We start from the raw sequence: 115343 nt of genomic DNA on the forward strand, positions 1-115343 counted from the left end.
CCTCTATATGGGTGATGGCGTGCCTTTTGTAGAATGAACCGGCGAGTTACGTTCACGTGCAAGGTTAAGTCGGGAAGACGGAGCCGCAGCGAAAGCGAGTCTGAATAGGGCGCCATAGTACGTGGGTGTAGACCCGAAACCGTGTGATCTACCCCTGTCCAGGGTGAAGGTGCGGTAACACGCACTGGAGGCCCGAACCCACGAATGTTGAAAAATTCGGGGATGAGGTGGGGGTAGCGGAGAAATTCCAATCGAACTCGGAAATAGCTGGTTCTCCCCGAAATAGCTTTAGGGCTAGCCTCGGTGTTGAGCATGCTGGAGGTAGAGCACTGATTGGGTGCGGGGCCCGCCAAGGGTTACCAAGTCCAGTCAAACTCCGAATGCCAGTCATGTATAACCGGGAGTCAGACGGTGAGTGCTAAGATCCATCGTCAAGAGGGAAACAGCCCAGATCATCAGCTAAGGTCCCCAAGTGTGTGTTAAGTGGGAAAGGATGTGGAGTTGCCCAGACAACCAGGATGTTGGCTTAGAAGCAGCCACCATTTAAAGAGTGCGTAATAGCTCACTGGTCGAGTGACTCTGCGCCGAAAATGTAACGGGGCTAAACACACCACCGAAGCTATGGCATGTACCATTTGGTACTTGGGTAGGGGAGCGTTGTGTATAGGTTGAAGTCAGACCGTAAGGACTGGTGGACAGTACACAAGTGAGAATGCCGGTATGAGTAACGAAAAGATCAGTGAGAATCTGATCCGCCGTAAGCCTAAGGGTTCCTGAGGAAGGTTCGTCCGCTCAGGGTAAGTCGGGACCTAAGGCGAGGCCGAAAGGCGTAGTCGAAGGACAACAGGTTGATATTCCTGTACCACCGCAAGCCGTTACGAGCAATGGAGTGACGCAGAAGGGTAGTGACGCGGACCGATGGATGTGTCCGTCCAAGCAGTGAGGCTGGTTTGTTGGCAAATCCGCAAACCGTAAGGCTGGGCTGTGATGGGGAGGGAAACTTTAGTACCGAAGGTCATGATCTCCAGCTGCCAAGAAAAGCTTCTAGCCAGGCGAAGGTGCCCGTACCGCAAACCGACACAGGTAGGCGAGCAGAGCATGCTAAGGCGCGCGGAGTAACTCTCGTTAAGGAACTCGGCAACATGACCCCGTAACTTCGGGAGAAGGGGTGCCTCGGTAGGGTGAATAGCCCGAGGGGGCCGCAGTGAAAAGGCCCAAGCGACTGTTTAGCAAAAACACAGGTCTGTGCGAAGCCGTAAGGCGAAGTATACGGGCTGACGCCTGCCCGGTGCTGGAAGGTTAAGGGGAGCGGTTAGGGGCAACCCGAAGCTGTGAACCGAAGCCCCAGTAAACGGCGGCCGTAACTATAACGGTCCTAAGGTAGCGAAATTCCTTGTCAGGTAAATTCTGACCCGCACGAATGGCGTAACGACTTGGGCGCTGTCTCAACGAGAGATCCGGTGAAATTTTAATACCTGTGAAGATGCAGGTTACCCGCGACAAGACGGAAAGACCCCATGGAGCTTTACTGCAGCTTGATATTGGACTTTGGTACGATCTGTACAGGATAGGTGGGAGCCTTAGAAGCCGGAGCGCCAGCTTCGGTGGAGGCACCGTTGGGATACCACCCTGATCGTATCGGAGTTCTAACCTGGTACCGTGAAGCCGGTACAGGGACCGTGTCAGGCGGGCAGTTTGACTGGGGCGGTCGCCTCCTAAAATGTAACGGAGGCGCCCAAAGGTTCCCTCAGAATGGTTGGAAATCATTCGCAGCGTGCAAAGGCATAAGGGAGCTTGACTGCGAGACCTACAAGTCGAGCAGGGACGAAAGTCGGGCTTAGTGATCCGGTGGTACCGAATGGAAGGGCCATCGCTCAACGGATAAAAGCTACCCTGGGGATAACAGGCTTATCTCCCCCAAGAGTCCACATCGACGGGGAGGTTTGGCACCTCGATGTCGGCTCATCGCATCCTGGGGCTGAAGTAGGTCCCAAGGGTTGGGCTGTTCGCCCATTAAAGCGGTACGCGAGCTGGGTTCAGAACGTCGTGAGACAGTTCGGTCCCTATCTGTCGTGGGCGCAGGAAATTTGAGAGGAGCTGTCCTTAGTACGAGAGGACCGGGATGGACGTACCGCTGGTGTACCAGTTGTTCCGCCAGGAGCACCGCTGGGTAGCTACGTACGGACGGGATAAGCGCTGAAAGCATCTAAGCGCGAAGCCCCCCTCAAGATGAGATTTCCCAGTATGTAAGACCCCTGGTAGACGACCAGGTTGATAGGTTCGGGGTGGAAGCGCAGCAATGCGTGCAGCTGACGAATACTAATCGGTCGAGGGCTTATCCTATGGATCAAGCATCACGGGAGATCATCGCAAGACGATGAACGTGAGCGAGACATGGCGAGAATGAATCGGAATACGATTCACTAGCCATGTAAGAAAAGCAAATGGACTCAGCATCCATATTCGTTCGATCCAGTTTTCAAGGCGCAAGCTTTGAATGCAAACCGCATATTCCCTGATAGCTCAGTTGGTAGAGCACTCGACTGTTAATCGAGTTGTCACAGGTTCGAGTCCTGTTCGGGGAGCCATCTGGAGAGCTGTCCGAGTGGTCGAAGGAGCACGATTGGAAATCGTGTATACGTTAATCGCGTATCGAGGGTTCGAATCCCTCGCTCTCCGCCAGATATGGCCCGTTGGTCAAGGGGTTAAGACACCTCCCTTTCACGGAGGTAACAGGGGTTCGAATCCCCTACGGGTCACCACTTTCTTATCTGGCTTGATTACATAGCCTTGATAAGTTATAGTAAATAACATGTTGTTCTTCATATGGAAGCTTAGCTCAGCTGGGAGAGCATCTGCCTTACAAGCAGAGGGTCGGGGGTTCGATCCCCTCAGCTTCCACCATTGAACTACCGCGGGGTGGAGCAGTCCGGTAGCTCGTCGGGCTCATAACCCGAAGGTCACAGGTTCAAATCCTGTCCCCGCAACCAATATGGAGCTGTGGTGTAGAGGCCTAACATGCCTGCCTGTCACGCAGGAGACCGCGGGTTCGAATCCCGTCAGCTCCGCCATTTTTTTCAATAAGCATTCAGGCTCGGTAGCTCAGTTGGTAGAGCAAAGGACTGAAAATCCTTGTGTCGGCGGTTCGATTCCGTCCCGAGCCACCATGTTTTTTGATAATTGAATATGCCGCTGTAGCTCAACTGGTAGAGCAACTGACTTGTAATCAGTAGGTTGGGGGTTCAAGTCCTCTCGGCGGCACCATTTTTTTGGAGGATTAGCGAAGTGGCCAAACGCAGCAGACTGTAAATCTGTTCTCTGACGAGTTCGGTGGTTCGAATCCATCATCCTCCACCAGTTTTTAGGGGCATAGTTTAAAGGTAGAACAGCGGTCTCCAAAACCGTTAGTGTGGGTTCAATTCCTGCTGCCCCTGCCAGTATGGCGATCGTGGCGAAGTGGTTAACGCACCGGATTGTGGTTCCGGCATTCGGGGGTTCAATTCCCCTCGATCGCCCCATGTTTTATTGGGGATTAGCCAAGCGGTAAGGCAACGGACTTTGACTCCGTCATTCTCAGGTTCGATCCCTGAATCCCCAGCCATTTATTTGCGGAAGTGGCTCAGCGGTAGAGCATCGCCTTGCCAAGGCGAGGGTCGCGGGTTCGATTCCCGTCTTCCGCTCCATTGTTTTATGGCGCCATAGCCAAGTGGTAAGGCAGAGCTCTGCAAAAGCTCTACCCCCAGTTCGAGTCTGGGTGGCGCCTCCATCTTATCTAACGTGTGCCCTTAGCTCAGCTGGATAGAGCATTTGACTACGAATCAAAAGGTCAGGAGTTCGAATCTCTTAGGGCACGCCATTATCTATCCATTTAAATGAAGTTTGATTCCTCTGCCTCTTGAAATAATAGAGTGAATAGGAAATTTTATATGTGCTGGTGTGGCGGAATGGCAGACGCGGCGGACTCAAAATCCGCTTCCGGAGACGGAGTGGGGGTTCGAGTCCCTTCACCAGCATTCAAAAAGGCTTGTAGAATCGCTTATGCGGTTCTACAAGCCTTTTTCTTTTGCATCCACTAAAAAAATTAAAGTTTGGAAATCAGCCAAAGCTTGAGATCTTCCCGTATATCATTCCGATTCGATTCTTGAATAGCCTCATGACGGACATCTGGGTAAAGCTTCATCGTGACGTCGCTCATCCCGGCATCCAAAAAAGCTTGAAACGTACGTTCAACGCCTTTGCCATATTGGCCGACCGGATCATCGGTGCCGGAAAAGAAATATACGGGCATCGTTTTGTTCATTTTAGCTAGATGATTCCGATCCTGAATGTAAGGGATTCCGGTTGCAATCAAGCTGCTGAAAAAACCGACAGAAGGGATGAATCCGCAATTCGGATCCGCAATATAACGGTCCACATTGCCTTCATCTACCGTAAGCCAGTCGTAACGGGTTCGATTAGGCTTGAATTTCTTGTTGTAGGAACCGAAAATGATTTTGTTCAACAACTCGGAGCGGGCATGTTCACCTCTCAGCATCATCTCAAGCCGAATCAAGGTTTGGCCTGCGACCAATGCAAGGGCAGGATTCCAGGCTGTCCCGCTCAAAATGCAAGCCTGCCATAAGTCCGGAGCATCGATCAGGCAGGTTCTCGCCAGAAAGGATCCCATGCTGTGCCCGAATAATAGGAGTGGCAAATTTGGAAACCGATCCTTCGCATGAAGCGCTATTCGCTGAAGGTCCATGGAAGCCTCCTGCCATCCTCCTGATGCTGGCATATGGCCTAAACCGCCTACTCCTGCAGATAGACCATGTCCGATGTGGTCATGGCCGATAAGGATATATCCGTCCTGGGCCATCTCCCTTGCAAAGGAGTCATACCTTGCGACGTGTTCGGCCATGCCATGGCTTAATTGAATGATGGCTCTAGCTGTTCCGGAAGGACGCCATTCCATCACATGAAGCCGTTTGGATTTTGTTGCGGTATCCATGAAATAGGAAGCATGGTCGACGGTGGATTCCATAGCTGCACCCCTTACGTAGATATAGCCCTTCTTCTTTACTAGTATAAACCTGTATCCATTAAATATGGACCTCTGATTTCAACGTTTCAGGCTTGTCATAAGTAGGTCGCAGCCCTTCCCAATTCCAGGACGGAGACTCTCCCCGACCTCAGTCCAGGTATAGAAACGTTCGCAAGTCCGTTTTGAACTTTGCTGGGATGGCCTAAAATAAGGACATAAGCAAGAGAGCATATATGCGAATCGAAAGGCGGTGGCAATCAGAGATGAAACGCAATTCAACGGTAGGCATCATTTTGGTTGTGGCAGGCGCATTGCTGGCCATGAAATTTCTCGGATTGGGTCATTTGATCAGTTGGGCCGTATCCTTGATCTTCCCTCTTATTGTTCTGGGACTTGGAGTCATCGGCTGGAGGAACGGCAACCGGATCGTAGGCGGAGTTCTTCTCTTCGTAGGAGCCATTTGGCTGCTTGGAAAATTAACGCCTCTGATCATGCTGCTGTTCGCAGTCGGACTGATTGTATGGGGAGTCTCCCTCTTTAAAGGAAAAAGGATTCATTAACGAAAAGAAAGAGAGCAACCGTTAGAGGAGGACAAATATGAGTATTATCCGCAGAGTCAGAGACATAACGATCGCAACACTGAACGAGCACCTAGAGAAAGCAGAAGATCCGGTACGGCTGATCGATCAGTTCCTGTGGTCGACACGGGAAGAGATCATTCAATCGGAGCGTCTGTACCAGCAGTATTCTTCCCATAACCAGCAATTGAAAATGCAATGGCTCACCGCTGAGCAGCAGAAGGAAAAGCGGGAGCAGCAAGCCGTCACCGCGCTTAAAGCCGGCGAAGAGCAGTTGGCCCGCATAGCCCTTCATGAGAAAGCATCTGCAGAGGAACGCGCCAAGCAGTATCGCGATCTGTACGAGCAAGGCCGCCAGAGCGTGGAAGACCTGGAAAGAAATCTTCAGGAGATGAGAAGCGAGTACCAGATCGTGTATGACAAGCGAGAGTACTATGCGGCTCGCATGGAATCTCTGAAGCTGCAGCAGCGAATGAACGCCCGTTACACAGGAGCCGTTTCCGGCCAGCCCGGCGGCAAGCCGGATGGCATGTTCCGCAGGCTCGACGATCGGATCACGGATATGGAGCACGAAGCGCGCAGCCTCAGGGATCTTCGCAGCGAAGGTACCGTAGGCCATGCCGGCAACTCTTCCTATCAAACGGCAGTAGAAATGGAATTGGAACAGCTGAAGAGAAAGCTGGGACAAGGAGGAACCTAACATCATGAAGCAATTATTTCGCTCCAGACGAAAAAAAGTTCTGTTCGGATTATGCGGCGGGCTGTCGGATTACTTCAATGTGGATGCCAATCTGCTTCGTATCCTGACAATCATCCTTGCCGTCTGCACAAGCGGCGCAGCCATTGCCATCTATATCCTGGCGGCGCTGGTAATTCCGAAGGAGCATGACTATAACCAGTTTCCTCCAGGAAACTTCGGGTCTTATCAGGATGGACGGAGCGGCGACTTCTATGGAGGACACAACGATCAAGGCCGCAGCCGCACAGGATTCGGCCAAGGCGCAGGAGGCGGCCAGCATGGCGGCCCTTACCGCAACCCTCCGCAATACCAGGAAGGTCCGACAACGGCAGGATGGCAGTCCGACAGCAACCGCCAGGCAGACTTGGACAAGATGATGGATGACCTGGAGAAGAAAGCTCTGCGCAACGAGCTGGAAGAACTGAAAGCCAAACTTTCGAAGTATGAGAAGGGAGAATAACAACATGGGTATTTTCAAACGCCTGAAAGATATTACAAAAGCTTCGATGCACGAGGCACTGGATAAAATGGAAGATCCGGTCGTTATGCTGAACCAATACCTCCGCGACATGGAGCAGGAAATCCACCAGGCCGAGGTTACGGTAGCGAAGCAAATGGCCAACGAGCGCCGCATGCAGCAGCGCTTCGACGAAGCGGCAAGAAGCGTCTCGGATCGTGACAGCAAAGCAGAAACGGCTCTTCGTTCCGGCCAAGAGGATCTCGCCCGCAAGCTTCTGGAAGAAAAGCTGTATTTCGAGGAGAAAGTGCAAGAATACAGCCAGCTTACTCTGGAAGCGAAGAGCCAAGCCGACGAGCTGAAGCAGCAGCTGTACGGCATGAAAGACGAGTACTACCAGCTTCGCAACAAACGCAACGAGCTGGCCGCTCGTGCCCAAATGGCAAAGGCGAAAAAGCAGATGTCGCAGGCATCGGCCAATGTCGGCTCCATCGATACCGGCACTGCATCCCGCGGATTCGGCCGCATGGAAGAAAAGATCATGCAGATGGAGGCCGAAGCCGATGTTCTCCGCAGACCTTACGGAAGCGGCTATAAAGCGGAGGGAGCTGCCTCCATCCGTCCAGAGAACCAGCTGAAGGTAGAAGAACAGCTGCAGCAGCTCAAAAACAAGCTGAATCCTCCTCAGGCAAGTGCTGCACAAGAAGACGCAGCGAATTAAGCTTTGCTATCGCAAGCCTCGGACACGGCGGCGCAGCCGCCTGGTTCCGAGGCTTGTTTGCTTGCAGCGGATGAATGCTTGAACCGTTGACGCCGGACAGGTAAAGTAGAGAGAGAAAGAAGGGGGAGTATCGTTGTGGCTGCCAAAAAGCCTCCAGGAAAGGGTCAGGGACCTACAAAGAAAAACGTTCTTGAAACGGTACTGTGGCTGCTTATCATCCTTGGATTGCTGCTCATCGTGCTGCAAGGAACCGGATATGTCGAATTCTTTGCCATACAAGGAAAAGGGGCGTTATACGGGCTGGCGGTAATTGCGGCGGCGCTCGCCGGTGCTGTGCTGAACAGCTATCTCCAGACGTCCAAGCTTAGAGAAGCTCTCCGCAAGCTGAACCAGCAGCAGAGCAGGCGCAAATCGATTACCATTCCCCATTCTCCCGAGGGAGAGGGATCCCGTCCGGAAGAAACCGAGGAGCAGGAAGAGTGGCGGGAGCAGGTCAAGTTCACCGCTGTCATCGAAGAGCGGCAGCGTTTGGCTCGCGAGCTGCATGACGCCGTAAGCCAGCAGCTGTTCGCCATTTCTATGACCGCAACAGCGGTAAGCCGGACGATCGAGAAGGATTGGGAGCGTGCACGCAGGCAGGTGCAGCTGATAGAGGAAATGGCGGCCGTGGCCCAATCCGAAATGAGAGCGCTTCTGCTTCATTTGCGTCCTGTTCATTTGGATGGCAAAAACTTGGCCCAGGCGCTTGAACGGCTGGTCGGGGAGCTGAAAGCAAAGGTCCCGATGGACATTACGGTTGATGTTGATCCGACCGTTCTGTTCCGCCCCAGTGCCGAGGATCATTTGTTCCGGATTGCCCAAGAGGCGTTGTCCAACGCTCTGCGCCATGCCAAAGCCAGCAAGATGGTCATGAGGCTGGAGCGGGATGGAGCCAAAGCCAAGCTGAGCTTTGCCGATAATGGCGTCGGCTTCGATCTGGAAGAAAAGAAACAGGCCTCCTACGGCTTGCTGACGATGGAAGAGCGGATTCATGAGCTTGGCGGCAACATACAAATTCATACGGCTCCGGGCGAAGGAACGGCCATTGAAATGTGGCTTCCCCTGGAAGACGGAAAGGGCGGATTCTAACCATGAGCATGCCGGAACGAATGGAGCGGGACAGCGGAATGGCAAGGCCGATCAAGGTGCTGCTTGTAGACGACCATGAGATGGTTCGGATCGGTCTTGCAGCGGTGCTCGATACGGAAGAGGGCATCGAGGTTGTGGGAGAGGCCGGCAACGGAACCGAAGGAATCAGGTTGGCTACCGCTTACACCCCGGATGTCGTGCTGATGGATCTGGTCATGGAAGAGATGGACGGAGTCGAAACGACCCGGAGGCTGATGGAGATCATGCCGGATTGCAAGGTCATCGTGCTTACGAGCTATCTCGACGACAGCAAGATGTACCCGGTCATTGAAGCAGGAGCGTTCAGCTACCTGCTCAAAACTTCACGGGCAAGCGAAATAGCCGAAGCGATTCGGGCTGCGGCAAGAGGACAATCCGTGCTGGAATCCCAGGTGGCAGCCAAAATGATGAGCAGGCTCCGTCAACCCAAGCAGCCAGTCCAGAAACCGCCTCATGAAGATCTTACCGAGCGGGAAATGGATGTGCTCATGCTGGTCGCGCAGGGCTTGTCCAATCAGGATATCGCCGACAAGCTGTTCATCAGCATCAAGACCGTCAAATTCCATGTGACCAACGTGCTCAACAAGCTCGGCGTAGAGGATCGCACGCAGGCGGCTATATATGCGCACAAACATGATCTGGCCGTGGACTAAGAATTCAGCACGAGGCGCTTAAGAGGCCTAAGCTAAGAAGCTGAATGACGAGACCGGACGATGCGTCATCCCATCGAGAACCCCGTCCTCGTTATAGGTTCCCGCCGAAGGCAGATTGGAATGATCGATAAGGGATGCTGCAGGCTGTGCTTCGAATGAGGCGAGCAGCTGATCGGCGTATGGAAGCAGTCCTTCCGACGAGAACAAGGCTCGAAGCACAGCATCGGGGCGGTTCTCAAGCTGCTGGTTGAGGGCGATGGGATTGACTCTCCATTCCCCTTGCCTGTTCATGTCCAATCCGGCATGACGAGCGGCAGGATGGGATCGCATGGAGCGCAGGTCGGTCTCAATGGAAGGATTGAGGCCAGGTCTGCAGCGGAAATAAAGCAGCTCCAGATCGTTCCATCGTTCCGCAAGCTCGTATACCGTCTCAGCGAGTCCCGAGAGATCAATTCCTGCCGCTCCGTCGCTCAGCAGCTGCAGGCGCCGGCGGCGCATGTTCTGGATGAGCGGACGCAGTCGGCTCGCAGCCTGGAGCCAGGATGCAGTCAGGCGAAAGTCAGAGACGAACCGGGTTGTCATGCCATCCATGCGATGGTCGGACAAGCCTGCATCTTCCCGCTCTCGAGCGACAGGGGCAACGGGGACTGTCGGCGTTACTTTTTCCACATGGAAGATGCGGTTCATTCGACGCAAAGGACCTATCATCAGGAAGCCTCCCTCAGGCTGGAATTGGAATTCATTACCCCTATAAGCTCCATAGAGAAACAGCCTGCCGAAGCTTCCTGTCCCGGAAACGTCAGCGGGCTGTTCGACTATCGCCGGTTTGTCAGATCAGCAGCAGGAATGCGAGGAGTGCGAGGTCGACGCCGACTGCAGCGCCGTATCCGTATCCGTATCCGTATCCGTACGGACCTCGGCCGCCATAGGGACCAGGGCCGTATGGATAAGCCTGAGTATGGACTTCCTGCTCCAGAACTTGCTCCTTCTCGGGTTTGGAAGCTTTGGATTTTTTTGCTTTGCCTTTTGCAGGCTTCCCTAAAATCCCGATTCCTTGCTGCTGGCGCTTATGAAGCTCTTCGCCGCCGTTCAGATAGACCCGCCCGCCATGGCAAGCGGTGAGAATACCCATATGGCGGGTGCCGTCCTTGAGAATGGCGCATACCGGCATTCCGCAGAAACGCTTGACATGTTCTTCGTGCAAGGGCCGAATAGGTTCCATTTTCCGTTGCTCATCCTTTCTGGTTTTCCTTGATAGATGGAATGATGCATTATATTCAACTGATGGCTGATGCGTACGATCAAATACCCCGTTAACGGACAATAAGAATGGAGGGGCTATGATGAGCAATATGCGAGCCAAACAAGGCGCAGGCGTTATGCTGGCCTTTCTTGCGCTAGCCGTTCTCGCTACGATCTATACAGCCGGCGGCAAAGGTTCGATCGGCTGGAGCGTGACGGCACCGAAAGAGCCGGACGTTCAGATGTCCTCCGCAACCGGCGAGGATATGGAGAAGCTGTGGAATTGGGCAGACGCCGAGCTGGGAGGCGGATCCAGAGCGGCCTCCTGGCATTTGCGCTGGAGCGTGGAGGGGATGACGGCGGATCAGGCGGCCAAGACGGCGGAAGTACTCGGCATGACGGCTGACGCGAAAGACTTTGCCGGCGGGAAGGATGAAAACAAAACCAGCGGGGGCATCCTATGGGAAGCGGCGCGTTCATCGGCGGACGGCACGCTTAAATTGCAGCTGCTCGGCACGGATCCTGAGAACAGGGAAGCGGCGAGGCCAGCCGTCATGACCTACCACGCTCCGCCTGCAGCCGAGCTTCAAGCTATCTTGAATGAAATGATCGAGGTTAATGCGGCACTGACCGCGACCGGCACGGGCTCCGAGCCGATGATGAGCATCAAGCTGTACGGCAGGGCTATCCGGATCGGCGCCGCTGGCCGCATTGCGCAAAAGGCGGCAGGAGTCGCTCTGGATGAATATAAGGATTCCAGAACGATTGTCCGGACGTACAGCTCGACTGCATTGGCAGGAGCCATGCGGCTTGGAGAAGGCAAGGAAGGGAGCCCGTCAGCCGGCATCCAGCTGGCGGAGCATAGCGGAGGCGATGCGGGCTTCCCTGCAGAGATCACGGCCGGCATTCCGCTCATCACGGGAGACCTTTCGGAGAGCGGGACAGAGGGTACGTGAAGGCCCCATGAAGATTGGCCGCCATGAATGGCGATTCCCGCATCGTTATGATACACTACATACCATATCAAGCTGATGCATCCAAAAATTTATGACGAAAGAATGAGGGAACATGAACTACTCTAGCAAACAGGAATCATCGGCTGCTGAAGGCGCGGTCTATTATCTGTTCGGAGCCACGGGCGATCTGGCGCGGAGGAAGCTGTTCCCGGCGCTGTTCTCCTTATATAAAGAAGGCAAGCTGGCAGAGAATTTCGCAGTTGTCGGACTCGCCCGCCGTGCGCGGGACAATGAGCAGTTCCGCCAGGACGTATACGAGTCCATCATGGAATTTTGCCGGTACAAGCCGACCGATGCGGAGGTATGGCAGAAATTCGCCGACCACTTCGTCTACAAGCCGCTCGATATCCATAACGTCGACGGCTTCCGGGAGCTGAATCAGCTCTCCTCGGAGCTGGACGAGAAATTCGGCATCGAAGGCAACCGGCTGTTCTATCTTGCTCTCGCTCCGGAGCTTTTCGGTCCGGTGTCGTTCAATCTTCGCGACGGAGGCCTTCTGGAATCCAAGGGATGGCATAAGCTCGTCATCGAGAAGCCTTTCGGCTATGATCTGGAATCGGCCCGCGAGCTGAACGGACAGATCAGCCAAGTGTTCAAGGAAGAAGAGGTCTACCGGATCGACCACTACCTCGGCAAGGAAATGGTCCAGAACATTCAGGTCCTGCGTTTTGCCAACCAGCTGTTCGAACCTCTCTGGAACAAGGATCATATCGCCAATGTCCAGATTACGCTGTCCGAAACGGTCGGCGTAGAGGAGCGGGGCGGCTATTACGACAATTCCGGCGCGCTTCGGGACATGGGGCAGAACCATATTCTGCAGATGATCACGATGATTGCCATGGAACCTCCGGGACGGCTGCATCCGGAAAGTCTCCGCGACGAGAAGGTCAAGGTTCTGCGCTCCCTCCGCCAGTACGCGTCAAGCGAGGAAGTCCGCGATAATGTCGTGCGGGCGCAGTACTCCTCCGGCCAGTCCAAAGGCAAGGAGCTTCCGGGCTATCGCCAGGAAGACAGCGTGAATCCGGAATCCAAGACGGAGACTTATTTTGCCGCCAAAGTGCTTGTGGACAACTTCCGCTGGGCGGGGGTTCCGTTCTTCATCCGCACGGGCAAGCGGCTGCCGGTCAAAACGACCGAGATCGTCATCGAGTTCAAAAACGTTCCAGACAACGTCCTGTTCGCCAAGCGGCATAAGCTGGGTCCGAACCTGCTCGTCATCCGCGTCAATCCGATGGAAGGCATCTACCTGAAGATCAACGCCAAGAAGCCGGGAGCGGACAACGAGGTTCAGCCTGTCGCCATGGAATTCTGCCAGAGCTGCCAGGTCGGCATCAACACGCCGGAAGCTTATGAGCTGCTGATCTACGATGCGGCGCGCGGCGATTCGACATACTTCACCCGCTGGGACGAGGTTGCGGCAGCGTGGACGTTCGTGGACCGCATAGCGGCCGCCTGGAGAGAATCTGGAGAGGATCTGCTTTCCTATCCAGCCGGGTCCTGGGGACCGGAAGCTACGGATGAGCTTCTTCACAAAGAAGGCTTCTTCTGGTGGCCTGTCAACGGCCAAGCGGAAGACAACGTCATCTGGATCAGCGGCGGAGCGAAGTAAAGCGGCGGCTCCCAGAGGGTGATCGCGATCAAGCTTGCGTCACTTGGAGGCGTACCGCAGCAGGCGGCGTCTCTCATGCACCGACTCAATCACCGCAGCGAGGTGAGGAGTTCATAAGCTTCAACGTTCAATCCTGTCCGGCTACGGACAGGATTGAAGCGTTATTTGACGAAAGGAAGGAATGAAGCTTGTTCAAAATCTATGATATTTCCATGCCCATTCATTCTGATATGGCGGTATGGGCCAATCTCGAAGCCAAAAAGCCGGAGATCCGCAATGTTACGCCGTTCGCCCAGGGAGGCGTGTATGAATCGGAGCTGCGGATGAATCTGCACACCGGCACGCATGTGGATGCGCCGATGCATATGCTTGAGGATGGAGCCGGAATCGAGACGATCGGGCTGGAAGAGCTGGCGGGCACGGCCCGCGTCGTCGACCTTACTCATGTATCCGATTCCATCACGAGGGCGGACTTGGAGCATCTTGGTCTTGTGCGAGGCGATTGGGTCCTTTTCAAGACGGCCAATTCATTCAGCAGCCGGTTCGAGGATGATTTTATTTACTTGCGCGAAGACGCCGCACGGTATTTAATTGATGTAGGGGTTCGCGGCATCGGTACGGACGGTCTCGGAATCGAGCGCTCGCAGCCCGACTATCCGACCCATCGCCCGCTCTTCCGCAATAATATCGTTATCGTGGAAGGACTGAGGCTGGCGGATGTGTCGGCCGGAACCTACTTCATGGTCGTTGCCCCGCTCAAGCTGAGCGGAGTCGAGGCAGCGCCCGCCAGGGCGATCCTCATCGGCAGACCGTAGGAGCGACAGCATGCAACCGATTTGATCCTGCAGGCAGCGCATCAATGTGCGACTCACTAGCCTGTTTCATGACTAATAAAGCGCGATATAAGGGGAATACCATGACTAAACTGCTCGACGAAATCAAGCAAGAAGTAGACAAACGGCGAACGTTCGCCATCATTTCCCACCCGGATGCCGGCAAAACGACGCTGACGGAGAAGCTGCTGCTGTTCGGCGGCGCCATCCGCGAGGCCGGCTCGGTCAAAGCCCGCAAAGCCAACAAGCACGCCACCTCCGACTGGATGGAGATCGAGAAGCAGCGCGGAATCTCGGTAACGTCCTCCGTCATGCAATTCGACTATAAGGGACATCGCGTCAACATCCTGGATACGCCTGGTCACCAGGACTTCAGCGAGGACACGTATCGGACCCTGACCGCTGCCGACAGCGCCGTCATGCTGATCGACGTAGCCAAAGGCGTCGAAGCCCAGACGATCAAGCTGTTTCAGGTGTGCCGCAGGCGCGGCATCCCGATCTTCACGTTCATCAACAAGCTGGACCGCGAAGGCCAAAGCCCGTTCGATCTGATGGAGGAGCTGGAGCGCGTGCTCGGCATCCGGTCCGTTCCGATGAACTGGCCGATCGGCATGGGCCGGGAGCTGTGCGGCGTCTACGATCGGATGAAGAGCCAGGTCGAGCTGTTCCAGGGCAATGACCACTCGACCATCGAGGTGCGCAAGGTCGGCGATTACAAGGACCCGGTCATTCGGGAAATGGCCGGCGATTACCTCGCGGATCAGCTGGAGCAGGATCTTGAGCTGCTGGATGTAGCGGGCGATCAGTTCGACTTCGAGAAGGTTCGCGCGGGCGAGCTGACTCCGGTGTTCTTCGGCAGCGCCGTCAACAACTTCGGCGTGCAGACTTTCCTTGAGAACTTCCTGCAGCTCGCTCCGAAGCCCGAGCCACGCAACAGCACGGAAGGCCCTATCGAGCCGACGAGCGAGAAGTTCACCGGTTACGTGTTCAAGATCCAAGCCAACATGAATCCGGCTCACCGCGACCGCATCGCTTTTCTCCGTATTTGTTCCGGGCGGTTCGAGCGCGGCATGAGCGTCAAGCATGTACGGATCGGGAAGGACATCAAGCTGGCCCAGCCGCAGCAGTTCCTCGCGCAGGACCGGGATATCGTCGAAGCGGCTTATCCGGGAGATATCATCGGATTGTTCGATCCGGGCATCTTCCGCATCGGCGATTCCCTCTCGCAGGGCAGCTCGGTCGTATTCGACGAGCTGCCGACGTTCTCGCCGGAAATTTTCGCCAAGGTCTCGATCAAGAACGCCTTGAAGAAAAAGCAATACGAGAAGGGCATCGACCAGTTGACGGAGGAAGGCACCATTCAGGTGTTCCAGTCCGCCAGCGGTTTCGAGGATACGATTCTAGGCGTCGTCGGCCAGCTGCAGTTCGAGGTATTCGAGTATCGCATGAAGGCCGAATACGGCGTGGACGTCATCCTTCAAAGGATGCCTTTCCAGTTCGCGCGTTGGATCGTGGACGACAAGATCGACCCGTCCAAGTTCCGGATCAACTCGACGCTCGTCAAGGACAAAAAGGACAATTACGTCGCCTTGTTCGAGAACGAGTATGCGATGCGGACAGCTGTCGACAAGAACCCGACCTCCAAATTCCTGGAGACGGCTCCATAATCAACGGAATGAAAGCAGCCCCTGCCGCGAAAATGCGGCAGGGGCTGTTCAATTACGATGAATGGAGATGCCCGTACAGCTTGCCGATCAATTGCTGCTGTTCCTGGCCGCCGCTGTCTTTCCAGATCATCTCGAACAAGACGCCGAGACCGGGAAGAGCTTTCTCGTCGCCGTCGATGGATTCACGGATGATATCGCCAAGTTCATTCTCCGACTTGTCCTTGACGATCTGGGCGATGGCTTGGCGAAGGTCGAACTCATTCATGGACGCATTTCCCCCTTGAGTCATTTCCTCCATAGCATGCCCCCAGTCGAATCGTTCATGTAAAGAATGCGGTCCGGATGCGGGAAAGAAAAGAGCTGGATATGGTATACTGAACGGTATGCAGCCCTTAAGAAAGGCGGAGAACTATTTCATGCGCAAAAAGCAATATACCGTAATCGGCATGGGCCGTTTCGGCTCCAGCGTAGCTCAGTCCCTGTCCGAGATGGGATTCGAAGTGCTTGCAATCGACAGCGACGAGCAGCGGATTCAGGAGATCTCTCCCCTCGTCACCCATGCGGTAATGGCGGACACGACGGATGAAGAGGCTCTGCGCGCTCTCGGCATCCGCAACTTCGACGTCGTCGTCGTCGCCATCGGAGAGGACATTCAGGCCAGCATCCTGACGACGCTGATCCTGAAGGATTTGGGAGTCCCTTATTTGATTGTCAAAGCCCAAAACGAGCTGCACGGCAAAGTGCTCAGCAAAATCGGAGCGGACCGCGTCGTGTTCCCGGAGCGGGACATGGGCCTGCGCGTGGCCCATCACCTGATCTCCCCAAATGTGCTGGACTTCATCGAGCTGTCCCCGGATTACGGCATCATCGAAATCCAGGCTCCACCCGCCATGGTAGGGCGCACGCTCAAGCAGCTGGATATACGTGCCAGGCATCGCTGCAACATCATGGCCATCAAAACGCATGGAAAGATGGATATATCCCCGATGCCGGATCATGTCATCGAAGCGGATGAAGTGCTTGTCGTCGTCGGGGCGAACCGCGATCTGACCGGCCTCGAGGTCGCCTATTCCATCGAGGAGGAATTGAACCGGAAGTGATCAGCGAACCGTTGACCTCAACCTCTAATCCCCGCGTAAAAGCTTGGACGGCCTTGCTGGATGCCAAGGGCCGCAAGCGCAGCGGCCAATTCCTGGCTGAAGGCGTCCATATGGTCAAGGAAGCGCTTATATGCGGAGCCGCCGTCGGCACGATCGTATACGATGCCGGGCGGGGCATGCCTGCCGAGCTGGAGCCTTTGCTTCGCGATTCGGCGGCGGAGCTTGTCCCTGCTTCGGCAGCGGTCTTGGCCAAATGCACCGGAACGGATTCGCCGCCGCCGGTGTTCGCCGTCGTGGACAAGCCTTCCTACGACGAAGCGGCACTGCACAAGCCGGATGCGCTTGTCGTCGTGCTCGATGCCGTCCGTGATCCCGGCAATGCCGGCACGATCATCCGCAGCGCGGATGCGGCCGGAGCCGATGCCGTCATTCTCGGCCGCGGCTGCGTCGATCTCTACAATCCAAAGACCGTCCGCTCGACGATGGGCAGCCTGTTCCATCTCCCGGTGCTGGAGATGGATCTCGCCGAGGCGCTGCCGAAGGCCCGGGAGCGGGGCATGCTGCTGGCAGGAACGAGCCTGCAGGCGGCGAGAAGCTGTTATGAATGCGACTTTACCGGGCCGGTATGGCTGTTATTCGGGAATGAAGCCGAAGGCCTGTCCGAGCAGACGTTGGAGCAGCTCGATCTCGGCATCATCATCCCGATGAAAGGCCGGTCGGAATCGCTCAACGTCGCGATGGCGGCGACCGTGGTGCTGTATGAGGCGCTGCGCCAGCGTGAGCATGCATTCGGCAAATAGCCATCGTGTGAGTTGTAATTCACCTTGTCACTAGTTGGAACGTTGTTTGGCACTGAATTGGAACGTCTGTTTGTCACAGGTAACTTGGAAAATCCCCTGATTTACCAAGGAGTTTACTCCGTTCGATATAGCCAATATCTCTATAATGCATCAAGGTTTGCGAACATGCTTTCGGGTTTCAAGTTGAGTGGTTTTTTGGAACAAGATCTGGCACAACCTGTATGACATTGGCTAAGTTGAGCTTACTTCTTAGAAGAGCGAGTGAAGCTAAAATGAACTCGATTGGCCGGAAGGTTAAGTATATACGCGAGCAACATAAACTCAACCAAATCTCATTCGCAAATGCTATTGGGATCTCTCAAGGCAGATTGAGCGAAATCGAACAAGGCAAGACTAAACCATCAGCGGTAACTTTGAGTGAATTAAGAAAAAGGTTTCACGTCGATTTAAACTGGCTGTTTGATGAGACGGACAAGTAAGTTTAAAACTGTTGCCTATTTGAGGCGGGGAGTCTTCCTTGGTATTACTCGCGTATGGCATGCATGTTGTGGTGACCTTCTCCATTCACCACGTAATCAATATTAATTCACGAATATCTTCGAACCGGTACCATCACAAGCGTGATCTGCCGGTTTTTTCATGCTGTTCGGTGAAAATAAAGAACAATCGTATAGTTGTATGCTGGCCTTAGGCGTTAAGCGAACGGAAGTTAACAGGGCGTTAGACTTTATTCAAGGCATGTTGGGGCATGAGAAAGCATCGACAACGGTTCTAAACTAAAGGGCAGAATAATGTAACATTCGGATATAAGAATTCGTATCAATTGAAATGAGCAAATGGAGGGTTTTAATGAGGAGGAGTATCAGTTTTCTAGTTACCATTATGGTTATTATACTGGCAGGTTGCAAATATGATGGTCCGTTCACATCAACCACTTCGTATTTAATGGTTATTGACAAAAAATATTCAGATGATTATAAGGAAGCGTGGATTATGGCTTTTGATCCAACCAATTCGGATAAAGACAAGGCATTCAAGGTTATTGTTGATGAACCAATGGTTTGGAATTTAATCGAAACTAATAATGAGTATTTTGCAGTTTACAGTAAAAAAAGAGATAAATCTTGGGTATTAGAACATATTTCACTGCCTGGCGATAATAAATCATTACAATAAGATTTTTTCCCTCATGCTCTGTGGTGCAGCAAAGAGATGAATGGATGGCTAACGGGTACGATAGATCAATAAGCATTAGGATGTTGACAGCAATTGTAGCCTCCGGGAGCACCGCAACCGCGAGGCTGTTACGTTGCTTCCGTGATAAGAGGGGACGCAAAACAATCAACGCTAAAAATATCAGCCCTTCCGGCTAATTTATTCCGCTTATTCCGGTTCGCAATGCCTTTTATACTTGGCTTAGCAGCCAACCGTGCCTGTTACGTTGCAGGAAGATGAAGGCGCTATCATCAAAAGGGGAAGGAGGATGAAACATGAAAATCGGCTATCAGACGAATACATGGGGGGGCGTTGTCGGTCATCCGGCCGGAGTCACGTCGGTCAAAGATCTGTTCTATCTGGCCAATGGTTCCACGGAGCAGGCGATCCGCGACATTGCGGCTGCCGGCTACCAGGGGATTGAGCTGTTCGACGGCAACCTGGTCCAGTACGAGAACCGGATGGACGAATTCCGCCGGCTGCTGAGCGGCAGCGGCTTGGACCTGATCGGCGTATATACCGGCGCCAACTTCATCTATGAGGACATCCTGTCGGACGAAATGGCCAAAATCGAGAAAACGGCCGAGCTTGCCGCCGCAGCGGGCGCGGAGCATCTGGTGCTCGGCGGAGGAGCCGTCCGCGCTGCCGGTATACGGGACGAGGACTTTGCCGCGCTTGCCAAAGGGCTCGACATCGCTGCCGGGATTGCAAGGCGACACGGCCTGCAGGCCAGCTATCATCCGCATCTGGGTACCATGGTGGAGCGCCCCGATCAGTTGGACCGGCTGATGCCGCTGACCGACATTCCGCTTTGTCCGGATACGGCGCATATCGAGGCGGGAGGCGGCGACCCGCTGGAGGTCATCCGGAAATACGGCAGCCGGATCACATACATTCACTTCAAGGATTACCGCTCGGGCGCATTCGTCCCACTCGGTGAAGGCGGACAGTCGTTCGGTGACATGCTGAGGCTTCTGCGGGAGCAGGGCTACGACGGTTGGGTTACGATCGAACTGGACAGCCACGACGATCCGGCGAAGGCGGCAGGCAGAAGCAGAGCATATCTGAGAGATACGCTGCATTTGCGATAGAAGGTTAGTATAAACCAAATTTGGGGGGCCATAAGTTATGAAAAGATCGACCCTGCTTTCCATTATGCTCGTCTGCCTGTTATTGCTCGCAGCCTGCGGCAACGGAGGCTCGAAAGCGAATACGAATAACGCCGGTGGCGCGCCGGACAACACGGCATCCGGTGCCGCAGCCAACACAACGTCGAATACGGGGACGGCGGATGCGGGCGGCGCTGCCGACGGCCCGATCACCATTAACCAGGACCTGCCGGACAAGGATATCCTGAGCAAGGGTCCCGACGGCGAAAGCGCCGTCTCCGCCAAGACGCTGTCGCTCTCGCCGGAGGATCTGGCTAAGGTCAAGGAAGGCAACTACACGGCGGCGATCTCCATGCACTATGCCGGAAACGACTGGTCGGCCGCTCAGCTTAAGGGGCTTAAGGATACCTTCGCCAAGATGAACATCGAGATCGTCGCCACAACTGACGCGAACTTCAAGGCCGAGACGCAGGTGGCCAATATCGAGACGATTCTGGCCAAGAAGCCGGATATTCTCGTCAGCATTCCGGTCGACGCCGTATCCACGGCAAGTGCGTACAAGAAAGCGGCCGCTCAGGGCGTCAAGCTCGTCTTCATGGACAATAAAGCCGCCGGTCTTACAGCCGGCAAGGATTATGTGAGTGTCGTTTCCGCCGACAACTACGGCAACGGCGTTGAAGCCGCACACATCCTCGCAAAAGCGATCGGTGAAGAAGGCGACATCGGCGTAATCTACCACGACGCAGACTTCTTCGTCACGAAGCAGCGCACCGAAGCGTTCGAGAAAACGATCAAGGAATCGTATCCCAATATTCATATCGTAGAGCGCGGCGGCATTGCAGGCCCGAATGACGGTGAGAAAGTAGCTGCGGCAATGCTGACCAAGCACCCCAAGCTGAAGGGCATGTTCGTCGTATGGGATGTCCCGGCTGAAGGCGCCATAGCCGCCGCCCGTTCGGCAGGCCGCACTGATCTCGCCATTTCCACGATCGATCTCGGCACGAACGTCGCCTTGGAAATCGCCAAGGGCGGCATGATTAAGGGTCTCGGCGCCCAACTGCCGTACGACCAAGGCGTAGCGGAGGCCATCCTGGCCGCAAATGCGCTGCTCGGCAAGGAGACACCTTCTTATGTAGCGGTTCCGGCGCTGCCCGTCAATCATGAGAACATCTTGGATTCGTGGAAGACCGTGTACCATGCGGATGCGCCCAAAACGATTCAGGACGCGGCCAAGAAATAAGGCGTATAAGCAGATGCGGAAGTTCCGTGCCCAACAAGCAGGTGCGGACAGAAAAGGAGAGATTGCCACATGCGTACGTTAAATGTTGGAATGATCGGCGGGGGGTTTATGGGCAAGGCCCACTCGCTCGCCTATGCGGGGATGCCGATGTTCTTCTGGCCGGCGCCGGCCATTCCGTTCCGTAAGACTGTCGTGGATATCCGAGACGACTTGGCGAAGGAAGCGGCAGCCCGTTACGGCTTCGAATCCTACGCCTCCGACTGGAGAAAGGTTGTCGAGGATCCTTCCATCGACATTATCGACATCGTGACGCCGAACAATACGCATGCCGAAATCGCGATCGCGGCGGCCAAGGCAGGAAAGCACATTATTTCCGAGAAGCCGCTTGCCCGGACGACCGAGGAAGCCAAGCAGATGCTGGATGCCGTCACCGCAGCCGGCGTCAAGCATATGGTCGCTTTCAACTACCGCCGGACGCCCGCCGTCGTGCTGGCGAAGAAATACATCGAGGAAGGCGCGATCGGGCGCGTGCTGAACTTCCGCGGGACCTACTTGCAGGACTGGTCGGCCGATCCGAATTCGCCGCTGTCCTGGCGGTTCCGGAAGGATATCGCGGGATCGGGTACGCTGGGCGACATCGGTACCCACGTCATCGATTTTGCCCGCTATCTGGTGGGCGAAATTACGGAGGTCATAGGCACGGCGCAGACCTGGATCAAGGAGCGTCCGGTATCGTCCGGGCCGGTCGACAAGCTCGGGACCGTGAAGGCTTCGGGCGAGGTCAAGAAGGAAGCCGTCGACGTCGATGACGAGATCAGCACGCTGCTCCGGTTCGAGAATGGTGCGGTCGGCAGCATTGAAGCGACGCGTAACGCGTGGGGACGCAACAACTTTCTGACGTTCGAAATCCATGGCGAAAAAGGCTCCATCGCGTTCAACTACGAGCGCCGCGACGAACTGCAGGTCTGCTTTGCCGACGATCCGGACGACCGCCGCGGATTCCGGACGATCTACACGGGTCCGGCGCATCCATACGGCCCGGAGCTATGGCCTATTCCCGCCCTCGGCATCGGCTATGGCGAGACGAAAATCATCGAAGCGCATGACTTCATCTCTGCCATTGTCAACGATACCGACGTATCGCCGAACTTCCACGACGGCTACCGCATCCATGTAATTTCCGACGCCATCATGGCTTCCGCAAAGAGCGGCACATGGGTCAAAACGGTCGAGTAACCTTCCCGGAACACCCGAGAACATGAAACAGAGACAGTCCCGAGCGGATCGCCGTTCGGGACTGCCTCTTTGTCGTTTCATCTCGCAGGGGGCTTAAAGGGCCGGTCGTCCGGCTGGAACCCGGAACCGGAAACGCGTTCCCTCGCCGGGCTTGCTCTCGACGACGACATCTGCCTCGCTGCCGTAGACGAGAAACAGCCGGCGGAAGGTGTTTCGGACGCCGGTATGCGACCGGAAATAAGGGTCCTTCGACTCGCCTTGTTCCGCAATCAGCTGACGGATACGACGAAGCACGTCCGGCGGCATGCCGGTGCCCGTATCTTGAACGTCGACCTCCAGAAGATTCTCCTGCAGGGACACCTTCACGGTGAGCTTGAATTCGTCCGCCGTCATGTTGGGGCTCCAGCCGTATTTGATCGCGTTCTCGAAATACGGTTGAATGCTGAGCTTCATGACCTGCACGTCCATGGCCGCTGGATCGATGTCAAACATGGCGCTTACGTCCCGGCCGTTCCGGTAATAATGGATGGTCAGGAAATTTCGGATGTAATCCAGCTCCTCGCGGAGCGGCGCCCAGCCGTCATCGTTCCGGACCGTAAAGCGCATCATGCGCGAGACCGACTGCACCATGTCGCCTACCGCATCGCCGTTGTTCCGGGAAGCGTAGGAATCGATCGTTTCGAGCGTATTGAACAGGAAATGTGGATTGATCTGGGCCTGCAGCTGCAGCAGCTCGCGCTCCTTTTCCCGCAGGTTGGCCTGGTACACTTCGCGCTCCATCCGCTGCAGCTTCTCCAGCGTCTGGTTGAAGCTGCGGATCAGGTAGCCGATCTCGTCGTACCGTTCGCCCTGTGGAATCGGCACGTACTTGCCCTGCCCCAGATTCAGCATGCCGGCCTTCAGCTTGTACAGCGGACGCAGAATAACGCTCATGACCGGAAACGCAACGATGAGTGCCGTTAGCAGGCTGAGGACCGCAATCAGCAGCGACAGTTGAACCGTCTGCCGCACCGCTTTATTGATCGTATTCAGGGGCGCGGTCCAGACGACCAGCCATTCGCTGTCGGGTAGCGCGGCGTAGCTGGCTTGGTATTCGGTAGGGCCGGAGCGGAAAAGGAACGGCTGCTTCGACCCGGCGTGACCGACCAGTGTGGTTTTGAAATCGCGCATGACGCCGGAATCGACCGGCGTCTCCGACACGGTGGCACCGGTTTGGGTGTGCATCAAGATCACCTGACCCGGTCGGCCGGTCTGCTCGCCCCGGAGCATACTCTTGATCCGGTTCTCCTGGATTTCCACGACGAAAACGGCCCGCGTTACGCCGGTATCCGTGTCCAGGATGGGCCGGACATAGGAGAACGTCGTATCTTTGCTGTGTAGCACGTACGGCATGGTGTGCGGCTCGCTCAGCGCATTCCGGTTGATCCGGAACGCCTTCCGGTACCATGGGTCTTCGCCGAAGGCAAAGGCCGGATCGAGCTGCCGCTGATAGGAGTCGAAGTACACTTTCCCCAAGCGGTCCAAGTAGAGAACGCCGATCACTTCGGGGTGGAATTGCAGCGAGCTCCGGACGAGCGGCCGGAACCGCATGAGATCCTCCGCCTGCTCCTTCAGCCAGCTGTCCGGCGTACCCATGTAATGGACGAAGGCCGGCGTGCTGAACAGGGGGTCGAAGGATTGATTCAGGCTCTGGAGGTAGGCGTTCAACTCCGTCGATACGAAATCCACGTATTGCGATGAGATGGAGCCGGAATACGCCGTTCCCGAGCGGAACATGAACGTATTGGAGTTGTAACCGACCAGGGTTATTGGGATGATGGATATCAGGATCAGCAAGACGAACAGCTTGAATTTCAAGCTAAGCCGGTTTACGATACGCATGACAAAGGCGGGCAGGGCCACGTGAGGCTACCTCCTGGCGTGTGACGTACTCCAGCTCAGGTTGGCCGGAAGGAGCGAGTTCGATTATGAAAATCTGTGTGGTCGACGACGAACGGGAGGTCCGGATGAGCATTCTTCAGAAGTTGAATGCGCTGTTTCCGGACGACGAAATATTTGACGCCGAATTCGGTCATCAGGCGCTGGAGCGAATTGAGATGGTACGCCCGGATCTGACCTTCCTGGATATCCGCATGCCGGAGATCGGGGGGATTGACATCCTCAAACGGCTGAAAGCCAGTTACCCGGCCATGCATGTGGTCATTATATCAGGGTACGATGATTTTGAATACGCGAGGCAGGCGCTGCAATCCGGGGCATCGGACTATCTGCTGAAGCCCGCGGACCGCGTACAGCTCAGGGAAATCGTCGACAGGGTCCGAGACTCCCTGCAGATGCTGCTGCTCCAGGACATGCGGCAGCGGATCGACGCCGTAAGCATTCCCATGCTCGCCGGTTTCCGGATCGTGCCGCAGGAAGCGGGAATCTGGTTCGACGAAAGGCTGTGGAAGGCAGTCTCCTTCGAGCCCCGGGATATGGAATCGGCGAGTCCGCGTAACGGCGAAACCGGCCTGGTCTTTACCTTCGCCTTGGAGGACGGAACGGAAGGGGCCGTCGTCGGCATGACGGTAGAGCCGGCGTCCGGAGGCTTCCGGGAAAAGGCGGCTTTCCTACCGTCTTTTCTGGCCGAATACCGGAAGCATCGGGCCCGCATGTTTTTTCATTCGCGTCCGGCAGCGGACAACGGCGGCCGCTCGGGCAAGGAATGGGCGCGCCGGGCTGCCGCCTGCCGGGAGCGGATCGTCCTGCATGCGCGCGGCGGCGATTACGGAGAGCTGGAGCGTGCCTTCGACGAATGGATGGACAGCCTTGGCCATCTGGATTATAACGCCCTGGAGCACCAGTGTGCCTATTTGATGGCGCTTCTGGACGAAGGGTTGACGAAGAAGGACATGCTTATCGTCGACGAGGATACGCTGCGCTACTGGCAGCAATGGGTGTCGAACCATGCCTCCTGGGAAGAACTTCAGCAGCGGTTGCGGCGAATCGTTCTTGGCGGCGTAAAGGCCATCCAGGACGTGGAGCGCCAGGAGCGCTCGGAGCGGGAGCAGCCCCCCGGCAGCTGGTTTCAGCAGGCCTTGGCGCTTATCGGGAACTCCACCGACATGAACGTCAGCCTGGAGGCGGTCGCGGAAGCGGTGAACGTGCATCCCGTCACGCTGAGCCGGATGTTCAAGCAGCAAATGGGCGAAAATTTTGTCCGCTACCTGACGCGAAAACGGCTGTCGTATGCCAGGGAACGCCTGCTGCGTACGCATAAAAAAATCAATGAAATCGCCGAAGAGACCGGTTATGCGGATCATGCCTATTTCAGAAGCCTGTTCAAACGGGAATTCGGCTATTCGCCCTCCGAATTTCGCAGGCAGCATGGAATCGACGGGGTGCCGGAGGATCATGATTAGGATGCCGTGCGGAAGAGAGACAGCCGGAGTGAAACGATTGAGAGTCGGATGGATTACGCTGCTGGTTGCTTCGCTGCTGCTCGCAGGGTGCAGCCAGTCAGGTGGCGGCGGGCCCGAGGAGCAACCCCCGGCGCCGCGTCCACTGCGGGTGTTGTACGCAACGGTTGAAGCCGGCTCGGAGGCCGTGATTGCGGCGACCGAGCGCTATCAGGCCATCACTGGCCAACCCGTTGAAGTCGACACGTTTCCTTACAACAGTCTGCAGGAAAAGGTGTTTTCGGAGCTCGCGCGAAAAAGCGACCAGTATGACCTAATGGCCGTGGATACGCCTTGGATGCCGCGGATTCTTCCTCATCTGGAGCCGCTTTCCGCCTACATCCGGAGCGCGAACCCGCCAATCCGCGTCGACGATTTTATCACCAAGGTGTTTCTGGATACGTCTGTTTTCGATTCAATTCAGTCGCGCCATCAACCGCCCGCTATGGACGTCGTCGATGTGGACCGCATCCAGAACGCCGGCTTCGATATTTGGAGCCTGCCCATCCAATCCAATGTGCTGACCGTCAGCTATCGGAAGGATTTGTTCCTCGACCCGGCCAACCGTTCCGCATTCCGGGAGCGGTACGGCCGCGAGCTCGAGGTGCCGCAGACGCTGGACGAGTACCTCGATCTGGCCCGTTTTTTTACGCGCGACACAAACGGGGACGGAACGATCGACTTGTACGGCACGACGCTGATGGCGGGCATGAGCGAAGCCAATTTCGTCGATTTCAAATCGTTCCTGAACGTGTATGGCGGGGAGCTGTTCGACCAGAATCTGCGGCCGGTCTTCAACTCGCCGGCTGGTGTCCGGGCGCTGGAGACGTATGGCGATTGGATCCTCAAGGACAAGGTGACGCCTCCCGGCGTAACGGGGTACACCTGGGACGAGGTCGAGATTGCCTTCGGCTACGGGCAGACGGCGATGGGGATGAATTATCACGACATGAAGCTGAACCCTAAGGTGCAGGGTCAGGTGGGCTCGTTCATGTTTCCCGGCTTGGAACGGAACGGTACGATCATACGGGGACCCCATTTCGGCTCGTGGGGGCTGGCTGTCAACAAGTACTCCCGGCAGAAGCAGGCGGCCTTCGACCTGGCTGCCTACCTGACGGGGGTTGAGGCCCAGCAGGGCTACCTGAAATACCGCCACCATGTGACGCGTATGTCGGCCTACGAGGCGGCACGGCACCTTGCGGACGCGTCACAGCGGGAATATTACGACGTCCTGGGAGCGTCGCTGCGCGTCGGCGTGGGCCGGCCGCGCATCAAGAACTACAATCAGCTGTCCGAAGCTGTGCAAACCGCAATCCAGAGCTACCTGTCCGGCAGGCAGTCGGCTAAGGCAGCGCTGGACCAGGCGGTGGATACTGTCTCGCAATTCATGATCATGGAAGGCTACTGAATGGAGTGCCGGGTTCGCGAATCGTTCGCGGACCCGGTTTTTTTGTCAGGATCCTCCGGCTAAAAATTTCCCCCCGCGCGGTTAAAATCGTCGGCTACAGCCGCTTCCTCGGTCCAGATATACTCAGGATACGAATCGTTCGCAAGCGTCCGGTTCGACAAAAAAACAAAAAAGCGGGGGAAGCAGCATGAAGAGAAAGTCGTGGACAACCGCAGTCGCGGTTCTGCTCGTCAGCGGGCTGGCGCTTGCCGGCTGCGGCTCGGCAAAAACAAATACGGCGGCGACGGAGGTCACCTCCAAAAACTACAGTGCGGATGCATCCGGACCGCTTACGATCAATCCGAACATTCCGGACCTGCCGGTGCAGGACATCGGTCCGAACGGTGAGAAGGCGGTGTCCGCCAAGGAGCTGAAGCTCACCGAGGATGAGCTCAAGAAGATCAAGGACGGCCATTACACGGCCGCCATCGTCATGCATTACTCCGGCACCGACTATATGAACGCGGCCGTCGGCGCCATGAAGAACACCTTTGAGCGGATGGGCATCAAGGTGGTTGCGGTAACGGACGCCCAGTTCAAAGCGGAGAAACAGGTGAACGACATCGAGACGGTGCTGGCGAAGAAGCCGGACGTCATGATTTCGGTTCCGGTCGATGCGGTGTCGACGGCCGGCGCCTACAAGAAAGCTGTTCAGCAGGGCGTCAAGCTGGTGTTCATGGACGGCGCGGCTCAGGGCATGAAGCCCGGCAAGGATTACATCAGCATCGTATCGGGCGACAATTACGGCAACGGCGCGCTCGCGGCGGACATCATGGCCGAGAAGCTCGGCGGCAAGGGAAAGGTCGGGGTAGTCTTCCATGACGTTAACTTCTTCGTCACGAAGAACCGCTCGGACGCCTTCGAGAAACGAATGAAGGAGAAATATCCGAACATCGAAATCGTGGCCCGCGGCGGCATCACGGATCCGAACAAGGGCGAAGAGGTCGCTTCTGCGATGTTGACGCGACATCCCGACATTCAGGGAATCTTTGCCCCATGGGACGTGCCGGCCGAAGGAGTTATGGCGGCCGCCCGGACGGCCGGCCGGGACGATCTGATCGTGACGACGGTCGACCTCGGCACGAACGTAGCGATTTCGATCGCGTCCAATGGCATCGTCCGCGGTCTCGGCGCCCAGCTGCCTTACGATCAGGGCGTGGCGCAGGCGATTCTGGCGGGCTACGCGCTGCTGGGCAAACAGGCGCCCGCGTACGTCGCGTCCCCGGCGATCAAGGTGACGAAAGAGAATGTGCTCGACAACTGGAAGCTGATTTACGGTCAGGACGCACCGGACAGTGTGAAGAACGCGCTGAAGCAATAAGGAGCAGAATCAGGCGGGAAGGCCGCACCCGGGCGGCCTTCCCGCCATCCCACAAAGAAGGTGAGTGCGAATGGATCAACCCGTGCTGGAGATGACGAACATTTCCAAGGCGTTTAACGGCATTACGGTTCTCGACGATGTCAGCTTCTCGGTGAATAAAGGCGAGGTTCATGCGCTGATGGGCGGCAACGGGGCAGGCAAATCGACGCTCATGAAAATTCTCACCGGCGTGTATTCCGCCGACAAGGGCGAAATCCGGATCGAGGGCAAGCCCGTTACGATTCACAGTTATGAAGATGCGAGGGCGAACAACATCTCGATGATCTTCCAGGAGTTCAGTCTGATCCCGACGCTCACGGTTGCACAGAACATCTTTCTGACGCGCGAGACGAAGACGGCGATGGGGCTGCTGGACGACAGGGACAACAAAATCCGGACGGCGAAGCTCCTGAACGACCTGGGCGTCGACATCAAGCCGGACGATGTCGTGCAGAACTTCGGCGTTGGCTATTGGCAGATGACTGAAATTGCGAAAGCGCTGTCGCAGGAAGCGAAAGTGCTGATCATGGACGAGCCGACCTCGTCGCTGACGAAGACGGAGACGGAAGTGCTGTTCTCGTTCATCGAAAAGCTGAAGGCCAAAGGCTATGCCATCATTTATATTTCGCACCGGATGGACGAAATTTTCAAAATCTGCGACCGGATCACGATCCTCCGGGACGGCCGTAAAATCACGACGGAAGTGATCAAGGAGACAAACCTTGAGTCCGTTATCCAGCATATCGTCGGCCAGTCCTTCAATAAGGCGTTCGAATGGGTGGAGCGCCACTACGCGAAGGAAGCGGCGCCGGTGCTGGAGCTGCTCGGCGTCTCCTCGGGTGAACGCGTCCGGGACGTGAGCCTGAGCATCCGACCCGGCGAAATCGTCGGCATTGCTGGCCTAATGGGAAGCGGGCGGACGGAGCTGCTTCGCACCATTTTCGGCATCGATCCGATGGACGGCGGCGAAATCCGCATCAACGGCAAACGGCGTACCATTCGCAGCGCGACCGATGCCATTGACGCGGGCATCGCGCTTATCCCGGAGGACCGGCGCGTGCAGGGTCTGGTGCTGCAACACAGCGTGCGGGACAACATGATCCTGCCCATCATCCGGAAGATGAAGAAAGGCCCCTGGCTTGACGACCGTAAAGCGAACGACGTCAGCAAGCGAATGGTCGAACGGCTGAAGATCAAGACGGACAACATTTTCAAAACGAGTAACCTGCTGTCGGGCGGCAACCAGCAAAAGATCGTTCTCGCCAAATGGCTGGCGAACGATCCGGATGTTCTCCTGCTCGACGAGCCGACAATCGGCGTCGACATCGGCGCCAAAACCGAAATCATCGAAATCGTCCGCGAAATGGCGGAGAGCGGCAAAGCGGTGCTGGTCGTTTCCTCCGAATTGCCTGAGTTGCTGGCGCTCAGCGACCGGGTACTGATCATGCACGAAGGCCGGCTTATCAAGGAATTGGAGCGGCAGGACATTCACACAGAGGAGGAGCTTCAGTATGCAATCCAAGGGTATTAATCCGGCGAAGCCGGCCCAGTTCGCGGGACTCAAGGGCTTCGAATGGCGCAACTATATCGTCTATATCGCATTCATCGGCGTGCTCATTTACTTCTCCGTCACCCTGTATTCGGACGGCTTTATGACGACGGGCAACCTGCTCAACATCGTGCGGCAGACGGCGACCATCTCGCTGATGGGTCTGGCGATGACGTTCGTGATCAGCACGGGCGAGATCGACCTCTCCGTCGGCTCCATCGCTGCCTTGTCTTCGCTGACGGGCGCCCTGGCGGTTTCGCACGGCTTTGGCGTCATCGGCGGTCTCATCGCCGGACTCGGAACCGGCGTTCTTGTCGGGCTGGTCAACGGCATGCTGGTGACGAAGGCGGCCATCCCGTCATTCCTCGTGACACTGGGTACGATGGGGGCGGTTAAGGGTCTTGCCATGTGGGTCACGGACACGGCGCCGGTACCGATCGTCAACGATACGTTCAACTTTATCTTCGGCTCGGGCGATATTGGTCCGATTCCGGTTCTGCTGATCTGGACGCTGGTGTTCACGGTCATCGCGCACGTGCTGCTCCGCAAAACGTCGTTCGGTCGGCAGACGCTGGCCACGGGCGGCAATGAGACCGCAGCCCGCTTTTCCGGCGTCAAGACGATGCGGATCAAGCTGCTCGTCTTCCTTGGTACCGGTTTGATGGCCGGTCTGGCAGGACTGCTCTATGCGGGCCGGATGAACGCCGGTCGGTTTTCCTTCGGCGAAGGCGACGAGCTCTCGGTCATCGCCGCGGTCATTCTCGGCGGCACGAGCCTGTTCGGCGGCGTCGGCACGATCATCGGAACGGTCGTCGGCGCAATCATGATCGGCACGATCAACAACGGCTTGATCATCATGGGCCTCGACGTTTCCCAGCAGATGATGATCAAGGGCCTTATCATCATCCTTGCCGTGATGTTCGGCAAAAAGGCGATCAAGAAATGACGGCTCACAAAATTCGGGCGGGCGTCATCGGAACCGGCTTTATCGGCCCGGCGCATATCGAGGCCATGCGCCGGCTCGAATTCGTCGAAGTCATTGCCCTGGCCCAGGACGGCGAAGAGATGGCGCGGGAAAAAGCGGCACAGCTTGGCGTGCCGCTTGCCTATGGCGATTATCGGGAGCTGCTGGCCAATCCAGACATCGACGTTGTGCACAACTGCACGCCGAACCACCTTCATTTCGAGATCAACAAAGCCATTATCGCTGCGGGCAAGCATGTGCTGTCCGAGAAGCCGCTGGCCATGACAAGCCGCGAGTCGGCGGAACTACTTCGCCTGGCGCGCGAACGCGGCGTCGTGCACGGCGTCAATTTCAACTACCGGCAATACCCAATGATGAAGCAGCTGGCCGAGATGGTAAAGCAAGGGGAGCTTGGCCCGATCCATCTTGTGCACGGCAGCTACTTGCAGGACTGGCTGCTGTTCGATACCGACTATAATTGGCGGCTCGACCAAGCGACCGGCGGAAGGTCGCGGGCAGTCGCGGACATCGGCTCGCACTGGTGCGATACGGTACAGTATGTGACAGGCAAGCGGATCACGGCCGTCTTCGCGGATTTGTGGACGGTCCACCCGGTCCGGAAAAAGCCGATCGCGAGCGGTGCAACGTTCGACCTGCAGACGGACGGCGGCGAGACCGCCTACGAAGAGGTGCCTGTCAGCACCGAGGATTGCGCGTCGGTGCTCGTCCGGTTCGAGGATGGGAGCAAGGGCTCCTTTACTGTTTCCCAAGCCAGCGCAGGCCGTAAGAATGCGCTGAGCTTCGAGTTGAACGGCAACCGAAAATCCGCTTATTGGAAACAGGAGGAGCCCGCCAGTCTGTGGATCGGACACCGGGACAAATCGAACGAAGTTCTGATGGCGGATCCCTCGCTGTTCCTGGAGGAAGCTCGGACATCCATCCACCACCCCGGCGGGCATACGGAAGGCTGGCCGGATTCGCTGAAGAACATGATGCTTCAATATTATACATTCATCCGCGACCGTAAGGACCCGCGCAAGGACCGGCCGAACTTCGCTACTTTCGAGGACGGACACCTGTCCATGTGCATTACCGACGCCATCCTTCAGAGCCACGAAGAGGAACGCTGGATACGCGTAACAACCTAATAACCAAGGAGGGACTCATCATGATGAAGGCGGTTGTTTTTCCGGGAGACAAGAAGGTCGAAATAAGGGAAGTTCCGATTCCTTCGCCGGGCGGCGGCGAAGTGCTGATCAAGATGAAGGCGTCCGCGATCTGCCGCAGCGATATGAGCCTGTACTACGGCAGCGATGCGGTGGTTGGAGGAGAAGCGACCAAATCCGGCTGCATCCACCCCGGTCATGAACCGGCGGGTGAAATCGTGCAGGTGGGCGAAGGCGTAACCCGCTTCAAGGAAGGCGACCGCGTGGCAGTGTACCTCGCCGTCGGCTGCGGCGAATGCGCGCACTGCAAGAGCGGCTACCGGATGTTTTGCCCGGAATGGAAATGCATCGGCTTTGACCAACACGGCGGCGACGCGGACTACATGGTCGTGCCTGCTGAGAACTGCATGCGCATCCCCGACCGCATGAGCTACCTGGTGGCAGCGGTATCTACCGATGCGGTCGGCACGCTGTACCACGCGCAGAAGCGGCTGGCCATCAGTGGCCGCGACACGCTGGTCATCTTCGGCATGGGCCCGATGGGGGGCGCCGGCGTCATGGTCGCAAAGGGGCTCGGCGCGACCGTCATCGCCGTCGACATGCTGGACGAGCGGCTGGAGGTCGCCAAGGAACTGGGTGCCGATTATGTCATTAACGGCAAGGAAGACGTGCTGGCCCGAGTGATGGAGATTACGGGTGGCCGCGGCGCCGATGCCGCGATCGACTGCTCCGGCAGCCCGCACGCGGAAAATACGGCACTGAACGCCCTGAGGCCGCACGGCCGCGCCGCGTTCATCGGCGAATGCCGCGAACTGACGATCCATCCCAGCAATCAGTTGATCCGCAAGCAGGTCACCGTTATGGGCTCCTGGTATTTTCCCATCTTCGAATATGACGAAATCACGCGGTTCATTATGGAGAAGGGCCTTCCGGTGGAGAAGCTCGTTTCCCACACGTTCCCGATCGGGGAAGCGGAGACCGCGTTCCGGATGTTCGACGAGCGCAAGACGGAGAAAGCGGTCTTTCTCTGGGACTGACGCGGGCGATACAAGAAGCAAGACTATTCTTCCGAGAGGACGTGTACCGATGAAAGGACTTTCGTTCAATACCTGGGTGTACAGCAGCTTCCCCGTATGGGTTCCGTCGTATCCACTCGAGGAGACGATCCGGCGCATTGCGGGCTTCGGCTATGATGCGATTGAGATCGGCTGCGCCAGCCCCCACGCCTGGCCCCCGCATCTGACCGCCGAACGCCGCCGGGACATCCTCGCCCTGCTGCGCAGGGAGAAGCTCGCCGTCTCGTCGATGCTTCCGGCGCCGGGAGGCGGACCGGGCAACAACCCGAGCTCGCCGGTAGCGGAAGAGCGCGCTTGGGTCGTGGAGCATTACAAGGACATTCTGCGGCTGGCCCACGATTGGGAGTGCCCGACCGTCATCTATGTGGCCGGCTGGGTCGTATTCGGTACGTCGCAGACGGAAGCCTGGAATTATAGTCTCGAGACGCTCGACAAGATTGTGCCGTATGCGAAGGAGCTGGGCATCACGCTCGTGATCGAGCCGACGCCGACGGACAGCAACCTGATCGAATCGGCCGACGACGCGATCCTGCTCGCCGAGCAGTCCGGCCACGACAACGTGAAGCTGATGTTCGATACGATTCACGCCCTGTACCGCAACGAGGTGCCGAGCGATTATGTGTACCGGATGGGCGACAAGCTGCACCATGTCCACATCTCGGACAGCGACCGTCTGCCGCCCGGACACGGCCGCGGCGATTTTGAAGCGGTGCTGCAAGCACTGAAGGACATCAATTACGGCGGTTACCTCGCCGCCGAGATCGGCTTCCACAGCCGCCAGTCCGAGCCGGATTGGTATGCCAAGGAGAATATTCGGTCGCTGAAGGCCATCATGGAGAAAATCGACTGGAAAATCGGATAAGGACAAGCGGTCTGGTCTGTAAACGGCCGCCGGACCGCAGAGTACGACCAAGCCAAGCCCTTTACGGGCTTGGCTATTGTTCTGTCAACACGGCAAATCAAGTTGATGCAATGTCAAAGTTTCTTGCCTTTGATAATCGGCTTGCTTTTTTTACAGCGGGTTCGGTATCAATATGGGGGCTAGCAATGACGGTCATTCAACGAGTTATTCAGCATGTTAACATGGTCAATTTATGCGACGAGGATGGCCCATTAATTTCTTCTTTAAGAAATATGACGGAGCAAACCCCATATTCTGAACAGGTTTATTTGGAGGTTTTGGCATCAATGTAGATACAGAAACAAATCAGAACGTAGTATTTCAAATTAAAGGCCTAGCAGGGCGAGGACTCCAGATTTCCGTTGTGCCTGATGGAGTCAAAGTTATCGGCAACGGTGAAAATATTCCTAATATTGAAGGTATACTTCAAGAGAAGCTAGATGCTTATGTTCAGTCAAATGATTTTATTTTGCGGCCGACAGCTGAAAAACTTCGAAATGAGATAAAGGAAGTATTAGTTAAATGTGGGTCATCATCATTTTAAAAACTTGGTATTTCACCGATCTTTAATATTTCTGGATTGATCGGATCTGCCTTTCAAATGTTTGGAGAAGAAATAGAAGGAGGGCGTTTTGTAAGCGGCGGTTCATCTCAAGAATATCATTTTTCTTTCGAACGAGTACAAGGTGCGTTAGTTCTACGTGATTTAATTTCTAATGAACAGCATCTTGTACATGATAAAACCACATTTTCAATTAATGGGTCCTACAACTTAGAATTTGATCAAGAAGGATTAACCAAGGGATTTGGTCCCTCCAGTTACTTGTCCGGCAATAATATATATTTGATCAGTCAGTGGGTTGAAGATTCAGAATTAGATACCATCATTAATCTAATCGAGGGTTAAAGAGTCTTTTCTCGGACGCCAACACCCAGTTGATTCACTACAATATAGTATTGTTTTTACAATAAAGTTTTGCATTCAAAAATCGTCTAGTAATTCCTGATGTCAAGAAAGTTAAAGGCTATGGAGATTCAAAGCATTTGTATTTAATGGGATAGCAGTCTCGCGGAGTCTTATATTAATCGATGCGCCACCGGCGCGTTCGGATTGTAGAGTGATGCTCTAGGGAGTAGTCTGCAAAAGCAATGCACCAACTATAATGTAATTATAAGACACCTACATTAATGTAATCGGGGCCGAAAGTGGTTTTCTTGGGCACCAACAATAATGTAATTTTAATAATAAGCCAAAATCCTAAAAATCCTTGTTATTACTGGATTCTTTAGACACCAACATTAATGTCACTGTACAAACGTGTCTGATGATAAAAAGTGTGGAACCAGTAAAAAACTATGGAACTAGTAAAAAAACTGTGGAACCACTAATTAAACATCATGGGCCGTCCTACAAGCTGAGGACGGCCTAATTTTCGTTATATATGGAGTTCCAAAGATGAATGCAATTGGTGAGAAAATTAAAGCCATTCGAAAAGAGCATAAATTAAATCAGATTGATTTTGCCGAGACCATAGAGATTTCCCAAGGAAGATTAAGCGAGATCGGGCAGGGGAAAACAAAACCAGCGGCAGAAACTCTTTATGAGTTAGAAAAAAATTTAATATTGATTTGAACTGGTTATTCGATGAGGCCAATAATATGGACGGTATATTAGTCGGTCGGAGCCATATAGTTACAGGTGAAGCTTAATATCAAGGGTCATCCTACGAAGTAAGGAGGACCCTATTAAATTTTATTGTGCAGTGAAAATAATGTTGTAGACTGGCAACATGTATTAAGCTAACGGGCAGGATAATGCAACATTTTCCAAACATTATCGTCCTAATATAGGTAATCAAAAAATGATAAAAAAGGAGTTTGGTTAATGAAAATACGAGGTATTCTCACAGTTGTTTTGTTTTCAATAGTCTTGATCGCACTCGACGTCCCCGTAAACGCGGCACCTTTTCCCGATTCTGTAAAAGTAGGATACCCAGATGGAAATGAAGTAACATTAAGCAATGAAGATTACACGATAATAAATGGAAGTATCTTGGTGAATCCCACTTGTGTAGCGGGCGTACTCCCTTTTTTGGTGCCAGGCAAAGGGATCTCGTGGGACAATACTAATAAAACTTTGATGTTTGCTTTTACCGATTCTGACGATTACATAAGAGAAAGATTTTCGATAAAGATCGGGGAAAAAGAATTTAAAGATAATGGTGAGATCTTTGAGCTTCGCCAAGAAGCGGTTTTGGAAAACGGGCGTGTTTATTTGCCGTTCAGAGGAATTGCAGAGGCTTACGGGAATGAAGTCCAATATACAAAGAGTAATGGAGTAATCAACATTCTTATTCAAAAATAGATTCAATTTGGGGAGAATGTTGAACTAACGGGGAACGTTAGCTCAATAAAACAGCGATAGCATAGGGCTATATATTTTCGTCCATGGCTGCCGATATTTCTATGTTTTTCATAAACGTAAACCAACAAAGCCAGGCATAGCGAGCGGAATTTTCTTACGCAGGTACCGTTTCTTGTGCATTTTCCAGTTCTTCCTCCCGCAGGCTCTGGCTCTGGCGGTACTCGGCCGCGGCCATGGTGGTGGTAAACTCGGCCGCAGGATCGATCTCCTGCATGATTGTCTGCAGCTCGCTCACGGTGGCGTAGAAAAACTCCTTGCGCAGGTTGATTTTGTTGACCCGTTGCCGCTTCAAGACGGTATGCAGCCTTTGCTCAAGGCCGACGGCATCGTTGCTGAAGATAAGCCCGTGTACGTCAAACTTAAATGGAACCGAAGCATCGCCAAGCTCGTCAATGCGTTCCATCGGGTCAAGGCGACGCGTCATACCTACTTTAAACATCTCTTCGCCAAAGGAGCCTAGGTTAGAGATTACATAGACATAACCTGCCTTGCCGTTTGCACGTTTGATAATCTCTTCTTTGACGTCTTCGAGCTTCTCGACCTGTTCAGACAGCTCCGCAAGACGCGCTTCAAGCGCTGCTATTTTTGCAGCGTCGGTTTCCACGCTTAAGAGTTCCCTGTTTTTTGTGATTTCCTGTAGGTACTTCTCTTCCTCTTTCTCAATCTTTTTGCGCTCTTCTTCGAGGAGCCGCTTCTCTTCGGCTTCCTGCTTCATGATCTCGCGGATTCGGCGCTGTTCTTCCTTCTCCTGTTCTTTTTGTATATAGTACCTATACTCAATGCGGATCGCGGCCTCAAAGAGTGGGCCAAGCTCGGAGAGGAAACGGGTCACCGTCGGTAGGATGCTTGCGTTGCCCGCCGCGCAGATTGTGAGGTACTTCTCCATCAGGGCCTTGGAATTCACAAGCGCCTTGTCGAGGCTGTTATAGCTTAGGGTGTAAAGGATGTTTTGCAACTCGGCCTGCAGGCCGATCACCATGAGTTCGTAAATGGCCATGTTTGCCTTGGTTGTATACCGCATGCGGTAGGCATCGAGCAAATTGCGAATGTCCTTGTTGTTCGCGTTCATTTCTGTGCGCAGTGTCTTGGAGTCCTTATGATGCAGCTCCAGGTGGACGATAGGCTCCAGCACGCCTTCCTTGTCCATCGCCTCTTCCAGATGCTTAACGTGCTGTTCGATGACCGTGATGTTAATCGCAGAAGGGAACTGCTCCATGAGGTTCTTGACCCCAAGAACCTCGACCTTGCATTTGCGCGCTGCTTTTTCCTGCTTAGCCACTTCTTTCGCAGCCTTCTGGTTGGCCGTCTCGAGTTCTGCCGCTTCACTGAGAAGAGACTCTTTTTTGCGGAGGAGATCTACAACCTCGCGGGAGGCACGCTCCTTGATGGTGTCCGCTTCCTGATTAGCACGCCTGGATCAGTTGAATGCCCTTTTCTTCCGCTGCCGCCCGCGCAGGTGCAACAGCTTCTTCGACCATTTGCTCCAGTCGCCTGATTTTGGCCTCCATGTCGCCAAGTTGCTGCTTTTTGTCCTCCAGCGACTTGTCGAGTCGAAATAGTTCCAGTAGTTTCTTGATCATCCATTTTCCTCCTGAAAAGGTTTGTTTGTCTCTCATTGTACTAAAAGTTAGCTTAATCAACAGAAAATTCCTGTAATATTATGAAAAAATAAAATCATTTTCACCAGGGGCATTTTTCGGCGTGCTCCACTTGTCCACGATTAACAAAAAAAAGAAAGTAGAAATGGAGAGGTGAATATTCAAGTTCCCGCGCTGCAGCAGCCTGTACAGTTAGATAATGTCGATTAATGGTGTTGCAAGTGGACCAATTGAGATTTGCGAGTGTTCCATGGCAAATTACAGAACGCCACGTAGATAGCATCCGCGATAGGCAAGGGAGACCATTTACCTTAAAATGTGGTCTCCCTTCTATATTTTTTACATTGAAATGTAGTATCCTTCTTCGGATAATTTGTTTGTGTTTTAGACCAAGGACTAAAGGAGCGAGGTGAATCGAATGTTAAACGCGGATAAGAATTTTGGAGTTGTAAATGTTGCCTTTATGGATGAGTGTGGTCATTTATATAGCAGAATTATTGCTCATAATACACTTAATACGTGGAGAAAATGTGAATTTCGATTCAGACGGATTCTCATCTAAGCCTGTGGCTGGTCAGGCCGCGTGACCGCAAGCCGTCCCAAGCGGTCCGCCTGCTGGCGGGAAGGCTTCGCAGGCTGCTGAAGGAGCGCATGCAGGAATAGACGCCCCGACTAGCGTCCATAATGAAAATGAGGCTTTTTCCACTCTTTTAAATTATGCTATAATTGCTTTTATGCAAACGTTTGTACAAAGAAAATCCCGGTCTATAATAGAGGAGACAAGCACCATGCAAACCGCATCCATTAAATGGTGGAAAGAAGCTGTGGCCTATCAGATCTACCCGCGTTCCTTCATGGACAGCAACGGGGACGGAATCGGAGATCTTCAGGGCATCATCTCCAAGCTCGACTACCTCAAGGGGCTGGGCATCGGCATTATTTGGATCTGCCCCGTCTTCAAATCGCCGAATGACGACAACGGCTACGATATTTCCGACTATCAGGACATCATGGCGGAGTTCGGCACGATGAAGGATTTCGATCTCCTGCTGGAAGAAGTGCATGCCAGAGGGATGAAGCTTATTCTCGACCTGGTCATCAACCACACCTCCGACGAGCATCCATGGTTCATCGAGTCGCGCTCCGGCAAGGACAACGAGAAGCGGGATTACTACATTTGGCGCGATCCTGCGGCGGACGGCAGCGAGCCGAACAACTGGGAGAGCATATTCAGCGGCCCGGCCTGGGAATTCGATGAGAAGAGCGGACAGTATTTCATGCATATCTTCTCCCGCCGCCAGCCGGATCTGAACTGGGAAAATCCCGAGGTCCGCAAAGAGCTGTACGGGATGGTCAACTGGTGGCTGGACAAAGGCATCGACGGCTTCCGTGTTGACGCCATCTCGCATATCAAAAAGATTCCGGGACTTACGGATATGCCGAATCCCGACAATCTGAAGTACGTCCCTTCCTTCGACGGGCACATGAACCGCGAGGGAATCCATGAGTTCCTGGAAGAGCTGAAGCAAGAGACGTTCTCGAAATACGATATCGTAACCGTCGGCGAAGCCAACGGCGTCAAGGTCCAGGATGCCGAGGTATGGGTCGGCGAGGACAAAGGCGCGTTCAATATGATTTTCCAATTCGAGCATCTGGGCCTATGGAACAAGAGCGTCGCCGGCGGCATCGATCTGGCGCAGCTGAAGTCTACGCTTACCCGCTGGCAAAAAGGGCTTGAAGGAATGGGATGGAACGCACTGTTCCTGGAAAACCATGACCAGCCGCGCTCCGTGTCCACCTGGGGCGACGACAGCGTCTATTGGAAGGAATCATCCAAGTCGCTGGCTACGATGTATTTCCTGATGCAGGGAACGCCGTTCATCTATCAGGGCCAGGAGATCGGCATGACGAATGTCCAGTTCCCTTCCATCGATGATTACAATGACGTAGCCATCAAGAACCTGTACCGGTTCGAAACGGAAAACGGCATGAGCCATGACGAGATCATGCGGATCATCTGGAAAACCGGACGCGACAACTCCCGCACGCCGATGCAGTGGAGCCGGGAAGAGAACGGCGGCTTCACGTCCGGAACGCCTTGGCTCAAGGTCAATCCGAATTATTCGGAAATCAACGTCCAGCAGGCGATGGAAGATCCGGATTCCATCTACCATCATTACAAGCGCCTGATTCGGCTGCGCACGGAAAATCTCGCCGCCGTATACGGGACTTACGATCTGATTCTGGCCGACCATCCGCAGATATACGCCTATACGAGAACGTATGGAGACGAGAAGCTGCTCGTTCTCTGCAATCTGTTCCCTGTCGATGCGTCCGCGCAGCTTCCTGAGGAATATGCCTTCCGTCCTTCCGAGCTGCTGCTGGCCAACTACCTGACGGATGCCGAAGAAAATATCGCCGGAATCGCGCTGAAGCCTTACGAGTCCAGAGTATACAAGCTGGTCGGCGTGCAGGGGAGCGCGGGCCATACAGATGGAATGAAGCCTCCTGCGGCAGCGGATGGCCATTCGTCCATCATTGAAACCGTCTAGTCCCTAAGCAGTCGTCATGAGCGAAAGACCTTCAACGTCACTGATTGAATCGGAGGACGGCGAGGGTCTTTTTTTCGTTGATTTCATTCGATGTCCCGATAGGATGTGCTAGCAAAACCGGGAAACTGAATAAAATAATCTTCGTTTCAATAATTATCTGAAATTTTATTCCAAAAGATAGATGGTTGACTTTCTGTAACTAATCCTCTATTCCCTATTATGGGAATTATTTTTTTACAAACTGTAAAATGATAGGTTACACCGGATTGCTGAACCTCATCTTCGTAGGTATACTAACCTTGCGTTCGTTATATATATGTTAAGTAATATTACATGAAACGGGAGGACAATGAATGAATTCAAAGGGGATTGGAAAAGGAAAAGGACTTGCCGCGATTGTTCTGGTGATGGCATTGGCTGCAGGATGCGGCTCCGGAAACGGCAATTCGTCATCGAACCAAGAGGGCGGTGCCAAAAGCGGCGGACAGGTCATCAAGATCGCTTCGCAGTCTCCGCTGTCGGGCGGAAGCTCGATTCAGGGAGAGGCGATCAAGCTCGGAGCCCAGCTGTCGCTCGACGACCACAAGGACGAGTTCTCCAAGCTGGGCTTTACGCTAGAGCTGGTCCCGTACGATGACCAGAGCGATGCCAAAAAGGGTGTTGCCAACGCCGAGCAGATCGGCGCCGACCAGGCCGTCGTGGGCGTCATCGGCCATCTTAATTCCGGCGTTTCCATCCCCTCCTCCGTCGTCTATGAAAAATACAATCTGCCGATGATCTCCCCCGCCAGCACGGCGACGGAGTTCACCGACCGCAAGCTCAAGGTGGCCAACCGCGTCGTCGCGCGCGACGACTTCCAGGGCCCTGCCGGAGCCCAATATGCGGTGAAGACGCTGAATGCCAAAAACATCTTCGTCATACAAGACAAGACGGCTTACGGCCAAGGACTGGCCGAAGCTTTCCGGGATGCGGCCAAGGAAGCGGGAGCAACCATCGTCGGGTACGAGGGCATTACGGTCGGGGAGAAGGACTTCAACGGCGTGCTGACGACCGTCCAGAGCAAGAAGCCGGATCTCATCTTCTTCGGGGGGATGTATGCGGAAGGCGCCCTGCTTGTGAAACAGGCGAAGGACAAAGGGATCACAGCTCCGCTCATGGGCGGCGACGCGCTGGATTCCTCCGGCATGGCGGACATCGCGGGACAGGATGTCGCCGGCACTTTGTACAGTTCCGTCGCAGGGGACATCACGAAGTCCAACAAACAGTGGGCGGACAACTATCAGGCGAAATTCAGCAAAGGGCCGGAAGGCTACTCGGTCTATGCCTATGATTCGATGTCGGTCATGCTGGCCGCCGTCAAGAAGAGCATCGAGGACAACGGGGGCAAGCTGCCTGCCCGCGAGAAGATCCGCGACGCGGTGCGGGCGACGAAGGACTTTGAAGGCGTGGCGACCAAAGTGAGTTTTGACGACAAAGGCGACAATCTGTACGCCAAAGTGTTCATTTACAAATTCGAAGGAGCTTCCTATCCGGGCAGCATGATATCGGAGGTCAGCCAGTAACTGCCGGACATGCCGCGCAGGCGTGCGCGATTCCCGCAAGGGATCGTTCCGCGCCTGCTTTTTGAATCGGAGAGGAGCCCATAAGATGAACGACATCCTGCATACGCTTCCCCAGGTGCTGATCGACGGCATGGCGCTCGGAGCGATCTACGCGGTCGTAGCGCTGGGCTACACGATGGTATATGGAATTCTTGAACTCATCAATTTCGCGCACGGAGAAATTTTCATGACGGGCGCTTTCGTCGGCACGGCTGTGCTGCTCGCTGCCCAAGGAACGGGACTCGCCGCAAGCCTGCCGCCCTGGCTGTTCTATCTGCTCATCCTGCTGATCGCGATGATGTTCACCGGCGCGCTCGGGGTGGGCATCGAGCGGGTGGCTTACCGCCCGCTGCGCAAGGCTCCGAAGCTGATCTCGCTCATTGCCGCCTTCGGCGTCTCCTTCGTCCTCCAGGACGTCGTCCGCTTCATCGCAGAGCTGCGGACAGGCAATTATATCGTGAGCAGCAGCTCCATATACGGGGAGCGGATGAGCCTGCGCGCCTCCTCCATCAGCAGCATATTCGGCGATGCCACCGTCAAAACCAACACCCTCATCATTCTCGGCGCCGCCCTGCTGCTCATGGTCGCTCTGGACCGGTTCGTCAACCGGAGCAAATGGGGCGTTGCGATGCGAGCCGTCGCCCAAGACCGCGAGACGGCTTCCCTCATGTCCATCAATGTGAACAAGGTCATCGTCCTGACCTTCTTCATCGGATCGGCGCTCGGCGGAGCTACCGGCGTGCTGTTCGCCCAGCAGTACGGGACGATCGATCCCTATATCGGCTTCATTCTCGGCATGAAAGCGTTCACGGCAGCCGTTCTAGGCGGAATCGGCAACATCCGCGGCGCGATGTTCGGCGGCTTCGTCATCGGCATTCTGGAGATGTTCGCCTCCTCGAACCTCGGGACGCTGACCGGCGGCAGCTTTGGAGCCGAATACAAGGACGTCTTCGCCTTCTCCATTCTCATCATCGTCCTGATCTTCAAACCCGAGGGCCTGTTCGGCAGAGCCGTCAAAGAGAAAGTGTAGGTGGCGGATATGCAAATCAATCCAACCCGCGAGAGGCTTGCCGGCAGCAAGTCCGCGCAGGCAGGGCTTCTAGCTGCTTTTGTCGTCGCGACTTCCGCTGCAGTCTATCTGATGGACAAATCCGTTCTCGCCTTCCTGCTGCTGCTCGGCTCGCTGCTGCTGCTGTATTACACCGGCTTCGGAAACGGCATCAAGTGGGTATCTGCCGGCATCCTGCTGCTGCTGATCATCCCCTTCGCGGCCTCCGGAGGGCCGTCGCACGAGGCTTATATGGAAGTAGCGGCTCAATGCGGCATTTATGTCGCCATGGCGCTCGGCCTCAACATCGTCGTCGGCTTTGCCGGACTCCTGGATATGGGCTTCGTCGCTTTTTTCGCAGTCGGGGCGTACACTTACGGCATCTTTGCCACGGCGCAGGCGAACAACTTCATTTCCGGCAGCCTGTTCCCGCTGCCGGGCGGCAGCTTCTGGATCTTCATCCTGCTGGGCGGCTTCATGGCCGGCATCTTCGGCATTCTGCTCGGTCTGCCCGTGCTTCGCGTCAAAGGCGACTATCTGGCCATCGTCACGCTTGGATTCGGGGAAATCATCCGGATCATCTTCAACAATATGGAAAAGCCGGTCAATATAACCAACGGGGCCATGGGCCTGTCCTCCATCCAGCCGCCGGACTTGTTCGGCTTCAAGTTCACGTTTCCGCATCAATTTTACTTTATCGTGATCGGGATTCTTGCCCTTGTCATCTTCGCGGTCCGCAGGCTGGAGCATTCCCGGCTCGGGCGATCGTGGAAGGCGGTCCGCGAGAACGAGATCGCCGCGCAGTCGATGGGCATCCCCTTGATCCGGACCAAGCTGGCAGCCTTCGCGATCGGAGCTTCCTTCTCCGGAATGATGGGCGTCGTATTCGCAGCCAAGCAGACCTTCATCGATCCGACAAGCTTCACGCTCGTGGAATCCACGACGATTCTTGTCATGGTCGTGCTGGGCGGAATGGGCAGCGTGCCGGGAGTGATTTTGGGCGCGAGCCTCATTACGATCCTGAATCTGCAGGTGCTGACCGAGCTGACGAGCGCGCTGAACGCCCTATCCAACAACGGCTACATCGGGATCCCTACGGCGTTGTCTCCTTCCAAAATGCAGCGGCTTATTTTCGGGCTGATCTTGATCCTGTTCGCGATATTCCGGCCGAACGGCCTGATCCGGGCACGCAACCGCAAAGTCAGTCTGGAATCCGTCGCGGGAAGCGGCGTTTATCCGGCGTCTGCCGGCAGGACGGCAATCCGCAAGTAAATCGTTCGATGGGAGGTGCCTCATGGCGATATTGACGGTATCAAATCTCAAGAAGCGCTTCGGCGGCCTCGTTGCCGTGAATGGGGTTGATTACAGCTTTCCGAAAGGAGAAATATCGGCTGTCATCGGTCCCAACGGGGCAGGGAAAACGACCTTTTTCAATCTGATCACCGGCATCTATGTTCCGGACGGGGGCCGCATCGAGCTGGACGGGAAATCCTTGGTACGGGCAAAGCCGCATGTGATCGCAAAGCTTGGCATCGCGCGGACGTTCCAGAACATCCGTCTGTTCGGAAGCATGAGCGTCCTGGAAAACGTCATGGTCGGCATGCATATCCATCTCAAGTCGGGGATACCTGGCACTATTCTGGGATTGGGCAAAGTGCGGCATGAGGAGCAGGAGGCGAGGCGGGAGGCTTACCGGCTGCTCCAGTATGTAGGCCTTGAAAAGCACTTCAACGAGGAGGCGTCCAGCTTGCCTTACGGCGCGCAAAGGAGGCTGGAAGTCGCCCGGGCTCTTGCCGTCAAGCCGAAGGTGCTGCTCCTGGACGAGCCGGCGGCGGGCATGAATCCGCGCGAGACGACTGAGCTGACCGCGCTGATCCGCAGGATGCAGCGGGAGCTCGAGCTGACGGTCATCCTGATCGAGCACGACATGAAGCTGGTCATGCGCCTGGCCGAGCATATCCTCGTGCTCGACCATGGGGAGAAGATCGCGGAAGGAGGCCCGGCCGCCATCCGCGACAATCCGAAAGTCATCGAGGCTTATTTGGGCAAAAGCGCCGTGGAAGAGGGGATGATGGCATGAGCTTGCTGGAGCTGAACGGGGTGCAGGCCTATTACGGAGGAATCGAAGCGCTGAAGGGAATATCTCTGACCGTCGGCGAAGGAGAAATCGTCACCTTGATCGGATCCAACGGAGCCGGCAAGTCCACCACGCTCAAGTCGATTTGCGGACAGGTCAAAACCTCGGGAGAAATCCGCTTCAAAGGGGAGGGGGTCGCCTCCTGGCTGCCCCATCAGATCGCGGCTGCCGGCATCGCCCACGTCCCGGAAGGCAGACGGATTTTTCCGAAGCTTACGGTCAAGGAGAACCTGGAGATGGGAGCTTTTTCCGTCAAGGACAAAGCTGTCGTCAAGGAAAGGATCGAGCAGGCGTTTGCTTATTTCCCCAGGCTCAAGGAAAGATACCGGCAGGCGGGCGGCACGATGAGCGGAGGGGAGCAGCAGATGCTGGCGATCGCCCGCGGGCTGATGATGAAGCCGGATATCCTGCTGCTCGACGAGCCGTCGATGGGGCTTGCGCCCGTGCTTGTCGATCAGATTTTCGAAATCATCCAGGAGCTCAACGCGTCCGGCATGACGATCCTGCTCGTGGAGCAGAACGCCTACCATGCGCTGCAGATCGCGGATCGGGGCTATGTCATCCAGACCGGGGAAATTACGATGCAGGGCAAGGCGTCCGAGCTCATCGTCGATGAGCAGGTCAAAGAAAGCTACCTGGCATGATACTGATTTTTGGCTTGCAGAACAAATGGGTTTTCGTGTAGAATACGCCCAAACTGGTATCTTCAAGGATAGCGCAAAAAGGGCGTGCCATTATGACCTATCAAGTCCACATCATGTTCAAGCCGCTGCATGAAGCGATGAGCAGTCTGCACGCTTATATATGCCGCAAATCCCATAAAAAGCTGGATCTTCCGTCCTCATGGGCGGCGGAGGTCAGGGATCGGCTCACGCCGGATTTCGCCGCGCTGCTGGACGAGCTGGCGATCGACGCCAACTGGAAGTTCACCTTCTTGCTGATCCACCTGTGTCCGGCGGATGACGTCGCGGGCTTCGTCGCTTGGCTCCGCGGTCTGAGCGCAGGAGAGATGTACGAAATGATGGCGCCGTACAGCAGCCAGTTCCCGGAGGATATGGCGGCGTTCAGGGAGCTGACGGTTTCCGTCTTCTCCCGCTGGCAGGAGCAATATTTCCACTCGGCCGATCCGGCGATCCTGGAAAGGCTGAGGCAAGTAGAGGAGGAGCGGAAAGCCGTCCTGCCCGGGTCGGACAAGAAGGCTTTCGTCGATGAGACGACCAACGGTCTCGTGTTCGAGGCGATGCCGGGACTGGAGGATCTGGTGCTCATTCCCCAGATGCATTTCCAGCCGGTCAATATCATCAGCCATTTCCGCCGGCTTACGATCTGCTACTATTCCGCAAGAATCGATATGAGCGAGGACGACTTCCTCTCCGCCCATGATTTCCGTGTCATCCGAAGCCTCGGCGAGAAGAGCCGGCTCAAGATTCTCCGTTACCTGCATGGAGGGCCGCGCAGCTTCATCGAGATCGTCAGGCATCTGCAGCTGTCCAAGGGGATTACGCATGACCATGTCGGCAAGCTGCGGAGCGCCGGACTCATCCACGCCCATTTTGAAGGGGAGACGCTGACCGTGTACAGCCTGCGGAAAGGGACTCTGGAGAGGATGCAGGCGGCTTTGAAGGCCTATATCGAGGCTGAGCCGCACCCAGCCATTTTAGATTCGATGTGACGATCGACTGGAATGGTTCTTTTTATGGCTTATTTTTTCTTTGTAGGGAGAAAATATTTGAAGTTCTCTCTTTACAGAACCGGATGGGGCTCCTATAATGGGGATAATTCAGTAATTCATACTTAATCAATCGGAATTATACTCTGCTATTCGATTGAGCGGGAGGGTCTTATGAAAAAAAGAATGAAAGTCTCTGCATCCATCTCCGTTTTGCTGGCGGGAGCGCTGCTGCTGTCCGCATGCTCGGACAACAGCGGCAACGTAAACAACGCCGCCGATGGAGCATCGGGAACGACGAATACAGCCGTGAACGCTGGCGCGGACAATGCAGGCGGCGCTTCAACGGACGGCGCAGCGGGTGTCATCCAAGCAGCCGATCTATCCAAGCTGCCGGCGACAGCCAAGCAGCGCACCGACACGATCATCGTCGGCTTGACCGACCCGAGCGGCGCCTTCACGCCTTACTTCCAGCAAAGCGGTTACGACGGCAACGTGTCCTCGCTGCTGTACACCCCGCTCGTTCTCGTGAACGACAAGGCGGAGCCGGTTCCGGGCCTGGCCGAGAAATGGGAAGCCTCCGAGGACGGCCTGACGTATACGTTCCATCTTCGCCAAGGGCTGAAGTTCAGCGACGGCTCGCCGCTTGCGGCCGAAGACGTCGCCTTCACCTGGACGATCCTGAACGACAAGTCCTATGACGGCGATTCGCAGGTCAACACGCTCGGCATCAAAGGCGCAGAGGCCTACAAAGAAGGCAAGGCCGCTTCGATCGAAGGCATCAAGGTCGCGGATCCGCAGACGATCAGCGTCACGCTGGAGAAGGCCAATGCAGCCGCGCTGACGACGCTCGGCGGCGATGTGCTGTCCAAGGCGTACTACGGCAAGGACTACAAACAAGGCGACACCGGCTATATGAAGTCGTTGAGCGCCACTCCGGTCGGCACCGGGCCTTATAAGCTGGTCAAGTTCACGCCTGGGCAGGAAGTGCGCTTCGCAGCCAATGAGAACTACTACGGCGACAAGCCGAAAACGCCGAATTTCATCTACAAAACATCCGAAGGCGACACTTGGCAGTACCTGGAAACCGGAGAGGTCGACTATGCCTCCTTCAGCGCCACCCAGGAAAACATCGACAAGCTGAAGTCTCTCGGATTCGTGAATATCGTTCCGTATACGCCAAGCACCTACGGTTATCTGCAGGTGAATCTGGAGCATGAAGCTCTCAAGGACAAAAAGGTGCGCCAGGCGCTGACCTACGGCCTCGACCGTCAAAGCATCTACGTGGATGCGGCGCAGGGAGCGGGCAGCATCGCCAACATTCCTTCGTCCCCGATCTCGTGGGCGTACACGGAAGAAGGCATCAACCCGTACAAATACGACCTGGACAAAGCGAAATCGCTGCTGGATGAAGCCGGCTGGAAAGAAGGCGCCGGCGGCATCCGCGAGAAGGACGGCAAGAAGCTGACGATCCATTATCTCGGCTCCAAGAGCAAGAACACGGATATCTTCATCGCCGTAGCCAAAGAGAACTATCAGGCGCTCGGCGTGGAATTCCAGCCGGAAATCTTCGCCGACTTCAACTCTCTCGTCTCCAAGGTGGAAGGCGGGGATTACGATCTCGTCTCCTTCTCGACGCCGATGCTTACGGATCCTTCGGATGGCCTGATGCAGTTCGTGGACGGAGAGGTCAAAGGCTACAGCAACCCGAAATTCACCGAGCTGTACAAAAAAGGCCTGGAGACGACCGACATCGAGCAGCGCAAAGCGATCTACAAGGAAATCTACCAGCTGCTGAACGACGAGCTTCCGGTCATCTTCACAAGCTACAAGAAGAGCGTGTACGCATACAATGCCCGGATCGAGAATTTGGCTGTGAGTCCGTTCTACGGCCTGGCAACGAGTCTGCCGCAATGGTCGCTCAAGGACGTGCAGTAATCGTTATGCTCGGATAAAAGAATCCATCCCCTGCCGGACTGAACGCGGCAGGGGATGACCTGTTAAGGAGCCGATATGAGCACATATTTGATCCGCCGCCTGAGCTATATGATTCTGATCCTGCTGGCAGCCTCCTTCCTGATCTTCTCGCTGTATGCCCTGACGCCAGGCGACTTCATCAGCGGGAACATCAAGCTGACGCCGGAGCGGAAGGCAGAGCTGCGCGAGATTTACGGCCTCAGCAAACCGCTGATGGAGCGGTACTTCACCTGGATGGGCAACGCCCTGCACGGCGACTTCGGCTACTCGCTCGCGCAGCAGAAGCCGGTGCTGACGATATTCAACGAGTATATCTGGAATTCGTTCCTGCTCGCCGTCGTATCCACCTTCCTCACCTGGTTCATCGCCGTCGTCATCGGCGTCATCGCGGCGTACAAGCAGTATTCCTGGTTCGATACGCTGGTCATGCTGGTCATATTCGGAGCGATGTCGATTCCGTCTTTCTTCATCGGCCTGTTCCTGATCAAGATTTTCGCGGTCGATCTCCACTGGCTGCCGCCGGGAGGCATCACGACGACAGGCAGCAATGCGGCCGGATGGGATTATGCGCTTGAGGTGCTCCGCCATATGACGCTGCCGGTCGCCGTCATGACGCTGCTCGGCCTTGGCTCTCTGACGAGATACTTCCGCAGCAACATGATCGATGTCCTCAAGCAGGACTATATCCGTACCGCACGGGCCAAAGGGCTGACCGAGCGCAAGGTGCTGTTCACCCATGCGCTGCGCAACGCCCTGCTGCCGGCGATCACGCTCGTTGGCTTCGAGCTGCCGGCTCTGTTCGGAGGCTCGCTCATCATCGAGAGCATCTTCAACTGGCCGGGCATCGGCCAGCTGTACATGAAGTCGTTCGGCTTGCGCGATTATCCGCTGCTCATGGGCTTCACGATGTTCCTGGCCGTTCTGACCGTCATCGGAACGCTGCTGTCCGACATTCTGTACCGCGTGGCGGATCCGCGCGTCAAACTATAGGAAGGAGGCTGCCATCCATGTCACTTGCAAAAGGCGAGCTCGCCGGACCGGGCAAGGCGAAAGCGAAAGCGGCGGCGAAATCCTCGCTCTGGGGCGATTCGCTCCGCAGGCTTCTGAAGAACAAGCTGGCCGTATTCGGCTTCGCCGTCGTCGTCTTCATGTTTGCGGTCTGCTTCCTCGGCCCGATGTTCTCTCCGTACGCGGACAACAAGATCAATATGGCGCTGATGAACAAGGCTCCCAGCGCCAAGCATTGGCTCGGCACCGACGCGCTCGGCAGGGATGTGCTGACCCGCGTGCTCCAGGCGGGCCGCATCTCGCTCACGGTAGGACTGGCATCCATGGTGCTGTCCGTCTTGCTGGGCGGCTTGCTCGGCATCATCGCAGGTTATTACCGCGGCGTAGCCGATCAGATCATCATGCGGATCGCGGATCTGCTGCTGACGATTCCCAGCCTTCCCTTGCTCTTCATCGCAGGAGCGCTCCTCTCGGAATGGAAGGTTCCTCCCGACTACCGGATGTACATCGTCATGATCATGCTGGCGATCGTCGGCTGGCCGGGCCTGGCCCGCATGGTCCGGGGCCAGATCCTCAGCCTCCGGGAACGCGAGTTCATGCAGGCGACGACGGTGCTCGGCCTGCGCAGCCGCCGCAAGCTGTTCAACCATCTGTTTCCCAATCTGGTGCCGCTTCTGATCGTCATCGCCACGCTGAATATCGGCGGCGCGATTCTCAGCGAATCCGTACTCAGCTTCTTCGGCCTCGGCGTCACGCCGCCGACTCCGACCTGGGGCAACATGATCGACGCGGCCAACAACATGATCGATTTCGAGAAGCGTCCTTGGCTGTGGATTCCGCCGGGTCTCTCCATCTTCGTGACGGTAGTCGCCATCAATATTTTCGGTGACGGACTGAGGGACGTTCTGGACCCGAAAAAGGGAAGGTAGGTGCGGGTCGTGAAAGACTTGCTGCATATCGAGCAACTGAAAACGCATTTCAGCACGGAAGCCGGCACGGTGCGGGCCGTCGACGGAGTCAGCCTGCATGTGCGGGCCGGCGAAACGGTCTGCATCGTCGGCGAGTCCGGCTGCGGCAAAAGCATTACGGCGATGTCGGTCATGGGATTGGTGGAAGGCCCGTCCGGCAAAGTCGTCGGAGGCGCCATCGAATTCGACGGGCGCGATCTGCTTGCCATGAAGGCGAGCGAACTGCGCACCGTGCGCGGCAACGATATCGCCATGATCTTCCAGGAGCCGATGTCTTCGCTCAATCCGGTGCTCAAGATCGGCGAGCAGATCGTCGAGCCGCTGATGGAGCATCGCAAGCTGAGCCGGAAGGAGGCGCGGGCGCGGGCGATCGAGCTTATTGCTCTCGTCGGAATCTCGCGGCCGGAGCAGATCATGGAATCGTATCCGCATGAGCTGAGCGGCGGCATGCTGCAGCGCGTCATGATCGCGATCGCGGTGTCCTGCGAACCGAAGCTGCTGATCGCCGACGAGCCGACGACCGCTCTTGACGTAACGATCCAGGCTCAGATCCTGGACCTGCTGCGCAGCCTCAAGGATGAAGGCGGGATGTCGATCCTGCTCATCACGCATGATCTCGGCGTCGTCGCGGAGATGGCCGACTACGTCGTGGTCATGTATTCCGGCAAGGTCGTCGAGGAAGGCGAGGTCGTCGAGCTGTTCAACCATCCGAAGCATCCGTATACGCAAGGACTGCTGAAGTCCAAGCCGATCATCAACCAGCGCAAGGACACGCTTTATTCCATTCCCGGACAAGTTCCGAATCCGCTCGAGCTGACGGAATCCTGCTACTTCCACGATCGCTGCGAGCATTGCATGGCGATCTGCGTGACCCAGGAGCCGAAGCTGAAGGATGTCGGGCAAGGCCAGAAAACGGCTTGCTGGCTGTATGAAGAGGGGGCGCTGGCCCATGTCTGAGGCTTTGCTGGAAGTGCGGAACTTGAAGAAATACTTTCCGATCAAGGCCGGGGTGCTGAACCGCACCGTCGGACATGTCAAGGCGGTGGACGACATCAGCCTGACGATCTCTCCGGGCGAAACGTTCGGGCTTGTCGGCGAGTCCGGCAGCGGCAAAAGCACGGTCGGCAAAACGATCGTGCGGCTGACGGAAAAAACGGATGGCGAAGTCCGCTTCAAGGGGCAGAATCTGTATGATCTTCCGTCCGAGAAGCTCCGCAGGCTGCGCCCCGAGCTGCAGCTGATCTTCCAGGATCCGTACAGCTCGCTCAATCCCCGCGTGCGGATCGGCGATGCCATCGGCGAGGCGCTGCTGGACCACGGCCTGGTGCCGAGGGAGGAAATCCGCGATCGGGTGCAGGAGGTTCTGGCGTCCTGCGGGCTGTCGGCGTACCATATCGACAGGCTGCCGCATGAATTCAGCGGCGGGCAGCGCCAGCGGATCGGCATCGCCCGCGCGCTCGCGCTGAATCCGGATCTCATCATCGCGGACGAGCCGGTGTCGGCGCTCGACGTCTCCATCCAGGCGCAGATCATCAACCTGTTCCGCCATCTGCAGGAGACGAGGAACCTTTCCTATCTGTTCATCTCCCACGATCTCAGCGTGGTGGAGCATTTGTGCAACCGGATCGGGGTCATGTACCTCGGCTCGATGATGGAGACGGGCACGCGGGACGAGCTGTTCCTCACGCCGCTCCACCCGTATACGAAGGCTCTGCTGTCCGCGGTTCCGGTGCCGATTCCGAAGCTGAAGCGGGAGCGGATCGTGCTGCGGGGGGATATTCCGAATCCCGCCAACCCGCCGTCCGGCTGCAAATTCCATACGCGCTGTCCGCTGGCCGTCGAGCGCTGCAAGCTTGAGGTGCCGGAGTTCCGCCATATGGGCGGAGAGCATTACGTGGCCTGCCATTTGGCCTGACGGGGCGCTCCATGATCAGAATCGCCTTTCCCCTCGAGATGAGGTTGGAGGGGCGATTTTTTTGTCGATCCCGCAACGCTCCATGCGGCTGAAGCTGCTGCCAAGGAGGACTCGCGGCGCAGGAGTCGAATGTTGAAAGCGACGATGGTTATCGATTGCGAAGGGAGCATCAAGTCAGTATGGGTTATATCGAAAAAGCAACCAAGGAGCTCTACGGCTATTTGCCCGAGCTGACCAAAAAGGAAGATTTCGACGCCTTCTGGTATCAGACTCTGAATCAGGCCAAGGCGGTGCCGCTGCAGCCGCAGCGGACGCAGATCGACTATCCGAGCCGGCATGTCGGCGTCTACGATATTTCTTACAACGGAATGGACGAGACCTCCATCCGGGGATGGCTGATCGTTCCGCATTTTCTGAAGAAGGAAAGCTATCCCTGCCTCATCCATTATCATGGCTTCTCGGGAAGCAGAGGCGAGCCGTCGGATCATATGCATTGGGCGATGATGGGCCTTGCCGTGCTCTCCGTCGATTGCCGCGACCAGGGCGGACCGACCGGGAACAGCGCCTCCTATACGCATGGCTTTGTCGGGAACGTCGCCGTCAAAGGCGTCCATGACAAGATGGAATACTACTATCGGCATGCCTATATGGACTGCCTCAAGGCGATTGACTTCGCCTGCGCCCAGGCGGAGATCGATCCCGCCCGCATCGTCATCGAAGGCGTCAGCCAGGGCGGGGCGCTCGGAATGGCGGTGTCGGCTCTGGACGACCGGCCAGCGGCAGTCCTGGTCGACGTTCCGAGCAACAGCAATCTAGAGGCCCGCGTCGAGGGCTGCCATGGCGCCTTCGGCGGCGTCACGGAATATTTGAAGCGGCATCCGGAGCAGACGGATCTCGTCCTGGACAATCTGAGCTACTTCGACACGATGAACATGGCCGACCGCATCCATTGTCCGGTGCTCGCTTCGGTCGCCCTCAAGGACGAGGTCTGTCCGCCGCAGATGTATTTCGCAACCTATAACCGGATTCGGACGGAGAAGGAAATGAACATCTATCCGTTCAATGGCCACGAGGGCGGCGGGTCGAGGCAGACGGAGGCCAAGCTGGCCTATTTGCAGCGGAAGTTTCCGGATTGGTTTCAATAGACCAGGTTGGGAAAGACTCGCGGGGAAACAGCTTCATGTAAGAACGAATTTCAATTGTCTCTACTTAAGTAGAACCATGATATTGCAGGAGAAAAAAAGGAGAGATGGCTTGTGAGGAGCGACAATCGCCAGATGATTGAATTATGGCCGTCCGGAGCGCCGCTGGCGGCTGGCGACGGCGAGGAAGACCGCCCGGCGCTGGCGCCTTACCTGGTTGAGGGAGCTGGAAGCGCCGTCGTTGTATGCCCTGGCGGCGGTTATGGGATGCGGGCGGAGCATGAAGGCGAACCGATCGCTCTATGGTTGAACACTCTCGGCATCTCTGCTTTTGTGCTGCGTTATAGAGTCGCGCCTTATACCTATCCGTCCCCGCAGGACGATGTGCAGCGGGCTATTCGCCATGTACGTCATCATGCGCCGGAATGGGGCCTCGAGCCGGATCGAATCGGCGTACTCGGCTTCTCCGCGGGCGGGCATCTCGCCGCGACCGCGGCGACTCTGTACGATGACGGACAGCCGGATGCTCAGGATCCGGAGGACCGGATATCGAGCCGGCCGAACGCAGCCATCCTTTGCTACCCGGTCATCTCGATGGACCTCGCCTATACCCACGAAGGGTCTCGCATCAATCTGCTCGGCCTTGATCCCGATCCGGCGCTGGTGGAACGGCTCAGTCCGAATCTTCAAGTAAACGCAGACACTCCGCCAGTGTTTCTTTGGCATACATCCGACGATGGTGCCGTCCCGGTAGAGAACAGCCTGCTGTTTGCTGCCGCTCTCAGCCGCGCCGGCGTGCCGTTCGACCTGCATGTCTATGAAAAGGGACGGCACGGAATGGGCCTCGCGGATGAAGATCCACATGTGGCGAGCTGGCATGCCGTTTGCGGACTTTGGCTCCAGCGGCAAGGCTTTGGGCAGTCGGGCAGTGCTTTGCAGCTTCGGTTTCTTGCGCGAAAATGAAGTCCAAGCCGAACAGGCCCGCATGCGCGGGCCTGAAGGCAAGGAGAAAGTTTGTGTCCGGACGTTTTACGTCCATTCAATTGCTGGAGAGGCGATGCGCATGATTACTTCCAGCCCGGCATCTCATCGAGCGTCAGCACGTTGGCGGCAGCGTAAATGCCCGGGAGCGTGCTTCGATTGTCCTCGATGAAGTCCGGCCAGAGCATGGCGTAAATCCATTTGTTCTGGCTGGCGAGCAGCGAGGCGGAAGGCATGAACTGGCATTCGCCGATTGCGATCGGCTTCCCTCCCGACACTCGCAGCATCGTATTGTAATTCGTCGTGGTATACCCCGTATTGTAGACGTCCAGAGAAGCGATATCGAAATAGGAAGTACCCGGATTGTAGGCGTCGATTTCCGTGCTGAGATTGGAGAAGTCCTGGATATTCCAAACCCAGATGATGTTCTCCAGTCCTTTCGTATTCGTCAAATAATCATGGGTGATCTGGTACAGCTTGGCGGTTCCGTTCGACCCCTTGTGGCAGGACCACCAGAAGACGCATTGGTTCATCTCGTGGAAGGGACGGAATAGAACGACGACATTGTTGTTCTCCAGGTCCTGCAAATACGTCGACAACGTGTCGAGGCGGCCGATCCACGCATTGTACAGGCTCGTTCCCGGCGTCGTGAGCTGGGTGAATTGGGCGTCGGTCAGCTTGGCCGGGTTCGCTCCGCCGATGTCGTCCCAGCTGCAATATTCGTCGCGGGTCGGCGCGCAGGCATGATACATCAGGGTGACGAGCGCGCCTTTGTTGAACTGGTTTTTGGCTTCGTTGATCATCGTCTGGCGCTTGTCGACGGCTCCGCTGCCGAAGCCGAAGTCGCCGCCCCACAAGGATGGCGTGCGTCCGGCGATGGACGCGACGGTGTTGCTGTCGCTTGTCGGCGTGCCGGCGTTTTTGTTCTCGATGCCGACGATCGTATGGTTGCCGGAGATTCCGTTCAGGTAATCCAGAACGCGCTGCTTGACGGCCGCGACGCCGGTGCCGCCGCCTCCCCCTGCGCTGCTGTAGACTTCGAATTCATAGAGGGAGAAGCCGTAGGTCGTAGCGCGCTGGATCAGATATACCTTGACGTAGCGGGCTGTCGTGGGAGAGAAGGCGATCGTATTGGTGCCGCCTGTGCCGCTGTAATTGGAGTAAACGGTCGTCCAGGAGCTGTTGTCGGTCGAGGTCTGGACCTGGAACTGCTTGGCATAAGCCGCTTCCCATTTCAGCACGACTTTGGCGATGCTTTGCTGGGAGCCGAGATCGACATAGATGTACTGTTGGTCGGCATAGGAAGAGCTCCAGCGTGTGGAAGCGTTGCCGTCGACCGCATAGGAGGCCGGAGTGGTGGAATCCTCAGTCGAGGAGACAGAGACCGGCTTGCCGAGGGCGAGATTTCCTGCAGAAGAGCTGCCGCCGTCGTCGCCGTAAATTTCAAATTCATAAAGGGAGTAGCCGTAGGCGGTCGCGCGGGTGAAGGCGTACATTTTCACATAGCGGGCGTTGGCGGAGAAGGTGATCGTGCTGTTGCCGCCTGTGCCGCTGTAATTGGAGTAGACGGTCGTCCAGGTCGCATTGTCGTTCGAGGTTTGAATCTGGAAGCCTTTGGCGTAAGCGGCTTCCCAGCGCAGCACGACGCTGGAGATGGAGCGGGCCGCGCCGAGATCGACGATGATATACTGCTGATCGTTCGTATTGGACGACCAGCGGGTGGATGTATTGCCGTCGACGGCGTTGGAGCCGCCGTATTCGGAGCTTTGGACCGAGGAGACCGTAACCGGCTTTCCAAGCGCCAGATTGACCGTTGCGGCTTTGGCGGAAGGGGAGTTGACGGCTCCGAGCGCGATAGAGATCAGAATGAGCGCAATAGCGCACAGCCAGGCGGAGCGGGAAATGGACACGTTACAAAACCTCCTGAAGATTGATTGGCCAAGCCTTGGCTAAATGCCGAATCATGCTGCTGACGTTAAATCGGCAGCGGCTGCTTTCGATGAGAAGCCGGCGGCTGCGCCTCAAGGCGATTCGATAAGCGGAGTCACCTCCTTTCAGATTTTCTGAATACGCTTCCATATTTCAACAATAGTATAGAATTCAATTTAAATTTCTGCAACAATTTAATTTTGTATAATTTCAATTCGAATTATGCTCGCAGCGTCAATAAAACGAATGCTTGGCATCCAAACTTCTTCAATTACCGCCGGCTGGGTGTTGGACGAGATTCGGCTTGAACGCTCCTGTGAGCGACAGCAGCTGCGCATAGGCCATTGAATCGGCTTTGCTGATTCAGTTGACTTCGACAACTGTTACCTGTAAAATAACAGTAAGCTTGCAGAGGGGAGAGGATATGGATGAACAGTGAATTCACGATTGCCGTGCATAGCCTCGTCTATCTGGCATACCGTACTGACCGGATGGCGACGAGCGAAGCGATTGCGAACAACGTGAATACGCATCCCTCCCGAGTCCGCAAGGTGATGAGCTGCTTGAAAAAGCGGAATTACGTCGTGACCAAGGAAGGGCTGGGCGGCGGCTATATCCTTCATTGCAGCCCGGAGAGCGTAACGCTTGCCGAAATTTATCGGGCGACCTCCATCGGAACGATGAAGCCTTCGTGGTGCTCCGGTACCGTAGAAGGAGACTGCCTTGTCGCCTGCAATATGGCGAGCGTCATGGACGTCATCTTCATGGAGACCGAGGAGAAGCTGCTTCAGCATCTGGAAAGCATGACGATCCGCGACGTGCTGGACCGCATCAAGTCCGCCCAGACCGCAGCGCTGGGCTAGGCTGCCAGGCGCTGATGCGGAGCTGTTTTACGAGCTAACTGTCACTTTTTTGAATATAGATTCTGGGGAGGCATGGGAAAATGAGTTCAGTAGATTACCTTATCGGCATGGGGGATTGGGTCAGCGGGACCACAGTCATGGATGAACGCTTCATCGGTTATATCGATTCGGTCGACTCCGACACCTGCCGGATCCACGTTACCCAGAGCGACCGCGAACGCATCATCGGCAAAAAGGTCGGGGCGAGGACATCGAAGGTGCGCAAGCTGGATGTCCATGAGCCTGCAACCGAAGCGGAACTGAGGAGCTTGATCGAGCTGGCGCTGATGACCAAGGACGAGGGCTGGTTCAAGGATCTTGCCTCCCGTCTGTCCGGCGACGATGAAAATGCGGCATCTAGCCCGGCTTTCGGAAATCCCGTACATCGCTTCGCTGTCTATGAATGAGGGCGGCAGCCGTTAAAAATGGACTGCCAGTTGTTCAGGCTGGCGGCGATGATCCCGGGCAAGCCCCTGTCTGCAGCTTGCAGGCAGGGGCTTTTCGTCTCTGACAAGGCCAGCCGGTCGGCTGGCCTTTTTTCTTTTGGCGAGGGCTGGATTGAATTTTCTCTCCACGATGGCTGAGCGATCTTCATGCTGAAATCCCGGCATTGTCCTTCTGATTGCGGCCTTGTACGCATAGGCTGTAGCAAAAGCGAACGAAGCCGGGAGGGATGGCCAGTGGCCCGATGGGGAAGGCGAGTCAGATGGAAGCTGCCGGTTGCTCCGGCCAAACGAATGCGCATGGCCAAGCCGCGTGCTTCTGGAGGCTGGAGGCCGGGAGCTTCCAAGCCGTCCGCGCAGTGGAGGCCGTCGGCCCGGACGACCTCACGGAGAATAAGCATTGCCCGAGTTCAAGGGTGGACTCCTCCATCCGTTCCCCATCCACGCAGAATCCGCAAACGGTGGTGGCTGCTGTTCCTGGCCCTTCTCGTTCTGGCCGGCACGGTGAACGCTTACGTGTTCGTCGAAAGGAAGCTTCAGCCCCCTCTGATGAGAGTGGCGCAGATCAAGGTGAAGCAGATCATGACCGAAGCGATCAACAAGGCGATTACGGAGCAGGTGGCTTCCAGAACGGATCTGCAGAACCTGATCGATTGGAAGACAGGCGACAACGGCAAGATAGCCGCTTTCATGATGAATTACAACGAGCATATGAAAATAACCGCGCAAACGGTCCAGACGGTGCAGAGCACGCTGAAGGACAGCGACAATTTCAAGGAAGGCATTCCGATCGGCCAGGCTTTCGGAAGCGCCCTGCTTGCTTCCTTCGGTCCGCGCATTCCGATCCGCTTCGAGCCGCTCGGAGACGCTCAGGTAGAGCTGGGCACTCGCAAAAGCGATGCCGGCATCAATATGGTTCTGGTTGAAGTCTATATCCGGATCAAAACCGAACTGTCCGTCATCATTCCGTTCGATTCCAGCTCCCAGTCTCTGGAGACGGAAATCCCGGTCTCTTATCTGATGGTAGTCGGCGATGTTCCAAGCTATTATTACGATGGCAAAGGCAATCCGGTCGGCGACGCCAAAGCTTCCGCGCCTGCTCTCGCCCTGCCTCCCATCCCGACGGACCCGGACACGGGCGGCGGCTCCGGGCAGCATTGAGCGAGTGGGGGACATAACCATCCAAGGAGAAGCTCCGGATTCGCTGACTCCAGATTCAGCCAACGGCATTAGCGAGCCGTAACTATTGGCGGACCAACAAATCAAAGCAGGCAAAGGCTAAAGAGCCTTCCGCCTGCTTTGTTTGCTGGTTCATTTCCCTTTCGCCTTCTTGGCTTTTAACTCCTGCCGTTCCCACTGCTTCAGCAGCGGATATGGGTCGAATGCCCATTCCACCATGCCTCGGTCACGATAAATGCCGTAATGTAAATGCGGCGGGAATTTTCCCGATGTGCCGGGCTTGCCGTATCCGGAGCTGCCGACCCAGCCGAGCGTCTGGCCGGGCGTCACGGCTTGTCCGGTTTTCAGCGATTTGTCAAAGCCGGACAGGTGGGCGTAATAGTGGTAGCGGTTCTCGGCGTCGCGGATTCCGATTCTCCACCCTCCGTAATTGTTCCAGCCCATGTTCTCCACGATGCCGTAGCAGGTGCTTCGTACAGGAAGGCCGTAGTCGGCGAAAATATCCGTTCCTTCGTGAATCCGATGGCCTCCCCAGCCGCGCGCGGTGCCCCAGGTGCTGCGATAGGAATAATTGGTTCCAACGGGAACGGGAAACGCGCTTCCGGACAGATCAACCCTGCCGTATGTCTTGTATAGCTGGGCGAACTGGCTCACCCGCTGGACGGCCCGGATATTGTGGTAGTATTCCCACACGCCGATGACGAAATCGTCCGGTGCTGTTCCATATTTGGCGATCGCGGCCGATTGGGAGTACAGCAGATCGAGGTCGCTGGCCGGATCGGCCTTCCCGTCTCCGTCCCCGTCCTTGCCTATTCCGCCAAAGACGAGGATGGAATCGGGATTGCGGTCGTCGACATCGGGGTTGAGAGCGCCCGTCCACTGCTCCGGGGTTACATATACGCCAGCCCATTTCCCTAATTTTGGCCTTGATTTGGGACGGGCTTTGCCGAGGGTCCGCTCGTATTGGTCGAGGGCGGCGACTTGCTCCCATGCCAGTCCGGTAAGGAGAGCCATCCGGGCGTATACCGGCTTGCGCTCTTCATTGTAGGACGCTTCCAGAGCCTGATCCTGCCCGGCGGATTCCGGCACGGCTGCGGCGGATACGGCTCCGGCGCCTGCGGACAGCAGCAAAATCGAGGCCGCCGCGAACATCATTATTTTCAACACGGTATTCCACCTCCACGGCAAAATGAAGCTTTGCCCTAGGTTCTGCACGGCGATTGGTTTTTATCCGAAACATGTTATAATAGATGACAGTTTGACGGTATCGTACCTTATACGCGATTTATGAGCTATTTACAGGAAAGCAGGGGATTTCATGAGTACGAGAGCTCCCAAGCCGAAGCTCCCGAAGCCGGAATGGCTGAAGATCAAGCTGTCGACGGACGGCAACTATGCTGAGCTTAAAGATATGATGCGTTCCAAGACGCTGCATACGGTATGCGAGGAAGCTCGCTGCCCCAATATTTACGAATGCTGGGCCAACCGCACGGCTACCTTCATGATTCTGGGCGATATCTGCACGCGCGCCTGCCGCTTCTGCGCGGTCAAGACGGGCCTGCCGACGGAGCTCGATCTCCAGGAGCCCGAGCGCGTGGCGGAAGCTGCGGAGCAGATGGGACTGCGCCACTGCGTCGTCACCTCCGTTGCACGCGATGACCTCTCCGATGGCGGCGCGATGATTTTCGCCGAGACGATCAAAGCCATCCGCAAGCGGCTCCCTCTCTGCAGCGTCGAAGTCCTCATCCCCGATTTTCTCGGGAAGCGGGAATCGCTGCAGACGGTCATGGACGCCAAGCCGGACATCCTCAACCACAACATCGAAACGGTCGAGCGCATGTCTGACCGCGTCCGGGCTCGCGCCAAATATGCCCGTTCGCTGGAGCTTCTGAAGCGCGCCAAGGAAATGAATCCCGACATTCCGACCAAGTCCAGCATCATGCTGGGCGTCGGAGAAAAATACGAAGAAATACTGGCTTCAATGGACGATCTGCGCGCCGTGGACTGCAATATCCTGACACTTGGCCAGTATCTGCAGCCGTCCTCGAATCATTTGGCTGTCGAACGCTACGTGCATCCGGACGAGTTCAAGCAGCTCAAGGAAGAAGGAATGGCGCGCGGCTTCAGCCACGTGGAATCCGGTCCTATGGTGCGCAGCTCCTACCATGCGCATGAACAGGTGAAATCCGCAACTGGAGCGGCTGCAGGCGTCTAAGCAGCAGCCGCCTGCCCGCGAGGAGGGTACGGACTTGATATTCGTCGGCACGAGAAAGTACGAGCTTATCCATGAGCACAAAACCGCCTGGAATGCGGAGGTGTTCCGCGATCGCTACAGCGACATCCTGGAGCGCTACGATTATATTCTCGGCGACTGGGGCTACAGCCAGCTGAGGCTCAAGGGCTTCTATCGGGACGATAGCCCCAAAGCGAACCGGGATACCGCATTTTCCGCCATCATGGAATATGTCAATGAATATTGCAATTTCGGGTGCGCTTACTTCATCATGGAGCTGAAGGAGCCGCTCAGCGCCGATCCGGACGCTCCTCCCGAGGAGCCGGGTCCGGACGACATCGTGATCGTGCCTGGCGTGCGCCGATTCGAAGAGGACAGCTACAGCCGTCCGCCGGCAGCTGATCGGCGCGGCCGCGGCGACCGCTCTTCCGGCAAGCGCGGCAACGATCAAGCCGACGGATCCGATGCGAAGCAAGGCGAAGCCGCTGCGGAAGCCGGCGGGGCCGGGGAAGCCGCAGCCGCCACCGAGCGGCGCGGCTCGCGCCAGAGCCCGCAGGGCGGACGCCAGGGCGGCGGCAAGCGCCAAGGCTCCGGCGGCGAGCGCCGCGGACCGCGCCGCGATGCCGCCGCGCCGGCTGCGCCAAGCGAGCGCCGCGAGCAGGCTTCGAGCGGCGATCGGCGTCCGCCGCTCCGCGAGCCCGCCGCTGAAGGCGGAGGCGAACGCCGCGAGCAGAGCGGCGGAGAGAGCCGGCGGGAGCGGCGCGGCCAAGCTGCGGCGGAACGCCCGCGCGAAGCTGCCGCCGCTCCTGAAGCTCGCAGCGAACGGCGCGAGCATCAGTCGGGGGGCAAGCGGCGCTCCGGCAGGAGCGGCGGTTATCCCCGCCGCGACGGCGACTCGGCGAGCGCAGGTCAAGGAGCGGGCGCAGAGCAGAAGTCCGGCGCAAGCAAGAAGCGTCCGTCTCAGCCTCCGATTCCGCCTCCGACCAGCTAAGCGTCAAAAAAAAGGATGTTCCCTGCAAGCCGGCTATGCCGTGCTTCGGGAACATCCTTTTTTATCGTTGCATGCTCGTCCGGTTTCAGTTGTCGCTGAAGTCGATGAACGCATCGCGCACGCGGTTCCAGAAAGGGAATGGACGGTAGCGGGCGAAGCTGATCTTGGCAGGAGCGACGCTGCAGCGGATGGAGCGGATATCGGCCCTCTCGATGCTCAGATGATCGATCGTAAGCAGCAGCCTTTGGTCCTTTTTGGAGACGATGTCGCAGTGGTGATGCTCGGGCAGGATGACCGAGGTGCCGAGCGTCCGGTAGACGCGGTTGTTGATCGATGCGATCTCCGCGAGCTGCAGGGAAGGAATGGAAGGGTGGATGACAGCTCCGTTGAGGCTCTTGTTGTAAGCGGTGCTGCCCGACGGCGTCGAGATGACCATGCCGTCGCCGCGGAAGGTCTCGAAGGGCTCGTCGTTGATGTTGACCTGCACGACGAGTGTGCCGTCGACGCCCTTGAGCGTGAATTCGTTCAAGGCCAAATATCCGGTTGCTCCCTCCGGGGTATCCAGTTCGATCTGGGCAATGGGATAACGGACGATGCGCGGCTTCTGTTCGGCCATCATCTCGACCAGCTGCTCGATCTCATCGGCCTTCCAGTCGGCATAGAAGCCGAGATGGCCGGTATGGACGCCGACGAAGGCAATGTCGTCGATCCGGTCCAAATAAGTATGGAAAGCATGGAGCAGGGTGCCATCCCCGCCAATGGAAACGACGGTATCCGGCTTCTTGTCGTTGCGAACGAAGCCTCGTGACGCAGCCAGCAGATGGAAACGCTCCGTCAATTCATTGGAATACCGGTCGCCTCTGCTGAGTACCACATAATTGATCAAGAAATGGCGCTCCTTCCGAAACAAACAGGATAACCTGATGATAGCGGAAAACCGGCGTGAAAACAATGTCGAACGCACTTCAGCCCGGTCCGAGCCAGCCCCATAGCAGATAGACCAGCGCCGCCGCGATAAGGCTGTGTGAGAGCCTTGCGAGCAGGAAGGGACGGTAGCGCAAGCCGGTATGGCTGAGCAGGCTGGCGATTTGGGCATGGACGGACAATCCGGCCCAGCTCAGCACCCATGCGGCGGCCGCTGCCTGATGAATGAGCGGCACTCCGGCTTCGGCAGAAGACTTGGCGCCGAGAGTGACCTCGAACAGCCCGCTTACGAAAGGAGCGGCCATATCGCCGGACAAGCCGAATAAAACAAACAATGCCGCGACGGAATGCTCCAGTTCCCCAAGCACCGAGGCTTGGCGCAGCAGCTCCATCAACACGGAGAACACGACGACGAGGCCTCCGACGACGATCATGAGCCTGAGGCCGGAAGCGATGGAATCCTTGAGCAGAACGCTGAAGGAGCGTCCGTCGAGCAGCCTTGCTTCGTGCATCGCCTTCAAGGCCGCGCTTAGGCCGCGCTGCGGCTTTCCCTTACCGGTATGTCCAGCGCGGGGGGCTATCTCCGGTTCCCTGGTACCGTGGAAACGCATGAGCACGCCGACGATGAGGCTGCCGCCATAATGGGCGGCTGCAAGAATGGGGGCAAGGGCCGACTGGTGGAAGAAGCCGACCGACACGGCTCCGAGCAGGAAAATGGGATCCGAGGTCGTCGTGATGGCGACGAGCCGTTCTCCTTCCACTCGGGTAAGGAGCTGTTGGTCCCGCAGCTGGGAGGTGAGCCTGGCTCCGACCGGATACCCCGACAAATAGCCCATCGCGAGCACGAAGCCGCCGCTGCCGGGAATCCGAAAAAGCGGGCGCATGAACGGATCCATCAGCTTGCCCATGAAATGGACGATTCCTATGCCGAGCATCAGCTCCGAGATGACGAAAAAAGGAAAGAGCGCAGGAAAAAGAACTTCCCACCAGATGGCTAGTCCTCTCAAAGAAGAATGGAGGACCGGTCCGGGAAAAACGGCCATCAGCGCTGCGAGCAGCGCCGCGCAGAAGGCGGTCACGGTACTGGGATGAAGCAGCATTCTTGCCATGTAACGATCCGCTCCTCCTTGTGAAGCCAGGTTAACCTTAAGATATGAGCAGCGATGGACAAACAGAAGCCGAATCGCGGGCAGCTCGAAGGGACCGGGTAGAAGTCAGAAAAATCAAAATGATGAAAAAAATCAATAGAAAACGCTTGCAAAAAGGGGTGGCATTTACGGGGCGATATGGTACAATAGCATTACCTTTACGATGCTTGGAGTGATGGACATGAGTATTGTCGCCGGCATTCTGGTCTGTGCTTTTGTGTATGTGATTCGCGAGTCCCTTATGGCTCCCGGTGAAGAAGAATACGATAGCTGAAGAATCCTACTTATAACCACATTCCAAATGCCCGCGGAAGCGGGCGTTTTTTTGTATGTAAAGGCTTTCGTAGTGAAGGAAGAAATCAAGACTAAAGAACTAATAAGGGAGGCAATCATTGCCGATGAATAGATATAACAGCCTATACGAAATGATGGGCGGTCATGAGACTGTAGTAAGAATGGTGGAGGCCTTTTATCCCAGGGTTCAAAAGGACGAGCTGCTGTCTCCGCTGTTTCAGCGGGACATCAAGCCGGTTATGGAAAAGCAAATCCAATTTCTAACCCAGTTTTTCGGCGGACCTTCCTTGTTCTCCGACCAGCACGGCCATCCGATGATGCGCGCCCGCCATCTTCCTTTCCCGATTACGAAGGAACATGCCGCTGCTTGGCTTGCCTGCATGAGCGGGGCTCTGGAGGAGATCGGAATGCCTGAGGATTTGAAGTCCCATGTGCTTGAACGGTTGTCAGGACCTGCCCATCATTTCGTCAATACCGCTTCGGACGGAGGCGACGAAAGCTAAGGAGATGATCTCCACATGGAGCCGCTATATCAGACCGCCGCACTGTGCCCTTGCTGCGGCAACGGATTCGAGACACCCCGAGTCCGCCCGAGCTTCAAGCGGGCCGTAGCTGTCGACACCGATTTCTGTTCTCATTTCAAGGGAATTCACGCCGATTATTATGTCGTCCGGGTTTGCCCGCAATGCGGCTTTTCGACGACGGAGAACAGCTTGAGCATCCTTAACGATGAACAGAAGGAGAATTATTATTTCCTCTATGGACGGATGTGGCAGCCCCGCAGCTACAGCGGAACGCGCACGCATGCCCAGGCTCTGGACTGCTACAAGCTGGCCCTGCTCAGTGCCGTAGCTGTGCAGGACAAGGACCGTCTGATCGCCGGGCTTCTTCATCATATCGCCTGGCTGTACCGGGATGAAGGCGACAGCGGCGAGGAGCTGCGGTTTCTCCGGCATGCGATGGATTGTTACCGGCGGGTGTACGAAACCGAGAAAGTAGACAATGACGCCAAGCTCATGTACCTGATCGGAGAGCTGCACAGGCGTCTCGGCGAACGGAAGGAAGCGGTGTGGTGGTTCTCGAGAGTGGTGAACGACAAGCGGATTGTGGACGCCGCCATGATCAAGGCATGCCGCAGCCAGTGGCAGCTGGTGCGCGAAGGAAACGAGGATGCGCCTGAATGGATGATGGGGGGCATTCCGGAAGTCAGCGGAGGGTATGAGGCGCAGGCTATCAGCTGAGCTTTGAATCATCGTTCCATAGCATCAGGGCGTTCGCCCGTCATCATGACGGATGCGCCCTTTTTTCATTGCAAGCGGAAAATGCCTTCCGACTCTTTTGCTTGACGATAGGAGCAGGGCTTGAATAGCAAAAAGATGTCCCTCCAGCAGCAGCAGCAAGGCTGATAGGGACATCCAGATCATGATTATTGAAGGCGGCGAAGATCGGTGTCGGTGAGCAAGTAATCCTTGTCGGCATCGACCAGCGTGACCCGGCTATGGCAGCATGGAAAAACGAGCAGCCTTTTGGCTCCGGAAGACACGCTTTTCAGATCGGCAGGCTTCAAGGGAAGCAGGACATGATCTGTCCCGCAGAAGGGACAGGAAACATAGACGTCCTTCATCATTACGTCGTAAGGCAAAGCCTTTTCAAACGGGATCATGGGTATCGCCTTGCTGCGGATCGGATGCAGACTCCGCCTCGTTCGCGGTTTCCGGCGTGTTTTTGGCAAGCTCGGCCATCTTCTGAAGCAGAATATGGCGGGGCATATGCATGAGATGCTCAAGCGGGATATTAAGCTCTTTGGCCAGCCGAACCGCGGTTTCGGCTGACAGCTGCAGGGGTCTGGACATGGCGGTGCCTCCTCAGGCCGGTTCCGTCTCCGCAGAACAGGGTAGCGCGTCGGAGCGGATTGGCGATATAATTCAGTTATACAACGGGAACGCCGGCGGCGCAAACCGATCGCTTCTGCCGGATAGCCCATGGCGGGCAGCTGCCTGCCGAAAGGAGACCGTCCATGGAAACCAATACATACCCGCTGACATGGGATTTGGATGTCTTTTTCAAAGGGGGAGCTGCTTCCCCGGAGCTGGAGGAAGTTCTCAAGGGCGTGAAGGCCGACATTGCGCGCATCAGCCAGACGATGCTGGCGTCTTCCGGTTCGGAAGGAGTTCCGGGAGCCAGGCCGGAACAGCTGGAAGAATGGACGGAGACCCTTCAATCCATCCAAGTCCGCTTGCATGAAGCCGCTTCCTTCGTCGGGTGCCTGATGGCGGAAAACGTGAGCAATACAGCGGCGACAGCGCTTAACGGCCGTATTCAATCCCTGGAAGCGGAATACTCCATCGCTCTTACCCGCTTCGATGATCTCATCAGCCGCACGCCCGACTCCATCTGGGACGGCTGGGTGCATAATTCCCCGGTCCGCTTCTATCTCAACGAGCGGCGCCAGAACGCCAAGGAAAAGCTGAGTCCGGAGCTGGAAGCGCTGGCGGCCGACCTTGCCGTCGACGGCTATCATGGCTGGGGCAATCTGTACAGCCGCATCGTCTCCCGTGCGAAGTTCCGCGCCAAGGACAAGGATGGTCAAGAGAAGGAGCTGTCCGCAGGCCAGATGTTCAACCGCCTGTTCGAGGCGGACCGCGCTGTGCGGGCCGAGTCCTTCGCCGAGTGGGAGCGCGAATGGGCGGAGCATGCACAGCTTTGCGCCGATGCGCTGAACCATATTTCCGGATTCAGGCTGAAGCTGTATGACCGCCGCGGCTGGAGCGACGTCCTCAAGGAGCCGCTCAAGGTCAACCGGATGACGCAGTCGACGCTGGATGCCATGTGGGGAGCGATCAATGAAGGCAAGCAGGATCTGGTGCGCTACTTCGAGCGCAAGGCCAAGCTGCTCGGACTTGAGAAGCTGGCCTGGCATGACATCACGGCGCCGATCGGCGGGGCTTCCAAGCATATTCCGTACGAGGAAGGCTGCGACCTGATCCGCGAGCAGTTCGCCAAGTTCGACCCGGCTCTGGCCGAGTTCGCCGACAAGGCGTTCCGCGAAGGCTGGATCGAGGCGGAAGACCGTCCCGGCAAGCGTCCTGGCGGCTTCTGCACCTCGTTCCCCGCGACGGGACAGACCCGTATTTTCATGACCTACTCCGGGACGGAGGACAATGTGTCTACGCTTGCCCATGAGCTCGGACACGCCTACCATCAATACGTTATGGAGGGGCTGCCGGCGTTTTCTCAGAACTATGCGATGAACGTGGCCGAGACGGCTTCGACCTTCGCCGAGATGATCGTGGCGGAATCCCAGCTCGAGCAAGCGAAGACCAAGGAAGAAAAGCTGTCGCTGCTGGAGCTGAAAATCCAGAACGGCGTGTCGTTCTACATGAACATCCATGCCCGGCTGCTGTTCGAGGTCCGCTTCTATGAAGAGCGCCGCAACGGCGAAGTATCCGTCGAGCGCCTGAACGAGCTGATGGTCGAAGCCCAGCGCGAAGCGTTCAGCGGCGTGCTTGACGAGGCGCATCCTCATTTTTGGGCAGCGAAGCTTCATTTCTACATCACGGATGTTCCTTTCTACAACTTCCCGTACACCTTCGGCTATCTGTTCAGCGCGGGCCTGTACGCCAAAGCCAAGGAGGAAGGCCCGTCCTTCGCTTCCCGCTACGTCGACCTTCTCCGCGATACGGGCAGCATGACCGTAGAGGAGCTGGCGCTCAAGCATCTGGGAGTGAACCTGCAGCAGGCCGGATTCTGGCAAAGCGCGGTCGCGCTGACCCGTGAAGACATCCGCCAGTTCATGGAACTGACGGAAGAATAATTCGAACCCCTTTCCTCCATTCCCGTCGGATGGAGGAAAGGGGTTTTCGTTTCAACGCCGCAGCTGCTTTTTGCGTTGTATCTGCTGAGGAGCAAGCAATCCGCTCTCCATGAAGATTCCATAAAGCCCCTTGAATCGCCGCAGGCGCCGGGAGTATGCTTGACCCGGGCGAAAGCTTTCCGGGCTTCAAGCGGATGTTGGAAGAATCCCTGAAAAATGTTGAACCCGACGGCTCAGATCTTGGAATAAGCTGCCGGTGTCGGCGAGCATGTTAAAGGTCAGGGCTTTGAACATTCCGGCTGCGCTTGCCGGCGGCAAAGCCGTTGGATTCCTGGTTTGTCTTTTAGGCCGAACGGGTAAAAAAACGGATGGACATCTGAACAGGAGGCAGGAGAAGCATGAAATTCTTTTTGGATACCGCCAATGTCGAGGAAATCAAACGGATCGCCAAGCTGGGTCTTGTAGACGGAGTGACCACGAATCCGACTCTGGTTGCCAAGGAAGGCCGCATATTCAAGGAAGTCGTGCAGGAAATCTGCAGCATCGTATCCGGTCCGGTCAGCGCCGAGGTCACGGGCTCCACGAGCGATGAAATGCTTAAGGAAGCGCTGGAAATCGCCGAATGGGCGCCGAACGTCGTCATCAAGGTCCCTCTGACGGAAGACGGCCTGTTCACGACCCATGCACTTTCCCAAAAGGGAATCAAAACCAACGTGACGCTCGTATTCTCTGCCGCTCAAGGGCTCATGGCTGCCAAGGCGGGAGCGACGTTCATCAGTCCGTTCGTCGGCAGGCTGGACGACATCGGCATGACCGGCATGGATCTTGTAAGGGACTTGACGACGATCATCAACAATTACAACTTCCAGACCGAGATCATCGTGGCCAGCGTGCGCAATCTGGAGCATGTGAAGCAGGCTGCGGTCGCTGGAGCGCATATCGCTACGATTCCGGGTTCCCTGCTGCCATCGCTGTGGAAGCATCCATTGACGGATATCGGCATCGAGAGATTTACGGCTGACTGGAACAAGATGCAGGCCAGCCTCACCGCCAAAGGCTGACGAGAAAGAAGATTGACGGAATTTTCATCGCCGTGATATAGTGAATTCAACTAAATTTTGGTCATGCGGAAGCACCGCGAACGATCAGGGTATCCCCTGTTGCGTTTGCGGTGCTTTTTTGCGTCTCCATGAAGGAGGACTCCATGGGAAAGCTTGATCTTATTCTGGCTGCCGACGGCGAATACGCCAGGCGCCTAAGCGAATTTATGCGGGATATGCCCGGCGGCGGCAGATGGCGCGTGACGGCTTGCACGACGCCGGATAGTCTTCGCGGTTATTTGAAGGGAGGGTATCCGGTTGATTTGGTTCTTGTCGAACCCGGATTCGTCAGCGAAGCCGAGAAAGCATGCCCGGCATCCAAGCTGGCCGTTCTTGTCAGAAGGCAGGGCGAGGGAGGCGGACATCCGGAGCTGCTTCAGTTCAGGCCGCTTCCGGAGCTGTTCGCGTCTATGGAAGCGATGCATGCGGGGACAGACGCGCTCAGCGCATCGGCAGACGGAAGAGCGTTTGTAGCAGCCGTCTACGACCCGGCAGGAGGGCAGGGCAAGACCGTGCTGTCCGTAGAGCTGGCCAGGCAAGCGGCGGCACAGGGCAAGCGAGTGCTGTACCTCAACTTCGAGGTATGGGACGCTTCGGAGGTTTTTCTGGGCGCGGGCTCCAGCGCCCCCGAAATGGAAGGAGGAGTCGGCAGGCTGCTTTACTGCCTCAAGGCGGGCAAGCAGGATGCGGCCCGGCAGCTTGCGCAAATCCGAACGTTCAGCAGCGCGATGAAATGCGACTATTTCCCGCCGTCTCCGGGACCGGAGGAACGGCTGGCCATGACCGGCGAGGACGCTGTCCTGCTGCTCGATTTCCTTGCCGGCGGCGGGTTCTATGATTTCATCGTGGCGGATATGGACAGCCGCCTGGACGAGGCAGCTGCTTCGATCTGGCAGCGCAGCGGCCGCATCGCATGGCTTGTCCGCTCATCGGAATCCTCGATGGCGAAAACTCGCGCGGCGCTGGACTATGCAGCGAGGACGTACCCGGAACGGCTCGGGATGGAAGAGCGGAAATTATTGTTCGTGCAATCCATGGCAAGGCAAGAGCCGCCGGGAGAGGCGGAGCTGACGAGCGTCCGAGAGCCCGCCGCCAGGAAACCGCAGCTTGAATATGCAGCTTCTATTCCCGTCATGGCTCACTACCGCGAGGGCGGGTCTGTAAGTCCCGCGTATGCCAAGACGGCGCGACAGCTTCTGCAGCGGATGCTTCCGGAGCTTGTTGGATGAACCGCTCCGAGGCTGGCGCACGATACTGGACAGACAGCACTGGTATTGTCCGGGAAGAAGACTTGCAGCAGGAAATCGCCTCGCTGCGCTCCAAGGTCCGCTCCCTGGTCGATATGAGCGGAGAGATCAGCGACTCGGGATTGACGGCAGCCGTAGAGGCGACTGTGGCCGAATGGCCGGGAAGCGCCAGACTGACTTCTTCCGACAGGCTGGTGCTGGTCAAGCGGCTCTATTATTCCTTCCGGGGATTGGATGTGCTTCAGCCGCTGCTGGATGACGACTCGGTTACGGAGATCATGATCAACGGGCATGAGTCGATTTTTGCGGAGCGGTCCGGCAAGCTGGAATGCCTGCCTCTCTCCTTCGAGAGCCGCGAGCGGCTGGAGGATCTCATCCAATCCATCGTGGCCGCTGTGAACCGTGTCGTCAACGAATCCTCCCCGATCGTAGATGCGCGCCTGCCCGATGGATCGAGAGTTCATATCGTGCTGCCGCCGATAGCCTTGCAGGGGCCGGTTCTGACGATACGGAAGTTTCCCAAGAAGCCTTTGCTCATGGACGATTTGATCGCGGCCGGTTGTCTGGACGAGGAAACGGCAGCATTTCTGGCGCAGCTGGTCCGAGCGGGCTTCAACCTGTTCATCAGCGGCGGTACAGGTACGGGCAAAACGACATTTCTGAACGCCTTGTCCAGGTTCATCCCGCCCGATGAGCGGCTCATCACGATCGAGGATTCGGCGGAGCTTCAATTGAAGGCGCCGAACCTGGTGTCGCTGGAGACGCGGAATGCCAATACCGAGGGGAAGGGGGAGATTCCGATGAGACAGCTGATCCGAGCTTCCCTGCGAATGCGTCCGGATCGTATCATCGTCGGGGAAGTGAGAGGAGCCGAAGCGCTCGACATGCTCGCTGCCATGAATACCGGGCACTCGGGAAGCATGGGTACCGGCCATAGCAACAGCGCCAAGGATATGCTCAGCCGGCTCGAGACGATGGTATTGAGCGGTGCGGCAGAGCTGCCGCTCGCGGCTATCCGGCAGCAGCTCGCTTCCGCGCTGGATATCATCGTTCATTTGTCCCGGATGCGCGATCATTCCCGCAAAGTGCAGGAAGTCGTACAGGTGACCGGGATGAAGGACGGAGACATACAGCTGGAAACCTTGTTCCGGTATGAGGATGGAGCAGGGGGAGGGCTCCGACGGCTCCCCACACCGCTGGCCCGCATGGACAAATGGGTTCGTTACGGTCTCGATCCAACAGAAGCGAGGGGAGTCAGGAGTTGAGCAGCCGCATGAAAATAATTGATCCCGTAAAGGCGGGGCTGCTGGCAGCGAGGCTCGGCTGGGAGCCGGCAAGATCCGGATCTGCCTACCGCATCCGGCTGCCGGATTATTCGGTCTTTTCCTTGACCCGCAAGCAATTCGCCGCTTCCGCGGCAGCGGGCGCCGCGGCTGCATTCGCCGCCATTTATTTGTTCTATCTGTCCATGCCGGCAGCAGCCGCCTTTTCGATCGCTGGGCTTCTGGTCCCGAGGAAATACAGGGACTATTTGCGGCGCAGACGCCAAGCCAAGCTTAGGCTGCAGTTCAAGGAGATGCTTTTTTCGCTGTCATCCTCTCTAGCGGCGGGAAGGTCGGTAGAGAACGCTTTTTTCGCCTCGCTTGACGATCTGCGTCTCATGTACCCGGAGTCGCGCTCCGATCTCATGCTCGAGCTGGAAGCGATCCGGCATCGCTGCGTCAACGGCGACCCGCTGGAGGCGGGGCTTGCCGAGTTTGCCTCGCGGTCGGGGGTGGATGAAATACAGCAGTTCGCCGACGTTTTCATTACATGCAAGAGGACAGGCGGCAACCTGATCGAGATCATCCGGCGCACCTCCCAAACGATCGGGGAGAAGATCGAAATCAATCAGGAGATTGATGTCATGATTTCCCGCAAGCGCTTCGAAGCCAAGATCATGACAGGCGTTCCCTTCGCTTTCATGGCTTTTCTGCACGGTTCGGCGCCGGACTATATGGCTCCCCTTTACGCGGCACCTGCAGGGTATGTCGTCATTACAGCCGCTTTGCTGATGCTGGCGGCATGCGGGTGGCTGATGATGAGGATCATGGCTATCCGACTGTAAAGGGGGGAAGAGATTTCATGTGGACATTATGGATAGCTGGATTGATGGCCTCCGCATGGCTGACCGCCGCATGGCGGCATGCGGCTGGCAGCGGCAGGCCGCTGCTTGCTGTCCTGCTCCGATGGGACAAGCAGGCTCTCGCCGCTTGCTTCGGAGCTCCGGCCTTGATCCAGGCCGTGGAAGAGGCCAGACTGATGCCGCGCATCGAGGAGCATGTAGCCGGCTTGCATGCCTCCATGATCATCCTGAAAGGAGAAGCATGGACTCCGGACCATACCCGGCAATATCTGGCTCTGGCATGCGTACATGGATGCGGGGCCGCTCTGGCCGGCTTGCTGCTCGCTGCTGCCGCCGGAGAGCAGGCTGTAGCCTGGCTGGGGTTCGCATGCGGAGTGCTGATCCCGGCCTCGAAGGTCAGGGAAATCCGGGAATCCATCAACAAGCGAAAACAAGCATTGCTGCTTGCCTTGCCTGACCTGCTGGTCAAGCTCATGCTGCTCGTCGGAGCCGGAGAAACGATGCAGAAAGCATTGGCAAGATGCGCAGCCTTCGAGTCAGGAGGAGGCCTGGAGAGGCTGCTGCATGCAGAGCTTGGACGCGCCGTTCATGCCATGGGCAACGGGTTGTCCTTCGCTGCCGCCATGGAGGCGTTCAGCCGCCGCTGCGCCGTTCAGGAAGTGTCGGTGTTCACGACGGTGCTTCTGCTCAACTATCGTCGCGGCGGCGAACAGCTCGCTCTATCCTTGCGCGAGATCTCCCATCCATTGTGGGAGAAACGCAAGAGCCTGGCCCGCACTCGCGGAGAGGAAGCTTCTTCCAAGCTGGTTTTTCCGCTGACAGGGATCTTCTTTCTGCTCATGGTTCTTGTCGGAGCTCCCGCGATGCTGCTGATGAACTAACATTTAGGCAAAGAATCTTTGATGGTCATCATTACATTAATTGGAGGCGGTTTGGATGAGCACAGCAGCATTATGGTACAGCTGCAAAAAGGCGGCAAGAAAATTCGGGAAGTCGGAAGAGGGTCTCGGTACTTTGGAGGTCATTCTGATCATCGCTGTCGTCATTATTATCGCGCTTTTATTCAAGGACTGGATCATCAACCTCATAAAAGATCTGATGGGAAAAGCAGATGATCAGGCCAACACGATCTTTGAATAACCCTATTCGAAAGTTCGGCATCTCCACCGGAGGAAGCTTTACGCTGGAGGCGAGCACTGTCTTCCCGCTGCTCTTCGGCGCTTTGTTCCTATACTTCATCGTTGCTTTGTACATTTTTCAGCAAGGCGTCTTCTACTCCGGGGCGGTCATGGCATCCGAAGCGGCAGCTTTCCGCTGGGACAACAGCAAGCGCGATGCGGCTTCGGGCTTGCCGCCTGCAGGCGAAGACGACGGGCTGTATTGGAGGCTGACGGAGGATGGGCTTTTACGCGGCATGATGAATATGGGCCAGCCGGCGGAGTCGATTTCGGCCTACTCGTTGGACAGCCGAGGCTCCGTACCGGATGACCTGCCTGCGGCCAAGCTCGCCAAGGCAGGCGAGAGGCTGAACGAATCATGGACTGGAGAGATGCGTTACAGGCGCGGCGTGCTCGGCATGATCGAGACAAGACTTTATCCTTCCGTTCCGATCGCTTTATCGGGCGGCAGGAAGATCGGCGCGACCGCCAAGGCTCAGCCTGCCGATCCGGTCGAATTTATCCGTTCGATCGATCTTGTCCGATACTACACGGCGAAATTCCGAACGTCGGAGGATATATCCCCGGACAAGGCTGGAAAGGTGCTGCGGAATTATGGAGGAGCTCAATAAGAACGAGGAAGCATGCCGGAAAAAAAGTCTGCCGGAAGATGGCACTCAAGGCGCTGTTACGATCTGGGCATGCGCAGCTTCGGCAGGTCTGCTTTTGCTGATGGCGGTATTGATTGATTATTCGAGAATTACTTCCTTCCGCCACAAGCTTGAAGGCTTGGCGCAGACCGGGGTCCGCTCTGTATTGTCCGCTTACGATGAAACGCTCTACGAGCAATACGGATTGTTCGGTCGAGGAGGCACTGACGGTGGAGCGCTGCTGGCCGAAGCGGTTCAACTTGGTCTCGAAACCGGATCGGGGCGGAATGTTCCCGGCGATTCCATCCGCTTGCAATGGCTTGATATGGAGGTTTTCGGAAGCTCGGTGCAGCCTGCGGCTTTTCTGGGAGACCGCCGCATCTTCGGTCGTCAGATCATGCAGGAGATGAAATACAAAGCCCCTATCGATCTGACGCTGGAGCTGATTGATAAATTCCGTCCGCTCTCCGAAGCGATGGGGCAAACGGCTGCTGCCGTGGATAAGCTGGGGAGTCTCGAGCAAGCATTCGACCAGAGGCAGCAAGCGCTTGAGAACATGCTGAAGCTGCAGATAACGGCAGCGGATCACGCAAGCCAAAGCGGCCATGGCACTCTGATCGGGACCGGAGGCACGAATGGAGCGGAAGGATCCGAGCTCCGATCCATTCGTGCCGAATATCCTCTTTATTTGGAATGGATTTCTCTGGATGAAGCGGCAGCCAGAGCATGGCAGGAGGCGGTGGCTGCCCTTCCGTCGCCGAGTCCGGGCGCAACGCCGATTCCTAGTGCAACGCCGATCCCTTTGCCGCCGCCATCGTCCCATGCGTCCGAAATCGCGAGCTACGAAAACAGAGCCATGGCAGTGTCCGCCAAGCTTCAACAAGCTGCCGATGCAACAGGAAGCCATGATTCCGTTCTGGATGAGGCTTTGGAACAGCTTGAAGCAGCCAGAAGGGCGGAGCTTGAGATGAAAGCCGTGCTGGATGGGCGCAATGTGGCCGGAGATTCATCCTATCTGCTGCCCGCCGGCAGCTCTGCTGCCGCCGACTCCAATCCCGGAACGGTGTCCGTGCTTGATGAAGCATCGGACATGCTGCTTGGAGAGGACTGGTTTTCCCATGCGGAAAAAAACGTCCTGGAGCAGCGCGATGATTTCCGCAGCCTTTCTTCATCTGCTCAAGCTGCGGCAATCGGACTTCATCGGGCACTGGAAGAGCGTTCGGTGTCATGGGCAAGCCGATTGTCCATCCATGAACAAGAGCTGTCCCGCCAATGGAGCTCTTATGATGAGAAATGGATCGCGCCAGGAGCTATGCTGGCCGAGCAGGCTAGCAGCATCGGCAATGCGGACAGCAGAAAAGAGGAACGGAAAGCTGAAAAGAAGAAAGCCGCTTCTCTCTGGAGGGAAGCGAAGCAGCTGCTGAATGCGATTGAAGGGTTGAAGGGAACCGAGGAGGACATGGAAGCTTTCCGCCAAGCAGAGAGCTTGTTCAAGGCCAGCATGGACTTCAATCTGCTGCAGGAAGAGGGAGGGGGCTCCGATGAAGTCGGCAATGGCAAGGCGAGCGGGGACAGATCATCGTTTGAAGGAGTCTCCGGCAGCGGCGGAGCCGATGAAGCCGTGAAAGGTTCGCAGAAGCTGGCAGGAGGAGCATTCTCCGGCATGGGAGCTTTGCTGTCCCAAGGCGGGGAGCGGCTGTTCACGGCGCAGTATGCGGCCCAGCGGTTCAGCTTTGCGGACCCGCGCATGCTCGGCAGCCTGATTCCCGGCTTGGGCGGAACCTCCGGAGAACCGCATCGGCCAGATGGGGAAGGAGCCCGGCAAGATCCGGCTATGACATCGTTGGAAAACCAGGAAATGGAGTACATCCTGTATGGCTTCGTCCATCCATCGGCAAATCTAGGCGCGGCATACGGCGAGCTGTTTGCTTTCCGTCTGGCGGTCCGGACCATGGAGGGACTGATCGAGAGCCGCGGAGCCGGACATCCGCTGCTGGTGCTGGCGATGGCTGCAGTCTATGGATTGAGAGAAGCGATCGGGGATTTGAGAGCGATTATTGCAACCGGCCAGGCTCCTATATCCAAATATGTTCCGGCAGAGCTGACCTATTTGGACTATTTGAGGCTGTTTTATTTGCTGCATGGTTCCGAAGATTCCCGTCTCAGCCGGATGATAGCAATCATCGAGCTCGACACGGGGACGAATCTGGCTTCCGTGCCGACAGGTGCGACGGTGGAGGTGCATGCTTCCATGCGGCTGTGGTTCCTGACGGGAGCGGCGAGGCTTCTTGGCAGAAGCGGCCCTGATCATGGAGCGGGAGGACGGTATGAATGGTCTACGCGAGCAGGCTGGTCCTACTGAGGGCCGGCCGGAGATTTCGTTTCTCGGCTCCTCGAGGGCAGCTCGCTTCTCCTCGCTTTTCCTTGGAAAGGGTGAGCAAGTCTCCTCGACCGGATGGAGCCGCGCGTGCTGAAGAAGGATCCATCCTTTTGGAAGCTGCGCTTGTCATGCCTGTCCTTCTGCTGTTTCTCGTCTTGCTGGCCGCATTCGTTCAATTTTCGGCAGCTGAGACTGCGCTTCAGGCAGCCGCAGATCGGGCAGCTCGACAGACGGCGGCGCATATCCGACCGGCGATGCTGCTGCTTCAGCAGGACGGAAGCAAGCTCCCGGAATCAGCTCCAAAAGACTCCATGGATCCGGGCCATGAGTCTCCGTTCGAGACGGTCCAGAAGGTGGACTCTTCCCCATCGCCGCAGCAGCTTCCGGACTGGAGGCAAGCGGCTGCCGAGGCAGCGGCTTATTTGCCGGATCCGGCAGGACAGATTGCCGCAGCCGTGCTTCAGGGAGACTGGAAAGCGCTCGCCGATATGGCCGCTGAACCCGTCGGCATCGCGGTGTTCGAGCCTTTTTTGCGCAAGGCTGCGGAGGATACGCCGCTGGAGCCTTCAAGAATCACGCTTGCAAGCCTCTCCCTTCCGGATCTTGAAGGGGGAGAGAGCGGCTTTCTGAAGCTGGAGGCCGAGTATAAGTTTCCGTTGAGGGTTCCTTTTTTGGGCAAAAAAATCATCCTGCATCGAACGGCGGCCGAGCGGGTATGGATACCGGACCCGCTTCCATCCCAAGGCAGAGCCGGTGCTCCTGATTCCTCCTCGAAAGTCAAAATAACGCAGCTTTATCCGATTCCGGCTAGGCCCGGACGCAAAGCCATTCTTGAAGCGGTCGCCACTCCCGGGATTCAGGTCACCCTGGAAGTCCGCTACAAAAGCGGCAACAGCGTATCCAAGCACGTAGGCACCCAAACTGCGGATGCCTCGGGACATGTGGAATGGACCTGGCTCGTATCCGGCAATACGACTCCCGGACAATGGGAAGTCGTGGTCACGACTTCGGACGGCGCCTCGGCATCAATGCCCTTCATTGTCCAGAAAAAGGCGTGAAAAAGGCCTGGCCCTATATGGCTTTCACGATTTAGATGAGGGGGGATTCAAATGGAAGCATGGAACCTATGGGGATGTTTCCTGCTGGTGAGCATCGCTTTCGGCACGGATATCCGGAACATGAGAATTCCGAACTGGCTGCCGCTGACATTCGCTCCGGCAGGCTTGCTCCTGCATGCGCTTGATTCCGGGATGGACGGTTTTCTGCAAGCGGCTATGGGAATGGCAGCGGGATTTCTTCCCCTCCTAGCCCTATACGCATGTGGAGGGATCGGTGCAGGCGACGTCAAGCTTTTCGGCGCGGCAGGCGCATGGCTGGGCTGGCTGGCGGTTACGGAGCTGATGCTGTATTCCTTTTTGTACGGAGGAATCGGAGGGGCAGCGTACCTGATTGCCAGGAGAATCTCAAGGATTCGAAAAGCAGCGACCGGTACGCAGGCACTGTCCGGCGAAGCCGCTGTCCTTGCGTGGAAGGCGGACCAGTCGACCCATTCTCGACCAGGTCAAGCGCCGGCGGACATCACTGACAGCGACGAGCTGCCGAGTCCAGGACATGATGCAGCCGAACCACCCGACGGAGGAGAAGGAACGTCGGTCCGCTTTCCCTTCATGCTGGCCGTCCTCCCCGGCATGATGACATTATGGCTTTCTTGAATCGAAGGAGGACTTGAGCATGGGACCACTTCAGGCTGATTTTGAATGGAACCGGGAACATGAATTGATTCTTTCCGCGGAAGGAGGCATTCTGCGGGAAGAGTTGGATGAAGTTGAGCTGGCCATGCTGGAGAGCAGCATTCCGGCGGGCGTGCTTCCTGTCGAATGGCAAATGTGGAATGGACAAGTCCGCTTCCGCTACAAGCTCGGCGGCAAAAAAATGCTGAAACACAAGCTCGCTGAAGGGGCTGGGGATGCCGCCCAATTCTACAGCCTGATGCTGGCGGTCGCTTCCATTTGCGAAGAGTGCCGCCCTTATATGCTCAAGCCGGCAAACCTGATGCTGGATGAGAGCTATATCTTCGTGGGCGACAACTGGGGCGATATCGGACTGGTCTATCTTCCGCTCGTTTCGCTCCCGCAAGCGGCGCCTCCCCTTCGCATTCGCTTTCTGGCGCTGGCAGCCCGCGCCTCGGCGGCCGTCCAACCCGATGGACGGCTGGCCTCGCTGATGCAGGCGATAGGAGATGAGAATGTGCCGATGCATGATCTCAGATCCCTGCTGCTGGATGCAGCCTCCTTTGATGAAGGAGCTTGCGCATCAAGCATGGGCGAGGCTTCCTCACGCAGCGGGGCGGAGGAGGAAGTCCGCTTTCCGATCAGGCTGGAGCAAAGAGAACGGCAAGGTTTTTCCAGATGGAGCAGCACAGCGGTCAGGGAGTCGCTGAGCAAGGGGGAAGAGAAAGACTCGGATCTGCGGCAAAAATCAGATCGGAATGATTTATTTGCCAGGCAGCTTGACGGACGTGAAGCAGCTTTCGTTCACGGTCCCGATGCGCGGGGAAGCAAGCTTAAAGACTCTGTAGAGGCTGATGAAGCCTACAGCTTGTCAAAAGCGGATTCGGCGGGGTTCAAAGGAAAAAGCAAACCGAATAAAGGGATTGTCACTCTCGCTGTTATCGCAGCTGCGGCTCTGCCCTGGAAGTTCATTTACATGCCGGATCCGGGCAATCGTTCTCTCTTCCTCTGCTGCGGAGCGGCTGCTGTCGCTGCTGGCGTTCTAATCTGGTTCTGGGGCAGGAGCGCGGGCATAGGCGTGGAACGGTTGGAGGAAGAGGAAGCAGGAGCCGGCCTGCTATTCGTGCCGGACTCAGGGAAGCTGGGCTCGGGCCAGCGCTGGCTGTCCCCTATGTCCGACATTCCATCCAACAAGCCAACCAACAAGCCATCCGACAAGTCGATTGCAAATCCATCCAAGCCATCCGACATTCCATCCAAGCCGAAATCTAGCGAGCAGGCTGTCGGCAACGGGCTGGAATCATTTTTTCCTGCACATGTCATCCGAGCAGAGAGGTTCTCTTCCAATGCGGTTGATGGCGGCGATTGGACAAGCCTTTCCCATGATGAGGTTTCGGCTGCTGTGTTGCCTGCGGACAAAACCGTATGGCTGGGCGCCGGCGGCGGAACGATTGCGGATGAGGGGAAATCAGCTCCTCATGTGCTTCTCCGATCCAAGAATGGAAGCATCGAAAAGCTGGAGCTCAGCGAGCCGCGGAATCAGATCGGGCGTGCGGAAGGAAGCGCAGCCTTAGTGGATCGTTCTCCAGGGGTCTCAAGAATCCATTTGGAGCTGGAGACCGGTCCATCGGGATGCTTGGCCAAGGATCTCGGCTCCCGCAACGGATCTCTTCTCAACGGCAGGCCGATGGTCCCCTATAAAAGCTACAAGCTGGAGAACGGGGATGTTCTCCAGCTTGCGGGGATCGATGGCTATTCCTATGAATATGCGGCTCCTCGTTAAAGGAGTTCATCCATGGCGGCTTCTAAGGTCGGATAACGGAACGAGAAGCCGGCTTCGAGAGCTTTGGAAGGAATGACGCGCTGTCCTTCGAGAAGCAGCGCCGACTGCTCCCCGAGAGCCAGCTTGAGCAGAGGAGCCGGGACCGGGAACCAGTAAGGCCGTCTCATAGCGGCAGCGGCGATCTTAAAGAAGGCTTCGTTGCGTACCGGCTCCGGGGCCGATGCGTTGACGGGGCCTTCAATCGTTGCCGTATCCAGAATGAACAGGATCATTCGGACGATGTCCTCGAGATGGATCCAGGAGACCCATTGCTTGCCGCTGCCGAGAGGGCCTCCTGCGAACAATCGGACCGGCAGGAGCATTTTGGGGAGGATGCCGCCGTCTCGATCCAGGACGATGCCCGTACGGAGATACACAGTTCGACCCGCAGGAATGGAAGCTGCCGCATGCTCCCATTCCTGCACGACGGAAGATAGGAAATCCATGGAGCAGGCACGGCTTTGCTCGGTGAACGTCTCCTCGCTGGAGTTCCCGTAAGCGTTGACGCCGGATGAGTTGACGAGCACGGCGGGCTTGGCGGAGAGGCTGCCGAGTATGCGCGCCAGCCTGCTTGCGGTTTCCAGTCTGGAGTTCAATATCCGCTGCTTCCCCGCTGCTGACCAGCGCTGGCTGATGGATGCGCCGGCCAAATTCACGACGGCATCGACGCCTTCCAGAAGGGAGGGATCGCTATCCGCTTCATCCCAAGCAACAGAAGAAAAGCTTCCTGCCGGAATGGTTCCGGTGGAAGCCTTCCCCTTGCGGGATCGGGTCAATATCCATCCTGAATGGCCTTCTTCGGTCAACGCCTTCGTCAAGGCCTGTCCGATAAATCCGCTTCCTCCCGCAATAGCAATCTTCATCGCGCGCACCAGGCCGCCTCTCCGTCAAGAAGATTTTTGAATGGATGTGATCCAGCGCTGCTGGACTTTGCCGCTGCTGTCCGTATCGAGTTCTTTCACAATATAAGTGAAGTCGACTTTCTCGCCGGTCTCGATATCCTGAAGCGTCTTGATCTGATCCGTGGCTGCCTGGAAGACGACCGTATCCGTATTTGTCGTGATCTCGACGGAGTGTCCGTCGGCCAGGCCGTTATAAGTTCCGGAACCTTTCTGCTCCTGGGACTGGGTCGTCGGTTCTTCCTTGGCAGCAGTTCCTTCCTTGTCCGGCGAAGGGGCAGCCTGGGCAACGGGATCGCCGACGGAATCAGCCGAAACTCCTTGCGAGGAGTCCACCACTCCGCCATTGTTGGCGGCGCTCGCATTGGCCGGAGCGTCGTTTTTGGCGCCGCAGCCCGAAGCGAGCATGAGCATCGACATCAAGGCCAGGCTTGCCGGGGCAAGGCTGAGCGAGCGGGCGCCATTTTGGCGTTTTCGGGTCAGGTTCATGATGAAGCACCTCCGTTGGGGTTCGTTCAAGTATCTCCCATTACCCCGGAGCCGTCGGCTCCAATCGGTTACCGATTGAGCAGATGCGTGTAGGCCGAATAGTCGATGCCCTGCTTGTTCAGGAACGTAACCAGACTCCGGTAATCCCGCTTGGGAGTGGCGCGGATATAACCTTCGATGCAGTGGTTTCGGGTTACTTCGCTGGCTCCGCTCTCTACCGCGACCTGGCCGATCTGGGCGGCGATGGAGTGTTTCGCTATATCGCGGAAAGGTCCCGGCACCGGAGCGACGAGCTCGTCCAGCAGCGCTTTGGAATCGTCCGTCCACAGGCTGCGGCTGCGGTCGACCCAGTAGTTCTGCCAGTCCAGCTTCGACTTTCCGTCTTTTTTGGGAAGAACCTTGAGGAACTTGCGGAACATGAAGAAACCGCCGATCGACATGGCTCCAATCATGACGAATGCCCAAAACACAATCATGTACATAAACCAATCCGGAGCATTTCTCATCGTAGTGATGTCACCTCATCCAAATTATAGCCTATTCCTAGATTTATTTCGACGCACCCTGTAAAATAAGACTGGTTATCCAAGTTGAACGGTTTCTCCTGCGGTTGGAGAGGCGGACGTTCGGCGAAGGAAGGATTGCAATCATTGCTGCAGGAATCATTTCACGCTAAATTTCACGCTAAATTTCACGCAAGACAAAAGCTTATAAAGGGGAGCTCAGGCATGTTGAAAATCGGATCCCATGTGTCGTTCAGCGACAAGGGGCTCGTCACGGCTGCACAGGAAGCCATCTCTTACGGCTCCAGCTCGTTCATGATCTATACCGGCGCGCCTCAGAACACCCGGCGCAAGCCGATCGATTCGCTATATATCGAAGAGGGCAGGGCTCTCATGGAGAGCGCCGGCATCGGCGAGATCGTCGTGCACGCTCCATACATCATCAACCTCGGCTCCTACAAGCCGGATACCTTCGAGCTGGCGGTCCGCTTCCTCCAGGAAGAAATCCGCCGCACGCATGCCATCGGGGTCCGCAACATCGTCCTGCACCCCGGCGCCTACACAGACAAGGATGCCGAGTTCGGCATCAACCGGATCGCGGAAGGGTTGAACGAGGTTCTCTCCGGAGTCGAGGAGACCGACGTGAACATCGCTCTCGAAACGATGGCGGGCAAAGGCACGGAAATCGGCCGCTCCTTCGAGGAGATCGCCCAGATCATGGACAAGGTATCGGCCAACAACCGCCTTACCGTATGCATGGATACCTGCCATATGAATGACGCCGGCTACGATCTTGCCGGCGATCTGGACGGCGTACTGGAGCAGTTCGACCGGATCGTCGGCCTGGACAAGGTTGCCGTCGTCCATGTCAACGATACGAAGAACCCGGCCGGTTCCGGCAAGGACCGCCATACACCGATCGGCTCGGGCTGGCTCGGCTACGACGCGATCCATTCCATCGTCCACCACGAGGCGCTTGCGGGAAGGCCATTCATTCTCGAGACGCCGTGGATCGGCAAGGATGCCAAGAAACAGCGCCCGATGTACGACGCCGAGATCGCCCTGCTGCGCGGAGACGGCATGGAACGCTTCGGAGAGCGTTTCTTCGATCAGCTGGAGCGCCTGCATCATTTCCTCGGCAAGCAGGAGATCGACCGCCGCATGTACGTGCTCTCGGTCTGGGAGACGCTCAAGGGCGACGCCAAGGCACGCAAGGCGGATCCTCGCGAGCCGCTGGAGCGCCTCTATGATCTGGCCCGCGAAGGCGGAGAGTTCGCGGATCTGTCTGAAGAAGAGCTGAACAAGCTGATTACGTTCTGGTTCGCCGGCAAACAGATTCTCGTCAACGCCTAAACGTATCGGCGGTAATCATCGCCAGCATCCGTTATCAACCAAAAAGAAGATGAAAGCCGGGCAGCCGCAAGCTTCAAAGGACAAAATTTCCATCAGGCAGGAGAGCAGCCTTTCCTGCCTGATTTTGCAGCCGGCTGCTTTAGTGCTGGAGTGCATCAGCGGATGTGCGCTGAAGCCGGCCGTGCTTAGTCAGCATCATACAAACGGAAGGAAGACTTCTCTCATGCCATTGCCTGCCAGCTCTTCAGTCGATGCCCCGTCCAAATCCGGTCGCGCGCGCATGCTTATTTCCTGCCCGGACCGGCCGGGTATCGTCTCCGCAGTATCGCAGTTCCTGTACGAGCACGGAGCGAACATCGTTCAATCCGACCAATATACGATGAACCCGGAGGGAGGAATGTTCTTCATCCGCTTCGAGTTCGACCTGAGCGACATGGACGCCCAGCTTCCGGTTCTGCAGGAGGATTTCACCCGGGTGGCCGACCGCTTCGAAATGAAGTGGCATACCTTCAGGGCGAGCCGCAAGAAAAGGCTGGCGGTATTTGTCTCGAAGGAAGACCATTGCCTGCTTGAGCTGCTCTGGCAGTGGCAGGCGGGCGATCTCGACGTCGATATCGCCATGGTCATCAGCAATCATCCCGACATGCAGCCGCTCGTGGAATCCTTCGGCATCCCGTACCATCATGTTCCGGTCACTGCGGAGACGAAAGCCGAGGCGGAGCGCAAGCAGCTGGAGATCATCGGCAGCAACGCGGATCTCATCGTGCTGGCCCGCTATATGCAGATCGTTTCGCCCAAAGTGATCGAGCAGTTCCCGAACCGGATCATCAACATCCACCATTCGTTCCTGCCCGCCTTCGTCGGAGGCAAGCCTTATGCGCAAGCTTACGACCGGGGCGTCAAAATCATCGGGGCGACAGCCCACTACGTGACCGAAGAGCTGGACGGAGGGCCGATCATCGAGCAGGACGTGCAGCGCGTCAGCCATCGGGACGACGTGCCGAGCCTGAAGCGGATCGGCCGCACGATCGAGCGGGTCGTGCTCGCGCGGGCCGTGAAGTGGCATGCCGAGGACAGGATCCTCGTCCATCAGAACAAAACCGTCGTATTTCACGGTTGATTCCATCTGCTGTTCATGAAACCTTCATCCGGCTAAAAGCATGCAGCAGATGGAAATGCTACAAGCTGAGTGGTACAATATTTCACAACCGCGGGGCTGGAGCTCCGATATGATGTTCAACCGGCAAGAGCAAGAGAAACGCACCGTCCGATATCTAGGAGGAGAAAAAATATGGCTACAACCCAACAAACCATCGACCATCTTTCCGTTACGACGATCCGCACGCTCTCGATCGATGCGGTCGAGAAAGCCAACTCCGGCCATCCAGGCATGCCGATGGGCGCCGCACCGATGGGCTACCAGCTGTTCGCCAAAGCGATGAACCATAACCCTGCCAATCCGACCTGGATCAACCGGGACCGCTTTGTCCTGTCCGCAGGCCACGGTTCGATGCTGCTGTACAGCCTTCTTCACCTGTCTGGCTACGATCTGTCGATCGACGACCTGAAGAGCTTCCGCCAATGGGGCTCCAAAACGCCAGGCCATCCGGAATACGGCCATACAGCAGGCGTCGACGCCACGACCGGACCTCTCGGCCAAGGCATCGGCATGGCTGTCGGCATGGCGATGGCGGAAGCGCAGCTCGGCGCCACTTACAACAAGGACGGCCTTGACATCGTCAACCACTTCACGTATGCGATCTGCGGCGACGGCGACCTCTCCGAGGGCATCTCCAACGAAGCGGCGTCCATGGCTGGCCATCTGCAGCTCGGCAAGCTGATCATGCTGTACGATTCCAACAACATCTCGCTGGACGGCGAGCTGAGCCTTTCCTTCTCAGAAAACGTCCAGCAGCGCTTCGAGGGCTACGGCTGGCAGGTGCTGCGCGTCGAAGACGGCAACGATCTCGATGCGCTGGCCGAGGCCATCGCGAAGGGACAAGCCGAGCTGCGCAAGCCTACCCTGATCGAGGTCAAGACGATGATCGGCTACGGCAGCCCGAACAAAGGCGGCAAAGGCGGCCATGGCGGAACCCACGGTTCCCCGCTCGGAGCGGAAGAAACCGTTCTGACCAAGAAATTCTACGAGTGGGCGTCGGCAGAGCCGTTCTTCGTACCGGACGAAGTCCGCGCCCATTTCGCCGAAGTGAAGCAAAAAGGCGAGCAGGCCAACGCAGCTTGGAACGAGCTGTTCTCCACATACAAAGCGGCTCATCCGGATCTCGCCGCTCAATTCGAGCGCGCCATCGCAGGCGAGCTGCCTGAGGGCTGGGACAAGGATCTTCCGGCCTACTCCACCTCGGACAAAGCCTTATCGACACGCGTCGCTTCCGGCAACGCGCTGAACGGCCTGGCCAAAAACGTGCCTAACTTGCTGGGCGGCTCGGCCGACCTGGAAAGCTCCACGATGACGCATTTGAAGGACCTGCCGGTCTTCCATGCCGACAACTACGCAGGCCGCAACATCTATTACGGCATCCGCGAGTTCGGCATGGCTGCGGCAATGAACGGAATGGCGCTGCATCACGGCCTCAAAGTATACGGCGGCACGTTCTTCGTCTTCACCGATTACCTGCGCCCGGCTGTTCGCCTCGCTGCCATCATGAGCCTGCCGGTCACGTACGTGCTCACGCATGACAGCATCGCGGTCGGCGAAGACGGCCCTACCCATGAGCCGATCGAGCAGCTTGCTTCCATCCGCGTCATTCCTAACCTGACGGTGCTTCGCCCAGCGGACGGCAACGAGACTTCCGCAGCATGGGCATACACGGTCGAGAATACGAAGAACCCTGTCGCTCTCGTCCTGACCCGCCAGAACCTGCCGATCCTGGAAGGCTCTGCGGAAAAAGCCCGCGAAGGAATCAAAAAAGGCGCGTACGTCATCTCCGACGCGGCCGACGGCAAGCCTCAGGTGCAGCTCATCGCAACCGGCTCCGAAGTTCAGCTCGCCGTAGCTGCGCAGAAGGCGCTTGCCGAAGAGGGTATCCAAGCCCGCGTCGTCAGCATGCCGAGCTGGGATCTGTTCGACAAGCAGGACAAGTCTTACCGCGATTCGGTCATTCTGCCGGAAGTCAAAGCCCGCCTGGCCATCGAGATGGCTCATCCGTTCGGCTGGGAGCGCTATGTCGGCGACGGCGGCGCGGTGCTCGGCATCAACACCTTCGGCGCATCCGCCCCTGGCGACCGCGTCATCAAGGAGTACGGCTTCACGGTCGAGAACGTCGTGAGCAAGGTCAAGGAACTTCTGTAATCCGATCCACGCTTCCTGCCGGCGAGCCGGCCGGAATACGCTCAGCCGCGGAGGCATTTTGCCTTCCGCGGCTTTTTGTTTCTCATTCGATGTGATATGCTAAAGCGGTGAAGGATAAACGGACTCAAGAAGCTTGACGAAGCTGTTATCCTAACCTTTATTTTCTATTATTTTTAATGAAGGAGCTCATACCGTCATGTCCCAATTCGAGAACGTAACCGCCGTCAAAAGAGCGAATGTCTACTTCGAAGGAAAAGTAACCAGCCGTACCGTGCTGCTTCCGGACGGTTCGAAAGTGACGCTCGGCATCATGCTGCCGGGAGAATACGAGTTCGGCACCGACAGCAAGGAAATCATGGAGATTCTCGCCGGCAATGTGAAGGTGCAGCTTCCGGGCTCCGATGAATGGATTCATATCCAAGGCGAAGGCGAATTCACGGTGCCTGCCGACAGCCGCTTCAAGCTCGAGGTGCTCGGCGTGACGGATTACTGCTGCAGCTATATCAGCGAGTAAGCGGATAGCTTCTCCGCTGCGCGGTCGGCTGAGCCTGGTCAAGAACAGGGCCTGCTGCGCGGGCGGACCCTTCCTCCGATCGCGGTTGAAGCCGGATTCCCTGAACAAGCAAGACAGGGATTGAATCCGTCTTCAAAGGCGAACGCTGGCGCTTCTGCGAAAGGGTTCCGCCAGCTTCGCCGGTCCGCTGAGCCTGGTCAAGAACAGGGCCTGCTGCGCGGGCGGACCCTTCCTCCGATCGCGGTTGAAGCCGGATTCCCTGAACAAGCAAGACAGGGATTGAATCCGTCTTCAAAGGCGAACGCTGGCGCTTCTGCGAAAGGGTTCCGCCAGCTTCGCCGATCAGCTGAGCCTGGTCAAGAACAGGGCCTGCTGCGCGGGCGGACCCTTCCTCCGATCGCGGTTGAAGCCGGATTCCCTGAACAAGCAAGACAGGGATGGAATCCGTCTTCAAAGGCGAACGCTGGCGCTTCTGCGGAAGGGTTCCGCCAGCTCCGCCGATCGGCAGAGCCTGGTCAAGAACAGGGCCTGCTGCGCGGGCGGACCCTTCCTCCGATCGCGGTTGAAGCCGGATTCCCTGAACAAGCAAGACAGGGATGGAATCCGTCTTCAAAGGCGAACGCTGGCTCTTTTGCGGAAGGGTTCCGCCAGCTTCGCCGGTCGGCTGCGCTTAGCGCAGGCCATCAGGCCTTCTGCGCTTTGAAACACAAACAGGCTCCAGGGCGGCATCGCCGCTCTGGAGCCTGTTTGGTTACGTTTTATTTACCGCCGTCGAGCCCGCGGCCGATCCATTGCTCGTACACACGCGATACAGCAATCAGGTCTTCCTCACCGTATCCGGCCGCGTTCGCGGCTTGGAACAGGCTTTTGGCTGCTTCCAGCATCGGGGTGGGCACGCTGAGCCCGTCCGACAAAGCGGAAGCAAGCTTGAGGTCCTTGAGCATGAGAGCCAGCGAGAACTGCACGCTGTAGTCGCGCTCCAGCAGCTTGGGCGACTTGAGCTCCGCTGCCTTGCTGCCCGCCGCTCCGGCCTTGACGATATCCAGGAACTTGGCTGGATCCAGGCCGCCGCTGACGGCGATGGAGAGGCCTTCGGAAAGGGCCAGATTGTTGATGCCGACAATGGTGTTGTGGCCGAGCTTGGCGACCGAGCCGCTGCCGGAAGGACCGAGATGGACGATTTTCTGGCCCATCGCCTCCAGAACGGGACGGACACGCTCCAGCAGCTCGGCTTCGCCGCCGACCATGAACACGAGCGTGCCGCCTACGGCAGCGGGCTTGCTGCCCGTAACCGGGCAGTCGAGAAAGCCGCATCCGGCTTCGCTCGCCGCATCCGCCAGCTCCCGGGCAAGAGCGGGGGAGATGGTGCTGTTGTCCACCAGCGCCGTACCGGGACGGACGGAGGCGAGAATGCCGCCTTCTCCGCGGTACAGCTCCCGTACGACATCGTCGTTGCTCAGCATCGTGATGACGACATCCGCTTCGGCGACAGCGTCGGCGGGCGAAGCCGCGGCGCGCGCGCCTTCGGCGGCAAGCTCCTCCGATTTGGAGGGAGTCCGGTTCCATACGGAGACCGGGAATCCTTTTTTCAGCAGGTTGGATGCCATCGGGGCACCCATCGTTCCGAGGCCGATAAAGGCGATCGAAGGTTTTGTCATGGCGATTCACCGACTTTCATCGTACTGATCCGCGCCTGCGCGGCGGCAGAGGCGGAAATCACATTCATCATACCACAAGCCTGCCTCCAGCGGACTACTCCGGGCTTCGTGAATCTTGCATGAAGGAGTCTCCGGCAACTTGTCTTCGATACCGTAATCCAGTATTCTTAGGACATGCCTGAGGGCTTATGGGTCCGGCCCGCACGCCGCTGCCGGAAGACGACATAAATACCCGAACGAGATGAGGAGGCTGTACCAGTCATGAGCAAAACCATTCAGTTCGACTACAGCAAAGCGCTTGGATTCCTTGGCCAGAACGAGATCGACAATCTCGAGGGCCCGATCCGCCTCGCGCACGAGCAGCTGCACAACGGAACCGGAGCAGGTTCCGACTACCTGGGCTGGATCGACCTGCCGAACGCTTACGATAAAGAAGAATTCGCCCGCATCAAGGCGGCCGCCGAAAAGATCAAATCCGACTCCGAGGCGCTCGTCGTCATCGGCATCGGAGGCTCGTACCTGGGCGCGCGCGCTGCGATCGAGATGCTGTCGCATTCCTTCTACAACATCCTGCCGGACGGACAGCGCAAGGGCCCGCAGATCTTCTTCGCCGGCAACAACATCAGCTCCACCTATGTGACTCACCTGCTGCAGGCGCTCGAGGGCAAGAACTGGTCGATCAACGTCATCTCCAAATCCGGCACGACGACCGAGCCTGCTCTCGCCTTCCGCGTCTTCCGCGGCGAGCTGGAGAAGAAATACGGCAAGGAAGAAGCTCGCAAGCGCATCTACGCCACGACGGATACCGCGCGCGGCGCGCTCAAGAAGCTGGCGACCGAGGAAGGCTATGAATCCTTCATCATTCCGGATGACGTCGGCGGCCGCTATTCCGTGCTGACGGCTGTCGGCCTGCTGCCGATCGCCGCTGCCGGCATCGACATCGACGCCATCATGCAAGGCGCAGCCGATGCTTCCAAGGAATACAGCAATCCGAACGTGCATGAGAACGAGGCCTACCAATATGCCGCGGCCCGCAATTCCCTGTATCGCAAAGGAAAAGCGACCGAAATCCTCGTCAACTACGAGCCTTCCCTCCACTTCGTGTCGGAATGGTGGAAGCAGCTGTACGGCGAGAGCGAAGGCAAGGACCATAAGGGCATCTTCCCTGCTGCCGTCGACTTCTCCACCGACCTGCATTCCATGGGCCAGTTCATCCAGGAAGGCAACCGCAACCTGTTCGAGACCGTCATCCAAGTCGGCGAGCCGACCGAGCAGATCACGATCGAAGCCGACACGGACGATCTGGACGGCCTTAATTTCCTTGCCGGCAAGACGATGGACTTCGTCAACAAAAAAGCATTCGAGGGAACGCTGCTGGCGCACACGGACGGCCAGGTGCCGAACCTTGTCGTGGGCATCAAGGATCTGTCGCCGTACACCTTCGGCTACCTGGTGTACTTCTTCGAAAAAGCCTGCGGCATCAGCGGCTACCTGCTCGGCGTGAACCCGTTCGACCAGCCGGGTGTCGAAGCGTACAAGAAGAACATGTTCGCGCTGCTCGGCAAACCGGGCTACGAGAAGGAAAAAGCGGAGCTCGAAGCGCGCCTGTAAGGGCCGCCTTAGCCGCATCAGCCGCATGCTTGACCGGTACAAGACGCTGAGGGAGCCCGGCGTCAAGGAAATCGTCATCAAGAAATCCCGCTTCATCGGCCATGGCAGGCCCGTCGCGAGCGAAGCCGAAGCGGTCGCTTTCATCGAGGAGATCAAGAAGCAGCACTGGAATGCCACGCACAACTGCTCCGCCTACATCGTCGGCGAGCGGGACGAGTTCCAGAAGCAGTCGGATGACGGGGAGCCGAGCGGCACCGCCGGCAAGCCGATCCTCGAGGTGATCAAGCATCAAGGGCTGAAGAACGTCGCGATCGTGGTGACCCGCTATTTCGGAGGCATCATGCTCGGCGCGGGCGGCCTTATCCGGGCTTATACGGACGGAGCCGTCGCGGCGATCGAGGCAGCCGGCCCGATCACGAACGTCCTTCACCGCGAGGTTTTCGTCGACGTGGACTACACTTGGTACGGCAAGCTCGAGAACGAGCTGCATGCCAGAGCCATCCTCGTGGACGGCGTCGAGTTCACCGACCGCGTGCGGGTCCGCTGCCTGCCTGCCGCTCGGGAGGCGGAGGACTTCGCGGCGTGGATGACGGATCTGACTCAGGGTCAGAGCGTCATCATGAGCGGCGAAGAGCTTTACGTGACCGAGAAGACGGAATGAAGCCGCAGATGTATCGTTCTATCCGAGAAGCGCCTGTCCATGGGGACAGGCGTTTTTTTTTAACTCTGCCAAAAATGCTGCACTTTGCAGCTTTGCATGATTGGAACCATGCTCTCACGACCTCGCCTATTTTGCCGTTCGATCTGACATATCCATTGACGGGAAAGGAAGGCTTCTGCTACATTAGCATTAATACCAAGTAACCTAATAGGAATATTCTATCGATAAGCAGTTCGAACGGAACCCGGCTAGCGAAGGGAAGTGCATGATCATGCATATTGAGGTAAAGGGTTTAACCAAGTCCTTTGGAGACTTTCGGGCGGTGCAGGATGTCAGCTTCGGCATCCAGAAGGGGCAGCTGATCGGCTTGCTCGGACCGAGCGGAGGGGGCAAGACGTCGATTCTGCGCATGCTGGCCGGCCTGGAGTCGCCGACCTCCGGAGATATCATCATTCACGGGAAAAGGGTCAACGAACAGCCGCCCCAGGAGAGAGGCATCGGCTTCGTGTTCCAGAACTACGCGCTGTTCAAGCATATGACCGTCTTCGACAACGTCGCCTTTGGCCTGAAGGTCAAGAAGCAGTCGAAGAGCGCGATTCGAGAGCGGGTCATGAGCTTGATCGAGCTGACCGGCCTCAAGGGCTTCGAGCATCGCTATCCGTCCCAGCTGTCCGGCGGACAGCGGCAGCGCGTCGCCTTCGCAAGGGCGCTCGCGCCGGAGCCGCAGCTGCTGCTGCTCGACGAGCCGTTCGCGGCGATCGACGCCAAGATCCGCACGGAGCTGCGCACCTGGCTCAAGGAGATGATCGAGCGCGTCGGCATCACCTCGATCTTCGTCACGCATGACCAGGACGAGGCGATCGAGGTCGCGGACGAGATCATGATCATCAACAAGGGGCGGCTGGAGCAAAAGGGTTCCCCTTGGGATATTTACAAGAAGCCCGAAACGCAGTTCGTCGCGGAGTTCATCGGCGAATCGACGACGATCGAAGACGTGGCGTCCCTCAGGGGCTTCGAGGAAGCGGCGAGCTGGGCCGGAGTCAAGGGCTTGATCCGTCCGGAGTATATCGAGATCGGCAAGCCGGGAGAAATCACGCTCGCTTCCGCGACGATGAGAGCCCAGGTCCGCCATATCCACTTCCGCGGCAGCGAATGGATGGTGGAGCTGGACATCGGAGGCCGCAAGCTGATCACGTACCGCTCGCTGGAGAAGGAAGTGCTGAAGCCTGGCGACGAGGTCGATGTGCTCGTGCACCGGGCCTACCTGTTCAATGCGGATGACAGCTGGATCATGGAGAACAAGCTCAAGACCGATCCGATGCCGGTCATGATCTAGCCGCGCCGGCAGCATCGCAAAAAGAGCGTACCGCAGCTGCGGTACGCTCTTTTCATCTCCTGCTCCGTCAAGCAGGGTTCAAGATAAATTTGTCGACGACATGCGCGACCCCGTCCTCGTTGTTGGACAGCGTCACATAGTCCGCGAGCTCCTTGAGAGCCGGCTGCGCATTCGCCATCGCGACGCCGAGGCCGGCCGCCTGCAGCATCTCGCGGTCGTTCCAGGCGTCTCCCATGGCGATTGTCTCCTCCATGGAGCAGCCGATATGCTCCGCCATGAACTTCAGGGCATGTCCCTTGGTTCCTTCCTTGTGCATGAATTCCAGATAATGCGGCTTGGATTTCGTGATATGGACCGTGCCGCCGATGAGAGGCTGCAGGTCTGACGCGACCTCGTCGAGATAGGCCGGCTCGTCGATGATGAGCATTTTGAGCAAGGGCTGCTTCAGCAGGGAGCTGAAGTCGGGCTCGACGATATACGGTATTTTGGATTGGCGGGCGTAGTCCTTGACCTTTTCGTTCTCCTCGCGGACGTAGAGCTTGTCGTCCACGTACAGCTGCAGATGCAGCCCTTTGTCGACACAGTACCGGTCAAGTTCGGCAGCAGCGTCCGAGGGCACATAACGCTCGTATAGCACCTGTCCGTCGAGCAGCGTCTTGACGAGGGAGCCTTGGTAGGTGATGATCGGCACATTGAGCCGCAGCCCCTCGGCGACCTGGCGGGCGGAAGCGAACATCCTCCCGGTAGCGAGCGTTACGGTCACTCCGCGATCCAGCGCGGCCGTCAGAGCGGCGCGTGTGGCGGGAGTCACTTCAAGGTTGTCGTTCAGCAGCGTATCATCCACATCGATGGCAATCAGCTTGTACATCGGCTATCTCTCCGTTTCCTGTCGCTTCTCTTTATCTGGTTCGGCAAGCTATCCCTCATTGTAACGGAGTCGCCCCGATGCCTTCAAGGGGATGGAAATTGAAATGCTCCGCCCAAATAGGATAAAGTAGGTAGCACAAGCAAGCGGCTCTCTCCGTCTGACGGACGGGACGCGCATGCGAGGGAAAAACGTGGATCCACCGGTCGGGATACCGATTCGGGCAGGAGAACAACAGCCCAGGCGGGCGGAGCGGAGAGATCAGACATGAAGCAAATGCGCAGCGAGGCTGCCAGGCAGCGCTTTGTCACCTGGTGCGTCGCAGGGGCGATCGCGGCCTTGGCGATCGGATTCGGAGCGGGAAGGCTGTCGATGGTCATCCAGTATCCGGTGATCAAGGAAAAGGTATTCGGCAATTTCAACGCCTCTTATAAAGAAATCAAGAAGGATTTTCTGTTCGGGACGAAGCCCGACGAGCTGCTGAACGGGGCGGCGAAGGGAATGGTGGCGGCTCTGGGCGACCCTTACTCCACCTATATGCCGGGAAGCGAAGGCGAGGATTATATCCAGAGCTACCAGCCGGAGTTTGTCGGCATCGGGGTGCAGGTGCGCCAAGAGGAGGACCGCTACCTGATCGACAGCGTCATGAAGGGAACTCCGGCCGAGAAGGGCGGCGTGCTGGCTGGCGACGAGATTACGGCTGTCGACGGCACGCCGGTCAAGGGCGTCACGATGGAAAAGCTCGTCAGCCTGCTGCGCGGCGAGAAGGGGAGCAAGGTCAAGGTGACGCTGTCCCGGACCGGCAGCCAGCCGCTTACGGTGGAGCTCACGCGCGCGCCGATTCCGGTTACGACCGTTACCTCTGCGATGCTGGAGGGAGGCGTCGGAGAGATCGTCATCAGCCGGTTCGCCGAGTCGACGGCCAAGGAATTCAACAAATCGTTCGAGGAGCTGCAGAAGAAGGGGATGAAAAAACTCGTCCTCGATCTCCGCTCCAATCCGGGCGGCCTGCTCGTGCCGACAATCGACATCGCGAACAAGCTGATTCCGAAGGGCAAGATGATTCTGGAGGTCGACTACAAGGACGACAAGAAAGTCCAGAAATACTACTCCAAGCAGAAGACAGCCTTGGATCTTCCCATCGTCGTTCTCGTCAACGGGCAGACGGCCAGCGCGGCCGAGGTCCTCTCGGCCGCTCTCAAGGAATCGGCAGGCGCCAAGGTCATCGGCACGACGACGTTCGGCAAGGGCATCGTGCAGAGCTTCGGGCAGTACAAGGACAATTCCGTGCTCAAGCTGACCGAGGCCCAGTGGAAAACGCCGAATGGAGAGTGGATCCACAAGAAGGGCGTGAAGCCGGATGAATCGGTGGATCTTCCTGCGTATGCATCCCTGCCGGCTCTTCCATCCGGGGAGGAGCTGAAGAAAGGCGACTACGGCGATCATGTCAAGACGCTCCAGTCCATGCTGGAGGCGCTCGGCTACGGCGCGGCGGCTCAGCCTGGCGTGTTCGGGGAGAAGACCGACGCGGACGTCAGGAGCTTCCAGACCCGCAGCAAGATCGACGCTACCGGCGTCGTCACGGACCGGACGGCTTATATGCTGATGGATCAGCTGCGGACCAAGCTGCAGCAGGAGGATCCGCAGAAGAAGGCCGCTCTCAAGGCCATATCCGACGCGGGCTGATCCTATGTTTTCCTGCCAGGGGGAAGAGGGTTATGCGGCTCCCGGCAGATCGTCCAATCCGCTTGCACCTAAAAAAGCCCGTTGTCCGGCTCTTCCGGACAACGGGCTTTTGCTCGCTGGATGGGGCATGCGCATAGGCTACTGCTGCGTCAGAATAAGCGGTCCGCCTTCCTGGATGACGAGCGTATGCTCGTATTGGGCGGAGCGCTTGCCGTCCATCGTGCGGCAGGTCCAGCCGTCGGAGTCGATGAACATCTGCCAGGTGCCTTCATTGATCATCGGCTCGATCGTGAGCACCATGCCTTCCTTCAGGCGGAAGCCTTTGCCGGGCTTGCCGACATGGGCGAAGTTCGGCTCTTCATGAAGCTCCCGTCCGACGCCGTGGCCGAGCAGATCCCTTACGACCGAGAATCCGTTCTCCTCGGCATGCTTCTGCACCGCGTGCATGACATCGCCGATCTTCTTGCCGGGCTGCGCTTCGCGGATGCCGATATCGAGGCATTCCTTGGTCACTTCCATCAGCCGGCGGGCGTTGTCAGGCAGCTCGCCTACCGCATAGGTCCATGCCGAATCGCCGATCCAGCCGTCTGCCTGAACAACGATATCGATCGTGCACAGATCGCCTTCGGCAAGCGGCGCATCGCTCGGGAAGCCATGGGCGATCACGTCGTTGACGGAAGCGCAAGTGGCGTATTTGTATCCTTTATATCCGATCGTATAAGGAATCGCATCCTGGCTTCGGATATAAGCCTCGACATGGCGCTCGATATCCATAGTCGTGATCCCTGGTGCGATCATGGCCGCAATCTGCCTGTGGCATTCCGCCACGATGGCGCCGGCACGCCTCATCTGAGAAATTTCTTCGGGTGTTCTTAGCTTAATTGACATTGCTTGCTCAGCCTCTCTTTCCTGGCGCTCGTTGCTCATTCCTTGCCCTTCCCTTTACGTTACTCCCGCCGGGGATGTCCGGTCAACTGCGCTTACGGCGGAGAAGGACGAAAAAAACCGCCGGAGCGTTCCGGCAGTTCTTCGTACGGCTTCAGGCTGGAAGATCATTCCTGGCGAGCCCGATCGCTCTGCTGCTGAGTGCGGCTCTCCGCTTCCCGGACTTGCTCGGAATGGTCGGACAAATAGCTGCCGTGACGCCGATCCCCCCGGCGGCGAGCCCACAGCACCAGGATCACGACAATCGCGATCGTCAGCAGAATGGCCACTTTCAGGAAGCCGCCCAGAAACAGAAAGGCATTTTTCAAGAATTCCAATCTCATTCACCTCTTGCTCCTACCTTTCCCTTGTTCAACTCCGTCTACTCTCGGCTTCCCCTTGCATATAGGGCTGATTAGTGCCGAAATCCACAGGTCACTCCCGCCTTTGGTATGGTACAATGGCAGACGAGAGGTCAACCGCAGAAGAGAACCGGAGGTAATGTAACGATGGATACGCTTCCCTACAAGCATCGCTGGCTCAAAATGAAAGAGGCGCTGAATGCGTCCGGAATGGATCTGGCCATTCTGACCTCGCCGGCCAGCATATTTTACCTGACCGGCTTCTATAGCGATCCGCATGAGCGCTTCATGGCGCTCGTGATCGAGCCCGGCAAGGACGGTTATACGCTTCTGGTGCCTGCCCTCGACGAGGAGAGCGCCCGCGGGGCGGCCCAGGTCGGCAAGCTGGTAGGGATCGGCGATACGGATGATGCCTACGCTCTGCTGGAGAGGGAGACGGGGTCGCAGGCGTCGGTCGTCGGTGTAGAGAGCGCGCATCTGCGCTACTCGGGGTACTTGCAGCTGGCGCGGCTGTACGGCCAAGCGGCCTTCCGCGATGCAGAGCCGCTCGTCATGGGGCTTCGTCTGGTCAAGTCGGAAGGAGAAATCGAGCTCGTCAAGAAAGCCGTCGCCCTCGCGGAGCAAGTGCTTGCGGAGACGGTAGCCAAAGCCGCTCCCGGAGTGACCGAGCTGGAGCTCAATGCCGAGATCGAGTACCGGCTGCGCGTGCTCGGCGGCGACAAGCCGGCCTTCGAAACGAGCGTTCTCGGAGGCGTCAGGACCGCTCTGCCGCATGGCCGGTCCAGCTCCTACAAGCTGCAGGAGAACGACTTGCTTCTGATCGACATGGGCGTCTACAAGGACGGGTACTGCTCCGATATTACCCGCACGTTCCTGATCGGGGAAGGTACGGACTCGCAGCATCGCATCTATGAATCGGTGCTCAAGGCCAACCGCAGCGCCTTGGCCGCCGTGAAGGCGGGAAGACCGCTCGCAGAGGTGGACCGGGCGGCGCGCGGCGTGATCGGAGGGGACGGATACGGATTCTACTTTACGCATCGTACCGGCCATGGCATGGGGATCGACGTCCATGAGCAGCCGTCCGTGCATGGAGAGAACATGACGCTCATGCAGGCGGGCCTGCTCTTCACCATCGAGCCCGGCATTTACATTCCGGCGATCGGCGGAGTCCGCATCGAGGATGACGTCTATATCGGGCTTGACGGGCAGCCTGTCGTCCTGACGTCGTATCCGCGGGAGCTCACCCGCCTGTAGAGTCTGCCCGCACGTCCTTCCGGATGCATCTTCACGGGGCAGCATGGCAGCCGCCGCGCGTCTGCCGGCGGGTTCTTATCCACGAAAAAAGCTGTTCCCGGGGCCTCGATGCCGAGGCTTGGCGGGAACAGCTTTTTTTCGTTGCTCCTACTCTTCGCCGGGAGCGTCGATCATCGAGAAATCATCGTAGTGGAATGCCGGCGCCACGATGCAGGTGACGAGCACAGGCTCGTCTCCGGCCGGCCGGGCCGTCTGCCAGGCACCCGCGGGGACAAGCGCCTGCGGAGTCTGTCCGGCTGCGATGTCCAGGCCGAGGATGAACGTCTCCGAGGCTTCGGGCTTGTCTCCATGCCCGCCGATCGTGAGCTCGAGCGGCCCGCCTGCGTGGAACAGCCAGAGCTCGTCGGAGAGCACCTTGTGCCACGCGGATTCCTCGCCCGGATGCAGCAGGAAGTAGACGGAGCTGGCGGCAGCCCTCGCGCCGGAATAGCGGTCTCCAAGCACTTCATGGGGAATTTGATAGGAAGCTTTCCAAATTTCCTTGAACCAGCCGCCTTCGATGTGGCGGTCCATGTCAAGAAGCTCCACAAAGGGAGACGGGGATGTCGGGACGGTCATGGTCATTCATTCTCCTTATCGCGTTGGAATGCGTGTTTTTCTACTATAGCATGCGCGCGGCGGCGATTCCAAACAACGGCGGATTCGATAGATTCATGTACACATTCTCATAGACAACCTCGGACCGGCGGTGGTAAGATACGGGAAGTTTACTAATCGCCGGTTGTGGAGAGAGGTTGAATCCAGACATGAAACTATTCGGAGAACTTCTCCGTCCAGCCGCCGCCTTGCTGACAGCGCCCGTGCTGGCCGCCGCCTTGCTTGCGCTTCCTGCCGCTCCGGCGGCAGCGGCAGCTGGACAAGCGGTATCCGCGCAGGCTCAGCCGATCGTCATCATGCTCGACGGCAAGAAGCTTGCCGTGCGGATGAGTCCGGTCATTCTGAAGGGATCGATCATGGTTCCGATGAAGGATATTTTCAAGGCGCTCGGAAGCGAGCTGAGCTGGGATTCCAAGACGAGGACGCTGCTTGCGAGCAGCGGAGGCTACTTCAGCATGTCCCTCAAGGTTGGAGCTTCCCATGCCGTCGTGAACGGCAAATCCGTGAAGCTGGATAGCCCGGCCGCGATTCTGAACGGGACTACATTCGTCCCGATCCGCTTCGTCAGCGAGACGATGGGAGCCGAAGTGAAGTGGGATGCCAAATCCCGCATCGTCCGGATCTCTTCGGAGGAAGCCCAGCTTGAGGCCGCCGTCGCGAAAGCCGAGAAGGAACGCGCGTCGCGGCGTCTGACGACGGCGCAGATCGTCGCCAAGAACGACGACAGCGTCGTTCTGATCCAGACCGATTACGGACAAGGAAGCGGCGTTGTCGCCGGTCCGCGCCTCATCCTGACGAATCTGCATGTCATGAAGGACGCCAAGTCGGGCAAAATCATGACGAACGACGGCCGCTCGATCGACATCCAGGGAGTCGCCGCCACGGATGAGAAGAACGATCTTGCGCTCGTATTGACCAAGCAGGATATGGATCTGGTACCGATTGTATTCGGAAGCTTCGACGACGTGCAGAAGGGCGATTCCGTCGTCGCGATCGGCAGCCCTCTCGGACTGCAGAACACCGTGTCGGAAGGGTTGATCAGCAATATCGGCTATGACGATGGAAGCTTCTATTACCAAGTGAGCACGCCGATCGACCATGGCAGCTCAGGCGGAGGCTTGTTCAACCAGTACGGGGAGCTCATCGGCCTGACGACTTCCGGCTATGACGACACGACGGCAGACCTCAACTTCGCGACTTCCTCCGAGGACGCCGAAAATCTGCTGCGCACCGCGAAGTTCGACGCAGCCAAGGTCGGGTTCCTCAAGCCGTCGCTGCCGGACAGTATGGAAGGGGCTTCGCTGGACGAGATCGCGGCACTGATGAAGAAGGAATTCGGCAGCATTCAGGGCAGCGACGGCAACCTGGCGCTGACCAGCTGGAAGGCGGAGCGGGATGCGGCAGGCTGGCTGGTCATCCAGGCGGACGTCAATCCGGATTTCTATGATTACTACGGCTCCAAGATGCAGAAGGATCTCCGCATGTGGGGAACGAACACTTCCTATGAGCTGCACAGCATGCTGCCCAAAGAGAAGATCCAGCTCGTCCTGATGTACGGCAAGCAAGTGGATTTCGAGCCGCGCGGTTATGCGGCCGGCGAAGCGACGGCTGCCGCGGACGGCAAGTGGAGCATCCGTTATGCCGTTCTGGATGTCCAGTTCAAGGAAGACATGCTCATCAAGCTTCGCGGCTGATCATCGGACTCATACCGCCTCCGGACCCCAGGTCCGGAGGTTTTTTATCGGCGGAAAACCGGCTTGAAGGCGGACGCCGGCGCTCCTCCGGAACATTCCAGCTGCTCGGCTGCTTCGGAGGGATCATAGGCTCCTCGTCTATAGCTCGCTGATTTTGACGCGGGAGAGACGGTTTCCAGGGCTCCCTCTCTTCTTTTTCGCTCCGAAGTTGGGTAGAATGGGAGAATGACGATTGCAAAGAGGGATTCCATGAAAGTAGTATTAACGACACTCAACGCCAAATTCATCCACACCTCGCTCGCGCTCCGCAGCCTGAAGGCCTATGCGGAGAAGGACTTCCCGATCGAGATTGCCGAATATACGATCAAGGATCCGGTGATGAACATCGTTTCCGATCTGTACAGCAAAAATCCGGATGTCATCGGCTTCTCCGTCTACATCTGGAACATCGAGGAGACGATCAAGGTCATCCGGATTCTGCGCAAGATCGCACCGGACGTGCGGATCGTGATGGGTGGACCCGAAGTCAGCTACGATACGGCCGAATGGATGGAGAAGCTGCCTGAGGTCGATTTCATCATCTTCGGAGAAGGGGAGGAGACGTTCCACCATCTCCTGCAGGAGATCGACGGCGATGGCAAATACCATCTCGTCTTCGGACTTGCTTATCGCAAGCTGCGGGAGAACGGGCCGGAGGTGCTGGTCAACATAGGCCGTCCCAAGCTGAATCTGGCCGAGCTGCCGAGCCCGCACCGATTCCCGGAAGACCGCGAATCGCTCGCGAACCGGGTCGTCTACTTCGAGACGAGCCGCGGCTGCCCGTTCAGCTGCTCGTTCTGCCTGTCCAGCATCGAGGTCGGCGTCCGGTATTTCGATATCGAGAGGACCAAGGCGGACCTGCTCTACCTCATCGAGGCGGGAGCCAAGACGATCAAGTTCGTCGACCGCACGTTCAATATCAAGCGCGACTACGCGCTGGAGATGTTCAAGTTCCTGATCGAGAATCACGGCGGCTGCGTATTCCAGTTCGAGATTACGGCCGACATCATGCGTCCCGAGGTGCTGGATTATCTCGCCGAGCATGCGCCGCCGGGCATCTTCCGCTTCGAGATCGGGGTCCAATCGACCAACGACGTGACCAACGAGGCGGTTCAGCGCCGCCAGAACTGGAACAAGCTCGTGCGCACGGTGACCAAGGTCAAGGAATCGGGCAAGATCGACCAGCATCTCGATCTCATCGCCGGCCTGCCGCATGAAGATTACGATACGTTCCGCAAGACGTTCAACGACGTCTTCGACCTGCGGCCGGAGGAGCTCCAGCTGGGCTTCCTTAAAATGCTGCGCGGCACCGGACTGCGGCTCGACGCCGACAAATACGGTTATGTATACGCGGATCAGGCGCCTTACGAGATTCTCGGCAACAATCTGATGCCGTTCTCCGACCTGATCCGGATCAAGCGGGTGGAGGACGTCCTGGAGAAGTACTGGAATGCCCATCGCATGGACCGCACGCTGCTGTACCTGATCGAGCGGGTATTCCCTTCGGCCTTCGATTTCTTCCAGCAGTATGGGGACTACTGGGAGCGCAGAGGCTGGGAGAGGATCGGCCATCAGCTGGAGGATCTGTTCTCCCGCCTGAAGGGCTTCCTGAACTCCGGAGAAGCTCCGGCCGGCTTTGACCGCGACGTCGTGGAAGGCCTGATGAAGTACGACTACTTCCTGGGCCATAACCACAAGCCCCGCAAGGTATGGTGGGACTTCACGATGGACAAGCAGGAAATGGGCGGCTGGATGCGCCTGCTCGGGGAGCATCCGGAGGATGTATCGCCGGCATTCGCCGCTCTCGGTCTCGGGGAGAAGGAGCTCCAGAAGCATGCGGTGCTGGAGAAGCTGCCGTTCGATCTGGAGCAGTTCCTGGCGACGGGAGAGATCGACCGCAGTTCCGGCACGCTGCTGGTCGTCCTGTATGGAGTGTCCGGCAAGCGAGGCGGCTCGGCTTACTGCCTGCGCTTGAGCGAGGGAGCGGTAGCGGCCGGGTAAGCGGCTGACGGATAACGGCTTGGCAAGGGAACAACAATCCTGCTGAGCGGAGTGAATAGGAGAACCATTCGGATTGCCGCAGTTGCGGGAGCCGGATGGTTTTTTTTCTATCCATCAGTTTTTCCTGGCATGAAAAGGAGCTGTACGGAGCAGGATTGCCTGCTCTCGTACAGCTCCTTTGATAATATGGCGGCTTGACCCTGTATCAGGGAACGAGGCTGCGGATGACGGTCATCTCGCCGTCCAACTCGCAGCTGCCGAGTGTGGCCGGTAGGAGGAAGCATTCGCCGGCTTTGACAGCTTGCGATTGTCCTTCGCCCCAGGCAATGCTTCCTTGGCCTTCGGCGATGACGAGGATGACGAAGCTGTCGGCCGAGACAGCCAGCTGCCAGGATCCGCGGACGACGCCTTTGTCCACCAGGAAATAAGGGGATTCCGCGATCGTCAGCCAGCTGCCCGGCTGCGCGTCCTCCGTGCTCATGCGGGTCGCTCCGGCTCCTTCATAGGCGATGACGTTGAGGGAATCCTCGACATGCAGCTCGCGAAGCTGGCCGTCAAGCCCGGGGCGCTTGTAGTCGTAGAGGCGGTAGGTCGTATCCGAGTTCTGCTGGATCTCGGCGACGACGACGCCGGCGCACAGGGCGTGAACGGTTCCTGCCGGTATGTAAAAGGCGTCGCCCGCCTTGACCGTCACTTCCTGCAGAGCGTCCATGACGCGGTCCTCGTCGATGGCCTGCTGCAGTCCGGCACGGTCGATGCCTTCTTTGAGGCCGTAGATGATTTTGGCGCCCGGCTTGGCGTCGAGAATGTACCACATCTCGGTCTTGCCGAGCTCGCCGGCCGGGAGACGGTCGTAGCTGTCAGTTGGATGGACCTGCACGGACAGATCGTCATTGCAGTCGAGCAGCTTGATCAGCAGCGGGAAACGGCCGTTTTTCTCGGAGAAGCCCTTGCTGCCGAACCATTCCCGTCCGTACTGCTCGCGGATCTCGTCCAGGCCGAGCCCGTCCAGCGGCCCGCCGAGCACTTTGGTCGTGCCGTTCGGATGGTCGCCGATCATCCAGCCTTCGCCGATAGGGCCTTCCGGAAGTTCTAGGCCGAATTGCTCCAGCGCCCGTCCGCCCCATACGCGTTCTTTCATTTCCGGCTTGAATTGCAAAGGATAAGGGTTGACAGTCATCGTTCATCCGCTCCTGTTCTCTATCTGTTAAGTAGGATTCCTTGGGATCTATGAATGGACCGGGTTACTCGGGACGAGCTCCCGGCTGGAACAGCTCCAGAAGCTCACCGTCGGGACCGTAGAAGAAGAAGTATCGGGCTCCGTTCGGAAGCGTCGTCAGCTCGGTGTCCCGCAGCGGAATGCCCATCCGCTTGATGCGGGCGAATTCGGCTTCCACGTCATCGACGGTGAACGCGATGTGGTGGGTTTTGCCTTCTGCTGGAAGGCTGTCATCATAGCCCTCGATCAGCTCCAGCTCCGTTTCCTCCGAGCCGGGGAATCTCAGGAAAGCCAGGCGGATCTTGCCGTCGCTGTGGGGAAGAGTGTACGTATGCTCCATTCCCAGCACTTGCTTGTAGAAGTCGATCGATGCTTCGAGCGATGCGGTCATGACGCCGACATGCTCCAGTTTGCGGATTGCCATCTTGTTCATCAGCCTCCTTAAGTTAGTTGCCGTTTCTCGATGCCGAGCGCATAAGGCGCCGAGTGCTTCTGCGCCATCCGGTACAGGACGGTTTGCGCGCGGGCGGACGGAAGAGCGGAAGCCCAGGCCAGGACGGCATCGGCTTCCGCCTCGCCGCCGGGATGGCCCGGATACAGCACGCAGGCGAGAATGCCTCCCGGACGAAGCAGCTCCATCGCCGCCTCCATGGCGGCAAGGGTGGAAGCGGGCTGCGTCGCGATGCTGCGGTCGGAGCCCTCGCCGGGCAGGTAGCCGAGATTGAACAGAACGGCGGCGATCCGGCCGCGATCCTCATCCGGTACTGCCATGCCCATCTCGGCATGGCTGCGCAGATGCAGGCTTGCCGCCGGCAGCTTGCCGCTGTCGCCGAGCGGAGCCAGCCGCTCCTCGGTCCGGCGGATGGCATCACCCTGGACATCGAAGCCGATGAGCTTGCCGCGAGGTCCGACCAGCTCCGCCAGGAAGCGGGCGTCCACTCCGCCGCCGAGAGTCGCGTCGATGACGGCGTCGCCAGGCTGCACTCTTTCCCGTACCCAGCTGTGGGCCGCGCCGATGACGGACAGGAAGCCCATCAGCTATTCGCCTCTTCGTGAAGCTGCGTGGAGAGAACTGGCGCCGAGCATGGCTCTGCGGCTTGCGCGGCAGCTTGCATCAGCTTCGCATAACGCGCCGAGTTCATCTTGCGGGCCGGCTTCGTGAGCGCCGGACCAACGGCTGCGGCCGCTGCGAGCGGCACCGCCGCTTCCGGCTGCCAAAGGCGGCCCTGCCAGGTGTCCCGGCGCTTCAGCTCGTCGTCGAAAGCGTTGAGCACCTCCCATTTCTTGAGGCTCCAGGTCGGCCCGATCAGCAGGTCGCGCGGAGCGTCTCCGGTCAGCCGGTGAACGATCATCTCCGGAGGGAGGAATTCCAGCGTGTCGACGACAAGATTGACGTACTCGTCCATCTCCAGGAACCGGAGAAGTCCGGCCTCGTACTGCTTCACCATCGGCGTCTTGCGCATCAGGTGAAGGAGATGGATCTTGATTCCCTGCACATCCATGGCGGCGACCGCGCGTCCGGTGGCGAGCATCATTTCATGGGTTTCCTGCGGAAGCCCGTAGATGATATGGGCGCATACACGGATTCCGCGCGCCCGCAGCCTCGCCACCGCATCGAGGTAGCAGGCCGTGTCGTGGGCGCGGTTGATGAGGTCGGAGGTCGATTCGTGGATCGTCTGCAGCCCCATCTCAACCCACAGGTAGGTACGCTCGTTCAGCTCGGCGAGGTAATCGACGACGTCATCCGGCAGGCAGTCCGGCCGGGTGGCGATCGATAGTCCGACAACGCCGGGCTGGGCGAGAATCGTCTCGTAATAGTCCCGCAGCTCCTCGACAGGCGCGTACGTGTTCGTATAGGCCTGGAAGTAGCCGATATAGCGGGCGTCCGGCCATTTCTTGTGCTGGCGGTCGCGGATGGCGGCGAACTGCACCTCCAGGTCGTCGCGGCGCTTGCCCGCGAAGTCGCCCGAGCCCCGCGCGCTGCAGAACGTGCAGCCGCCGGTAGCGATCGTGCCGTCGCGGTTCGGGCATGTGAAGCCGGCGTCGAGCATGACCTTGAAGATCTTGCCGCCGAAATGGTCTCTCATCTCGTAATTCCATGTATGGAACCGCTTGTCTCCCCATATCATCGGGGAAGGGGATTGCGGCGTCGAATGCAGTGGATCCATGCTTGCTCCTTCCTTGCTGTGCGCCGGAATCAGGCGGCTGAATAACACCGCCTTGCGCATACGTTCTATTTTAGATGAAATCTCTCGTGAAAGCCATGGTCCAGAAGTAATCCGGGCGCAAGGAAGAAGCTGTCAGAAAAGATTTTGAAAGCGTTTAATTTAGGCTTGCAATACCTTACATGATGTGTTAAATTGAAAAAGAAAGAAGCCAGTTAAATCAAGGGTTTTTCGGCTCTCCAATCCTACTTTAGCCCTGGTTTTCATAAGCGTCGGCCAATTAGGGAACGCTGTAAAAAAATCCATGAGGTGATGGAAATGAGCACAGTCAAAATTCCCCACGGGGACGACAAGGTCACGGTTGAGCTGACGGTCAAGGAACTGATGGCGCTGGCTGGAATCCGGTTCCACGGAGACCGCAGGCTCGGGATAGACGCGCGCAGGAAGCTGAATTCCGTTTTGTCCGAGACGTACGAGCTGGAGCAGCCGATTCCGTACCAATTGCTTAATTAAGCCGGCCTGTCCGGCAGATTGCAGAGCGGCACCAAGCCGGGTTTCCGGTACGGGAGCCGCTTTTATTTTTTGGAGCCGCCGTCTTTACAACGCTCGCCGGATTGGGCACAATAAGATAGTTCATAGAAGAGACAGTGGAGGATGGCATCGATCAATGCGTTTACGTGGAAGAAAAGGAATCCGGGAGGAGCTTGAGGCGCTCCCGCAGCTGGTCGTGCTGGACGCGTCCGGCCTCAAGGGCAAGTGGAAAGAGTTTTTCGGCAACGACAAGCCGATCCATATCGAGCTGGGAATGGGCAAGGGACGCTTCATCAGCCAGCACAGCGTGCTGAATCCCGAGGTCAACTATATCGGCGTCGACATGTATGACGAGCTGATCCGCAGAGCGGCGGAGAAGGCTCTGGAAGCCCGCGCCGAAGCGGGACAGGAAGGTTATCCGCCGAACCTGGCCTTGCTCCGGGCGAACATCGAAGGAATCGGAGAGATGTTCGCGCCCGGCGAAATCGAACGGATCTATCTGAATTTCAGCGATCCTTGGCCGAAAGCGAAGCATGCGCGCCGCCGCCTCACGCATCCGCGCTTCCTGGAGCAATACTCGAACATTCTGAACGAGTACGGGGAGATCCATCAGAAGACCGATTCGCGCCTTCTGTTCGAATTCTCGCTCAACAGCTATGCGGAGACCGAGCTGCAGCTGCGGAACATCTCCCTGGATCTCCATCGCGAAGAGGTCCGCGAAGACCTTGTTCTGACGGAGTACGAGGGCAAGTTCATCAAGCAGGGAATGCCGATCCACCGCTGCGAGGCCGTAGTCGGGGCCAAGGCGCTGGCCGCCTACCGCGAGGAGAAGCAGGCGAAGCGCAGCCGCGAAGCCGCCAAGGAACGCGAGGATGCCGAGAAAGCCAGGCAGAAGGCCGGCGTTCCGCTCGGAACCGGCAGCGAATAGCGATAGGGATCAGGGCAGGAAGCCCTGACCCAGGAGAAAAGGCTGTCCCTCCGGAATGCGTTCCGGAGGGACAGCCTTTGTTCGTTTGCTTGATCCGGCGCTCAGACGGAGCTGCCTATGAATACGACCGCCAGCATAGCGGTGAACGTGCCGAGCAGCGCGCCTGCCCCGACATCCGATGGATAATGGAGCCCGAGATACATTCTCGACCAGCCGACCGAGCAGGCGATGACAAGGCCGGCGAACAGGGCAAGCGGGAAGGCGGTTCCCGACGCTGCGGCATATAGCAAAGGGACCGTCCAGGCGAATATGGCTGTCGTATGTCCCGAAGGGAAGGATGAATCCTCCAGGGGGCTCTTGCCGGTACGGACCCCCTCGAGCGCCTGATAAGGCCGCAGCCTCTTCATCGTGCGCTTGACGAGCGCGACGGGCAGATGGCTCGCGATGACGGCGATCAGGCTCTGCACGCCGGCGAGCCTCCAAGAGCCCGAGCCCAGCAGAACGAGCAGGGCGGAGGAGGCCAGCGTGAACGTGGCTCCGCCCAAATGGGTGACGGTCGACAGCCAGCGGCTGATGGCTGCATGCAGCCTGGCATCGGCAGGTCCGCGGTTGAGCCACAACAGCAGCCTCCGCTCCTTGGTCCGGAGCCATCCGATAATTTCGCCCATGCATTCGTCCTCCCCGAAAATGGCGTTATCCTATGATAACCTACACCGGCGCAAATGGAACAACCTCTGGTGTTATTTATCCTTTGCCTGGGCTTATTTTATCCTTCAATTGTTAGAAGAGGATTAAGAATTCTTAATGGAAGACGCTTTTGTGTCCCGGTCAAGGTTTTATTCTATTGTTGGGATGGTAATGATGGAGGAAGGTCCGGGCCGCGCAGGACTTGGGATCCCCGTTGTTTCCCTGTTGTTCACAGCTTCGACAAGACCTGCGTCGCTTGTCCGGAACTTTTCCCGCATGACAGTCGTAGTTAAGGACGAAAGCATCAAAACGCCAGCAAACGCACGAGAATGGCGGTTAAGGCACGCAATTAAGGGTATCCTACCCGTTAGCGGCTGATGCAAGCGTTTTTCTTGTTTGTTTGGGGCGTTGGGAACGATTTTCTGCTTTTGACAAAGAGCAGGGAACCGTGGAAAATCAGAATGGTCATTTTACAAAAAGCAGACACAGACAAAAAAACTAAAAAGAGAAAATGAGCCCGAACGTACAGAGAGAATATTAAAATTGGGGTCTCAAGGGGGCAACACTCGTATGATCGCTAATTCCGTTATGATCGCTTTGCAGATTTTCCTTGCTTTTATCGGCGTGTACCAGTTCGTTCTGGCGCTGTTCGGCATCCGCAGGAAAAAGAACCGCGTCCAGCACAAGCCGCAAAAATCGTTTGCCGTCCTGGTTGCCGCGCACAACGAAGAGAAAGTCGTCGGCGCATTGATCGACAACTTGAAAAACCTGGAATACCCGGAAGAGCTTTACGATGTGTTCGTCATTTGCGACAACTGCACGGACGGCACCGCGGACATCGCCCGGAGCATGGGCGTCAATGCCTGCGAGCGCCGCAACAATCAGCTCAAGGGCAAAGGCTACGCCATCGAGTGGATGCTCAAGGAACTGTGGGCGATGCCGCGCCAGTATGATGCTGTCGTCATGTTCGATGCCGACAACCTGGTCAAAACGGACTTCCTGACGCATATGAACAACGATCTCGTCGAAGGCCATCAGGTCATCCAGGGCTATCTGGATACGAAAAACCCGGACGATTCGTGGGTTACAGCCTCGTACGGCATCACGTATTGGTATTGCAACCGCCTCTGGCAGCTGTCCCGTAAAAACCTCGGCATGGCCAACTTCCTCGGCGGAACAGGCATGACGTTCGACACCGCGCTGCTCAAAGAAATGGGATGGGGCGCCACCAGCCTCGTCGAGGACCTTGAGTTCTCCATGCGCTGCGTTCAGCGGGGCGTCCATCCGGTGCTCAACTACGATGCCAAGGTTTACGACGAAAAGCCGGTCAGCTTCAAGGCTTCGGCCCGCCAGCGCCTCCGCTGGATGCAGGGGCACTTCACGGTTGCCCGCCATTATTTCTTCCCGCTGCTCTGGGCGAGCATCAAGGAACGCAATTTCGTCAAGTTCGATGCGGCGCTCTATTCCATCTCTGCCTACACGACGTTCCTTGGTTTCGTCGGCACGGCGATGATCTGGATCGACAACATCATTCCGGCTGACAATGTCTTTACTTCGATTTACGCGTATCTGCCTGTCTGGGCGGCTGGAGCCGCATTCCTCGCGGCTGCGGTGATGTTCCCGCTCGTCATGGCTCTGGAAGGCATCAAATCCGGCAAGATGTATGCCCATCTCGTCTCCATGATCTTCTTCCAGCTGAGCTGGCTGCCGATTACGTTCTATGCGTTCTTCACGCAGAACAACAAGCAATGGAGCCATACGCAGCATACGCGCGTCATCCGTCTGGAAGAAGTGCAGAGCAAGCAGGCTTCCTAATTGTCCGGCGCTGCCTTTCATGCAATGGGAATGATGGTTGACATGCATTGTCGGGCATGATATAGTAGTCAAAGTTGTTTTCCAATATCTTTCGCATAAGCAGAAGCACCCGCTTCTCACCTGACCGATTGCTGTCGGCTGGTCGGCGATACCTGTAGCCGGATGGCTCTCCTTGCGAGAAGCGCATCCGCCCATACGGAGTGTCAAGCGGGTCCGATCTGTCGGATCCGCTTTTTATTATGGTTGAAGGCATCATTGGAACCAATCCCATTCGGAGGTGGACGATTATTAGCAGAGATCATCAAATTAATGACGATATCCGGGCACGTGAAGTACGCCTGGTCGGTCCCGAGAGCGAGCAGCTCGGCATCAAGCCGCTCCGCGAAGCCCTGCAGATGGCCATCGACGCCAACATGGACCTCGTCAACGTAGCCCCGCAGGCCAAGCCTCCGGTATGCCGGATCATGGACTATGGCAAGTTCCGTTACGAGCAGCAGAAGAAGGACAAGGAAGCCCGCAAAAACCAGAAGACGGTTGATCTGAAGGAAGTGTGGTTCCGCTCCAATATCGACGAGCACGATTATCAGACCAAGCTGCGCAACGTCATCAAATTCCTCGGCGAAGGCGACAAGGTCAAAGCCTCGGTCCGCTTCCGCGGCCGCGAGATCGCGCATGCCGACGTCGGTCAGCGCATCCTGGAGCGTCTGCTCAAGGAAGTCAACGACATCGTCAACGTCGAACGTGTGCCGAAACTGGAAGGACGCAGCATGATCATGATTTTGGCACCTAAGAACACCAACTAAGCTAGATTAATTCAAGGAGGATATCGACATGCCAAAGATGAAGACTCACAGCAGTCTGAAAGACCGCTTCAAAATTACGGGAACTGGCAAAGTTAAACGCTACAAAGCGTACCGTAACCACCTTCTTTCCCACAAATCCGGCCGTGCGAAGCGCGTTCTGGCTACCCAGCCGAACATGGCGGCGGGCGACATTCGTCGTCTGGCTCAAGGCCTCGCTCAACTGAAATAGTCCAATTTTCCCGTATTATTGATATTAGAACTTACAGGAGGGTTTCATCATGGCAAGAGTAAAAGGTGGATTCGTTCGCGCCCGTCGCCGCAAACGGATTCTGAAGCTCGCAAAAGGTTACTTCGGTTCCAAGCACCGTCTATTTAAAACAGCAAAGGAGCAGGTCGGCAAATCCCTGCTTTACGCTTACCGCGACCGTCGCCAAGTAAAACGCGACTTCCGCAAGCTGTGGATCGTGCGCATCAACGCTGCTGCGCGTCTTAACGGCCTTTCCTACAGCAAATTCATGTTCGGCCTGAAGCAAGCCGGCGTCGAAGTGAACCGCAAGGTTCTTGCCGATCTGGCCGTGAACGACATCGGTTCGTTCAACAGCCTGGCTGACGTTGCCAAGCAAAAGCTGAACGCTTAATATAAAGAGCCGGTTGTCCGGGATGCGAATCCCAGGCGGCCGGCTCTTTTTTGTTTCATCCTCCTGCTGTCATCCAGGCTTTGTTGTCCCGGCTCCGAGCAGAGAAAGGAGAAGCCGGGCTCATGGCCGGCAGCAGGACGTTCCACGAATTTGCCTGGGACATAGACATCTGTACAGGCGTCGGGCCCCTTTCCTGAATAAGCTGAAAGGAACGGGAAAGGAGGAATAGCGTTGTCTGCGATTTCCAAGGAACAAGTACGCGCCCTGGTGGGCAAAGAAGTATATGTCATGCGCAAGGACGGAACCGTCGCCAGCGGAAAGCTGGAAAAATTCGCGAATGATCGGCTGTACATCCGCCCCGTAGAGTCTGAACAGAAAGCAGCTACGAGGGCGTTCATTCTCCCTCTCGTCCTGTTCGACCTGCTCGCGATTGGAACCATTCCCTTCGCGGGGGGAGGGTTCGGAGGCGGATTCGGTCCCGGTCCGTACGGTCCGTACGGTCCCGGCGGTCCTGGTCCGTACGGTCCTTACGGCCCCGGCCCGGGGCCATACGGTCCTTACGGCCCCGGGCCGGGGCCGTACGGCGGCAAAGGATTCTTCTAAGCGCTGTGCTGCCTCGGCCTGCCGGTGCAAGGACTATAGCGGCTTAAGCAGCTCGGTCACCTTGTAGCTCTCATAATGGCGCACCGGTTCGTACCCTATGCGTTCGTAGAACCGGCGCGCCTTATCATTGGCGTCGTCCACGAAGAGGAGGGCGAGGACACATCCCTCGGCAGCTCCCGCGGCCTCGGCTTGCTTCATCAGGCTGCCGCCGATTCCGGCATTCCGGCAGTCTCGATGGACAGCCAGCATGTCGATATGGACAATGCCCTGAAGGAACTCGTAGTGGACGAATCCCGCAGGCTCGCCTCTCTTGCCGGCGACGGCGACGATGGTCTTCCCATCGCGGAATCGTCCGGGCAAGGAACGGATGACGGTCGGATCGTCTGTCTCGGTACTGTAGGATAGGGGCAGCAATTCCATGCGGATCAGGCGGACAAGCCCATCGAGATCTTTGCGCTCGTTCATCGGGCGGTAGTGGATGGAGGTTTTCACGCAAGCCGTCTTCCCTTCTGGCTGGACGAGGCTGGATGGCGCAGGTGGTTGAAACCCGGCTTCCGCAACCTTATTCTATGCAGAGGCCTCTGCGGTTGCGAAACAGCTGCCGGAGGAGCCTTGTACATAACTTTTCTTGTTCGTGCGTACACTTGGTATTGACGGATGGTAATGACAGACCTATAATAAGTCTCAAGCTTATACCCAATCGGCTATGATGAGGACGAAGTGTTAAGGGCCCTACTGTACAGAGAGCGACGGATCCCGCTGCAACCGCCGCCAGCATCCCTTTCCAACGAGCTCACCTCGGAGCTGTTTTCCTGAAAAGACACCGGTCTTAGTAGGGAGAATCGCATGGCATGCGTTAAAATGCCGAAGTAGAATCGTCAGGCGTGCACGCCCTTTTCTACTTCATGAGGCTCCGCATTGCGAAATGCGGCAGCAAACCTGGGTGGTACCACGGAAGATACAGTCTTTCGTCCCTATGCTTCGGCATAGCGGGCGAAAGACTTTTTTGTTTTCCGCGAGGCGTTCACCGTCAAAACGGGCGGCGCAACGCATATGCTTGCGTCATTGGACTTGAAAGGAGACGAAGGCGGATCGTCGACACCGCCGCCGTCATTCACGAAGGGAGGAACACATGATGGCTATGCAGGGCGAGGCTCTGAAATCCAAGGAAGAAATCATGGAAAAAATGAGGAAGCCGGAAGTGATCAGCGGCTCCGAAATTCTCCTCCGCAGCCTGGTGCTCGAAGGCGTGGAATGTGTATTCGGTTATCCCGGCGGCGCGGTATTGTATATCTACGACGCCATGCACGGGTTCTCGGATTTCCACCATGTGCTTACTCGGCACGAGCAGGGAGCGATCCATGCGGCCGACGGTTATGCGAGGGCATCCGGCAAGGTCGGGGTGTGCATCGCGACTTCGGGACCGGGGGCGACGAACCTCGTCACCGGCATCGCGACAGCTTACATGGACAGCGTGCCGCTCGTCGTCATCACGGGCAACGTAGCGACCAATCTCATCGGCACGGACGCTTTCCAGGAAGCGGACATCACGGGAATCACGATGCCGATCACGAAGCACAGCTTCCTGGTGCGGACGGCCGAAGAGCTGCCGCGTGTCATTCACGAAGCGTTCCACATCGCGAACACGGGCCGCAAAGGGCCGGTGCTGATCGATATCCCGAAGGATGTGTCGGCAGCGATGACCATGTTCGAGCCGGCGAGCGGCGAGGTCAGCCTGAGAGGCTACAACCCCAATACGACGCCTCGCAAGCCTCAGCTCGACAAGCTCGCGAAGGCGATCGGCGAAGCGGAGCGTCCGCTCATCCTGGCAGGCGGCGGAGTGGTCTATTCCGGAGGGCATGAAGAGCTGCTGGAGTTCGTCACGAAGACCGGCATCCCGGTCACGACGACGCTCCTGGGCCTCGGCGGATTCCCGAGCGGGAACGACCTGTGGGTCGGCATGCCGGGCATGCACGGAGCCTATGCTTCGAACAAGGCCATTCAGGAAAGCGATCTGCTGATCAATATCGGCGCGCGCTTCGATGACCGGGTGACGATGAAGCTGGACGGCTTTGCGCCGAAGGCCAAAATCGTCCACATCGATATCGACCCGGCCGAGATCGGCAAAAACGTGCCGACCGACATTCCGATTGTCGGCGATGTGAAAATCACGCTTGGCCTGCTCAACGATGAAGTCGGCTATGCCGCCAAGGCGGATGCATGGAGGGCTCAGATCCAGGCTTGGAAAACGGAGCAGCCGCTCCGCTACCAGGATTCCGACATCGAGCTCAAGCCGCAATGGGTCATCAGCATGATCCACGATACGACGAACGGCGACGCGATCGTGACGACCGACGTCGGCCAGCATCAAATGTGGGCAGCGCAGTATTACCGTTTCAACAAGCCTCGTTCCTGGGTCACCTCGGGAGGTCTCGGCACGATGGGCTTCGGATTCCCTTCCGCGATCGGCGCCCAGATGGCCAATCCCGACCGTGTGGTCGTCAGCATCAACGGAGACGGCGGCATGCAGATGTGCGCTCAGGAGCTCGCGATCTGCGCCATCAACAACATTCCGGTCAAGGTTGCCATCATCAACAATCAGGTGCTTGGAATGGTCCGCCAGTGGCAAGAGATTCTCTACGACAACCGGTACAGCCATATCGACCTTGCCGGCAGCCCGGACTTCGTCAAGCTGGCCGATGCCTACGGAGTCAAAGGCTTCAGGGCTTCCAACAAGGAAGAAGCCG

Annotated in this window: 107 protein-coding genes, 16 tRNA genes and 1 rRNA gene (2 of these 124 running past the window's edge); 97 read left to right on the forward strand and 27 right to left on the reverse strand. The window is 57.2% G+C overall.

All coding sequences use genetic code 11. From position 1 onward, the window contains the following. The 17 genes from AC06G8_RS06220 to AC06G8_RS06300 form a co-directional block, all read left to right on the forward strand. Positions 1–2343: ribosomal RNA gene (locus AC06G8_RS06220) — 23S ribosomal RNA — on the forward strand (it extends 586 nt beyond the left edge of the window). A 169-nt stretch (positions 2344–2512) separates the two neighbouring features. Next, a tRNA-Asn gene (locus tag AC06G8_RS06225) sits at positions 2513–2588 on the forward strand. 3 nt (positions 2589–2591) lie between these two features. Further along, positions 2592–2682 (forward strand) — tRNA-Ser (locus AC06G8_RS06230). 5 nt (positions 2683–2687) lie between these two features. Continuing rightward, a tRNA-Glu gene (locus AC06G8_RS06235) sits at positions 2688–2762 on the forward strand. Positions 2763–2828: 66 nt separating this feature from the next. Then, positions 2829–2904: transfer RNA gene (locus AC06G8_RS06240), tRNA-Val, on the forward strand. Positions 2905–2913: 9 nt separating this feature from the next. Continuing rightward, positions 2914–2990 (forward strand) — tRNA-Met (locus tag AC06G8_RS06245). 4 nt (positions 2991–2994) lie between these two features. Beyond that, positions 2995–3071, forward strand: a tRNA-Asp gene (locus AC06G8_RS06250). Between the two features lie 20 nt (positions 3072–3091). Next, positions 3092–3167 (forward strand) — tRNA-Phe (locus AC06G8_RS06255). Between the two features lie 21 nt (positions 3168–3188). Next, positions 3189–3264: transfer RNA gene (locus tag AC06G8_RS06260), tRNA-Thr, on the forward strand. Between the two features lie 7 nt (positions 3265–3271). After that, positions 3272–3357: transfer RNA gene (locus AC06G8_RS06265), tRNA-Tyr, on the forward strand. Positions 3358–3363: 6 nt separating this feature from the next. Further along, positions 3364–3437 (forward strand) — tRNA-Trp (locus AC06G8_RS06270). Between the two features lie 5 nt (positions 3438–3442). Next, a tRNA-His gene (locus AC06G8_RS06275) sits at positions 3443–3518 on the forward strand. Positions 3519–3526: 8 nt separating this feature from the next. Then, positions 3527–3601 (forward strand) — tRNA-Gln (locus tag AC06G8_RS06280). A 7-nt stretch (positions 3602–3608) separates the two neighbouring features. Continuing rightward, positions 3609–3683 (forward strand) — tRNA-Gly (locus tag AC06G8_RS06285). Between the two features lie 9 nt (positions 3684–3692). Beyond that, positions 3693–3766, forward strand: a tRNA-Cys gene (locus AC06G8_RS06290). A gap of 13 nt (positions 3767–3779) precedes the next feature. Beyond that, positions 3780–3856 (forward strand) — tRNA-Arg (locus AC06G8_RS06295). Between the two features lie 74 nt (positions 3857–3930). Further along, positions 3931–4013: transfer RNA gene (locus AC06G8_RS06300), tRNA-Leu, on the forward strand. Positions 4014–4081: 68 nt separating this feature from the next. On the opposite strand, the gene AC06G8_RS06305 is transcribed toward AC06G8_RS06300, so the two are convergent. After that, positions 4082–5020: an alpha/beta fold hydrolase gene (locus tag AC06G8_RS06305; RefSeq protein ID WP_480284746.1), complete on the reverse strand. Its 939-nt coding sequence runs from the start codon at positions 5018–5020 to the stop codon at positions 4082–4084. Between the two features lie 263 nt (positions 5021–5283). Here AC06G8_RS06305 and AC06G8_RS06310 point away from each other — a divergent pair, with 263 nt between their 5' ends. The 6 genes from AC06G8_RS06310 to AC06G8_RS06335 all read left to right on the forward strand — a co-directional run bounded on the left by AC06G8_RS06310 (position 5284) and on the right by AC06G8_RS06335 (position 9335). Further along, positions 5284–5580 (forward strand): LiaF transmembrane domain-containing protein, encoded by a 297-nt coding sequence (locus tag AC06G8_RS06310; RefSeq protein ID WP_447665367.1) that lies wholly within the window; start codon positions 5284–5286, stop codon positions 5578–5580. Positions 5581–5617: 37 nt separating this feature from the next. Continuing rightward, on the forward strand, positions 5618–6298 hold the full coding sequence (locus AC06G8_RS06315; RefSeq protein WP_447665366.1) for a PspA/IM30 family protein: 681 nt from the start codon (positions 5618–5620) through the stop codon (positions 6296–6298). A 4-nt stretch (positions 6299–6302) separates the two neighbouring features. Continuing rightward, complete coding sequence (locus AC06G8_RS06320; RefSeq protein ID WP_447665365.1) at positions 6303–6797, forward strand: PspC domain-containing protein; 495 nt, start codon at positions 6303–6305, stop codon at positions 6795–6797. A gap of 4 nt (positions 6798–6801) precedes the next feature. After that, a complete protein-coding gene (locus AC06G8_RS06325) occupies positions 6802–7515 on the forward strand; it encodes a PspA/IM30 family protein (RefSeq protein ID WP_480284747.1) in 714 nt (237 codons plus the stop codon). 135 nt (positions 7516–7650) lie between these two features. Continuing rightward, a complete protein-coding gene (locus tag AC06G8_RS06330) occupies positions 7651–8643 on the forward strand; it encodes a sensor histidine kinase (protein ID WP_480284748.1) in 993 nt (330 codons plus the stop codon). 38 nt (positions 8644–8681) lie between these two features. Continuing rightward, positions 8682–9335 carry a response regulator gene (locus AC06G8_RS06335; RefSeq protein ID WP_447665371.1) on the forward strand — a complete coding sequence of 218 codons (654 nt, stop codon included), beginning with the start codon at positions 8682–8684 and terminating at the stop codon, positions 9333–9335. Positions 9336–9362: 27 nt separating this feature from the next. Here the strand turns inward: AC06G8_RS06335 and AC06G8_RS06340 are convergent, their stop codons facing one another. Both AC06G8_RS06340 and AC06G8_RS06345 read right to left on the reverse strand, forming a co-directional pair. After that, positions 9363–10043: a hypothetical protein gene (locus tag AC06G8_RS06340; RefSeq protein WP_480284749.1), complete on the reverse strand. Its 681-nt coding sequence runs from the start codon at positions 10041–10043 to the stop codon at positions 9363–9365. A 121-nt stretch (positions 10044–10164) separates the two neighbouring features. Beyond that, positions 10165–10557: a hypothetical protein gene (locus AC06G8_RS06345; protein ID WP_447665361.1), complete on the reverse strand. Its 393-nt coding sequence runs from the start codon at positions 10555–10557 to the stop codon at positions 10165–10167. 121 nt (positions 10558–10678) lie between these two features. Here AC06G8_RS06345 and AC06G8_RS06350 point away from each other — a divergent pair, with 121 nt between their 5' ends. The 4 genes from AC06G8_RS06350 (at position 10679) to AC06G8_RS06365 (ending at position 15702) form a co-directional block, all read left to right on the forward strand. Further along, positions 10679–11533 (forward strand): hypothetical protein, encoded by an 855-nt coding sequence (locus AC06G8_RS06350; RefSeq protein WP_480284750.1) that lies wholly within the window; start codon positions 10679–10681, stop codon positions 11531–11533. A gap of 112 nt (positions 11534–11645) precedes the next feature. Continuing rightward, positions 11646–13202: a glucose-6-phosphate dehydrogenase gene (gene zwf / locus AC06G8_RS06355; RefSeq protein WP_480284751.1), complete on the forward strand. Its 1557-nt coding sequence runs from the start codon at positions 11646–11648 to the stop codon at positions 13200–13202. A 188-nt stretch (positions 13203–13390) separates the two neighbouring features. Further along, complete coding sequence (locus tag AC06G8_RS06360; protein WP_480284752.1) at positions 13391–14017, forward strand: cyclase family protein; 627 nt, start codon at positions 13391–13393, stop codon at positions 14015–14017. Between the two features lie 101 nt (positions 14018–14118). Next, complete coding sequence (locus tag AC06G8_RS06365; RefSeq protein WP_447665358.1) at positions 14119–15702, forward strand: peptide chain release factor 3; 1584 nt, start codon at positions 14119–14121, stop codon at positions 15700–15702. Between the two features lie 52 nt (positions 15703–15754). On the opposite strand, the gene sspI is transcribed toward AC06G8_RS06365, so the two are convergent. Next, positions 15755–15967: a small acid-soluble spore protein SspI gene (gene sspI / locus AC06G8_RS06370; protein ID WP_021879181.1), complete on the reverse strand. Its 213-nt coding sequence runs from the start codon at positions 15965–15967 to the stop codon at positions 15755–15757. A gap of 151 nt (positions 15968–16118) precedes the next feature. On the opposite strand from sspI, the gene AC06G8_RS06375 reads away from it, so the two are divergent. The 7 genes from AC06G8_RS06375 (at position 16119) to AC06G8_RS06405 (ending at position 22402) form a co-directional block, all read left to right on the forward strand. After that, positions 16119–16802, forward strand: coding sequence for a potassium channel family protein (locus AC06G8_RS06375; RefSeq protein WP_447665356.1), 684 nt, complete (start codon positions 16119–16121; stop codon positions 16800–16802). After that, positions 16799–17602, forward strand: a complete 804-nt coding sequence (locus AC06G8_RS06380; protein ID WP_480284753.1) for a TrmH family RNA methyltransferase — start codon at positions 16799–16801, stop codon at positions 17600–17602. Before AC06G8_RS06375 ends, AC06G8_RS06380 begins: the two co-directional genes overlap by 4 nt. Before the next feature lie 272 nt (positions 17603–17874). Beyond that, on the forward strand, positions 17875–18081 hold the full coding sequence (locus tag AC06G8_RS06385; RefSeq protein WP_480284754.1) for a helix-turn-helix domain-containing protein: 207 nt from the start codon (positions 17875–17877) through the stop codon (positions 18079–18081). Positions 18082–18451: 370 nt separating this feature from the next. Beyond that, positions 18452–18778, forward strand: a complete 327-nt coding sequence (locus tag AC06G8_RS06390; protein WP_480284755.1) for a hypothetical protein — start codon at positions 18452–18454, stop codon at positions 18776–18778. A 314-nt stretch (positions 18779–19092) separates the two neighbouring features. Next, entirely contained in the window at positions 19093–19908 is an 816-nt protein-coding gene (locus tag AC06G8_RS06395; protein WP_480284756.1) for a sugar phosphate isomerase/epimerase family protein, read from the forward strand. Between the two features lie 37 nt (positions 19909–19945). After that, complete coding sequence (locus tag AC06G8_RS06400; RefSeq protein ID WP_480284757.1) at positions 19946–21166, forward strand: substrate-binding domain-containing protein; 1221 nt, start codon at positions 19946–19948, stop codon at positions 21164–21166. Positions 21167–21235: 69 nt separating this feature from the next. Next, complete coding sequence (locus AC06G8_RS06405; protein WP_480284758.1) at positions 21236–22402, forward strand: levoglucosan dehydrogenase; 1167 nt, start codon at positions 21236–21238, stop codon at positions 22400–22402. A gap of 93 nt (positions 22403–22495) precedes the next feature. On the opposite strand, the gene AC06G8_RS06410 is transcribed toward AC06G8_RS06405, so the two are convergent. After that, entirely contained in the window at positions 22496–24304 is a 1809-nt protein-coding gene (locus AC06G8_RS06410) for a cache domain-containing sensor histidine kinase (protein WP_480284759.1), read from the reverse strand. Between the two features lie 65 nt (positions 24305–24369). Here AC06G8_RS06410 and AC06G8_RS06415 point away from each other — a divergent pair, with 65 nt between their 5' ends. The 11 genes from AC06G8_RS06415 (at position 24370) to AC06G8_RS06465 (ending at position 36667) form a co-directional block, all read left to right on the forward strand. Next, a complete protein-coding gene (locus tag AC06G8_RS06415; protein ID WP_480284760.1) occupies positions 24370–25803 on the forward strand; it encodes a response regulator in 1434 nt (477 codons plus the stop codon). Between the two features lie 28 nt (positions 25804–25831). After that, positions 25832–27247 carry an ABC transporter substrate-binding protein gene (locus AC06G8_RS06420; protein WP_480284761.1) on the forward strand — a complete coding sequence of 472 codons (1416 nt, stop codon included), beginning with the start codon at positions 25832–25834 and terminating at the stop codon, positions 27245–27247. Between the two features lie 187 nt (positions 27248–27434). Then, positions 27435–28607 (forward strand): substrate-binding domain-containing protein, encoded by a 1173-nt coding sequence (locus AC06G8_RS06425; RefSeq protein ID WP_480284762.1) that lies wholly within the window; start codon positions 27435–27437, stop codon positions 28605–28607. 70 nt (positions 28608–28677) lie between these two features. Beyond that, entirely contained in the window at positions 28678–30177 is a 1500-nt protein-coding gene (locus AC06G8_RS06430; RefSeq protein WP_480284763.1) for a sugar ABC transporter ATP-binding protein, read from the forward strand. Further along, positions 30158–31141, forward strand: a complete 984-nt coding sequence (locus AC06G8_RS06435) for an ABC transporter permease (RefSeq protein ID WP_480284764.1) — start codon at positions 30158–30160, stop codon at positions 31139–31141. The genes AC06G8_RS06430 and AC06G8_RS06435 overlap by 20 nt, the downstream gene beginning before the upstream one ends. After that, positions 31138–32307, forward strand: a complete 1170-nt coding sequence (locus AC06G8_RS06440) for a Gfo/Idh/MocA family protein (RefSeq protein ID WP_480284765.1) — start codon at positions 31138–31140, stop codon at positions 32305–32307. Before AC06G8_RS06435 ends, AC06G8_RS06440 begins: the two co-directional genes overlap by 4 nt. Before the next feature lie 20 nt (positions 32308–32327). After that, the gene (locus tag AC06G8_RS06445; protein WP_480284766.1) at positions 32328–33362 is read left to right on the forward strand and encodes a zinc-dependent alcohol dehydrogenase family protein; all 1035 of its coding nucleotides are present in this window, start codon (positions 32328–32330) and stop codon (positions 33360–33362) included. A gap of 49 nt (positions 33363–33411) precedes the next feature. Continuing rightward, a complete protein-coding gene (locus tag AC06G8_RS06450; protein WP_480284767.1) occupies positions 33412–34263 on the forward strand; it encodes a sugar phosphate isomerase/epimerase family protein in 852 nt (283 codons plus the stop codon). Between the two features lie 640 nt (positions 34264–34903). Further along, a complete protein-coding gene (locus AC06G8_RS06455) occupies positions 34904–35209 on the forward strand; it encodes a hypothetical protein (RefSeq protein ID WP_480284768.1) in 306 nt (101 codons plus the stop codon). 549 nt (positions 35210–35758) lie between these two features. Then, positions 35759–35935: a helix-turn-helix domain-containing protein gene (locus AC06G8_RS06460; RefSeq protein WP_480284769.1), complete on the forward strand. Its 177-nt coding sequence runs from the start codon at positions 35759–35761 to the stop codon at positions 35933–35935. 252 nt (positions 35936–36187) lie between these two features. After that, entirely contained in the window at positions 36188–36667 is a 480-nt protein-coding gene (locus tag AC06G8_RS06465; RefSeq protein WP_480284770.1) for a stalk domain-containing protein, read from the forward strand. A gap of 154 nt (positions 36668–36821) precedes the next feature. Here the strand turns inward: AC06G8_RS06465 and AC06G8_RS06470 are convergent, their stop codons facing one another. After that, complete coding sequence (locus AC06G8_RS06470; RefSeq protein WP_480284771.1) at positions 36822–38006, reverse strand: GIY-YIG nuclease family protein; 1185 nt, start codon at positions 38004–38006, stop codon at positions 36822–36824. Positions 38007–38130: 124 nt separating this feature from the next. Continuing rightward, on the reverse strand, positions 38131–38307 hold the full coding sequence (locus tag AC06G8_RS06475; RefSeq protein ID WP_480284772.1) for a hypothetical protein: 177 nt from the start codon (positions 38305–38307) through the stop codon (positions 38131–38133). Positions 38308–39113: 806 nt separating this feature from the next. On the opposite strand from AC06G8_RS06475, the gene AC06G8_RS06480 reads away from it, so the two are divergent. The 14 genes from AC06G8_RS06480 (at position 39114) to AC06G8_RS06545 (ending at position 55305) form a co-directional block, all read left to right on the forward strand. Continuing rightward, positions 39114–40877 carry a glycoside hydrolase family 13 protein gene (locus AC06G8_RS06480; RefSeq protein ID WP_480284773.1) on the forward strand — a complete coding sequence of 588 codons (1764 nt, stop codon included), beginning with the start codon at positions 39114–39116 and terminating at the stop codon, positions 40875–40877. 353 nt (positions 40878–41230) lie between these two features. Next, entirely contained in the window at positions 41231–42439 is a 1209-nt protein-coding gene (locus AC06G8_RS06485; protein ID WP_447665347.1) for a branched-chain amino acid ABC transporter substrate-binding protein, read from the forward strand. 85 nt (positions 42440–42524) lie between these two features. Continuing rightward, positions 42525–43508 carry a branched-chain amino acid ABC transporter permease gene (locus AC06G8_RS06490; RefSeq protein ID WP_447665345.1) on the forward strand — a complete coding sequence of 328 codons (984 nt, stop codon included), beginning with the start codon at positions 42525–42527 and terminating at the stop codon, positions 43506–43508. A 9-nt stretch (positions 43509–43517) separates the two neighbouring features. Next, positions 43518–44798 (forward strand): branched-chain amino acid ABC transporter permease, encoded by a 1281-nt coding sequence (locus AC06G8_RS06495; RefSeq protein ID WP_447665370.1) that lies wholly within the window; start codon positions 43518–43520, stop codon positions 44796–44798. A gap of 22 nt (positions 44799–44820) precedes the next feature. Further along, a complete protein-coding gene (locus tag AC06G8_RS06500) occupies positions 44821–45606 on the forward strand; it encodes an ABC transporter ATP-binding protein (RefSeq protein WP_447665344.1) in 786 nt (261 codons plus the stop codon). After that, positions 45603–46307, forward strand: a complete 705-nt coding sequence (locus AC06G8_RS06505) for an ABC transporter ATP-binding protein (protein ID WP_447665343.1) — start codon at positions 45603–45605, stop codon at positions 46305–46307. Before AC06G8_RS06500 ends, AC06G8_RS06505 begins: the two co-directional genes overlap by 4 nt. A 92-nt stretch (positions 46308–46399) precedes the next feature. Further along, the gene (locus AC06G8_RS06510; protein ID WP_447665342.1) at positions 46400–47335 is read left to right on the forward strand and encodes an ArsR/SmtB family transcription factor; all 936 of its coding nucleotides are present in this window, start codon (positions 46400–46402) and stop codon (positions 47333–47335) included. A 171-nt stretch (positions 47336–47506) separates the two neighbouring features. Beyond that, the gene (locus AC06G8_RS06515) at positions 47507–49270 is read left to right on the forward strand and encodes an ABC transporter substrate-binding protein (protein ID WP_447665341.1); all 1764 of its coding nucleotides are present in this window, start codon (positions 47507–47509) and stop codon (positions 49268–49270) included. A gap of 75 nt (positions 49271–49345) precedes the next feature. Further along, positions 49346–50299 (forward strand): ABC transporter permease, encoded by a 954-nt coding sequence (locus tag AC06G8_RS06520; RefSeq protein WP_447665340.1) that lies wholly within the window; start codon positions 49346–49348, stop codon positions 50297–50299. A 17-nt stretch (positions 50300–50316) separates the two neighbouring features. Then, on the forward strand, positions 50317–51246 hold the full coding sequence (opp4C, locus tag AC06G8_RS06525; protein WP_447665339.1) for an oligopeptide ABC transporter permease: 930 nt from the start codon (positions 50317–50319) through the stop codon (positions 51244–51246). 9 nt (positions 51247–51255) lie between these two features. Continuing rightward, positions 51256–52242, forward strand: a complete 987-nt coding sequence (locus tag AC06G8_RS06530) for an ABC transporter ATP-binding protein (RefSeq protein WP_447665338.1) — start codon at positions 51256–51258, stop codon at positions 52240–52242. After that, a complete protein-coding gene (locus AC06G8_RS06535) occupies positions 52235–53200 on the forward strand; it encodes an ABC transporter ATP-binding protein (RefSeq protein ID WP_447665337.1) in 966 nt (321 codons plus the stop codon). Before AC06G8_RS06530 ends, AC06G8_RS06535 begins: the two co-directional genes overlap by 8 nt. A 179-nt stretch (positions 53201–53379) precedes the next feature. Continuing rightward, positions 53380–54345: an acetylxylan esterase gene (locus AC06G8_RS06540; RefSeq protein ID WP_447665336.1), complete on the forward strand. Its 966-nt coding sequence runs from the start codon at positions 53380–53382 to the stop codon at positions 54343–54345. A gap of 132 nt (positions 54346–54477) precedes the next feature. Then, on the forward strand, positions 54478–55305 hold the full coding sequence (locus tag AC06G8_RS06545) for an alpha/beta hydrolase (RefSeq protein WP_480284774.1): 828 nt from the start codon (positions 54478–54480) through the stop codon (positions 55303–55305). Positions 55306–55409: 104 nt separating this feature from the next. On the opposite strand, the gene AC06G8_RS06550 is transcribed toward AC06G8_RS06545, so the two are convergent. After that, a complete protein-coding gene (locus AC06G8_RS06550) occupies positions 55410–57233 on the reverse strand; it encodes a discoidin domain-containing protein (RefSeq protein ID WP_480284775.1) in 1824 nt (607 codons plus the stop codon). Positions 57234–57680: 447 nt separating this feature from the next. Between AC06G8_RS06550 and AC06G8_RS06555 the strand changes: the two genes are divergently transcribed. From AC06G8_RS06555 to yunB, 3 genes are all read left to right on the forward strand, one after another. After that, on the forward strand, positions 57681–58115 hold the full coding sequence (locus AC06G8_RS06555) for an RrF2 family transcriptional regulator (protein WP_480284776.1): 435 nt from the start codon (positions 57681–57683) through the stop codon (positions 58113–58115). A gap of 80 nt (positions 58116–58195) precedes the next feature. Then, complete coding sequence (locus tag AC06G8_RS06560; RefSeq protein WP_447665330.1) at positions 58196–58561, forward strand: hypothetical protein; 366 nt, start codon at positions 58196–58198, stop codon at positions 58559–58561. 273 nt (positions 58562–58834) lie between these two features. Continuing rightward, a complete protein-coding gene (gene yunB, locus AC06G8_RS06565) occupies positions 58835–59758 on the forward strand; it encodes a sporulation protein YunB (RefSeq protein ID WP_480284777.1) in 924 nt (307 codons plus the stop codon). 150 nt (positions 59759–59908) lie between these two features. On the opposite strand, the gene AC06G8_RS06570 is transcribed toward yunB, so the two are convergent. After that, positions 59909–60931: a M23 family metallopeptidase gene (locus AC06G8_RS06570; RefSeq protein WP_480285396.1), complete on the reverse strand. Its 1023-nt coding sequence runs from the start codon at positions 60929–60931 to the stop codon at positions 59909–59911. A gap of 163 nt (positions 60932–61094) precedes the next feature. On the opposite strand from AC06G8_RS06570, the gene lipA reads away from it, so the two are divergent. Both lipA and AC06G8_RS06580 read left to right on the forward strand, forming a co-directional pair. Next, positions 61095–61991, forward strand: a complete 897-nt coding sequence (lipA, locus tag AC06G8_RS06575) for a lipoyl synthase (protein ID WP_447665328.1) — start codon at positions 61095–61097, stop codon at positions 61989–61991. A gap of 34 nt (positions 61992–62025) precedes the next feature. Next, positions 62026–63000, forward strand: coding sequence for a YutD family protein (locus tag AC06G8_RS06580; protein WP_480284778.1), 975 nt, complete (start codon positions 62026–62028; stop codon positions 62998–63000). An 85-nt stretch (positions 63001–63085) separates the two neighbouring features. Here AC06G8_RS06580 and AC06G8_RS06585 read toward each other — a convergent pair whose 3' ends face one another. Further along, positions 63086–63883 carry an NAD kinase gene (locus tag AC06G8_RS06585; RefSeq protein WP_447664947.1) on the reverse strand — a complete coding sequence of 266 codons (798 nt, stop codon included), beginning with the start codon at positions 63881–63883 and terminating at the stop codon, positions 63086–63088. Between the two features lie 82 nt (positions 63884–63965). Continuing rightward, positions 63966–65033, reverse strand: coding sequence for a sporulation integral membrane protein YlbJ (gene ylbJ, locus AC06G8_RS06590; protein WP_447664859.1), 1068 nt, complete (start codon positions 65031–65033; stop codon positions 63966–63968). 437 nt (positions 65034–65470) lie between these two features. Between ylbJ and AC06G8_RS06595 the strand changes: the two genes are divergently transcribed. Beyond that, the gene (locus AC06G8_RS06595; protein WP_480284779.1) at positions 65471–65869 is read left to right on the forward strand and encodes a globin domain-containing protein; all 399 of its coding nucleotides are present in this window, start codon (positions 65471–65473) and stop codon (positions 65867–65869) included. A 15-nt stretch (positions 65870–65884) separates the two neighbouring features. Further along, the gene (locus tag AC06G8_RS06600; protein ID WP_480284780.1) at positions 65885–66607 is read left to right on the forward strand and encodes a DUF2225 domain-containing protein; all 723 of its coding nucleotides are present in this window, start codon (positions 65885–65887) and stop codon (positions 66605–66607) included. Between the two features lie 185 nt (positions 66608–66792). Here AC06G8_RS06600 and AC06G8_RS06605 read toward each other — a convergent pair whose 3' ends face one another. Together AC06G8_RS06605 and AC06G8_RS06610 are read right to left on the reverse strand one after the other, a co-directional pair. Continuing rightward, complete coding sequence (locus AC06G8_RS06605; protein ID WP_480284781.1) at positions 66793–67029, reverse strand: hypothetical protein; 237 nt, start codon at positions 67027–67029, stop codon at positions 66793–66795. Further along, positions 67016–67219 (reverse strand): YycC family protein, encoded by a 204-nt coding sequence (locus AC06G8_RS06610; RefSeq protein WP_480284782.1) that lies wholly within the window; start codon positions 67217–67219, stop codon positions 67016–67018. The genes AC06G8_RS06605 and AC06G8_RS06610 overlap by 14 nt, the downstream gene beginning before the upstream one ends. Before the next feature lie 164 nt (positions 67220–67383). On the opposite strand from AC06G8_RS06610, the gene AC06G8_RS06615 reads away from it, so the two are divergent. The 12 genes from AC06G8_RS06615 to AC06G8_RS06670 all read left to right on the forward strand — a co-directional run bounded on the left by AC06G8_RS06615 (position 67384) and on the right by AC06G8_RS06670 (position 81352). After that, a complete protein-coding gene (locus tag AC06G8_RS06615; RefSeq protein WP_480284783.1) occupies positions 67384–69180 on the forward strand; it encodes a M3 family oligoendopeptidase in 1797 nt (598 codons plus the stop codon). A gap of 398 nt (positions 69181–69578) precedes the next feature. Beyond that, on the forward strand, positions 69579–70241 hold the full coding sequence (gene fsa / locus AC06G8_RS06620; RefSeq protein WP_447664867.1) for a fructose-6-phosphate aldolase: 663 nt from the start codon (positions 69579–69581) through the stop codon (positions 70239–70241). 143 nt (positions 70242–70384) lie between these two features. Beyond that, complete coding sequence (locus AC06G8_RS06625; protein WP_480284784.1) at positions 70385–71509, forward strand: P-loop NTPase family protein; 1125 nt, start codon at positions 70385–70387, stop codon at positions 71507–71509. Positions 71510–71622: 113 nt separating this feature from the next. After that, entirely contained in the window at positions 71623–72792 is a 1170-nt protein-coding gene (locus AC06G8_RS06630) for a TadA family conjugal transfer-associated ATPase (RefSeq protein ID WP_447664948.1), read from the forward strand. Between the two features lie 8 nt (positions 72793–72800). Then, entirely contained in the window at positions 72801–73634 is an 834-nt protein-coding gene (locus tag AC06G8_RS06635) for a type II secretion system F family protein (protein WP_480284785.1), read from the forward strand. A gap of 17 nt (positions 73635–73651) precedes the next feature. Then, positions 73652–74533 carry a type II secretion system F family protein gene (locus AC06G8_RS06640; protein ID WP_480284786.1) on the forward strand — a complete coding sequence of 294 codons (882 nt, stop codon included), beginning with the start codon at positions 73652–73654 and terminating at the stop codon, positions 74531–74533. Positions 74534–74588: 55 nt separating this feature from the next. Next, positions 74589–74792, forward strand: coding sequence for a Flp1 family type IVb pilin (locus AC06G8_RS06645; RefSeq protein ID WP_447664873.1), 204 nt, complete (start codon positions 74589–74591; stop codon positions 74790–74792). Further along, a complete protein-coding gene (locus AC06G8_RS06650) occupies positions 74785–75441 on the forward strand; it encodes a hypothetical protein (RefSeq protein ID WP_480284787.1) in 657 nt (218 codons plus the stop codon). The genes AC06G8_RS06645 and AC06G8_RS06650 overlap by 8 nt, the downstream gene beginning before the upstream one ends. After that, positions 75425–77821 (forward strand): hypothetical protein, encoded by a 2397-nt coding sequence (locus AC06G8_RS06655; RefSeq protein ID WP_480284788.1) that lies wholly within the window; start codon positions 75425–75427, stop codon positions 77819–77821. The genes AC06G8_RS06650 and AC06G8_RS06655 overlap by 17 nt, the downstream gene beginning before the upstream one ends. 128 nt (positions 77822–77949) lie before the next feature. Then, positions 77950–78897 carry a hypothetical protein gene (locus tag AC06G8_RS06660; RefSeq protein ID WP_480284789.1) on the forward strand — a complete coding sequence of 316 codons (948 nt, stop codon included), beginning with the start codon at positions 77950–77952 and terminating at the stop codon, positions 78895–78897. Positions 78898–78948: 51 nt separating this feature from the next. Next, entirely contained in the window at positions 78949–79551 is a 603-nt protein-coding gene (locus AC06G8_RS06665) for an A24 family peptidase (protein WP_480284790.1), read from the forward strand. A 19-nt stretch (positions 79552–79570) separates the two neighbouring features. Continuing rightward, the gene (locus AC06G8_RS06670) at positions 79571–81352 is read left to right on the forward strand and encodes a DUF6382 domain-containing protein (protein WP_480284791.1); all 1782 of its coding nucleotides are present in this window, start codon (positions 79571–79573) and stop codon (positions 81350–81352) included. On the opposite strand, the gene AC06G8_RS06675 is transcribed toward AC06G8_RS06670, so the two are convergent. The 3 genes from AC06G8_RS06675 to AC06G8_RS06685 form a co-directional block, all read right to left on the reverse strand. After that, positions 81349–82254: a TIGR01777 family oxidoreductase gene (locus tag AC06G8_RS06675; RefSeq protein WP_480284792.1), complete on the reverse strand. Its 906-nt coding sequence runs from the start codon at positions 82252–82254 to the stop codon at positions 81349–81351. The genes AC06G8_RS06670 and AC06G8_RS06675 overlap by 4 nt on opposite strands. 24 nt (positions 82255–82278) lie before the next feature. Continuing rightward, the gene (locus AC06G8_RS06680) at positions 82279–82779 is read right to left on the reverse strand and encodes a hypothetical protein (protein WP_447664881.1); all 501 of its coding nucleotides are present in this window, start codon (positions 82777–82779) and stop codon (positions 82279–82281) included. Between the two features lie 68 nt (positions 82780–82847). Next, entirely contained in the window at positions 82848–83285 is a 438-nt protein-coding gene (locus AC06G8_RS06685) for a DUF2621 domain-containing protein (protein WP_447664882.1), read from the reverse strand. Between the two features lie 222 nt (positions 83286–83507). On the opposite strand from AC06G8_RS06685, the gene AC06G8_RS06690 reads away from it, so the two are divergent. From AC06G8_RS06690 to ppnP, 4 genes are all read left to right on the forward strand, one after another. Further along, entirely contained in the window at positions 83508–84635 is a 1128-nt protein-coding gene (locus AC06G8_RS06690) for a deoxyribonuclease IV (RefSeq protein WP_480284793.1), read from the forward strand. 223 nt (positions 84636–84858) lie between these two features. Beyond that, positions 84859–85755 (forward strand): formyltetrahydrofolate deformylase, encoded by an 897-nt coding sequence (gene purU, locus AC06G8_RS06695; protein ID WP_447664884.1) that lies wholly within the window; start codon positions 84859–84861, stop codon positions 85753–85755. Between the two features lie 171 nt (positions 85756–85926). Next, positions 85927–87945 carry a transketolase gene (gene tkt / locus AC06G8_RS06700; RefSeq protein ID WP_480284794.1) on the forward strand — a complete coding sequence of 673 codons (2019 nt, stop codon included), beginning with the start codon at positions 85927–85929 and terminating at the stop codon, positions 87943–87945. Positions 87946–88141: 196 nt separating this feature from the next. Further along, positions 88142–88459 carry a pyrimidine/purine nucleoside phosphorylase gene (ppnP, locus tag AC06G8_RS06705; protein ID WP_480284795.1) on the forward strand — a complete coding sequence of 106 codons (318 nt, stop codon included), beginning with the start codon at positions 88142–88144 and terminating at the stop codon, positions 88457–88459. Between the two features lie 758 nt (positions 88460–89217). Here the strand turns inward: ppnP and AC06G8_RS06710 are convergent. Then, a complete protein-coding gene (locus tag AC06G8_RS06710; RefSeq protein WP_447664887.1) occupies positions 89218–90117 on the reverse strand; it encodes an NAD(P)-dependent oxidoreductase in 900 nt (299 codons plus the stop codon). Positions 90118–90378: 261 nt separating this feature from the next. On the opposite strand from AC06G8_RS06710, the gene AC06G8_RS06715 reads away from it, so the two are divergent. The 3 genes from AC06G8_RS06715 to AC06G8_RS06725 all read left to right on the forward strand — a co-directional run bounded on the left by AC06G8_RS06715 (position 90379) and on the right by AC06G8_RS06725 (position 93725). Further along, a complete protein-coding gene (locus tag AC06G8_RS06715) occupies positions 90379–91728 on the forward strand; it encodes a glucose-6-phosphate isomerase (RefSeq protein WP_480284796.1) in 1350 nt (449 codons plus the stop codon). 25 nt (positions 91729–91753) lie between these two features. After that, a complete protein-coding gene (locus tag AC06G8_RS06720) occupies positions 91754–92389 on the forward strand; it encodes a YigZ family protein (RefSeq protein ID WP_480284797.1) in 636 nt (211 codons plus the stop codon). Between the two features lie 271 nt (positions 92390–92660). After that, complete coding sequence (locus AC06G8_RS06725; RefSeq protein ID WP_480284798.1) at positions 92661–93725, forward strand: sulfate/molybdate ABC transporter ATP-binding protein; 1065 nt, start codon at positions 92661–92663, stop codon at positions 93723–93725. 67 nt (positions 93726–93792) lie between these two features. Here the strand turns inward: AC06G8_RS06725 and AC06G8_RS06730 are convergent, their stop codons facing one another. Further along, positions 93793–94593 (reverse strand): Cof-type HAD-IIB family hydrolase, encoded by an 801-nt coding sequence (locus AC06G8_RS06730; RefSeq protein ID WP_447664891.1) that lies wholly within the window; start codon positions 94591–94593, stop codon positions 93793–93795. Positions 94594–94857: 264 nt separating this feature from the next. On the opposite strand from AC06G8_RS06730, the gene AC06G8_RS06735 reads away from it, so the two are divergent. Beyond that, entirely contained in the window at positions 94858–96276 is a 1419-nt protein-coding gene (locus AC06G8_RS06735; protein ID WP_480284799.1) for a S41 family peptidase, read from the forward strand. Between the two features lie 138 nt (positions 96277–96414). On the opposite strand, the gene map is transcribed toward AC06G8_RS06735, so the two are convergent. Then, the gene (gene map / locus AC06G8_RS06740; protein ID WP_447664894.1) at positions 96415–97164 is read right to left on the reverse strand and encodes a type I methionyl aminopeptidase; all 750 of its coding nucleotides are present in this window, start codon (positions 97162–97164) and stop codon (positions 96415–96417) included. 164 nt (positions 97165–97328) lie between these two features. Then, positions 97329–97544 (reverse strand): hypothetical protein, encoded by a 216-nt coding sequence (locus AC06G8_RS06745; protein ID WP_447664895.1) that lies wholly within the window; start codon positions 97542–97544, stop codon positions 97329–97331. Between the two features lie 165 nt (positions 97545–97709). Here AC06G8_RS06745 and AC06G8_RS06750 point away from each other — a divergent pair, with 165 nt between their 5' ends. Next, positions 97710–98816: a M24 family metallopeptidase gene (locus tag AC06G8_RS06750; RefSeq protein WP_480284800.1), complete on the forward strand. Its 1107-nt coding sequence runs from the start codon at positions 97710–97712 to the stop codon at positions 98814–98816. Positions 98817–98963: 147 nt separating this feature from the next. Here the strand turns inward: AC06G8_RS06750 and AC06G8_RS06755 are convergent, their stop codons facing one another. Next, positions 98964–99440 carry a cupin domain-containing protein gene (locus tag AC06G8_RS06755; RefSeq protein ID WP_447664898.1) on the reverse strand — a complete coding sequence of 159 codons (477 nt, stop codon included), beginning with the start codon at positions 99438–99440 and terminating at the stop codon, positions 98964–98966. Positions 99441–99622: 182 nt separating this feature from the next. On the opposite strand from AC06G8_RS06755, the gene AC06G8_RS06760 reads away from it, so the two are divergent. Next, a complete protein-coding gene (locus AC06G8_RS06760; protein ID WP_480284801.1) occupies positions 99623–101167 on the forward strand; it encodes a stalk domain-containing protein in 1545 nt (514 codons plus the stop codon). 249 nt (positions 101168–101416) lie between these two features. Continuing rightward, positions 101417–103207: a B12-binding domain-containing radical SAM protein gene (locus AC06G8_RS06765; RefSeq protein ID WP_480284802.1), complete on the forward strand. Its 1791-nt coding sequence runs from the start codon at positions 101417–101419 to the stop codon at positions 103205–103207. Positions 103208–103412: 205 nt separating this feature from the next. Here the strand turns inward: AC06G8_RS06765 and AC06G8_RS06770 are convergent, their stop codons facing one another. The 4 genes from AC06G8_RS06770 to mnmL form a co-directional block, all read right to left on the reverse strand. Next, complete coding sequence (locus AC06G8_RS06770) at positions 103413–104387, reverse strand: type I phosphomannose isomerase catalytic subunit (RefSeq protein WP_447664903.1); 975 nt, start codon at positions 104385–104387, stop codon at positions 103413–103415. Positions 104388–104451: 64 nt separating this feature from the next. Further along, on the reverse strand, positions 104452–104850 hold the full coding sequence (locus tag AC06G8_RS06775; RefSeq protein WP_447664904.1) for a VOC family protein: 399 nt from the start codon (positions 104848–104850) through the stop codon (positions 104452–104454). 17 nt (positions 104851–104867) lie between these two features. Beyond that, a complete protein-coding gene (mnmM, locus tag AC06G8_RS06780) occupies positions 104868–105461 on the reverse strand; it encodes a tRNA 5-(aminomethyl)-2-thiouridylate-methyltransferase MnmM (RefSeq protein WP_480284803.1) in 594 nt (197 codons plus the stop codon). Then, the gene (gene mnmL, locus AC06G8_RS06785) at positions 105461–106594 is read right to left on the reverse strand and encodes a tRNA modification radical SAM protein MnmL/YtqA (protein ID WP_480284804.1); all 1134 of its coding nucleotides are present in this window, start codon (positions 106592–106594) and stop codon (positions 105461–105463) included. Before mnmL ends, mnmM begins: the two co-directional genes overlap by 1 nt. Positions 106595–106909: 315 nt before the next feature. Here mnmL and AC06G8_RS06790 point away from each other — a divergent pair, with 315 nt between their 5' ends. Beyond that, a complete protein-coding gene (locus AC06G8_RS06790) occupies positions 106910–107104 on the forward strand; it encodes a hypothetical protein (RefSeq protein WP_480284805.1) in 195 nt (64 codons plus the stop codon). Positions 107105–107258: 154 nt separating this feature from the next. Further along, positions 107259–108050, forward strand: a complete 792-nt coding sequence (trmB, locus tag AC06G8_RS06795; protein WP_480284806.1) for a tRNA (guanosine(46)-N7)-methyltransferase TrmB — start codon at positions 107259–107261, stop codon at positions 108048–108050. Between the two features lie 101 nt (positions 108051–108151). Here trmB and AC06G8_RS06800 read toward each other — a convergent pair whose 3' ends face one another. Continuing rightward, entirely contained in the window at positions 108152–108718 is a 567-nt protein-coding gene (locus AC06G8_RS06800) for a phosphatase PAP2 family protein (RefSeq protein WP_480284807.1), read from the reverse strand. A gap of 589 nt (positions 108719–109307) precedes the next feature. Between AC06G8_RS06800 and AC06G8_RS06805 the strand changes: the two genes are divergently transcribed. The 5 genes from AC06G8_RS06805 to AC06G8_RS06825 all read left to right on the forward strand — a co-directional run bounded on the left by AC06G8_RS06805 (position 109308) and on the right by AC06G8_RS06825 (position 112596). Then, positions 109308–110552, forward strand: coding sequence for a glycosyltransferase family 2 protein (locus tag AC06G8_RS06805; RefSeq protein WP_447664912.1), 1245 nt, complete (start codon positions 109308–109310; stop codon positions 110550–110552). Positions 110553–110791: 239 nt separating this feature from the next. Continuing rightward, a complete protein-coding gene (gene infC / locus AC06G8_RS06810) occupies positions 110792–111355 on the forward strand; it encodes a translation initiation factor IF-3 (protein ID WP_083436217.1) in 564 nt (187 codons plus the stop codon). Between the two features lie 28 nt (positions 111356–111383). Beyond that, positions 111384–111584 (forward strand): 50S ribosomal protein L35, encoded by a 201-nt coding sequence (gene rpmI / locus AC06G8_RS06815; protein WP_021881591.1) that lies wholly within the window; start codon positions 111384–111386, stop codon positions 111582–111584. A 49-nt stretch (positions 111585–111633) separates the two neighbouring features. After that, entirely contained in the window at positions 111634–111993 is a 360-nt protein-coding gene (rplT, locus tag AC06G8_RS06820; RefSeq protein WP_048744710.1) for a 50S ribosomal protein L20, read from the forward strand. 288 nt (positions 111994–112281) lie between these two features. After that, a complete protein-coding gene (locus AC06G8_RS06825) occupies positions 112282–112596 on the forward strand; it encodes a hypothetical protein (RefSeq protein ID WP_447664949.1) in 315 nt (104 codons plus the stop codon). Positions 112597–112629: 33 nt separating this feature from the next. Here the strand turns inward: AC06G8_RS06825 and AC06G8_RS06830 are convergent, their stop codons facing one another. Then, positions 112630–113088: a GNAT family N-acetyltransferase gene (locus AC06G8_RS06830; RefSeq protein ID WP_480284808.1), complete on the reverse strand. Its 459-nt coding sequence runs from the start codon at positions 113086–113088 to the stop codon at positions 112630–112632. A gap of 643 nt (positions 113089–113731) precedes the next feature. Here AC06G8_RS06830 and ilvB point away from each other — a divergent pair. Beyond that, positions 113732–115343 carry the 5' portion of a biosynthetic-type acetolactate synthase large subunit gene (gene ilvB / locus AC06G8_RS06835; protein ID WP_447664950.1) on the forward strand. It continues 137 nt past the right edge of the window, so 1612 of the gene's 1749 nt are visible here — the first part of the coding sequence; its start codon is at positions 113732–113734; the stop codon falls past the right edge of the window.

Source organism: Paenibacillus sp. SJS-P3, assembly GCF_056711585.1.

Bases quoted from the DNA above. Each gene is read 5' to 3' on its own strand.
- AC06G8_RS06735 (WP_480284799.1), top strand. From the start codon at position 94,858: ATGAAGCAAATGCGCAGCGAGGCTGCCAGGCAGCGCTTTGTCACCTGG.
- opp4C (WP_447665339.1), top strand. From the start codon at position 50,317: ATGTCACTTGCAAAAGGCGAGCTCGCCGGACCGGGCAAGGCGAAAGCG.
- AC06G8_RS06765 (WP_480284802.1), top strand. From the start codon at position 101,417: ATGAAAGTAGTATTAACGACACTCAACGCCAAATTCATCCACACCTCG.
- AC06G8_RS06460 (WP_480284769.1), top strand. From the start codon at position 35,759: ATGAATGCAATTGGTGAGAAAATTAAAGCCATTCGAAAAGAGCATAAA.
- AC06G8_RS06535 (WP_447665337.1), top strand. From the start codon at position 52,235: ATGTCTGAGGCTTTGCTGGAAGTGCGGAACTTGAAGAAATACTTTCCG.
- AC06G8_RS06335 (WP_447665371.1), top strand. From the start codon at position 8,682: ATGGCAAGGCCGATCAAGGTGCTGCTTGTAGACGACCATGAGATGGTT.
- AC06G8_RS06310 (WP_447665367.1), top strand. From the start codon at position 5,284: ATGAAACGCAATTCAACGGTAGGCATCATTTTGGTTGTGGCAGGCGCA.
- AC06G8_RS06395 (WP_480284756.1), top strand. From the start codon at position 19,093: ATGAAAATCGGCTATCAGACGAATACATGGGGGGGCGTTGTCGGTCAT.
- AC06G8_RS06315 (WP_447665366.1), top strand. From the start codon at position 5,618: ATGAGTATTATCCGCAGAGTCAGAGACATAACGATCGCAACACTGAAC.
- AC06G8_RS06475 (WP_480284772.1), bottom strand. From the start codon at position 38,307: ATGATCAAGAAACTACTGGAACTATTTCGACTCGACAAGTCGCTGGAG.
- mnmM (WP_480284803.1), bottom strand. From the start codon at position 105,461: ATGGGCTTCCTGTCCGTCATCGGCGCGGCCCACAGCTGGGTACGGGAA.
- AC06G8_RS06480 (WP_480284773.1), top strand. From the start codon at position 39,114: ATGCAAACCGCATCCATTAAATGGTGGAAAGAAGCTGTGGCCTATCAG.
- AC06G8_RS06770 (WP_447664903.1), bottom strand. From the start codon at position 104,387: ATGACTGTCAACCCTTATCCTTTGCAATTCAAGCCGGAAATGAAAGAA.
- AC06G8_RS06760 (WP_480284801.1), top strand. From the start codon at position 99,623: ATGAAACTATTCGGAGAACTTCTCCGTCCAGCCGCCGCCTTGCTGACA.
- AC06G8_RS06385 (WP_480284754.1), top strand. From the start codon at position 17,875: ATGAACTCGATTGGCCGGAAGGTTAAGTATATACGCGAGCAACATAAA.
- ppnP (WP_480284795.1), top strand. From the start codon at position 88,142: ATGTCCCAATTCGAGAACGTAACCGCCGTCAAAAGAGCGAATGTCTAC.
- AC06G8_RS06750 (WP_480284800.1), top strand. From the start codon at position 97,710: ATGGATACGCTTCCCTACAAGCATCGCTGGCTCAAAATGAAAGAGGCG.
- rplT (WP_048744710.1), top strand. From the start codon at position 111,634: ATGGCAAGAGTAAAAGGTGGATTCGTTCGCGCCCGTCGCCGCAAACGG.
- AC06G8_RS06500 (WP_447665344.1), top strand. From the start codon at position 44,821: ATGGCGATATTGACGGTATCAAATCTCAAGAAGCGCTTCGGCGGCCTC.
- AC06G8_RS06755 (WP_447664898.1), bottom strand. From the start codon at position 99,440: ATGACCATGACCGTCCCGACATCCCCGTCTCCCTTTGTGGAGCTTCTT.
- AC06G8_RS06605 (WP_480284781.1), bottom strand. From the start codon at position 67,029: ATGATCCCGTTTGAAAAGGCTTTGCCTTACGACGTAATGATGAAGGAC.
- AC06G8_RS06645 (WP_447664873.1), top strand. From the start codon at position 74,589: ATGAGCACAGCAGCATTATGGTACAGCTGCAAAAAGGCGGCAAGAAAA.
- AC06G8_RS06725 (WP_480284798.1), top strand. From the start codon at position 92,661: ATGCATATTGAGGTAAAGGGTTTAACCAAGTCCTTTGGAGACTTTCGG.
- AC06G8_RS06520 (WP_447665340.1), top strand. From the start codon at position 49,346: ATGAGCACATATTTGATCCGCCGCCTGAGCTATATGATTCTGATCCTG.
- AC06G8_RS06800 (WP_480284807.1), bottom strand. From the start codon at position 108,718: ATGGGCGAAATTATCGGATGGCTCCGGACCAAGGAGCGGAGGCTGCTG.
- AC06G8_RS06640 (WP_480284786.1), top strand. From the start codon at position 73,652: ATGTGGACATTATGGATAGCTGGATTGATGGCCTCCGCATGGCTGACC.
- mnmL (WP_480284804.1), bottom strand. From the start codon at position 106,594: ATGGATCCACTGCATTCGACGCCGCAATCCCCTTCCCCGATGATATGG.
- AC06G8_RS06415 (WP_480284760.1), top strand. From the start codon at position 24,370: ATGAAAATCTGTGTGGTCGACGACGAACGGGAGGTCCGGATGAGCATT.
- AC06G8_RS06320 (WP_447665365.1), top strand. From the start codon at position 6,303: ATGAAGCAATTATTTCGCTCCAGACGAAAAAAAGTTCTGTTCGGATTA.
- AC06G8_RS06805 (WP_447664912.1), top strand. From the start codon at position 109,308: ATGATCGCTAATTCCGTTATGATCGCTTTGCAGATTTTCCTTGCTTTT.
- AC06G8_RS06630 (WP_447664948.1), top strand. From the start codon at position 71,623: ATGAGCGGAGAGATCAGCGACTCGGGATTGACGGCAGCCGTAGAGGCG.
- AC06G8_RS06730 (WP_447664891.1), bottom strand. From the start codon at position 94,593: ATGTACAAGCTGATTGCCATCGATGTGGATGATACGCTGCTGAACGAC.
- AC06G8_RS06490 (WP_447665345.1), top strand. From the start codon at position 42,525: ATGAACGACATCCTGCATACGCTTCCCCAGGTGCTGATCGACGGCATG.
- lipA (WP_447665328.1), top strand. From the start codon at position 61,095: ATGAGTACGAGAGCTCCCAAGCCGAAGCTCCCGAAGCCGGAATGGCTG.
- AC06G8_RS06465 (WP_480284770.1), top strand. From the start codon at position 36,188: ATGAAAATACGAGGTATTCTCACAGTTGTTTTGTTTTCAATAGTCTTG.
- rpmI (WP_021881591.1), top strand. From the start codon at position 111,384: ATGCCAAAGATGAAGACTCACAGCAGTCTGAAAGACCGCTTCAAAATT.
- AC06G8_RS06555 (WP_480284776.1), top strand. From the start codon at position 57,681: ATGAACAGTGAATTCACGATTGCCGTGCATAGCCTCGTCTATCTGGCA.
- AC06G8_RS06745 (WP_447664895.1), bottom strand. From the start codon at position 97,544: ATGAGATTGGAATTCTTGAAAAATGCCTTTCTGTTTCTGGGCGGCTTC.
- AC06G8_RS06325 (WP_480284747.1), top strand. From the start codon at position 6,802: ATGGGTATTTTCAAACGCCTGAAAGATATTACAAAAGCTTCGATGCAC.
- trmB (WP_480284806.1), top strand. From the start codon at position 107,259: ATGCGTTTACGTGGAAGAAAAGGAATCCGGGAGGAGCTTGAGGCGCTC.
- AC06G8_RS06440 (WP_480284765.1), top strand. From the start codon at position 31,138: ATGACGGCTCACAAAATTCGGGCGGGCGTCATCGGAACCGGCTTTATC.
- AC06G8_RS06775 (WP_447664904.1), bottom strand. From the start codon at position 104,850: ATGGCAATCCGCAAACTGGAGCATGTCGGCGTCATGACCGCATCGCTC.
- AC06G8_RS06340 (WP_480284749.1), bottom strand. From the start codon at position 10,043: ATGATAGGTCCTTTGCGTCGAATGAACCGCATCTTCCATGTGGAAAAA.
- AC06G8_RS06345 (WP_447665361.1), bottom strand. From the start codon at position 10,557: ATGGAACCTATTCGGCCCTTGCACGAAGAACATGTCAAGCGTTTCTGC.
- AC06G8_RS06445 (WP_480284766.1), top strand. From the start codon at position 32,328: ATGATGAAGGCGGTTGTTTTTCCGGGAGACAAGAAGGTCGAAATAAGG.
- AC06G8_RS06510 (WP_447665342.1), top strand. From the start codon at position 46,400: ATGACCTATCAAGTCCACATCATGTTCAAGCCGCTGCATGAAGCGATG.
- AC06G8_RS06515 (WP_447665341.1), top strand. From the start codon at position 47,507: ATGAAAAAAAGAATGAAAGTCTCTGCATCCATCTCCGTTTTGCTGGCG.
- AC06G8_RS06635 (WP_480284785.1), top strand. From the start codon at position 72,801: ATGAAAATAATTGATCCCGTAAAGGCGGGGCTGCTGGCAGCGAGGCTC.
- AC06G8_RS06375 (WP_447665356.1), top strand. From the start codon at position 16,119: ATGCGCAAAAAGCAATATACCGTAATCGGCATGGGCCGTTTCGGCTCC.
- AC06G8_RS06680 (WP_447664881.1), bottom strand. From the start codon at position 82,779: ATGAACCTGACCCGAAAACGCCAAAATGGCGCCCGCTCGCTCAGCCTT.
- AC06G8_RS06690 (WP_480284793.1), top strand. From the start codon at position 83,508: ATGTTGAAAATCGGATCCCATGTGTCGTTCAGCGACAAGGGGCTCGTC.
- AC06G8_RS06350 (WP_480284750.1), top strand. From the start codon at position 10,679: ATGAGCAATATGCGAGCCAAACAAGGCGCAGGCGTTATGCTGGCCTTT.
- infC (WP_083436217.1), top strand. From the start codon at position 110,792: ATGGTTGAAGGCATCATTGGAACCAATCCCATTCGGAGGTGGACGATT.
- tkt (WP_480284794.1), top strand. From the start codon at position 85,927: ATGGCTACAACCCAACAAACCATCGACCATCTTTCCGTTACGACGATC.
- AC06G8_RS06825 (WP_447664949.1), top strand. From the start codon at position 112,282: ATGCGCAAGGACGGAACCGTCGCCAGCGGAAAGCTGGAAAAATTCGCG.
- fsa (WP_447664867.1), top strand. From the start codon at position 69,579: ATGAAATTCTTTTTGGATACCGCCAATGTCGAGGAAATCAAACGGATC.
- AC06G8_RS06505 (WP_447665343.1), top strand. From the start codon at position 45,603: ATGAGCTTGCTGGAGCTGAACGGGGTGCAGGCCTATTACGGAGGAATC.
- AC06G8_RS06540 (WP_447665336.1), top strand. From the start codon at position 53,380: ATGGGTTATATCGAAAAAGCAACCAAGGAGCTCTACGGCTATTTGCCC.
- AC06G8_RS06430 (WP_480284763.1), top strand. From the start codon at position 28,678: ATGGATCAACCCGTGCTGGAGATGACGAACATTTCCAAGGCGTTTAAC.
- AC06G8_RS06455 (WP_480284768.1), top strand. From the start codon at position 34,904: ATGTTTGGAGAAGAAATAGAAGGAGGGCGTTTTGTAAGCGGCGGTTCA.
- AC06G8_RS06790 (WP_480284805.1), top strand. From the start codon at position 106,910: ATGAGCACAGTCAAAATTCCCCACGGGGACGACAAGGTCACGGTTGAG.
- ylbJ (WP_447664859.1), bottom strand. From the start codon at position 65,033: ATGGCAAGAATGCTGCTTCATCCCAGTACCGTGACCGCCTTCTGCGCG.
- AC06G8_RS06615 (WP_480284783.1), top strand. From the start codon at position 67,384: ATGGAAACCAATACATACCCGCTGACATGGGATTTGGATGTCTTTTTC.
- AC06G8_RS06560 (WP_447665330.1), top strand. From the start codon at position 58,196: ATGAGTTCAGTAGATTACCTTATCGGCATGGGGGATTGGGTCAGCGGG.
- AC06G8_RS06495 (WP_447665370.1), top strand. From the start codon at position 43,518: ATGCAAATCAATCCAACCCGCGAGAGGCTTGCCGGCAGCAAGTCCGCG.
- zwf (WP_480284751.1), top strand. From the start codon at position 11,646: ATGAACTACTCTAGCAAACAGGAATCATCGGCTGCTGAAGGCGCGGTC.
- AC06G8_RS06570 (WP_480285396.1), bottom strand. From the start codon at position 60,931: ATGATGTTCGCGGCGGCCTCGATTTTGCTGCTGTCCGCAGGCGCCGGA.
- AC06G8_RS06600 (WP_480284780.1), top strand. From the start codon at position 65,885: ATGGAGCCGCTATATCAGACCGCCGCACTGTGCCCTTGCTGCGGCAAC.
- AC06G8_RS06720 (WP_480284797.1), top strand. From the start codon at position 91,754: ATGCTTGACCGGTACAAGACGCTGAGGGAGCCCGGCGTCAAGGAAATC.
- AC06G8_RS06710 (WP_447664887.1), bottom strand. From the start codon at position 90,117: ATGACAAAACCTTCGATCGCCTTTATCGGCCTCGGAACGATGGGTGCC.
- AC06G8_RS06595 (WP_480284779.1), top strand. From the start codon at position 65,471: ATGAATAGATATAACAGCCTATACGAAATGATGGGCGGTCATGAGACT.
- AC06G8_RS06390 (WP_480284755.1), top strand. From the start codon at position 18,452: ATGAGGAGGAGTATCAGTTTTCTAGTTACCATTATGGTTATTATACTG.
- AC06G8_RS06405 (WP_480284758.1), top strand. From the start codon at position 21,236: ATGCGTACGTTAAATGTTGGAATGATCGGCGGGGGGTTTATGGGCAAG.
- AC06G8_RS06435 (WP_480284764.1), top strand. From the start codon at position 30,158: ATGCAATCCAAGGGTATTAATCCGGCGAAGCCGGCCCAGTTCGCGGGA.
- AC06G8_RS06545 (WP_480284774.1), top strand. From the start codon at position 54,478: ATGATTGAATTATGGCCGTCCGGAGCGCCGCTGGCGGCTGGCGACGGC.
- AC06G8_RS06305 (WP_480284746.1), bottom strand. From the start codon at position 5,020: ATGGAATCCACCGTCGACCATGCTTCCTATTTCATGGATACCGCAACA.
- AC06G8_RS06610 (WP_480284782.1), bottom strand. From the start codon at position 67,219: ATGTCCAGACCCCTGCAGCTGTCAGCCGAAACCGCGGTTCGGCTGGCC.
- AC06G8_RS06625 (WP_480284784.1), top strand. From the start codon at position 70,385: ATGGGAAAGCTTGATCTTATTCTGGCTGCCGACGGCGAATACGCCAGG.
- AC06G8_RS06425 (WP_480284762.1), top strand. From the start codon at position 27,435: ATGAAGAGAAAGTCGTGGACAACCGCAGTCGCGGTTCTGCTCGTCAGC.
- AC06G8_RS06715 (WP_480284796.1), top strand. From the start codon at position 90,379: ATGAGCAAAACCATTCAGTTCGACTACAGCAAAGCGCTTGGATTCCTT.
- AC06G8_RS06675 (WP_480284792.1), bottom strand. From the start codon at position 82,254: ATGAAGATTGCTATTGCGGGAGGAAGCGGATTTATCGGACAGGCCTTG.
- purU (WP_447664884.1), top strand. From the start codon at position 84,859: ATGCCATTGCCTGCCAGCTCTTCAGTCGATGCCCCGTCCAAATCCGGT.
- sspI (WP_021879181.1), bottom strand. From the start codon at position 15,967: ATGAATGAGTTCGACCTTCGCCAAGCCATCGCCCAGATCGTCAAGGAC.
- AC06G8_RS06655 (WP_480284788.1), top strand. From the start codon at position 75,425: ATGGAGGAGCTCAATAAGAACGAGGAAGCATGCCGGAAAAAAAGTCTG.
- AC06G8_RS06365 (WP_447665358.1), top strand. From the start codon at position 14,119: ATGACTAAACTGCTCGACGAAATCAAGCAAGAAGTAGACAAACGGCGA.
- AC06G8_RS06665 (WP_480284790.1), top strand. From the start codon at position 78,949: ATGGAAGCATGGAACCTATGGGGATGTTTCCTGCTGGTGAGCATCGCT.
- AC06G8_RS06685 (WP_447664882.1), bottom strand. From the start codon at position 83,285: ATGAGAAATGCTCCGGATTGGTTTATGTACATGATTGTGTTTTGGGCA.
- AC06G8_RS06485 (WP_447665347.1), top strand. From the start codon at position 41,231: ATGAATTCAAAGGGGATTGGAAAAGGAAAAGGACTTGCCGCGATTGTT.
- AC06G8_RS06400 (WP_480284757.1), top strand. From the start codon at position 19,946: ATGAAAAGATCGACCCTGCTTTCCATTATGCTCGTCTGCCTGTTATTG.
- map (WP_447664894.1), bottom strand. From the start codon at position 97,164: ATGTCAATTAAGCTAAGAACACCCGAAGAAATTTCTCAGATGAGGCGT.
- AC06G8_RS06450 (WP_480284767.1), top strand. From the start codon at position 33,412: ATGAAAGGACTTTCGTTCAATACCTGGGTGTACAGCAGCTTCCCCGTA.
- AC06G8_RS06670 (WP_480284791.1), top strand. From the start codon at position 79,571: ATGGGACCACTTCAGGCTGATTTTGAATGGAACCGGGAACATGAATTG.